At 52.9% G+C, this 115,343-nt stretch carries 96 protein-coding genes and 1 pseudogene; 54 read left to right on the forward strand and 43 right to left on the reverse strand.

Features of this window, described 5'->3' with window-relative positions:
- The 6 genes from HHI26_RS17685 to HHI26_RS17710 all read left to right on the forward strand — a co-directional run.
- The coding region (locus tag HHI26_RS17685; RefSeq protein WP_205945563.1) for an N-acetylmuramoyl-L-alanine amidase at positions 1-348 on the forward strand (348 nt) is incomplete at its 5' end.
- Positions 342-779, forward strand: a complete 438-nt coding sequence (locus tag HHI26_RS17690; RefSeq protein WP_171149445.1) for a hypothetical protein — start codon at positions 342-344, stop codon at positions 777-779. The genes HHI26_RS17685 and HHI26_RS17690, both read left to right, overlap by 7 nt.
- A gap of 67 nt (positions 780-846) precedes the next feature.
- Positions 847-1,281, forward strand: coding sequence for a hypothetical protein (locus HHI26_RS17695; protein WP_171149446.1), 435 nt, complete (start codon positions 847-849; stop codon positions 1,279-1,281).
- Positions 1,282-1,472: 191 nt separating this feature from the next.
- On the forward strand, positions 1,473-1,619 hold the full coding sequence (locus HHI26_RS17700) for a hypothetical protein (RefSeq protein ID WP_171149447.1): 147 nt from the start codon (positions 1,473-1,475) through the stop codon (positions 1,617-1,619).
- Between the two features lie 178 nt (positions 1,620-1,797).
- Positions 1,798-2,559, forward strand: a complete 762-nt coding sequence (gene kduD, locus HHI26_RS17705; RefSeq protein ID WP_159338338.1) for a 2-dehydro-3-deoxy-D-gluconate 5-dehydrogenase KduD — start codon at positions 1,798-1,800, stop codon at positions 2,557-2,559.
- Positions 2,560-2,618: 59 nt separating this feature from the next.
- The gene (locus HHI26_RS17710; protein WP_133844663.1) at positions 2,619-3,257 is read left to right on the forward strand and encodes an RpiB/LacA/LacB family sugar-phosphate isomerase; all 639 of its coding nucleotides are present in this window, start codon (positions 2,619-2,621) and stop codon (positions 3,255-3,257) included.
- Between the two features lie 71 nt (positions 3,258-3,328).
- Here HHI26_RS17710 and HHI26_RS17715 read toward each other — a convergent pair whose 3' ends face one another.
- Positions 3,329-3,649 carry a cupin domain-containing protein gene (locus HHI26_RS17715; protein ID WP_133844661.1) on the reverse strand — a complete coding sequence of 107 codons (321 nt, stop codon included), beginning with the start codon at positions 3,647-3,649 and terminating at the stop codon, positions 3,329-3,331.
- Between the two features lie 3 nt (positions 3,650-3,652).
- On the reverse strand, positions 3,653-4,834 hold the full coding sequence (locus tag HHI26_RS17720; RefSeq protein WP_171149448.1) for an oligogalacturonate lyase family protein: 1,182 nt from the start codon (positions 4,832-4,834) through the stop codon (positions 3,653-3,655).
- 504 nt (positions 4,835-5,338) lie between these two features.
- On the opposite strand from HHI26_RS17720, the gene HHI26_RS17725 reads away from it, so the two are divergent.
- From HHI26_RS17725 to HHI26_RS17740, 4 genes are all read left to right on the forward strand, one after another.
- Entirely contained in the window at positions 5,339-6,913 is a 1,575-nt protein-coding gene (locus HHI26_RS17725; RefSeq protein ID WP_167864179.1) for an MFS transporter, read from the forward strand.
- 83 nt (positions 6,914-6,996) lie between these two features.
- Positions 6,997-9,078 (forward strand): right-handed parallel beta-helix repeat-containing protein, encoded by a 2,082-nt coding sequence (locus tag HHI26_RS17730; protein WP_241008308.1) that lies wholly within the window; start codon positions 6,997-6,999, stop codon positions 9,076-9,078.
- 24 nt (positions 9,079-9,102) lie between these two features.
- Positions 9,103-9,783: an oligogalacturonate-specific porin KdgM family protein gene (locus HHI26_RS17735; RefSeq protein WP_133844653.1), complete on the forward strand. Its 681-nt coding sequence runs from the start codon at positions 9,103-9,105 to the stop codon at positions 9,781-9,783.
- 236 nt (positions 9,784-10,019) lie between these two features.
- Positions 10,020-10,682 carry a hypothetical protein gene (locus tag HHI26_RS17740; protein WP_171149449.1) on the forward strand — a complete coding sequence of 221 codons (663 nt, stop codon included), beginning with the start codon at positions 10,020-10,022 and terminating at the stop codon, positions 10,680-10,682.
- Positions 10,683-10,748: 66 nt separating this feature from the next.
- On the opposite strand, the gene HHI26_RS17745 is transcribed toward HHI26_RS17740, so the two are convergent.
- The 7 genes from HHI26_RS17745 to HHI26_RS17775 all read right to left on the reverse strand — a co-directional run bounded on the left by HHI26_RS17745 (position 10,749) and on the right by HHI26_RS17775 (position 17,359).
- Positions 10,749-11,690: a metallophosphoesterase gene (locus tag HHI26_RS17745; RefSeq protein ID WP_159338342.1), complete on the reverse strand. Its 942-nt coding sequence runs from the start codon at positions 11,688-11,690 to the stop codon at positions 10,749-10,751.
- 11 nt (positions 11,691-11,701) lie between these two features.
- Positions 11,702-12,541 carry a carbohydrate ABC transporter permease gene (locus tag HHI26_RS17750; protein ID WP_133844647.1) on the reverse strand — a complete coding sequence of 280 codons (840 nt, stop codon included), beginning with the start codon at positions 12,539-12,541 and terminating at the stop codon, positions 11,702-11,704.
- Entirely contained in the window at positions 12,538-13,449 is a 912-nt protein-coding gene (locus HHI26_RS17755; RefSeq protein ID WP_133844645.1) for a sugar ABC transporter permease, read from the reverse strand. The genes HHI26_RS17750 and HHI26_RS17755 overlap by 4 nt, the downstream gene beginning before the upstream one ends.
- Before the next feature lie 9 nt (positions 13,450-13,458).
- Positions 13,459-14,739, reverse strand: coding sequence for an ABC transporter substrate-binding protein (locus tag HHI26_RS17760; RefSeq protein WP_159338343.1), 1,281 nt, complete (start codon positions 14,737-14,739; stop codon positions 13,459-13,461).
- Between the two features lie 28 nt (positions 14,740-14,767).
- Positions 14,768-15,871, reverse strand: a complete 1,104-nt coding sequence (locus tag HHI26_RS17765; RefSeq protein WP_171149450.1) for an ABC transporter ATP-binding protein — start codon at positions 15,869-15,871, stop codon at positions 14,768-14,770.
- Between the two features lie 162 nt (positions 15,872-16,033).
- Positions 16,034-16,645, reverse strand: coding sequence for a hypothetical protein (locus HHI26_RS17770; RefSeq protein ID WP_171149451.1), 612 nt, complete (start codon positions 16,643-16,645; stop codon positions 16,034-16,036).
- A 129-nt stretch (positions 16,646-16,774) separates the two neighbouring features.
- Positions 16,775-17,359: an HD domain-containing protein gene (locus HHI26_RS17775; RefSeq protein WP_133844637.1), complete on the reverse strand. Its 585-nt coding sequence runs from the start codon at positions 17,357-17,359 to the stop codon at positions 16,775-16,777.
- A gap of 63 nt (positions 17,360-17,422) precedes the next feature.
- Between HHI26_RS17775 and HHI26_RS17780 the strand changes: the two genes are divergently transcribed.
- The 15 genes and pseudogenes from HHI26_RS17780 (at position 17,423) to HHI26_RS17850 (ending at position 39,182) form a co-directional block, all read left to right on the forward strand.
- Positions 17,423-17,881, forward strand: coding sequence for a MarR family transcriptional regulator (locus HHI26_RS17780; protein WP_133844634.1), 459 nt, complete (start codon positions 17,423-17,425; stop codon positions 17,879-17,881).
- An 87-nt stretch (positions 17,882-17,968) separates the two neighbouring features.
- Positions 17,969-18,397: an organic hydroperoxide resistance protein gene (locus HHI26_RS17785; protein WP_133844632.1), complete on the forward strand. Its 429-nt coding sequence runs from the start codon at positions 17,969-17,971 to the stop codon at positions 18,395-18,397.
- Positions 18,398-18,730: 333 nt separating this feature from the next.
- A complete protein-coding gene (eptB, locus tag HHI26_RS17790; protein WP_133844630.1) occupies positions 18,731-20,398 on the forward strand; it encodes a kdo(2)-lipid A phosphoethanolamine 7''-transferase in 1,668 nt (555 codons plus the stop codon).
- Between the two features lie 717 nt (positions 20,399-21,115).
- On the forward strand, positions 21,116-22,726 hold the full coding sequence (gene dppA / locus HHI26_RS17795) for a dipeptide ABC transporter periplasmic-binding protein DppA (RefSeq protein WP_133844628.1): 1,611 nt from the start codon (positions 21,116-21,118) through the stop codon (positions 22,724-22,726).
- A 206-nt stretch (positions 22,727-22,932) separates the two neighbouring features.
- Positions 22,933-23,952 carry a dipeptide ABC transporter permease DppB gene (gene dppB, locus HHI26_RS17800; protein ID WP_133844626.1) on the forward strand — a complete coding sequence of 340 codons (1,020 nt, stop codon included), beginning with the start codon at positions 22,933-22,935 and terminating at the stop codon, positions 23,950-23,952.
- A gap of 9 nt (positions 23,953-23,961) precedes the next feature.
- Positions 23,962-24,864, forward strand: coding sequence for a dipeptide ABC transporter permease DppC (gene dppC, locus HHI26_RS17805; RefSeq protein WP_133844624.1), 903 nt, complete (start codon positions 23,962-23,964; stop codon positions 24,862-24,864).
- Positions 24,865-24,872: 8 nt separating this feature from the next.
- Positions 24,873-25,859: a dipeptide ABC transporter ATP-binding protein gene (dppD, locus tag HHI26_RS17810; RefSeq protein ID WP_167864184.1), complete on the forward strand. Its 987-nt coding sequence runs from the start codon at positions 24,873-24,875 to the stop codon at positions 25,857-25,859.
- The gene (gene dppF / locus HHI26_RS17815) at positions 25,849-26,850 is read left to right on the forward strand and encodes a dipeptide ABC transporter ATP-binding subunit DppF (RefSeq protein ID WP_159338348.1); all 1,002 of its coding nucleotides are present in this window, start codon (positions 25,849-25,851) and stop codon (positions 26,848-26,850) included. The genes dppD and dppF overlap by 11 nt, the downstream gene beginning before the upstream one ends.
- A 588-nt stretch (positions 26,851-27,438) precedes the next feature.
- On the forward strand, positions 27,439-28,164 hold the full coding sequence (gene bcsO, locus HHI26_RS17820; RefSeq protein ID WP_133844618.1) for a cellulose biosynthesis protein BcsO: 726 nt from the start codon (positions 27,439-27,441) through the stop codon (positions 28,162-28,164).
- A complete protein-coding gene (gene bcsQ / locus HHI26_RS17825; protein ID WP_133844616.1) occupies positions 28,155-28,952 on the forward strand; it encodes a cellulose biosynthesis protein BcsQ in 798 nt (265 codons plus the stop codon). Before bcsO ends, bcsQ (HHI26_RS17825) begins: the two co-directional genes overlap by 10 nt.
- 95 nt (positions 28,953-29,047) lie before the next feature.
- A complete protein-coding gene (gene bcsA / locus HHI26_RS17830; RefSeq protein WP_133844614.1) occupies positions 29,048-31,147 on the forward strand; it encodes a UDP-forming cellulose synthase catalytic subunit in 2,100 nt (699 codons plus the stop codon).
- Positions 31,144-33,639 (forward strand): cellulose biosynthesis cyclic di-GMP-binding regulatory protein BcsB, encoded by a 2,496-nt coding sequence (bcsB, locus tag HHI26_RS17835; protein WP_133844612.1) that lies wholly within the window; start codon positions 31,144-31,146, stop codon positions 33,637-33,639. The genes bcsA (HHI26_RS17830) and bcsB (HHI26_RS17835) overlap by 4 nt, the downstream gene beginning before the upstream one ends.
- Positions 33,639-37,705, forward strand: a pseudogene (locus tag HHI26_RS17840) (cellulose synthase subunit BcsC-related outer membrane protein). Before bcsB (HHI26_RS17835) ends, HHI26_RS17840 begins: the two are co-directional and overlap by 1 nt.
- 2 nt (positions 37,706-37,707) lie before the next feature.
- A complete protein-coding gene (bcsD, locus tag HHI26_RS17845) occupies positions 37,708-38,172 on the forward strand; it encodes a cellulose biosynthesis protein BcsD (RefSeq protein ID WP_133844610.1) in 465 nt (154 codons plus the stop codon).
- An 11-nt stretch (positions 38,173-38,183) separates the two neighbouring features.
- On the forward strand, positions 38,184-39,182 hold the full coding sequence (locus HHI26_RS17850) for a glycosyl hydrolase family 8 (RefSeq protein ID WP_171149496.1): 999 nt from the start codon (positions 38,184-38,186) through the stop codon (positions 39,180-39,182).
- A 305-nt stretch (positions 39,183-39,487) separates the two neighbouring features.
- Here the strand turns inward: HHI26_RS17850 and bcsG are convergent, their stop codons facing one another.
- From bcsG to bcsE, 3 genes are read right to left on the reverse strand one after another with little or no spacing between them, the layout of a single operon-like run.
- The gene (gene bcsG / locus HHI26_RS17855; RefSeq protein WP_133844608.1) at positions 39,488-41,143 is read right to left on the reverse strand and encodes a cellulose biosynthesis protein BcsG; all 1,656 of its coding nucleotides are present in this window, start codon (positions 41,141-41,143) and stop codon (positions 39,488-39,490) included.
- Positions 41,140-41,331, reverse strand: coding sequence for a cellulose biosynthesis protein BcsF (gene bcsF / locus HHI26_RS17860; protein ID WP_133844606.1), 192 nt, complete (start codon positions 41,329-41,331; stop codon positions 41,140-41,142). The genes bcsG and bcsF overlap by 4 nt, the downstream gene beginning before the upstream one ends.
- Positions 41,328-42,875 carry a cellulose biosynthesis protein BcsE gene (bcsE, locus tag HHI26_RS17865; protein ID WP_133844604.1) on the reverse strand — a complete coding sequence of 516 codons (1,548 nt, stop codon included), beginning with the start codon at positions 42,873-42,875 and terminating at the stop codon, positions 41,328-41,330. Before bcsE ends, bcsF begins: the two co-directional genes overlap by 4 nt.
- 297 nt (positions 42,876-43,172) lie before the next feature.
- On the opposite strand from bcsE, the gene bcsR reads away from it, so the two are divergent.
- From bcsR to HHI26_RS17905, 8 genes are all read left to right on the forward strand, one after another.
- Positions 43,173-43,364 carry a cellulose biosynthesis protein BcsR gene (gene bcsR / locus HHI26_RS17870; RefSeq protein ID WP_159338350.1) on the forward strand — a complete coding sequence of 64 codons (192 nt, stop codon included), beginning with the start codon at positions 43,173-43,175 and terminating at the stop codon, positions 43,362-43,364.
- A complete protein-coding gene (gene bcsQ / locus HHI26_RS17875; protein WP_171149452.1) occupies positions 43,364-44,092 on the forward strand; it encodes a cellulose biosynthesis protein BcsQ in 729 nt (242 codons plus the stop codon). The genes bcsR and bcsQ (HHI26_RS17875) overlap by 1 nt, the downstream gene beginning before the upstream one ends.
- Positions 44,089-46,698, forward strand: coding sequence for a UDP-forming cellulose synthase catalytic subunit (bcsA, locus tag HHI26_RS17880; protein WP_171149453.1), 2,610 nt, complete (start codon positions 44,089-44,091; stop codon positions 46,696-46,698). The genes bcsQ (HHI26_RS17875) and bcsA (HHI26_RS17880) overlap by 4 nt, the downstream gene beginning before the upstream one ends.
- A gap of 10 nt (positions 46,699-46,708) precedes the next feature.
- The gene (gene bcsB, locus HHI26_RS17885; protein ID WP_133844924.1) at positions 46,709-48,970 is read left to right on the forward strand and encodes a cellulose biosynthesis cyclic di-GMP-binding regulatory protein BcsB; all 2,262 of its coding nucleotides are present in this window, start codon (positions 46,709-46,711) and stop codon (positions 48,968-48,970) included.
- Entirely contained in the window at positions 48,970-51,948 is a 2,979-nt protein-coding gene (locus HHI26_RS17890) for a cellulose synthase subunit BcsC-related outer membrane protein (protein WP_133844926.1), read from the forward strand. The genes bcsB (HHI26_RS17885) and HHI26_RS17890 overlap by 1 nt, the downstream gene beginning before the upstream one ends.
- 163 nt (positions 51,949-52,111) lie before the next feature.
- Positions 52,112-54,109 (forward strand): biofilm formation regulator HmsP, encoded by a 1,998-nt coding sequence (gene hmsP, locus HHI26_RS17895; protein ID WP_133844596.1) that lies wholly within the window; start codon positions 52,112-52,114, stop codon positions 54,107-54,109.
- Positions 54,110-54,293: 184 nt separating this feature from the next.
- Complete coding sequence (locus HHI26_RS17900; RefSeq protein ID WP_133844594.1) at positions 54,294-55,568, forward strand: dicarboxylate/amino acid:cation symporter; 1,275 nt, start codon at positions 54,294-54,296, stop codon at positions 55,566-55,568.
- Positions 55,569-55,828: 260 nt separating this feature from the next.
- Positions 55,829-57,310, forward strand: coding sequence for a pitrilysin family protein (locus tag HHI26_RS17905; protein WP_171149454.1), 1,482 nt, complete (start codon positions 55,829-55,831; stop codon positions 57,308-57,310).
- 47 nt (positions 57,311-57,357) lie between these two features.
- On the opposite strand, the gene HHI26_RS17910 is transcribed toward HHI26_RS17905, so the two are convergent.
- Positions 57,358-58,233, reverse strand: a complete 876-nt coding sequence (locus tag HHI26_RS17910) for an alpha/beta hydrolase (protein ID WP_133844590.1) — start codon at positions 58,231-58,233, stop codon at positions 57,358-57,360.
- 123 nt (positions 58,234-58,356) lie between these two features.
- Entirely contained in the window at positions 58,357-58,515 is a 159-nt protein-coding gene (locus HHI26_RS17915; RefSeq protein ID WP_159338354.1) for a hypothetical protein, read from the reverse strand.
- A 127-nt stretch (positions 58,516-58,642) separates the two neighbouring features.
- On the opposite strand from HHI26_RS17915, the gene HHI26_RS17920 reads away from it, so the two are divergent.
- Positions 58,643-59,923, forward strand: coding sequence for an alginate lyase family protein (locus HHI26_RS17920; protein WP_171149455.1), 1,281 nt, complete (start codon positions 58,643-58,645; stop codon positions 59,921-59,923).
- On the opposite strand, the gene HHI26_RS17925 is transcribed toward HHI26_RS17920, so the two are convergent.
- Positions 59,889-60,827, reverse strand: coding sequence for a sugar kinase (locus HHI26_RS17925; protein ID WP_133844585.1), 939 nt, complete (start codon positions 60,825-60,827; stop codon positions 59,889-59,891). The two genes, HHI26_RS17920 and HHI26_RS17925, sit on opposite strands and share 35 nt — an antisense overlap.
- A 285-nt stretch (positions 60,828-61,112) precedes the next feature.
- On the opposite strand from HHI26_RS17925, the gene pdeH reads away from it, so the two are divergent.
- Entirely contained in the window at positions 61,113-61,886 is a 774-nt protein-coding gene (gene pdeH / locus HHI26_RS17930; RefSeq protein ID WP_133844583.1) for a cyclic-guanylate-specific phosphodiesterase, read from the forward strand.
- A 63-nt stretch (positions 61,887-61,949) separates the two neighbouring features.
- Entirely contained in the window at positions 61,950-64,010 is a 2,061-nt protein-coding gene (locus HHI26_RS17935) for an AsmA family protein (protein WP_133844580.1), read from the forward strand.
- 240 nt (positions 64,011-64,250) lie between these two features.
- Here HHI26_RS17935 and HHI26_RS17940 read toward each other — a convergent pair whose 3' ends face one another.
- Positions 64,251-65,579 (reverse strand): MFS transporter, encoded by a 1,329-nt coding sequence (locus tag HHI26_RS17940; protein ID WP_171149456.1) that lies wholly within the window; start codon positions 65,577-65,579, stop codon positions 64,251-64,253.
- Positions 65,580-65,651: 72 nt separating this feature from the next.
- Here HHI26_RS17940 and HHI26_RS17945 point away from each other — a divergent pair, with 72 nt between their 5' ends.
- From HHI26_RS17945 to HHI26_RS17965, 5 genes are all read left to right on the forward strand, one after another.
- The gene (locus tag HHI26_RS17945; RefSeq protein ID WP_171149457.1) at positions 65,652-65,963 is read left to right on the forward strand and encodes a hypothetical protein; all 312 of its coding nucleotides are present in this window, start codon (positions 65,652-65,654) and stop codon (positions 65,961-65,963) included.
- A 323-nt stretch (positions 65,964-66,286) separates the two neighbouring features.
- Positions 66,287-66,985, forward strand: coding sequence for an MgtC family protein (locus HHI26_RS17950; protein WP_133844575.1), 699 nt, complete (start codon positions 66,287-66,289; stop codon positions 66,983-66,985).
- Positions 66,986-67,181: 196 nt separating this feature from the next.
- Positions 67,182-69,857, forward strand: coding sequence for a magnesium-translocating P-type ATPase (mgtA, locus tag HHI26_RS17955; RefSeq protein WP_241008313.1), 2,676 nt, complete (start codon positions 67,182-67,184; stop codon positions 69,855-69,857).
- Between the two features lie 342 nt (positions 69,858-70,199).
- A complete protein-coding gene (locus HHI26_RS17960) occupies positions 70,200-70,520 on the forward strand; it encodes a hypothetical protein (RefSeq protein ID WP_171149459.1) in 321 nt (106 codons plus the stop codon).
- Positions 70,504-71,079 carry a hypothetical protein gene (locus HHI26_RS17965; RefSeq protein ID WP_171149460.1) on the forward strand — a complete coding sequence of 192 codons (576 nt, stop codon included), beginning with the start codon at positions 70,504-70,506 and terminating at the stop codon, positions 71,077-71,079. The genes HHI26_RS17960 and HHI26_RS17965 overlap by 17 nt, the downstream gene beginning before the upstream one ends.
- A 48-nt stretch (positions 71,080-71,127) precedes the next feature.
- On the opposite strand, the gene HHI26_RS17970 is transcribed toward HHI26_RS17965, so the two are convergent.
- Positions 71,128-71,370 carry a DUF1158 family protein gene (locus HHI26_RS17970; RefSeq protein WP_133844569.1) on the reverse strand — a complete coding sequence of 81 codons (243 nt, stop codon included), beginning with the start codon at positions 71,368-71,370 and terminating at the stop codon, positions 71,128-71,130.
- A 53-nt stretch (positions 71,371-71,423) separates the two neighbouring features.
- Positions 71,424-72,317, reverse strand: coding sequence for a LysR family transcriptional regulator (locus tag HHI26_RS17975; protein ID WP_171149461.1), 894 nt, complete (start codon positions 72,315-72,317; stop codon positions 71,424-71,426).
- 104 nt (positions 72,318-72,421) lie between these two features.
- On the opposite strand from HHI26_RS17975, the gene HHI26_RS17980 reads away from it, so the two are divergent.
- The 3 genes from HHI26_RS17980 (at position 72,422) to HHI26_RS17990 (ending at position 74,825) form a co-directional block, all read left to right on the forward strand.
- Positions 72,422-73,018, forward strand: a complete 597-nt coding sequence (locus tag HHI26_RS17980; protein WP_167864199.1) for a short chain dehydrogenase — start codon at positions 72,422-72,424, stop codon at positions 73,016-73,018.
- Between the two features lie 433 nt (positions 73,019-73,451).
- Complete coding sequence (gene mntP, locus HHI26_RS17985; RefSeq protein ID WP_133844564.1) at positions 73,452-74,018, forward strand: manganese efflux pump MntP; 567 nt, start codon at positions 73,452-73,454, stop codon at positions 74,016-74,018.
- A 36-nt stretch (positions 74,019-74,054) separates the two neighbouring features.
- Positions 74,055-74,825, forward strand: coding sequence for an AraC family transcriptional regulator (locus HHI26_RS17990; RefSeq protein ID WP_133844562.1), 771 nt, complete (start codon positions 74,055-74,057; stop codon positions 74,823-74,825).
- Here the strand turns inward: HHI26_RS17990 and HHI26_RS17995 are convergent.
- On the reverse strand, positions 74,815-75,447 hold the full coding sequence (locus HHI26_RS17995) for a LysE family transporter (protein ID WP_133844922.1): 633 nt from the start codon (positions 75,445-75,447) through the stop codon (positions 74,815-74,817). The two genes, HHI26_RS17990 and HHI26_RS17995, sit on opposite strands and share 11 nt — an antisense overlap.
- Before the next feature lie 627 nt (positions 75,448-76,074).
- Here HHI26_RS17995 and HHI26_RS18000 point away from each other — a divergent pair.
- Positions 76,075-76,602: a cysteine hydrolase family protein gene (locus HHI26_RS18000; protein ID WP_171149462.1), complete on the forward strand. Its 528-nt coding sequence runs from the start codon at positions 76,075-76,077 to the stop codon at positions 76,600-76,602.
- Positions 76,603-76,652: 50 nt separating this feature from the next.
- Here the strand turns inward: HHI26_RS18000 and pckA are convergent, their stop codons facing one another.
- A complete protein-coding gene (pckA, locus tag HHI26_RS18005) occupies positions 76,653-78,269 on the reverse strand; it encodes a phosphoenolpyruvate carboxykinase (ATP) (protein ID WP_171149463.1) in 1,617 nt (538 codons plus the stop codon).
- A gap of 157 nt (positions 78,270-78,426) precedes the next feature.
- Between pckA and HHI26_RS18010 the strand changes: the two genes are divergently transcribed.
- Positions 78,427-79,320 carry a LysR substrate-binding domain-containing protein gene (locus HHI26_RS18010; protein ID WP_167864200.1) on the forward strand — a complete coding sequence of 298 codons (894 nt, stop codon included), beginning with the start codon at positions 78,427-78,429 and terminating at the stop codon, positions 79,318-79,320.
- A 160-nt stretch (positions 79,321-79,480) separates the two neighbouring features.
- A complete protein-coding gene (locus HHI26_RS18015; RefSeq protein ID WP_133844554.1) occupies positions 79,481-79,762 on the forward strand; it encodes a hypothetical protein in 282 nt (93 codons plus the stop codon).
- Positions 79,763-79,769: 7 nt separating this feature from the next.
- On the opposite strand, the gene HHI26_RS25535 is transcribed toward HHI26_RS18015, so the two are convergent.
- From HHI26_RS25535 to HHI26_RS18040, 5 genes are all read right to left on the reverse strand, one after another.
- A complete protein-coding gene (locus HHI26_RS25535) occupies positions 79,770-80,333 on the reverse strand; it encodes a hypothetical protein (RefSeq protein WP_238337119.1) in 564 nt (187 codons plus the stop codon).
- A 362-nt stretch (positions 80,334-80,695) separates the two neighbouring features.
- Positions 80,696-81,868, reverse strand: coding sequence for a Gfo/Idh/MocA family oxidoreductase (locus tag HHI26_RS18025; RefSeq protein WP_133844551.1), 1,173 nt, complete (start codon positions 81,866-81,868; stop codon positions 80,696-80,698).
- A 13-nt stretch (positions 81,869-81,881) separates the two neighbouring features.
- Entirely contained in the window at positions 81,882-82,802 is a 921-nt protein-coding gene (locus tag HHI26_RS18030) for a TIM barrel protein (protein ID WP_159338364.1), read from the reverse strand.
- A gap of 32 nt (positions 82,803-82,834) precedes the next feature.
- Positions 82,835-84,265: a sugar porter family MFS transporter gene (locus HHI26_RS18035; protein WP_227535478.1), complete on the reverse strand. Its 1,431-nt coding sequence runs from the start codon at positions 84,263-84,265 to the stop codon at positions 82,835-82,837.
- A gap of 193 nt (positions 84,266-84,458) precedes the next feature.
- The gene (locus HHI26_RS18040) at positions 84,459-85,490 is read right to left on the reverse strand and encodes a LacI family DNA-binding transcriptional regulator (protein ID WP_133844547.1); all 1,032 of its coding nucleotides are present in this window, start codon (positions 85,488-85,490) and stop codon (positions 84,459-84,461) included.
- Positions 85,491-85,736: 246 nt separating this feature from the next.
- Between HHI26_RS18040 and HHI26_RS18045 the strand changes: the two genes are divergently transcribed.
- Positions 85,737-86,354 (forward strand): TetR/AcrR family transcriptional regulator, encoded by a 618-nt coding sequence (locus HHI26_RS18045; protein WP_171149464.1) that lies wholly within the window; start codon positions 85,737-85,739, stop codon positions 86,352-86,354.
- Complete coding sequence (locus tag HHI26_RS18050) at positions 86,351-87,217, forward strand: helix-turn-helix domain-containing protein (protein ID WP_133844543.1); 867 nt, start codon at positions 86,351-86,353, stop codon at positions 87,215-87,217. Before HHI26_RS18045 ends, HHI26_RS18050 begins: the two co-directional genes overlap by 4 nt.
- Positions 87,218-87,288: 71 nt before the next feature.
- Here HHI26_RS18050 and HHI26_RS18055 read toward each other — a convergent pair whose 3' ends face one another.
- On the reverse strand, positions 87,289-87,501 hold the full coding sequence (locus tag HHI26_RS18055) for a YdgH/BhsA/McbA-like domain containing protein (protein WP_133844541.1): 213 nt from the start codon (positions 87,499-87,501) through the stop codon (positions 87,289-87,291).
- 315 nt (positions 87,502-87,816) lie between these two features.
- Here HHI26_RS18055 and HHI26_RS18060 point away from each other — a divergent pair, with 315 nt between their 5' ends.
- The 5 genes from HHI26_RS18060 (at position 87,817) to fhuB (ending at position 94,628) form a co-directional block, all read left to right on the forward strand.
- Positions 87,817-88,317: an RNA polymerase sigma factor gene (locus HHI26_RS18060; RefSeq protein WP_133844539.1), complete on the forward strand. Its 501-nt coding sequence runs from the start codon at positions 87,817-87,819 to the stop codon at positions 88,315-88,317.
- Between the two features lie 4 nt (positions 88,318-88,321).
- A complete protein-coding gene (locus tag HHI26_RS18065; RefSeq protein WP_171149465.1) occupies positions 88,322-89,374 on the forward strand; it encodes a FecR domain-containing protein in 1,053 nt (350 codons plus the stop codon).
- A 90-nt stretch (positions 89,375-89,464) separates the two neighbouring features.
- Positions 89,465-91,834, forward strand: a complete 2,370-nt coding sequence (locus HHI26_RS18070) for a TonB-dependent siderophore receptor (protein WP_133844535.1) — start codon at positions 89,465-89,467, stop codon at positions 91,832-91,834.
- On the forward strand, positions 91,834-92,730 hold the full coding sequence (locus HHI26_RS18075; protein WP_159338367.1) for an ABC transporter substrate-binding protein: 897 nt from the start codon (positions 91,834-91,836) through the stop codon (positions 92,728-92,730). The genes HHI26_RS18070 and HHI26_RS18075 overlap by 1 nt, the downstream gene beginning before the upstream one ends.
- Positions 92,730-94,628: a Fe(3+)-hydroxamate ABC transporter permease FhuB gene (gene fhuB / locus HHI26_RS18080; RefSeq protein WP_159338368.1), complete on the forward strand. Its 1,899-nt coding sequence runs from the start codon at positions 92,730-92,732 to the stop codon at positions 94,626-94,628. The genes HHI26_RS18075 and fhuB overlap by 1 nt, the downstream gene beginning before the upstream one ends.
- A gap of 62 nt (positions 94,629-94,690) precedes the next feature.
- On the opposite strand, the gene HHI26_RS18085 is transcribed toward fhuB, so the two are convergent.
- The 17 genes from HHI26_RS18085 to HHI26_RS18165 all read right to left on the reverse strand — a co-directional run bounded on the left by HHI26_RS18085 (position 94,691) and on the right by HHI26_RS18165 (position 115,338).
- On the reverse strand, positions 94,691-95,086 hold the full coding sequence (locus tag HHI26_RS18085) for a polyketide cyclase (protein ID WP_133844529.1): 396 nt from the start codon (positions 95,084-95,086) through the stop codon (positions 94,691-94,693).
- Positions 95,087-95,275: 189 nt separating this feature from the next.
- Positions 95,276-95,767, reverse strand: coding sequence for a GPW/gp25 family protein (locus HHI26_RS18090; protein WP_167864207.1), 492 nt, complete (start codon positions 95,765-95,767; stop codon positions 95,276-95,278).
- A 10-nt stretch (positions 95,768-95,777) separates the two neighbouring features.
- Positions 95,778-96,575, reverse strand: a complete 798-nt coding sequence (locus HHI26_RS18095) for a type VI secretion system accessory protein TagJ (RefSeq protein WP_133844525.1) — start codon at positions 96,573-96,575, stop codon at positions 95,778-95,780.
- 23 nt (positions 96,576-96,598) lie between these two features.
- Positions 96,599-97,441, reverse strand: a complete 843-nt coding sequence (locus HHI26_RS18100; RefSeq protein WP_171149466.1) for a TagK domain-containing protein — start codon at positions 97,439-97,441, stop codon at positions 96,599-96,601.
- 3 nt (positions 97,442-97,444) lie between these two features.
- Complete coding sequence (locus HHI26_RS18105) at positions 97,445-97,708, reverse strand: PAAR domain-containing protein (protein ID WP_133844521.1); 264 nt, start codon at positions 97,706-97,708, stop codon at positions 97,445-97,447.
- A 107-nt stretch (positions 97,709-97,815) separates the two neighbouring features.
- The gene (gene tssI, locus HHI26_RS18110; protein WP_171149467.1) at positions 97,816-100,446 is read right to left on the reverse strand and encodes a type VI secretion system tip protein TssI/VgrG; all 2,631 of its coding nucleotides are present in this window, start codon (positions 100,444-100,446) and stop codon (positions 97,816-97,818) included.
- 37 nt (positions 100,447-100,483) lie between these two features.
- Positions 100,484-101,158: a hypothetical protein gene (locus tag HHI26_RS18115; protein ID WP_171149468.1), complete on the reverse strand. Its 675-nt coding sequence runs from the start codon at positions 101,156-101,158 to the stop codon at positions 100,484-100,486.
- 46 nt (positions 101,159-101,204) lie between these two features.
- Complete coding sequence (tssM, locus tag HHI26_RS18120; protein ID WP_171149469.1) at positions 101,205-105,071, reverse strand: type VI secretion system membrane subunit TssM; 3,867 nt, start codon at positions 105,069-105,071, stop codon at positions 101,205-101,207.
- A gap of 11 nt (positions 105,072-105,082) precedes the next feature.
- Entirely contained in the window at positions 105,083-106,447 is a 1,365-nt protein-coding gene (tssL, locus tag HHI26_RS18125) for a type VI secretion system protein TssL, long form (RefSeq protein WP_133844513.1), read from the reverse strand.
- Positions 106,447-107,793 carry a type VI secretion system baseplate subunit TssK gene (tssK, locus tag HHI26_RS18130; RefSeq protein WP_133844511.1) on the reverse strand — a complete coding sequence of 449 codons (1,347 nt, stop codon included), beginning with the start codon at positions 107,791-107,793 and terminating at the stop codon, positions 106,447-106,449. Before tssK ends, tssL begins: the two co-directional genes overlap by 1 nt.
- Positions 107,790-108,329, reverse strand: a complete 540-nt coding sequence (gene tssJ / locus HHI26_RS18135; RefSeq protein WP_171149470.1) for a type VI secretion system lipoprotein TssJ — start codon at positions 108,327-108,329, stop codon at positions 107,790-107,792. The genes tssK and tssJ overlap by 4 nt, the downstream gene beginning before the upstream one ends.
- A 210-nt stretch (positions 108,330-108,539) precedes the next feature.
- Positions 108,540-109,025, reverse strand: a complete 486-nt coding sequence (locus tag HHI26_RS18140; RefSeq protein ID WP_133844507.1) for an Hcp family type VI secretion system effector — start codon at positions 109,023-109,025, stop codon at positions 108,540-108,542.
- 136 nt (positions 109,026-109,161) lie between these two features.
- On the reverse strand, positions 109,162-110,661 hold the full coding sequence (tssC, locus tag HHI26_RS18145) for a type VI secretion system contractile sheath large subunit (RefSeq protein ID WP_133844505.1): 1,500 nt from the start codon (positions 110,659-110,661) through the stop codon (positions 109,162-109,164).
- A gap of 17 nt (positions 110,662-110,678) precedes the next feature.
- Entirely contained in the window at positions 110,679-111,212 is a 534-nt protein-coding gene (tssB, locus tag HHI26_RS18150; RefSeq protein WP_133844503.1) for a type VI secretion system contractile sheath small subunit, read from the reverse strand.
- Positions 111,213-111,333: 121 nt separating this feature from the next.
- Positions 111,334-111,927 (reverse strand): fimbrial protein, encoded by a 594-nt coding sequence (locus tag HHI26_RS18155; RefSeq protein WP_241008309.1) that lies wholly within the window; start codon positions 111,925-111,927, stop codon positions 111,334-111,336.
- Positions 111,915-114,542, reverse strand: a complete 2,628-nt coding sequence (locus tag HHI26_RS18160; RefSeq protein ID WP_241008310.1) for a fimbria/pilus outer membrane usher protein — start codon at positions 114,540-114,542, stop codon at positions 111,915-111,917. Before HHI26_RS18160 ends, HHI26_RS18155 begins: the two co-directional genes overlap by 13 nt.
- A gap of 46 nt (positions 114,543-114,588) precedes the next feature.
- Positions 114,589-115,338 (reverse strand): fimbria/pilus periplasmic chaperone, encoded by a 750-nt coding sequence (locus HHI26_RS18165; RefSeq protein WP_133844501.1) that lies wholly within the window; start codon positions 115,336-115,338, stop codon positions 114,589-114,591.
- Positions 115,339-115,343: the final 5 nt, after the last annotated feature.

A 115,343-nucleotide genomic window follows, 5' to 3' on the forward strand; every position in this document is an offset into this window, starting at 1 on the left:
TGTTTTCTGACCAAAAAATGCGAACCGACGGATTTTCAAAAAGTGGCTGAACTGGAAAAGTCATGGAGAAATTCTGACAAAGTGCATCAGATTGAAAAAGTGAAAAACTACCCTGATCGATTCCCGAGCAATGTTGATAGTATTGGGATCGAGATTGTGGGTGAGTCAGAAAAAACAGGACCAAAGAAAAAACTCATCTACGAACCCGTCAACGATCGGCAAAATGATTCACTTAAATGGTTAATTAAAGAGTTAACTACCACGTTAAATATTCCTATGCACGAAATATATCGTCATCCTGAAATAGGAAGGAAAAATGCCACGGAGGCGAGCACAGCAAAATGGTAATAAAAATAAAATCACTCTATTATATTATTTTCTTAGGCACATTCATATCAACACCAGTTCAGGCGAGAGTGGTTAAAGATATTGAGATTACAGAGACTGGTACACATGATGAAGGGCGTAATGATATAAATGAAATTGAAGCCTGCAAGGTATTTATACCCAAAAAAGAACAGTTAATTCGTTATTTTAATCTCGCCAAAGAGTCAAAGGAAAGCGGGAATATTCTTCATGAGTACTACTCTCCTTGTCTGTCTACCGGGTTGATCACATTCGAGGATGGTGATTCTGGGAGTTGGATTCTGCAATCCAGTGGTTTTGGCTATGTGACGTTCAGTAATAATGAAACAACCTATTTTTTCCATAATCAAGACAACCAATGGACCGATCCTTACGCCTGCACCTATGGTTTAAGTGACGAACCCTCATGCTAAATAAACTACTGCGCCGAGGCTGGCGCAGTTTTTTCATGTTAACAGTGAAAGGGAAATTTTCCTGTAAATGATAAATATTAAAATGACTTTTTATCTCGTGCTCTCTCTACTCCTTTATATATCTATTCAGGCTCAGGCAAGAGTAGTGAGTGAGATTACAATCGATGAAGTTGGAGCATATGATGAAAGGCGTGGAAATAAAAATGAAAAAGAAGCTTGTAAAGTCTACAGGCCAACAGAAAAGCAAATGATCCGATTTTTCAATCTTGCAAAAGAGTCGCAAGAAATTGGAAGCTTACTTCATGAATATTATTCACCTTGTCTGACAACAGGGAAAATAAAATTTAAAGATGGAGCGTCCGGGGTCTGGACAGTTCAATCCAGTGGCTTAGGGCTTGCTATTTTTGATAATGGCGACTCAGCCACTTTTTTCCTTAAAGACAACCAGTGGACCGATCCTTATGCCTGCACCTATGGCTTAGGTGATGATCCAATATGTTAAATAAACCAATGATAAAGGGTCGTTCGGAAAAGATGATCGACCCCTACGAGAAATCGCAATCGCGTTGGGTTTTTAAAACCGACAGCGAGTACGATTTTGCGTGGAGGGGGCCAGCTTGAGGTAAGCCGGGCGTCACGCGCCAGGACGGCGCGTGTCGAGGCCCGCATGGATGCGTCTTTTGCCGATCCGGCGTGCTCAAACTGGCCCCGGACCTGACGCCGGATGAGCAGCCACTCCTGTTTGTGATGCAGACCTGGCCCGTGGTACACACCATCCGCCCGGGCCGATCGGAAAAGATGATCGGCCTCTACATCATTCCTGAACTCTCCAGGATGTGATCCCCGCAGCAAAAATAGATACTCAGGTTTATATAAAATGAAACATCGTTTCATTTTGTTGAGTTTACCCCACTTTGCCGTTAAGCTGCCTGTATCAGTTTTGGTATCGGGCACTGTCCGCACACTTTAGGGTCACGGCAAGCGCCTGAACATGTTTGGTCAAACTCAAGGAAATAACATGATTCTGGATAATTTCTCCCTGTCGGGAAAAGTGGCGGTGGTGACCGGATGCGATACCGGTTTAGGCCAGGGCATGGCGCTCGGCCTGGCGGAAGCGGGCTGCGATATTGTCGGTATCAATATTGTCGAACCCACAGAGACCATTGAACGCATCGCGGCAACCGGGCGTCGTTTCCTCAGCCTGACCGCCGACCTCAGTGACACCAAAGTGATCCCGGGATTGCTGGAGCGCGCAGTCGCCGAGATGGGCCACCTGGATATTCTGGTGAATAACGCCGGGATTATCCGCCGTGAAGACGCCATCGACTTCAGTGAAAAGAACTGGGATGACGTGATGAACCTGAACATCAAATCCGTGTTCTTTATGTCGCAGGCGGTGGCAAAACAGTTTATCGCGCAGGGAACAGGCGGGAAAATTATTAACATTGCGTCGATGCTCTCTTATCAGGGGGGTATCCGTGTGCCTTCTTATACTGCCTCGAAAAGCGCGGTGATGGGCGTCACCCGTCTGCTGGCGAACGAATGGGCGAAGCACCAGATCAACGTCAACGCGATTGCACCCGGCTATATGGCCACCAACAACACTCAGCAGCTGCGCGCCGATGAAGCCCGTAGCGAAGAGATCCTCGGCCGCATCCCGGCCGGGCGCTGGGGCCTGCCAGCCGACCTGATGGGGCCGGTGGTGTTCCTCGCATCTACAGCATCTGACTATATTAATGGCTACACCATCGCCGTCGACGGCGGCTGGCTGGCGCGTTAATACCCCCTAATTCACTGATGTGCAGCGGGCGATCCCGCTGCACCCAAGAGGACGTTAAAATGAAAATTGCACTGATGATGGAAAACAGCCAGGCGGCTAAAAACGCGATTATCCTGAAAGAGCTGAACGCGGTCGCCGGGGAGAAAGAGTACCCGGTGTATAACGTTGGCATGTCAGACGAGCAGGATCACCACCTGACCTATATTCACCTGGGGATCATGGCCAGCATTCTGCTGAACTCGAAGGCGGTGGACTTTGTGGTGGCGGGCTGTGGCACCGGCCAGGGCGCGCTGATGTCGCTGAACCTGCATCCGGGCGTGATCTGCGGTTACTGCATTGACCCGGCAGACGCCTTCCTGTTTGCCCAGATCAACAACGGCAATGCGCTGTCGCTGCCGTTTGCCAAAGGATTTGGCTGGGGTGCCGAGCTGAACGTGCGCTTTATCTTCGAAAAAGCCTTTAGCGGTGCGAAAGGTCAGGGCTATCCGGCCGATCGTAAAGAGCCTCAGGTACGCAATGCCGGCATCTTAAATCAGGTGAAAGCCGCCATCGTTAAAGAGAACTACCTGGATACACTGCGCGCTATCGATAAAGAGCTGGTAAAAACGGCGGTCTCCGGCGAGCGCTTCCAGAAATGCTTCTTCGAGAACAGCCAGAACAAAGAGATCGAAAACTTTGTGCGTGAAATCCTCGCATAACGCGCTCTCTTTCTTCAGGCATAAAAAAACCGGTGCTGAATCAGCACCGGTTTTTTATTGGGCACGATAACTTATAAAAAGTCCTGCCGCTGCGGGGTGAAGGTATCTAACAGCACGCCTTTTTCCAGGCAGATGCAGCCGTGAACAATGTCCGGCTTTTTATACAGCGTATCGCCAGCGCCTACTTCATGAGTTTCGTCGCCGATGGTAAAGCGGAAGCGGCCGGAGAGCACATAGGTGAGCTGTTCATGCACATGGTGATGCATCGGGCCAATGGCGCCGGTCTCAAAGCTGACCTCCACCGCCATCATGCTGCCGCCGTGGGCCAGAACGCGACGGCTTACGCCATCGCCCAGGTCCTGTAAGGGTCTGTCTTGCTTGTAGATAAACACGGTTTAATCCTTCCTTAATGAGTGGCGCAGGGCATCCGGGATCTCCGCCAGATAGAGCGCAGGCAGCCCTTCATGGTCGGTCGTGAACAACACATGGCGATCGTCCGGAGAAAAAGAGGGGTGCGGATGGGTCACCTGGCGGTCACCGTCCAGCACCTGCCAGGAACTGTTATGTGCAGCCAGCGGCGCATACTGACGCGTCTGCGCATCGAAAATATACAGCCACGGATCGTTTTCAATGGTGTGGCTGGCCGTATCCTTCACATCTACCGGTGTACCGGAGCCATCGCCGACCAGCAGTGTGCCGTTGTCATTGCTCATCAGATGCGAGCAGGCAGGCATGGTCATCAGGCTGATGTCTTCACCCGTTTGCGGGTCGAAGCGGCGAATATGGCGGTCGTGCTGGCCCTTCAGATAGGAAACATAGATCAGCGCAGAGCCGTCCGGCACCCAGAACTCATGAGTGCAGCTTTCCCCTGGCGCGTGTTCTTTCACTTTACGCACGTTGCTGCCGTCTTCATTCACCAGCCACATACGCGCATCCACCAGATCGTGCGGGCCTTCATGGCAGAATGCCACGGTGCTGTCGTCAAACGGACGATAGATCGGGTGCCCCAGCCACTCATTTTTTTCATGGATGACGTGAGACTGGCCGCTGAGCAAGTCGATGCGCAGCAGGCGGCAGTGCGGGTTACTGTGATAGAACGACTGGAAAATGGTCCAGTCAGAGAGCGGCGTCCAGTCCTTGCGGTCGATCTCAATCCCTACCAGGCTGGTGCACTCGCTGTTGGCCACCCAGGTGCCGTAACCGACCCAGGCATCCGGCACCTGATAGACGGTTTCCTCACTGAAGTCAGCCAGCGTAACGCGTTGCAGCAGGCGTTCATTTTTAACGTAATAAAGGTGCTGGTCATCCGGCGACAGGAAACCGCCGAAGGTGTTATCACCTGCGCCCTCCGTCAGTTGTACCGCCTTCTGCGTCTTCAGGTCGAGCAGGTAATAGTTGCGATGACCGTCAAACTCTCCGGCAAACAGCAGCTTGCTGCCGTCGCGGGTAAAGCACTTCTGATAGAAGTAGTTACGGTGGCACAGCACATCAGGTGGCGTTAAGCGCGTCACCCGGGCGCCGGTCTGCGCATCCTGAACGGTGTGGAAGTTGAATTGGATCTGAGAACCTTTTGCCATGATTCACTCCATCGGTGGCCATGAGTGTCGCCCTGTGTTGAGCGTCTTCATTTAATTGAAATGCTGTTTCATAAATATGAAAACACATTACCACCGTGGAGAAGGCTGCGGGGTCAGTCGCTGCCAGAAATGCAAAGCCGATCACAAAACAGCCGCTTTTTGTTCAGAAAAGCGGGATAGATGGCGCAGGTAGTGGGACGTTTTTTTCTTTTCTCACCGGGATGCTTCGGACAAATTGTTATATTTAAGTGTCTGTATTGTAGTAAAAATAACAGCTATTTCATCATTTTTATGCGGCATCACGGTGGGCCAGGTGAGGCTGGCTTAGTCGTTTTATTGATAAGAATGTTACATGTCTCGCAAATCTGTCTGAGAAATCACCGCCCGCTGTTTTAAGTGTGAGTTAATTCACATCTATTCAGTGGGGAGATCTATATAAAACACCGTATCTATAAAAATAAAACAACGGTTCATTTTTATAAAATCTCTCTGGGCGGGGCTCACATGAACGTAGAAAAACCAATTCTCTTCAGACATCAGCTGGCATACGGCGGTGGTAATTTACTCGGTAGCGGGGCGCTGGCGATTGCCGGTATCTGGCTGCTTTACTTCTATACCACTTTTTGCGGGCTGACGCTGTTACAGGCGTCGGCGATCTTCTCTGTTGCCAGCATCATCGATGCGATCAGTAATCCGCTGATGGGCTATCTTTCGGATAACTTCGGCAAAACCCGCCTCGGCAAACGCTTTGGCCGCCGTCGCTTCTTTATCTTACTCGGCATCCCGCTGATGATGGTCTACCCGCTGCTGTGGGTGGAAGGCTTCGGGTTCTGGTACTACCTCTCAACCTACGTGCTGTTTGAGCTGATCTACACCTCGGTGATGGTGCCTTATGAAACCCTCGCCACTGAGATGACCACCGATTTCTCGGCGCGCTCGAAGCTGACCGGCTACAAGGCGATTTTCGGTAAGGTTGCCAATTTCCTCGCGGCATTTATCCCTGGCCAGTTCATTCTCATTTACGGTAAAGAATCTGCCGAGCCGTTCTTCTTCACGGCGCTGACCTACGGCGTGATTTTATGCGTGGCGATGATCATGTTGTATATCTCCTCCTGGGAACGCCCGGTAGAAGAGACGACGCCGGTCGATGAGAAGAAAATGACGCTGGCGAAAACCATGCTGACGCTGGTGCGCGATATGAAGTCGACCTTCCATCTGCGCGTGTTCCGCAAGCATCTGGGTATGTACCTGTGCGGGTTCGGCGCCGAGTGGCTGTTCGCCTCGGTCTTCACCTACTTCATCATCTTCGTGTTGCAGTACGACCCGGCGATGGTGGCGGGCCTGAGCAGCCTTAACTCTCTGTTACAGCTGTTCTCCACCGCGATCTTTATCGGCATCTGCGTCAAGCACGGTTTCAGTAAACCCTACATTCTGGCGCTGGGCATCGTGGTGTTCTCCGTGGTGTGTTACAGCCTGCTGCACTTCCTGCATTTGCCGCAGCAGTACGCCACCGCCGCCATGCTGGGCATCACCGTGGTATTCGGCATTGGTACGGGCGGCGTCTACTACATTCCCTGGACGGTCTATACCTTCCTGGCGGATATCGATGAAGCCTTTACTGGCCGTCGCCGTGAAGGGATCTACGCCGGTGCCATGACCTTCTCCGGCAAGCTGATGCGTTCGATCATTGTCTTCGCGATGGGCGCCATCCTCAGCTTCTACGGCTTCCAGTCTAAATCTCAAACGCAGCCGGAAAGTGCTATTACGGCAATTGCGCTGGTCTTCTGTGTGGGCGTGATTGCGCTGGCGCTGATGGCGATGGTCTTCAGCCATCAGATGAAGCTGAACCGCAAAACGCACCTGGTGGTGCTGGGCGAAGTCGCCAGAATCAAATCGGGTGGGCTGATCGGCCATGTTCAGCCAGACGTGCGCTTAGTGATGGAAGAGCTGATCGGTTACCCGTATGAAGAGTGCTGGGGCAACAGTAAAGTGTGCCGCAAAATCTTCGATACCCCTGCCGTTGAACTGGTTGAGGAGCCTGCACCGAAACCGCTGGTGAACCGCACACAGCATCCGTAATACCCCGATTTAACACGCGATTTATCCACCTACCGACTGGCCGGAAAACCCGGCCAGCGGTGCCCTGCGCCTAAAGGATGAGAATGATTATGTGGGAACGTCAACTCTGTATTATCACGTTGTCCCTCGGGCTGAGCGCGCCCGTTGCGGCGGCGCTGCCGGAGCCTGGCACGCTGGTCTGGCACAGCATCACCTTTGGTCAGTCGACCGACGTTAATTTTGCCACCAACGTACTGGCAGACAAAATCGGTCGCAATGAAACCCTGCTGGCCGGAGGCAAAGCGGTGCCGGCAGAAGGCAGCCTGCTCACCACGCCCTTCACGCTGGAAAGCCGTGGCGGCAAGGTGGGCAACAGCCACGATGGCCTGACGTACTTCTATACGCGCTTACCGGCGGACGCCAATTTCCTGCTGGAAGCCGATATCACGCTGAATCAGTTCGGCCCGGAAAACGGGGCAAAACCGGCCGGGCAGGAAGGGGCGGGATTGCTGGTCCGCGATATTTTAGGCCCTGCACGCGCGCCCGCTGTTCAGCCGGGGATTGAAGAGTTACCGGCCGCCTCGAATATGGTGATGAATACGGTGATGGCGATCGGTGACAAGCCGCCCGTGGTGGCGCTGGTGGCCCGTCATGGCGTGCAGCAGCCCTGGGGCAATACCGGCATCGGCATCGTGCGTGAGCCGTATCAATCGTTGAATACGCCACAGCATTTTTCACTGCGTCTGAGCCGAACAGACAGCGGGTTTGAGGTGGCGTATGCCCCTCAGGGCGGCAGCGCATGGAGCAGCAAAACGGTGGCGGGTGCAGACCGTATCGCCCAACTGGATAAAACGCAGTATTACGTCGGCTTCTTTGCGTCACGTAATGCCAGCATCACGGTGAATCACGCCACGCTGACGCTCAGTGAGGCACATACGCAGCCCGGTGCGCCGTATATCGCGCCTGTGCTGCAATCGCGTATTGAAGTGATGTCATCCCCTCGCCTCACCAGGCGTGACGGCGTGTTCCAGCTGCGCACCAACGGCAACGGTCTGATCACTATAGAACGTGGTGACACCGTGCTGCTGCGCCAGAAAAGAGTGCGTGGCGGCGACGTAGTGGCGCTGCCGGTGAAGGTCACATCGACGCCGCGCGATCTCAAGGTCACCTTTACACCGGATAACGGCCAGCGTTTGACGCAAACGTACCCGCTAAGCCTGGCGCAGGTCAGTCATCCGGATACGCTATACGCTTCCGCGCAGGGGGCTGCGGATAACGATGGCTCACGTGAACATCCGCTGGATGTAGCCAGCGCCGTCAATCTGCTGGCGCCGGGCGGCACGCTGTGGCTGGCGGAGGGCGAGTATCCGGCCACGGTGATCCCTGCCACGGCCAGCGGCACCGGGCAGCACCGTAAAATGCTGCGGCCGCTGGGCGACAACGTGGTGTTTAACGGTCTGACGCTCGATGCCAGCTACTGGCATATTCAGGGCATCACCGTCACGAAGAAAAGTTTCCATATTGCCGGCAGTCACAACCATATCGACCGCGTCCGTGCTCATCATGCCGATGATACCGGCATCTGGGTCGCCTCACCGGATGGCATCGGCCGCGCGCTGTGGGCCAGCCATAATCTGATCAGCAACGCTGAGTCCTGGGGTAATCAGGACCCGGGACGGAAAAACGCTGACGGTTTTGCGGTGAAAATGCGTGTCGGTGAGGGCAACCACCTGGTGAACTGCTATTCCCACGACAATATTGATGACGGTTTTGACCTGTTCAACAAAATTGAAGACGGCCCGAACGGCAGCGTCACCATCGAAAACAGTCTGTCGGTAAATAACGGCAGCAACGGCTTCAAACTGGGAGGCGAAGGGCTGCCCGTGGCGCATGTGGCGCGCAACAACATGGCACTGAACAACGGCATGGATGGCTTCAGCGATAACTTCAATCCAGGCGCGCTGATTATTGCAGGCAACCGGGCGCTGGATAACCAGCGGTTTAACTTCCTGTTCCGTCCGTCGCCTTACACCACGCCAGATAAACAGGGCACGTTTAGCGGCAATATTTCTCTGCGTACCGTGCCGGGGAAATATGACGATGTGGTCAGCGGTAATACCGATGACACGAATGTTTTTTATCACGTGAAAACGAGTGAATTAATCAAAAGTACGATCCAAAAATAACATCAAACTCTCTGGGATACCAAAATGAAAAATAACAGACTGCTGCTCTGCGGTCTGCTGCTGGCCAGCGCCAGTAGTCAGGCCGTCACTCTCGACGTTCGCCATGAGTGGCTGGACGACAGTAAACAACACAAAGATCGGTTCATGGTGTCACACCGGTTTGATAATGGCTTTGGTTTTTCACTGGAAGCCAAATGGAAATCGGGGGGCGATAATAAGAATAAAGCCTTTACCGATCTGGTGGATAGCGGTACAGAAAGTACCGTCAGTTATCAGTACAAAGTCACGCCCGCCTGGTTCCTGCAGCCGGGGTTCACCCTGGAATCCAGTTCGGATAACAGTATTTATAAGCCATTTTTAACCACCGGATACCAGTTTGAAAACGGTATTTATTTTAACGTGCGCTACCGTTATGAATATACGCGCTCGACGAAAGAAAATACGGATGATAAGAAAACGAACCGGGGTGAACTCTGGCTGGGTTATCGTCTGGCGGACTGGCGCTTTGAATATAACTATATTTATAAGCACAGTGACCAGGTGTTATACGACAACGACAAATGGGATTATGAGCAGGATCTGAAGGTGGCGTATAACATCAATAAGCAGTGGACGCCGTATGTGCAGGTGGGTGATGTTTCTGTCAGGAAAACCGCCGATGACAGGCAGACCCGCTTGCGCATCGGGGTTCAGTATAACTTTTAAAGCTCACGGCTGATGCGTTGCGCCCGCCGGGGTTCCGGTGGGCGCAACGTCTGATTTTCAGGTCTTTCACCGTCCCTGAAAAAATAACAGGAAAATTCGCTTTTTTTCGCCTCAAAATAGTATTTTTACTCATTGTCGCTATGACCTTGAACTGATAAGTTGCCACCGCGTTTGGGAACGCGAAAAACTCAGAAATCAAATGAATAACATGTTGAAAAATATAAAGGATTATATTTATGAAGGTTCTTTTTGTCGGAAGCGGTCTATCGGCCCAGCAGGCGCGTAGTGATAAATATCACGACCATATCAAAGTGTGCCTCAATAATGCCTGGCGTATCTATGAGGGAGGCGAGTTTGATTACTGGATACATCCTAATGATTTTCCGAAGGAGAATTTCCCTTCTTGCGTGAATTATCAACATGAGATCAGGCATGAAGAATACTCTGCGGTTATTCATAAAGGTGCCCGTCGTTTGGGTATTCAGGCGGATACAGGCTTTGATATTGAAATAAATATTGGCTACACCTCTTTTTTCCAGGGCCTGTACTGGATAATGCTGGGTTTATCGCCAGAAAGAATTGGTTTGCTTGGGTTTGACCACGACTATAACAAAAATAAAACGGATAAATGGGTCGCGGACGACAAGCCTAATATTCAGAATTTTTTTAATAATAAAAAAGAAAAAACCATAAAAGAGTGGGCGGATAATTATTTTCAGGGGTTTGAAAAAGACTTTTTCTATGGCCATGGTACGCCTGATCCAATGCGATATGGCCCGGAATATATCGAGAGAAAAATGGTCCTGGCGCAGGAGAATGCAAAAACCCTTGGGATCTCGATCGTCAACTATTCTGAGCGCGAATCGCCCTATAAAATATTTGAGCGTCATATTATTTAATATTCTTCTTTTCGTCATGCCGATTCTTGCTGCCGTCCGCCCGTTGCCGCAAGAATCGGATAAGTACTAATCTTTTGTCAGTATCCGGCTGATTTCATTTCCGTATCCCCTTACAGTCACGACGCCATCCAGCAGTTCCACCACCGCGTAAGGGACGTCTTCCGCGCCGTCGAGCATCCCTTTCATAATAATAAAATCGGTATTGTCGCGCCGCACATAGCCACCGCGATGGTCATGCCCGGTAAAGCAGGCACGTACCTGATAGCGGCACAGCAAATCAGCCAGTTCACCGCCATTCCACAGGATATGACCCGTATGCGGGGCCAGCGGATAGTGACCAAACACCACCACGGTTTCTCCCAACTGCTGGGCCTGTTGCAGCTGCGTTTCAATCCATGCCAGTTGAGCACTGCTCACCGCGCCGTTCCACAGCTCGGCCTGCGGTTGCTGACGGGCCACCAGGTCGGCCAGTATCGCTTTCGCCTGCTGACGGTCATCACCGTTGCCCTGATTGCAATACAGGCTGATGTCATTACCGTCGAACACGATAAAGCGGTAGCCCGCAAGGCGGAACTGATAATAGCTTTTCGGTAAGCCCGCTGGCGGCGTATGCGCCGATGTCAGGCGGTCAGAAATCACCTGCGCATCATGGTTGCCAATCACAATCGCATGCGGATGATGCAGTGTTTCATACAGCGGCAGTAGCGCCTGATAGCTTGACCAGTGGCGATCCACCAGGTCACCCAGCGTGACGACAAAATCGAGCGGCTTGCGGTTAAAGGTGGCAATCGCCTTAGGCAGCTTGTGCAGTGCATGGCGATAATAGAGATTTTTCGGCACATCTGCCTCCACATCAGCGTACTGCGGGTCGGCAATCAGGCCAAAGCGCAGCGTGCCGTCGGCGGGATGAGTGGAGCGCATCACCGGTGGCTGATACAGCATGGCCGCAGCGCCCAGCGCCTGACGTTGCAGAGAAGAAAGCGGGTGCGGTGTGGTTTCAAAAGACATATATCGCTCCGTTAGCGGATGCCGGCACGCATAAACGACTGAACAAACTGACGCTGGAAAATCAGGAACAGCACCAGCAACGGCAATGACGTCATCAGCGTTGCGGCCCCGACCAGCGCCCACTGTACCCCTTGTTCCGGGGCGGAAAACAGCTGCAAACCGACGGTAATGGGCCGCACGTTGACCGAGTCGGTGATCACCAGCGGCCAGAGGAAATCGTTCCAGTGGAAGCTGATCGACACCAGCGCAAACGCGATATACACCGGTTTGGCCAGCGGCACATAAATACGGCGCAGAATGGTCCAGCGGCTGGCACCTTCAACGATCGCCGCTTCTTCCAGCACCAGAGGAATACTTTTAAACGTCTGACGCAGCAGGAAAATAGCAAAGGCCGAAGCAAGATAGGGCAGTGCAATGCCCCACAGTGTGTCGCGCAGCCCCAGCGCGCCCACGGTTTTGTAATTGTTGAGGATCAGCACGTCGGGGCTGATCATCAGCTGTAGCAGGATCAGGGCAAACAGCAGACCGGAGAACTTGAGGCGAAAACGGACCAGCGCATAGGCAGCCATTGTCGCCAGCACCAGCTGGCAGATCACAATCATCAGCACCAGCAGCGTAGTGTTGAGGAAATAGCGGGCGAACGGTGCGGCGTGCCAGGCATCGATAAAGTTCTGCAATGTCAGCGGGGAGAACAGCACAAAGGTGCCCTGATCCGATGCAGGATGAATGGCAACCCAAACGGCCACCAGAATCGGTAGAAACCACAGCAGGGCGGCCAGCCAGATCGCCAGATTCAGGCACAGACGGCCCAGCGAAAACGACCGTGCGGGAAGCGTCATGGTCAGGCTCATTGGTAATGCGCTCGCTTATCCAGCAGGTGGAATTTGATTAAAGCAATCGCGCCGAGGATCACCAGCAACACCACGGTCATGGCGGAAGCGGCCGGTAAATCCCAGAAGCTGAAAGCGGTACGGTAGATGTAATAGAGCAGCAGACTGCTGCTGTTATTCGGTCCACCGTTGGTCATGGCGATCACCTGGTCGACAATGCGGAACGCGTTCATCGAGGCATTGATCAAAATAAACAGCGTAGTGGGCATCAGTAATGGCCACTGCACGCGGCGGAAGAAATAGCGGCGTGAGGCGCCTTCAATGTCTGCCGCCTCACTCAGCCGCGGGTCTATCTGCTGCAATGCCGCCAGATAGAAAATCATAAAGAACCCGGCCTCACGCCAGACGGAAACGGCCATCAGGCTCCAGAGCGCACTGTCGGGGTCCCCCAGCCAGTTGACGGGCGGCAGCGAAAACAGCGCCAGTAGCTGGTTGAGCAGGCCGAGCTGGGGCGTGTAGAAAAACAGCCACAGGTTGGCGATGGCAATCATCGGCAGCAGTGAAGGAATAAAAAAAGCGGCGCGAGTCAGCGCGCTGCCGCGCAGGCGGCGATTCACCGCCAGCGCCATCAGCAGGGCCAGCCCCACCGCCAGCGGGATCGTGACCGCGGCATACAGCAGGTTATTACGCAGCGACAGCATAAAAATGTCGTCATCCAGCAGTGCGGCGTAATTATCCAGCCCGACGAACCGGGCCGGATGCCCGTTGCGCGCCGCAGAGAACAGGCTCTCCCACATCGTGGCCACCGCCGGATAATGGGTAAACGTCAGCAGAAACCCCAGTGCCGGTAACAGCAGCAGGTAGCCATAAATCTGCATTGACAGACCCCGATTGCGGGCAGCCGGTGCCAGAGTGTGAAGAGAGCGCATAGGTGTCCGTTACTGGTAAGGTTTCAGCAAGCGGTCAGCCTGCTTCTGAGCCGACTCCAGCGCCTGCTCAGGGGTTTTCTCCTGAGTGACGGCGGCTTCAACCGCATGGTTCAGGGCATCCTGAATCTGCACGCTGTTGTAGGTCGAGAGTTCCGGTTGTGAATATTTCAGCTGCTCACGCGCGACCAGCGCCTGTGGCACCTGTTTGACGTAATCCTGCATCACCGTGGTGTCCCATGCGGCAGGTGAGGTTGCCACGTAGCCGGTGGCGATACTCCAGCGAGCGGCCTGCTCAGGTGCTGATACCCAGCGAATAAATGTCATCGCGGCTTTTTGCTGCTCAGGAGTGGCATTTTTGAACACGTAGAGGTTACCGCCGCCGGTCGGGCTGCCGCGCTGGGTTTTCTCCGGCAGCATGGCGACGCCGAACGGGAATTTGGCGTTGTCACGCACGGTGGTCAGGTTACCGGTGGTGGTCACCATCATGGCGGTTTTGCCGCTGATAAAGTCCTGAGGTGTGGTGCTCCAGGCAATTGCGCCTTTCGGCGACACGCCCTCTTTCTGCCCAAGGTTGGTCAGCCACTGCAAGGTTTCGACGTTGGCCGGGGTATTAAAGGCCACGGCTGTGCCTTTGCCGTTATCCAGGCGGCTGCCGTTGGTGGCCGCCAGACCCTGGAAGTTCCAGTAGCCGTTCGGCGTGGACGGGATCTCAATGCCCCACTGGCTGACGCCTTTGTCGTCTTTCACCACCAGTTTTTTACCGAAGTCGACCACCTGCTGCCAGTTAGCGGGTGGGGTTTCGCCGTCCAGACCGGCTTTCTCAAACGCCTGTTTGTTCCAGTACATCACTACGGTGGAACGCTGGAACGGGATGCCCCACACCTTGCCTTCGATATGGCGCAGGAATGCCGGGTAGAATCCTTCAATCCACTTTTTGCCATCGGCATCATTCGCCAGGTCGCTGGCCGCGGTAATCGCACCGGCGTCGATCAACGAATAGGCTTCGATATCCCCAATCACGGCCAGCTGTGGCGCATTGCCGCCGCGAAACGCTGTCAGGGCTTTGGTCACTGTCGTGGCATAGTCACCGGTATAAACAGGCTGAATGCTGACATCCGGGTGCAGTTTTTCAAAGTCAGCGACCAGCGTATCGACGGTGTGGCTGATTTTGCCCCCCACGGCAATCGGGTAATACATCTGAAGTTTTACAGGGTCGGCCGCGAAAGCAGATGAGGCAGCACAAAGTAACAGGACAGACGTCAGGCGTGAGAAACGGAGAACTGGAGACATGGTTTTCCCTTGAGCGATAAAAGAGTGGTTAAACAGCATATTTTTGTTCTGACGGTAAAACGTTCTGTTCCGCGCCGTAACAGCGTTTGCCGCTGGCGCTGACAAAGAAATAGTGTTTGCTCGCAGACCATTGCAGCCCGACCGGGCTGTGCTCGCTAAAGCGCCTCATGCCGGCCACTTTGACGGTGATTGGCTCCTGACAGGCGGCGATTTGGCAGACCAGCAACGTGTCTGCGCCCATGTATTCGTAGCTGAGCACACGGGCAGTCAGAGCGGCGTGTTCGGCTGAGGTCAGTTGAATATCCTCGGCGCGCAATCCGAGGCTCAATCCGGCTTCAACGCCGTACTGCACCACCGGGATCGGCATCTCGCCCAGGTAGTGATGGTTGCCTTCACGGCGCAGCGGGATGATGTTCATCGGCGGGGCTCCGATAAATTGCGCAGCAAATACCGTGGCCGGGTTGTTGTAGAGGTTATCCGGGGTGTCGTGCTGTTCGATGTTGCCGTCATTCAGCAGAATAATTTTATCGGCCATGCTCATTGCTTCGGTCTGATCGTGGGTCACGTAAAGCATCGTCAGGCCGAGCTTTTTCTGAATGGCGCGGATCTCGCGGCGCATGCTCTGGCGCAGTTTGGCATCGAGGTTGGAAAGCGGCTCATCCATCAGGCACAGTTTATTGTTGGCGATCACGGCACGGCCCAGCGCCACGCGCTGCTGCTGCCCGCCGGAAAGCTGGGACGGCAGACGGTCGAGCAGCGGTTCCAGCTCCATCAGGCGGCTGACATCGGCCAGACGTGAGGGAAAATGACGCTTATCTTCACCCCGGGCGCGCAGCCCGAACAGCAGATTTTCCCGCACATTCAGATGCGGGAACAGCGCGTAAGACTGGAACACCATCGACAGTTTGCGCTGTGAAGGCGGCAATGCTGTCACATCGGACTGCTGGAAATAGATCGCGCCACTGTCGGCCGATTCCAGCCCGGCAATGGTGCGTAGCATGGTTGATTTGCCACAGCCGGAAGGCCCGAGCAGCGCGATAAAATCACCCTCTGCCACCTCAAAGCTGATGTCGTTCAGCGCGGTTTTGGTGCCCCAGGCTTTGTGAATATGGTGAAGAGAGAGATAACTCATGCCAGCTGTGCGTCTTTGCAATAAGAAGTGGGCCTAAGCTAGCGGGACTGGATGAACTTTTTATTAACGCAGGATGACGCTTAGAAGACGGGGATCGCTGACGCCGGGCAGGGGGACGCCGCAGTAGCGTCCCGTCAGCAGGACACTGACGGGACGACAGGTTCAGACGCGGCGTTTTTCCTGACATAAGTAGCCGAAAGTCGCAAACAGGCAAAGTGAATACCCCAGCAGTTCACTGCCTTCTTCCGCCATGTTTTTCACCGTGCGGTTATAGCCATCCAGCATCAGATGTTCCCAGAGTTCGTGCATACCGAACAGCCGTGAGAAGACCAGAATTGTCAGTATCCCGGCAGACAACAGGCCCCATGCCGGTTGGCTCACAAAGGCGGCAAGACCCGGGATGATGCTACGTGGGTTACGCAGCGCGACTGCCACGCAGGCCAGGGTCACCGCAAGGGCAAACCAGAACCAACAGCCGTGTCTGATCGTATCAAACAAAAAATCCAGCTCACGAATGAGCATGCAACTGAAGAACCCGGCCACCAGAATCATCACCGGCCGCTGCGCCGGAGAACGCCAGGCGCGATGAAAAAACAGGCAGGCAGTGACTGCCAGCATGATTTCCTGCGCCATTTCAGTCAATGAGGTTTCATGGACGGCATTATTCATCCAGACGACATCAGCAAAGAGCAACCCCATCATCATGCCAAGAAACAAAGCAGCGCCTAAAAATGTGAATATCTTATTTTTTATAATCGATAAATCAGTCGACATGTTACCCCCCGGTCAATATTGGGGGGCAATGATAGGGATGTTCCATAACAGAACTGGTCATTTTATGCGGTTGTCTTATATAGAGCACATAATGACATGTAATTTGCATTTTTTTAATTCAACTAATTGTTATGGATGGTATTTTTTCTCCTGCTGTTCAAACCAGCTGGCGGGAACGTTATGGGGAGGTTGTCCAAGCTGCGCAATCCCCTGTTCGATAACCTGATCGGCCATCTGGTGCAGGGTGGCATGCCCTGCGGTCAGCAGACGGATTTGCACCCGTTTTTCAATCAGATAGACTCGGGCAAAATGCGGATCAAAATGAATAATTGAGCGGGTATTATCGATAATATCCGCCAGCTTGATGGTCTGCGCGTCAGCAGAGGCCTGTTGAGTATGGCGAAAATGGGCCAGCTTACGTGCGGTGCGGTTTTGTCCGGCAACGGCACCCTGGTTGGTCAGCATTTCAACCAGCGATCTCACCCGCTCGCCGAAATGGGTGCGGATATCCTCCAGCGTACTGCTGGTGTCTTCAACAGTATCGTGCAGCCAGGCCGCAGCCAGCATCTCTTCATCGTCACTGACGCTACGCACCAGTTCGACCACCGCAGCGGGATGCACGATATAAGGCTCATCGGTGTATTTTCGGCGTTGATCTGCTGCGGCATGGGCTTTGCTGGCGTAGCGCTGCGCCCGTTCTTCCAGAGTTTGCATCGTTTTTCTCCCTGCCTGTAAAGTCGCTTGCAATTGTATAGTGCGCTATCTATATTATTTTTCATGACTACAGATAAAGATGACAAAAAAGCGGCGGATGCGCCACTGTTGCTCGACCGGCAGCTGTGCTTCGCGATCTACTCCGCTAACCTGGCGCTGCATAAGATCTACCGGCAGCTGCTGGCCCCGCTGGATATCACCTATCCCCAGTATCTGGTGATGATGGTGCTGTGGGAGCGGGATGACGTCACGGTGTCGGAGATCGGTGAGCGGCTGTTCCTTGACTCTGCAACCCTGACACCGCTGCTGAAACGTCTGGAAACTGCCGGGCTGCTGCACCGTCTGCGTTCGCGTAAAGATGAACGTCAGGTGGTGGTGACGTTGACGGATAAAGGACATGAACTACGCCAGCAGGCGCGGGCTATCCCTGAATCAGTGATCGGTGCTACGTCCTGTGAGATGGAAAAATTACAGTCGCTAAAAGGCGAACTGGAAATTCTGCGCAATAATCTGAACGGCTAATCTGCCCTTGTTCTTTGAGTCAAAAAGCTTTATTAATATAAATAGTGTGCGATTTAATCGCGTGAAAACTAAAAAAGGAAACACACCATGTCGTTAGAAAAAGTTGTATACCGTGCAAAAGCAAAAGCCACCGGTGGCCGTGAAGGCCGCGCTACTTCTTCCGATGGCGTGCTGGATATCCAGCTGGGCCTGCCGAAAGAGATGGGCGGCGCAGGTGGCAATGTCACTAACCCTGAGCAGCTGTTCGCGGCGGGTTACTCTGCCTGCTTCCTCGGAGCGATGAAGTTTGTGGCGGGGCGTGACAAGTTCGCTATGCCAAAAGAGGCGTTTGTTGAAGGGGAAGTGGGTATTGGTCCATTGCCGACGGGCTTTGGCATTGAAGCGACCCTCAACATTCATCTGCCGGGCATGGACAGTGCTGAGGCGAAAAAGCTGGTCGATGCCGCCCATATCGTCTGCCCTTACTCCAATGCCACCCAGGGCAATATTGACGTGACGTTGAATATTATCAACTAAGCCGTCTGACCGGGGCTGTCGCCCCGGTTATCGTCATTCCTGCTGTATCTGATCCCACACTCTTGCATACCGTTCGCGGCACGATTCCGCACCTTCCTCTCAATGATACGTAAAATGCCGAAATTACATATCCTCACAGACTAACCCTGCTGAGTGTGTTTAACTACGCCCCCTGCGAAGGATTGTTACCCCTCATTTATCATCAGATTCCTCTGGTTATGGACGGCCTTAAGGTTTATCGGTATTGCGTCCGAACTCTGACGCCGTACCAGGGTCTGATTAGCGTTCAGATCGTGTTAGCAATTGTTTAGGTTACGCCAGGATTAAGGTCGAATGAATTCTATTAAATTGTTTACCCAGCAAAAGTTGTCGCTGTTGCTGGCTGTCTACATCGGGTTGTTTTTAAATCTTCCGGTATTTTATCGTCGATTTGATCCCTTCCTCGCTAAGTTTGAAATGATGCAATGGCTTTCAGCACTGGCAGAAGGGATGGCGGCGATCCTGCTGACCTTCTTCCTGTTACGTCTGCTATCGCTGGGTGGAAAAATGTTCTGGCGCGTTACCGCCAGCCTGCTGGTGCTGATCTCTGTCTCAGCCAGCTACTACATGGCTTTCTTTAATGTCGTTATTGGCTACGGCATTGTCGCTTCCGTGATGACCACCGATACCGACCTGTCTAAAGAAGTGGTGGGTTATCACTTTGTCCTGTGGATGGTACTGGTCAGTCTGATCCCGCTGGCGTTGATCTGGTGGAGCAGCCTGCGCATGACGCTGCTGGAGCAGCTTAAAACGCCCGGCCAGCGCATCAAGCCATTACTGACGCTGCTGCTGGCGCTGCTGCTGACCTGGGGCCCTATTCGCTATTTCGATAAGGTGCAGAGTGCCAATGAGAAGCTGACCAACGTTGACCTGCCGAGCTATGGCGGGGTGGTGGCGCACTCTTACCTGCCGTCCAACTGGCTCACAGCGGTCGGGCTGTTTGCCTACACCAGCTATGACGAAAAAATGGACAGCGATGATCTGTTCGATCCGGCAAAAAACTTTACCTATAAGGCGCCTGAAGGGCTGGATGATACCTATGTCGTGTTCGTGATTGGTGAAACCACCCGCTGGGATCATATGGGGCTGCTGGGCTATGAGCGTGACAACACGCCAAAGCTGTCAAAAGAGAAGAACCTGGTGGCGTTCCGCGGCGAGTCCTGTGATACCTCCACGAAACTCTCCCTGCGCTGCATGTTTGTGCGTGAAGGGGGAACGATGGATAACCCGGGACGCACGCTGAAAGAGCAAAATGTCTTTTCGGTGTTGAAATCGCTGGGCTTCAGTTCGGATCTGTACGCCATGCAGAGTGAGGTGTGGTTCTACAACAACACCAATGCTGACAGCTATGCCTTCCGCGAACAGATTGGCTCAGAGAAGCGTAACCAGGGGAAATCCGTGGACGATATGCTGCTGATCCCGGAGCTGAAATCGTCGATTGACGACCACCCGAAAGGTAAGCACCTGGTGATCCTGCATACTAAAGGCTCTCACTATCTTTACTCTCAGCGCTATCCGCGTGAATTCGCTCGCTACCAGCCGGAGTGCATGGGCGTGGATGATACCTGCAGTAAAGCGATGCTGATTAACGCTTACGATAACTCCATTCTGTATGTTGATACGATGCTGGACAGCGTGTTTGACCAGCTGCGTGATAAGAAAGCGATTGTGTTTTACGCCGCCGATCATGGTGAGTCCATCAGCGAAAACATGCACCTGCACGGTACGCCACGCAATATGGCGCCGCCGGAGCAGTTCCGTGTGCCGATGATTGTCTGGGCGTCGGATAAATATCTGGCAGACCCGGCCAATAAGAGCGCGTTTGAGCGCCTGCAGGCTGAGCAGAAAGCGGGCAAGACGCACCGCCATGTGGAGCTGTTTGACACCATCATGGGATGCCTCGGCTATACTTCTCCCGATGGTGGAATAAATCCGGCCAACAACTGGTGTGCTAAACCATAAACAAACGTAGGGGTCAGGCATGCCTGACCCTGACCTGGGCGAGGCATGCCTCGCCCTACGTTTGCCATCATCCAACCGAATAATCTGCTGCCGCTCAACCTCTGAACAGCCCCCCTTTTTTGCAAATCAATTCCCATAAAACCGCATAAATCCTTATCCCGCCTGTATTGCCACTTAATTCGCAACGCGTTTTTCTTATGACCGAATGTGACTTGTTGCCTGTTTCTTATCTTAGCGTTGCAGCATTTTTATCTATAAGTTAGCCATATAGACCATTTTATCGGGTGGAAATTGGTTGTTTGTGGATTATTTTGTGGGTTTTTTTTCGGCGTGATGTTCTGTAGTTCTGCCATTAACCCAGGGTTTAATGTGGTAGTCATCACACGTAATAACGTTTTACGCTACAAATGTTATTAAATTGTTTTTTTTATATTTGCTTGCTGTTTCTCACACTCTGAGTAAATACCCTACGCTTGTATTGACGTTCCCTGAAACAATTGACAAATTGAAGCCTCAGTACAAAAGGTAAGGGGATTTTTCTGATAGTTTCTGCATCGTCAGAACGTCTCCACATCCCGTCAGATTGACTGATGCCGCAAGGCACCACGCACAGGCCACTCAAAAAAATTATCGGCCGGCGTAACTACTCCTCTTTCTGCCAAAAACAGTAAGTCGGGTATGCACACAACAACATCACATCACTATTGGAGCATAAGCATGAGTATTTCCCTGGCTAAATCCGGGATGCTGAAAGTCGGTCTCAGCGCGATCGCGTTGTTAATGGCTACAGGTGTTCAGGCGAAGACCCTGGTGTATTGTTCTGAAGGTTCGCCTGAAGGTTTTAACCCGCAGTTATTCACCTCTGGCACCACCTATGACGCCAGCTCGCGTCAGATCTATAACCGTTTGGTGGAATTCACCATTGGTACCACCGAATTACATCCTGCGCTGGCAGAAAAATGGGATGTGAGTGCTGACGGTAAAACCTACACCTTCCACCTGCGTAAAGGCGTGAAGTGGCAGACCACCAAAGACTTTAAACCGACGCGCGACTTTAATGCCGATGACGTGGTATTCACCTTTGAACGTCAGCTGGATAAAAATAACAAGTATCACGGCGTGTCTGGCGGCAGCTACGAATACTTCGAAGGCATGGACATGCCGAACCTGATCAGCAAAATCGTGAAAGTGGATGACTCTACTGTACGTTTCGAGCTGACCCGTCCTGAGTCGCCGTTCCTGGCCGACCTGGGCATGGATTTTGCCTCCATTCTGTCGGCTGAATACGCTGACAATATGATGAAAGCCGGTACGCCGGAAAAACTGGACCTTAACCCGGTCGGTACGGGTCCGTTCCAGTTACAGCAGTACCAGAAAGATTCGCGCATTCTGTACAAAGCCAACCCGGAATACTGGGGTACTAAACCGAAAATTGATCGCCTGGTGTTCTCCATCACTCCAGACGCTTCCGTACGTTACGCCAAAATGCAGAAAGGCGAATGTCAGGTGATGCCGTACCCGAACCCGGCTGATATTGCACGCATGAAGCAGGATAAAAACATCAACCTGCTGGAGCAGCCAGGTCTGAACGTCGGTTATCTGTCGTTTAACGTTGAGAAAAAGCCACTGGATAACCTGAAAGTTCGTCAGGCGCTGACCATGGCAGTGAACAAGAAAGCGATCATCGAAGCGGTCTACCAGGGGGCGGGCCAGGAAGCGAAAAACCTGATCCCACCGACCATGTGGGGCTACAACGATGCCGTTCAGGACTATCCGTACGATCCGGTCAAAGCTAAAGCCTTGCTGAAAGATGCCGGTATGGCAGACGGCTTCGCTATCGATCTGTGGGCGATGCCAGTACAGCGTCCGTACAACCCGAACGCACGTCGTATGGCTGAAATGATTCAGAGCGACTGGGCGAAAATTGGTGTGAAAGCCAAGATTGTCACCTACGAGTGGGGCGAGTATCTGAAGCGTGCTAAAGCCGGTGAACACCAGACCGTCATGATGGGCTGGACCGGCGACAATGGGGACCCGGATAACTTCTTCGCCACCCTGTTCAGCTGTGCAGCCGCGAAAGATGGCTCGAACTATTCACGCTGGTGCTACAAGCCGTTTGAAGATCAGATCCAGCCAGCACGTGCCACCGACGACCACAACAAACGTATCGAGCTGTACAAACAGGCTCAGGTTGTGATGCATGACCAGGCACCAGCGCTGATTGTCGCGCACTCTACGGTCTACGAGCCAGTGAGTAAGAAAGTGTCAGGCTATGTTGTTGATCCGTTAGGCGGGCATTACTTCGCTCAGGTTGATATCCAGGAATAGTGTTCAGGGACGGGACTGACCCGTCCCACATCATTATTTGTAGGGGTCAGGCATGCCTGACCCTTCTTGCCAGGAAGCAAAAAGGTCGTCAAGGCGCGGTTCGCTGCGTCGCGGGTGGATGTCCCCTGAGGATTTTCGCGCGCAAGATGTGAGCAATAATAATCCTGTTGGTTACGGCTGGCAGGAACTAATAGAGAATGCGGAATATGCTGCAGTTCATACTCCGACGCTTGGGGCTTGTCATCCCAACGTTTATCGGTATCACCCTGTTAACCTTCGCGTTTGTTCATATGATCCCCGGTGACCCGGTGATGATCATGGTGGGCGAGCGCGGTATCTCCCCTGAACGTCATGCACAGCTGATGGCCCAGCTCGGTCTGGATCAGCCACTCTGGCAGCAATATCTCTCCTATATCAAAGGCGTGATGCATGGTGACCTCGGCATCTCACTGAAAAGCCGTGTCCCGGTGTGGGAAGAGTTCGTCCCGCGCTTTAAGGCCACGCTTGAGCTGGGTATCTGCGCGATGCTGTTTGCCGTTGCCGTCGGTATCCCGGTAGGCGTGCTGGCTGCGGTTAAACGCGGTTCCATTTTTGACCACACGGCGGTGGGCATCTCCCTGACCGGTTACTCCATGCCGATCTTCTGGTGGGGCATGATGCTGATCATGCTGGTCTCGGTGCAGCTCAATCTGACCCCGGTATCCGGGCGCATTGGTGATACGGTGTTTCTTGATGACACCATGCCGCTCACCGGCTTTATGCTGATTGATACCCTGATCTGGGGCGAACCCGGTGATTTCAAAGATGCTGTGATGCATATGATCCTGCCCGCCATTGTGCTGGGGACCATTCCGCTGGCCGTGATTGTGCGTATGACGCGCTCGGCGATGCTGGAAGTGCTCGGCGAAGACTATATCCGTACTGCACGTGCCAAAGGGCTGACGCCGATGCGGGTGATTGTGGTGCATGCGTTACGTAACGCCATGCTGCCGGTGGTCACGGTGATTGGTCTTCAGGTCGGTACGCTGCTTGCGGGTGCCATCCTGACGGAAACCATCTTCTCCTGGCCAGGCCTGGGGCGCTGGTTAATCGACGCACTTCAGCGCCGCGACTATCCGGTGGTTCAGGGTGGGGTGCTGATGGTGGCCACGCTGATTATCTTCGTCAACCTGCTGGTCGACGTGCTTTACGGTGTGGTTAACCCACGCATCCGTCACAAGAAATAAGGGGCCAACATGTCTGTTGTGGATCCAGGCAGCGTCAACGCTGCACCCAAGCCGATGACCCCGTTACAGGAATTCTGGCACTACTTTAAGCGTAATAAAGGTGCAGTGATTGGCCTGGTTTACGTGGTACTGATGATTATTATCGCGGTGTTTGCCAACGTGCTGGCGCCCCACGCGCCTGCTGAGCAGTTCCGCGATGCGTTACTGCGTCCGCCAGCCTGGCAAGAAGGTGGCAGCTGGCAGTATGTTTTCGGCACGGATGATGTTGGCCGTGACGTTCTGTCGCGCCTGATGTACGGCGCCCGTCTCTCGCTGCTGGTTGGCTGTCTGGTGGTGGTATTATCGCTGATCTTCGGCGTCATTTTCGGCCTGATTGCTGGCTACGTTGGCGGTTCCGTGGATGCGGCGATTATGCGTCTGGTGGATATCATGCTGGCGCTGCCAAGCCTGCTGCTGGCGCTGGTGCTGGTGGCGATCTTTGGTCCATCGATTGTTAACGCCTCGATAGCGCTGACCTTCGTTGCTCTGCCGCACTATATCCGTCTGACCCGTGCGGCGGTGCTGGTGGAGGTGACGCGCGACTATGTGACCGCCTCCCGCGTGGCCGGGGCCGGAGCTGTACGTCAGATGTTCGTCAATATTTTACCAAACTGCCTGGCACCGCTGATCGTGCAGGCGTCTCTCGGTTTTTCCAACGCGATCCTCGATATGGCCGCGCTGGGTTTCCTGGGTATGGGTGCGCAGCCACCAACACCGGAGTGGGGCACCATGCTCTCCGACGTGTTGCAGTTTGCGCAAAGTGCCTGGTGGGTGGTCACCTTCCCGGGTGTTGCCATTCTGCTGACGGTACTGGCATTCAACCTGATGGGCGATGGTTTACGCGACGCTCTTGACCCGAAACTCAAACAGTAGGCAGCGAGATGGCACTTTTAACTGTAGATAAGCTTTCGGTGCATTTCGGTGACGAAAAAGCACCTTTCCGCGCCGTCGACCGCATCAGCTACCAGGTTGAGCAGGGGCAGGTGGTGGGTATTGTCGGTGAGTCCGGTTCCGGTAAGTCCGTCAGTTCGCTGGCGATCATGGGGCTGATTGATTACCCCGGCAAAGTGATGGCTGACAACCTGGTGTTTAACCAGCGAGACCTGAAACGCATTTCGGAAAAAGAGCGCCGCCAGCTGGTGGGCTCCGACGTTGCGATGATTTTCCAGGACCCGATGACCAGCCTCAATCCGTGCTACACCGTGGGTTTCCAGATTATGGAAGCCATCAAGGTGCATCAGGGCGGCAACAAACGTACCCGTCGTCAGCGTGCTATCGACCTGCTCAACCAGGTTGGTATTCCTGACCCGTCGTCGCGCCTTGATGTTTATCCGCATCAGCTTTCGGGGGGGATGAGCCAGCGCGTGATGATCGCCATGGCGATTGCCTGCCGGCCTAAGCTGCTGATTGCTGATGAGCCGACCACGGCGCTCGACGTGACCATTCAGGCGCAGATCATTGAGCTGCTGCTTGACCTGCAACGCCAGGAGAATATGGCGCTGATCCTGATTACGCACGATCTGGCGCTGGTGGCGGAAGCCGCGCAGCACATTATCGTGATGTACGCAGGTCAGGTGGTGGAAACCGGCAAGGCGGTAGATATCTTTAAAGCTCCGCGCCATCCTTATACCCAGGCCTTGCTGCGTGCGCTGCCTGAGTTCGCGGCGGATAAAGCGCGCCTCGCCTCGTTACCGGGGGTGGTACCCGGCAAGTATGATCGCCCGAATGGCTGCCTGCTGAACCCACGTTGCCCGTATGCCAAAGATCGCTGCCGCAACGAGGAACCGCCACTGCGTGATATTGCCGGGCGTCAGTCCAAATGTCATTTCCCACTGGATGATGCCGGGAGGCCCACTTATGAAGCCTGAACACGATAAATCGACGCTGCTGATGCAGGCGATCGATCTGAAAAAGCACTATCCAGTTAAAAAAGGCTTGTTTGGTCAGGAGCGTCTGGTCAAAGCGCTGGATGGGGTCTCGTTCGATCTGGAACGGGGCAAAACGCTGGCCGTGGTGGGGGAGTCCGGTTGCGGAAAATCAACGCTCGGCCGTCTGCTGACCATGATTGAAACGCCAACGGAAGGTCAGCTGTTCTATCAGGGGCAGGATCTGCTGAAGCATGACCCGCAGGCGCAAAAGCTTCGTCGCCAGAAAATCCAGATCGTTTTCCAGAACCCGTACGGTTCTTTGAACCCGCGTAAGAAGGTCAGTCAGATCCTCGAAGAACCGTTATTGATTAATACGGACTTTACGCGCGCCGAGCGCCGGGAGAAAACCCTGGAAATGATGGCGAAGGTTGGCCTGAAAACCGAACATTATGATCGCTACCCACATATGTTCTCAGGCGGCCAGCGTCAGCGTATTGCGATCGCACGCGGGTTGATGCTGGACCCGGACGTGCTGATTGCCGATGAACCGGTATCAGCGCTCGACGTGTCGGTGCGTGCGCAGGTGCTGAACCTGATGATGGACCTGCAGCAGGACCTCGGCCTCTCTTACGTGTTTATCTCCCACGATCTGTCGGTGGTGGAACATATCGCGGATGAGGTGATGGTGATGTATCTGGGCCGCTGTGTGGAGAAGGGGAGTAAAGAAGAGATCTTCGCCAATCCGCGCCACCCTTACACTCAGGCGCTGCTGTCAGCGACGCCACGTCTCAACCCGGATGAGCGGCGTGAGCGTATTAAACTGACCGGTGAGCTGCCAAGCCCGCTGAATCCGCCGCCGGGATGTGCGTTTAACGCCCGCTGTCGCCGCCAGTTTGGCACCTGCGTCCAGCTGCAACCGCAGTTGAAAACCTTCGGCGCACAACAGGTAGCCTGCTTTGCCGTGGAGCAGGACGAAAACAGTCAGGCCTGACCTATCTGGCTACCCTGAAAATGGCTCTTCTCCGGAAGGGCCATTTTGCATTTCCCGCCCGCTATCGACCGGGCGCCGCCGCCCCAACCAGTCTTTTCCCTTCTTATTTTTCAGATGCCTCTACTCATAAGCCGGATGAAATGCTTAAGAGAAATACGAGATTCATGAAGTACTGCTATGCTGTATGAAAAGCAGGCTAATGTATCGATTCTAAGTCCAGGTGCTCAGAAATGAGCAGAACACGCGCAACAGACGTTTCTTTTCAGTAGGTTAGGTAGCCTGTACGCGAAAAGAGAAAAAACGATGTACTGGAAAGAATATTACAGAGGTAAATGAACCGCTATGAAAGAGTAAGAGTTAGCAGGGTATTTCATTTTCACGAAATAGCTCACATCAAAATGTCATAAGTAGACGATTAAGACAAATAATCACCCGGCTGATATATCACTTATGTAATTATATTTTTTTATTAAATTTCAGGTTATTAGCTCATTAAAAGTGTTTCTTCTATGATATGAGAATAGTCTGAACTATTTAAAAATGTATGTTATATTGCCGCGAAATCATCCACCTTGCGCGATCAGACATATGAACAGTTATGATGACCTGCAGCGTTTTAAGGAAAAAACGCAAACAAACCACATTGAATTCAAAGATATGTCTGAGCAAACGCTGAACTCGACAACCACCAATTGGGCCATCATCAAACAGTTGCTGAATGAGGGCGCAGGGTCGGTGCTGGATAACAGTCAGCGTATTGATCGGGCTGTTCCTCAACCGGTTGATTTTGCTGCTTTTACATCGTCATCGGTGGAAAACGCGCCGGCTATATCATCGCTGCCGGTTCAGTCCTTTGTGCCTGCCACGCCGGGCGCTTCAGATCGTGTTGGCGCCTCGCTGCTCGACAGTATTTCGGCCTCGTTGCAGCCTGCCGCTGCGTCTGCTGAAGCGGTTGAACCCACGACGGTTAAGGCACCGGCAGCCGAGCCTGCTCCGCTGCGCGCCATGCCGGTTGCACAGCAAACGGCGGTATCCGGTAGCTCACTATTAGCGCAGTTGGCCGTCAGTACCGCGCCTGCACCACAGCCAGCCGCTGTCGTTCCGGCACAGCCAGTGTTCCAGGCCGGCACTGCTCACGTACCGCAGGCTGTTGACGCTCAACCCGTTATGCCGGCACATTCGCCTGCTGTCGAAGCACCGGCGAATGTGAGCTACAAACAGTTGTTTAGCACGGCAGCCGCGCCGGGCTCCGCTGCACTTCCGAAAGATATGTTGTTACATCCCTTGCTGGAGAAAATTGCCTCATGCCGTTAGTTTGTGTTTGCTCCCCTAAAGGCGGTGTGGGTAAAACCACCATGGCAGCCAACCTTGCTCACGCCCTCGCTCGTGGCGGCAGTAAGGTGCTGGCGATCGATTTTGACGTGCAAAATGCGCTGCGCCTGCACTTTGGTGTTCCGCTGGCCGATAGCCGTGGTTTTGTGGCGAAGTCCGCCGAATCTTCTGACTGGAGTCAGTCCATTCTTACCACGGGTGGCAATATTTTTGTTCTGCCTTATGGCGAGGCGACAGAAGAGCAACGTGTTGAATTCGAAGAGAATTTAACCAAGGATTCTAACTTTCTTGCGCGTGGTCTGCATACGGTCCTGAACTATCCCGGGCTGGTGATCATCGCTGATTTCCCTCCGGGTCCGGGTCCGGCCCTTAAAGCTATGGCCGCACTGGCCGATATGCATTTAGTGGTTATGCTGGCAGACACGGCCTCACTGTCTCTGTTACCACAAATTGAAAATGAGAAAATGATTGGTGGCCCACTCAACCACCGTGATGGTCATTATTTCGTTCTTAATCAAAGCGATAGCCGCCGCAATATCAGCCGGGATGTTACCGCTTTCATGCAGCAACGCCTCGGCGACAAGCTGATGGGCGTCGTCAACCGCGATGAAAGCGTGGCGGAAGCCAATGCTTCCCAGCAGTCTATTTTTGATTTTAGCCCGGTCTCTGCCGCGGCATTTGACATTGAGCTGATCGGTAAACGCCTTGCCGCGTTGCTTGACATCAAAGTCGGTGACGGTGAAATGCACGCCCCGCTAAAGTCCCGCTAACCGCCGGAATATTGCCAGGCAGGGATGCCTGAAGACGCGCGGTCCGATTATTTGGGGCTGCCACGAACTATAACAATCCGTATTCAGGATGACTTATGAATAAAGTCATGTTTTATCTGCTGCTGCTGATATTATCCCCCTTAGCCGCAGTGATCATCATCACGCCGATGGATAGTCAGAAACAATATATTTTCGGCTTAATCTCTATCGCGATCCTGTTCTTATTAGGGATCAGTAAGAGCAAAAAAATCTCGCTGGTGATGGTGATTCTCTCCGCAATGATGTCTACGCGTTATATTTACTGGCGCGCAACGGAAACGCTGCATTTTAATTCTGAAGTAGAAGCCATTCTCGGTATCGGGTTATTTATTGCCGAACTTTATGTCTGGCTGATATTAATCCTCGGTTATCTGCAAACCTCATGGCCGCTTAAACGTACTATTGAGCCAATGCCGGACGATGTCAGCCTGTGGCCAACCGTGGATGTTTACGTCCCCAGCTATAACGAAAGCCTGGATGTGGTGCGTGATACCGTGCTGGCCGCCCAGTGCATCGACTACCCGCGCGATAAGATTAAAATTTATCTGCTTGATGACGGTAAGCGCAGCGAGTTTGCCCGCTTTGCCGCCGATGTGGGCGTGGGTTACATCACCCGTGATGATAACCGCCATGCGAAAGCCGGTAACCTCAACCACGCGATGAAAATCACCAAAGGTGAACTGATCTGCGTGTTTGACTGTGACCACGTCGCGACCCGTACTTTCCTCCAGGCGACCGTGGGTGCCTTCCTGAAAGATGAAAAGCTGGCGCTGCTGCAAACGCCTCACTACTTCTATTCACCAGACCCGTTTGAACGCAACCTCAAAGCCGCGCGTGACATTCCTAACGAAGGCGCATTGTTCTACGGCCCGGTACAGCAGGGTAACGATAACTGGAACGCGACTTTCTTTTGCGGTTCCTGTGCGGTGATCCGCCGTTCAGCGCTGGAAGAGATTGGCGGCTTTGCGGTTGAAACCGTCACCGAAGATGCGCATACCGCGCTGAAAATGCAGCGTCTGGGCTGGGGCTCTGCCTTCCTGGCAATCCCGCTGGCGGCCGGTCTTGCGACCGAACGTCTGGGCCTGCATATTGTTCAGCGTACCCGCTGGGCGCGGGGCATGACGCAGATTTTCCGCGTCGATAACCCACTGCTGGGCCGGGGTCTGAAATGGCAGCAGCGTCTGTGCTATCTCAACGCCATGCTGCACTTCCAGTTTGGTCTGCCGCGCGTCATCTTCCTGACGGCACCGCTGGCCTACCTGCTGTTTAACCTGAACATTATTCACTCATCAGCCAGCCTGATCTTTGCTTATGTGCTGCCGCATCTGGTGATGTCGCTGTATGTTAACTCCCGAATGAATGGTCGCTTCCGTGCCACCTTCTGGGGGGAGATATACGAAACGGTGATGGCATTCCATCTGGTGATCCCGACCTTCCTGACCATGATTTCACCGAAGCACGGTAAGTTTAACGTGACGGATAAAGGCGGCCTGCTGGATGTCGGTTTCTTCGACTTTAACATCGTTCGTCCACATGTGATCTGCGCCCTGCTGCTGCTAGTGGGTGTGGTCAGCGGCATCATCCGCGCTACCGCCCATGATTACTTTGGCGTTGACCCTTACGTGATTGCGCTAAACGTCGGCTGGGCTTTCTTCAGCCTGATTATTCTGATGGCCGCCATCGCCGTTGCGCGTGAGACCAAGCAGGTGCGTAAAACCATCCGTATTGATGTCAGTCTGCCGGTCGTAGTGCATTACGCCAGCGGCATCTCTTCGCGGGCCACCACCATCAACCTGTCGATGGGGGGGGCGCAGATTCAGGCCCCGGACCAGCGTCATGAAAACGATGAGATTGAAGCGATTGATGTCATCCTGCAATCCGGTGTGATCTCCATCCCTGCGCAGTTTATCGGTGCTGAAGATGACGTCATCCGTCTGCAATTCCACGAAATGCCGCTGTCGCGCCGCCGTGAACTGGTGCGTGTGGTGCTGTCGCGTGCCGATGCATGGATTCAGCCGGAAGGACGTAAAGATAATCCGCTGCGTTCGTTGTTAACCATTATTCGTACGGTATTTGAACTGTTCTGGCTAACGTGGAAAGACCGTCGTGCCAAGAAAAAACGTCTGGCACAAGCGGAAGAGGATAGTGTGGCATGAAGCATTTATTACTGCGCGCACTGTGCCTGAGTACAGCGCTTACCCTGGGCAGTGTTCAGGCCGATCCGACCAGCGTGACCCAGGACAGCAGCGCGCTGTCTGATATTCCGCCGCCGGCCGATGTCGGTGCGGCTGCGGAACCTGTTGCACCGTCTGCTGAGTTACAAGAAAACGATCAGCCTGCCGCTGCTGCGGAAGGCGACTTACCTGCGGGCGAAGAAGCCGCACTGCCGCCGGGGACTAATGAGGGGCTGCCTGCGGGCCTGCCACCGTTACCGGCCCCGGTGATGGACGATGCGGCGCCAGCAGAAACGGTGATGCTCAACCAGCCGCTGACCAGTACGGTCAGCGTGGCGCAGATGGGCCAGACGCAGGGTATTACACTGACCGGCGGACAGTTGCAGTCAGGCATCGTCTTTACACTGCCGACGGATGAAGTCATCACCAATGCGCGTCTGAACCTGTCGCTGAAAGTGTCACAGGCACTGGCAGCGCGTAACACCTCGCTGCAACTGATGCTGAACGGTCAGCCACTGGGCACCTTGCCACTGAGTGCGTCCGACCGTGCCAGCGAAGATTATCAGCTGGATATTCCCGCTGCGATGGTGGTATCGAGCAATAACCTGAGCTTCAAAGTTAACGATGCAGACCAGTTAATCTGTGAGCGCGATAGCGATCAGCTGTATCAGGTGACAATCCTGCCGAAAACCACGCTGTCGCTGGAAGGCCAGCAGTTGAACATCGGCACCAGCCTGCGTAATTTCCCACGTCCGTTTATTGATCCCCTGCGGATGAGTCCGTCCAGCGTTGCCATGATCTTCGGCGAAAATGTGACGCCAGGTGAAGTCAGTGCAGCGGCGATCCTGTCATCCTGGATGGGGATTCAGGCAGACTATCGCGGCATCAACTTCCCGGTGATTCGTGGACAACTGCCCGAGAAAAACGGCGTGGTGTTTGGTCACCCCGGCGAGAAAATTGGCAGCCTGACGTTACCGGACAGCGAAGGTCCGTCACTGCAAATCGTGAATAACCCGGATAACCCGGTCTATAAACTGCTGCTGATTATCGGGAAAACCGACGACCAGCTGCGTCAGGCGACCTGGCGACTGATCCAACCCCTCAGCGTGGATGAGTCTACGCTGGCCGTGTCTCCGCAGAGTATGCCGCTTCGTCAGCCTTACGATGCGCCACGCTGGATTAATACCGACCGCCCGGTTCGCCTGAGCGAGTTGCTGCGTAAAGATCAGAACCTGACCACCACCGGCCTCTGGCACGATGCGCTGCGCGTTAACTTCCGCGCCGCGCCAGATCTGTTCCTGTGGGACGGTGACAGCATTCCGGTGCAGCTGAACTATCGCTTCCCGTCAGAAAGCTGGATTGATGAAGATCGTTCCCTGCTCAACGTCACGCTAAACGGCACCTTCCTGCGTAACCTGACGGTGAACAAAGTGGGCCTGCTGGAGAACATCTGGCATCGCCTTGGCGGCGATGCACGTCAGGAGAAATACAGTCTGAGACTGGATCCGTACCTGATTTACGGCGACAACCAGATGCAGCTCTATTTCAACATCAAACCCAAGGCCAGCGCCCCCTGTAGCGTGCTGACCAATAACAACATTAAGAGCCGGATTGAGGATGATTCGTTTATCGATCTGAGTCATACCCGTCACTTTACGCTGTTGCCGAACCTCTCTTACTTCGTGGGTGCCTCTTTCCCGTTCTCGCGTCTGGCTGACTATTCGCAGACGGTGCTGCTGCTGCCCTCAAACCCAACCGATGCTGAAATCAGCACGCTGCTGGATATGGCAGGGCGTTCGGGTAATGCAACGGGTGCGGCGCTGAGTCAGAACAGCGTGATGTTTGGTATTCCGACGACCGGCACACTGCGCGGTCGTCTGGAAAACAGCGATATTCTCTCGGTATCCACGCTGTCGCAGGCCAGCTTTAACCGCGAGATGCTGGAGAGTTCACCGTATGAGCTGAATAACCATACGCTGGGCGTTAAAGTCCCGAATATACTGGATAACCTGCGTGGCTGGCTGACGGGTGACTGGTATCGCCAGACGCTGGATGCTGACCGTTACTTCTCGTCAAATGAAGACTGGCGTGGCTTTATCAGCTATCGCTCACCGTGGAACAGCAGCCGCCTCGTGGTCATGACGGTGGCAACGGATGATAACCAACTGGCCCGTTTGCATACCGACATGACTTCATCGCGGATTAACGCCGGTATTCGTGGCGATACGGCGATCATTACGGATGAAAACGGTATTCGCAGCTTCCGCGTTGGCGCGCAGTTCCCGAGCGGGCAGATGCCGTGGTACATGATGGTCGTGTGGTATGCCAACCAGCATGCGGTATTGCTGTCGTTGCTGGCGCTGTTCTGTTCAACGGTGGTGGGCCTGAGTGTCTATGTCTTGCTGAAACGCCATGCACGGCGTCGTCTGCAACCGAATAATAATTCCAATAGCTCTGGCGAGACAAAAGAATGATGAAAACCAAACTCACCCCATTAACCGCCAGAATTCGTCATTGCTGGATGATTGGCAGCGGGCTTGCGCTGTCGGTGATGGCATCCCCATTGTTTGCCGCAGAGAGTAACCCGGCGATTCAGGCGCTGTTTGACCAGGCGAACTACTGGCATCAGAAAGCCCATGATGAGCTGGCGCGTGATGCGTTAAACAAAGTGCTGATGGTGGACGGCAACAACACCCAGGCGCTGTATCTGATGGCGCTCTGGTCCCAGCAGAGCGGTGACGGGGCAGCGGCGGCTAAATGGCGTGCACGCCTGAGTCAGGTGTCTCCGCAGGATTCGCGTCTGTCTGAGCTGGATAACGCACGCCAGTTGCAAACGATTCCGGCGGCGCAGCTGTCGCTGGCACGTCAGCAGGCGCGCAGCGGCAACACCGCCGCCGCATTACAGACCTGGCGTAATACCTTTAAAGGCACCGAGCCTCCTGCCAGTGTGGCGGCGGAGTATTACCTGACAATGGCCGGTGACCGCGCCATGCTGCCGCAGGCGGTAGACAACCTGCGCCAGTTTGCAGCACAGCATCCACAGGATACGGGCGCGAAGCTGGCACTCGGTAAAGCGCTAACCTATCAGGAAGCGACCCGCCGTGAAGGTCTGCAAACGCTGGAAGGGCTGGCAGGCGGCAATGCCGATGCTGACCGCTCTCTGCGTCAGGCCCTGCTCTGGCTGGGTCCGCAAGCCGGGGATGCCCCGCTGTACCAAAATTACCAGCAACGTCATCCGCAGGATAAGACGGTGATGGACTACTTCCGTAAAAACGTGGGCGGCGCAGCGAAAGGCCAGGGCTTTAACGCACTGAACAGCGGCGACGTCACGGGTGCGCAAACCGCGTTCGACCAGGTCCTGCAAACCAACCCGGAAGATGCGGATGCGCTGGCCGGCCTCGGCTATGTGGCGCAGCGCAGCGGTAATTACGCCAAAGCGGCTGATTACCTGGATCGTGCCGCGAAGCTGGGTGGTACTAACAGCGAGCAGCGCCAGCAGCAGGCAACAGATGCCCGTTTCTACGGTCAGCTAGCCAGTGCGCAGCAGGCGATGAAATCCGGCGACAGCGCCCAGGCGCTGAGCCTGAGTGAACCGTTAACGCAGGCGGCGGGCGAGAAAGGCGTAGCGGCGAAGCTGTTCCGCGCTGACGTGCTGCGCCGTAATAATCAACTGGATCAGGCCGCACAGAGCTATCGTGATGTGCTGGCGAGTGATGCAGATAACCGCCCGGCGAAAGAAGGGCTGTTCTATGTGCTGCGTCAGCAGGGCAATACCGCCGAAGCCAACACGCTGCTGGCCTCGCTGCCTTCCAGCGTGCGCGAAGCGGTGACCCCACGTCCGGTGGCGACCAGCGAGCCGGTACGTCGTGAAGCGAAACAGGCGCTGGCTGCGGGTAATCCACAGCGCGCCATCAGCATCCTGCAACAGGGCATGCAGCGCTTCCCGGCTGACGGCTGGTTGCGCCTCGATCTGGCGCGTATTTATCAGCAGCAGGGCAATACCGCCGCCGCATCGGGTGTGATGCAGCCTGCCTTCCGTAACGGTGCCAGCAGCAATGAAGTGTATGCTGCTGCGCTGTTTGCCAGCGAAAGCGGTGCCTGGGCACAGGCGCAGAGCCTGCTGTCCCGCATTCCTGCTCGCAGCCAGAATGCTGATATGCGTGCGCTGGTGCAACGTGTGAACTTCAATCAACAGATGTCCGTCGCTCAACAGTATCTGGCGCAGGGCTCGAATGCGGCGGCAGCGAATACGCTGAAAGCGCTGGCGGCGAACCCGCCACAGAACCCGGCCGATGTGGGTAACCTGGCGAAAGGGCTGGCGCAGGCGGGCGATATGTCCACGGCGGTGGCTCTGGTGCGCGCGAATATGCAGCGCGGCGTGCAGGGTAATGCCGGTGACTACGCGGCACAGGTGGCGGTACTGAACCAGGCGGGCCTGGGCGCAGAAGGGCAGGCCTTCCTCAGTAACCCGGAATTGCAGTCACGCAGCACCAGCGAACAGCTGGCAGGTCTGCGTAACGGCGGGGTGATCAATGAAGTGGATAACCTGCGCGAACGCAAACAGTATGCTGCGGCCTACGACAAGCTGATTGGCGCCCTGCAGAAAGATCCACAGAACACCGATCTGATGTTCGCGATGGCGCGTCTGTACCAGTCCGGCAAAATGAACAAAGAAGCGGCGGTGGTTTACGACTACCTGATGACGCGCGACACCGAGACCCAGGACGCGCGCGAAGGGGCAATCAATACTGCCCTGGCGCTGAATGACGTGCCAAAAGCACGCGGTCTGGCCAGTGGCCTGCGCGGTGAACCTTCACCGGAACGTCTGCTGCTGCTGGCGCGAGTGTCCGAAGCGGAAGGCGACCACAACCAGGCGCTGAGCTACCTGCGCACGGCGAAAGGCAAGATGATTGGCCTGGATGGCAGCAGCGTGGGCAGCACGGCCGGTATTGGCGGGCTGACGTTATCAGATAACCCGTTTATCAACCGCACCACCATGACAGTACGCAAATCACCTTCGGTGTATGGCAATACCATGCCCTGGCAGCAGGCACCGGATGCACGTGACTACCGTGATATTGAGGGTGTCAGCGGCGGCCTGACGGTGGTTGGCGGTGGCTCAGAGGCCGCCCTCAAGCAGAACCAGACGCTGCACCAGATCGACACCATGATGGACGATCTGACGAAAGATACCGGAACCTGGATGCAGGGGGGGTGCAGATCCGTGGACGTGACGGCGAAAACGGCTTAAGTAAGCTGACCGAAGCCAAAGCCCCGCTGGTGTGGTCAAGTTCTCCGCTGGGTGATGCGCGTTTTGAGTTTACCGTAACGCCAATGACGCTGAGTGCGGGTAGTGCTGATGGGGATGCTTATCGCCGTTCAGGAACAGGTGCGATCCAGCAGGGTATTTCTAACCTGCGTACCACAATTCTTGGCGAGCAGGGTGCCTTCGAAAAATTAACGGCGACTCAGTTGACAGAATTCCAGGCATCCAATCCTGAACTGTATGCGAATCGTGCTGAAATTATTAGCCGTCTTGAAGATGTTAAGTTTGATGATCTTAATCCGCTGACCTCAACCGGAGCAGATAATCTCGCTTATATTAATAATTTCTCACAGCTAAAAAAATATCTGGCAGCGTCTTCATATAAGCCTAATGTTGACAGCGACGGGAACGGTACGGGTGATTCGCAGACAGAAAGCGGTGTAGAACTGAACCTGGCGTTAACAGGGGATAGCTACAAGATCGATATCGGTAGTACGCCACTGGGCCAGGATCTCAGTACTTTGGTCGGTGGTGTGAAGTGGGCACCGAAGCTGACTGACTACCTGACACTGGTTCTGACCGGAGAACGCCGTGCGGTGACAGACAGCCTGCTCTCTTATGTCGGTGTAAAGGATAAGTTCACGGGTGAAAGCTGGGGCCGCGTGACCAAAAACGGCGGTAACGCGCTGTTAAGTTATGATGATGGCGATGCCGGATTCTATGTGGGCGCAGGCGGTTACAGCTATATCGGTGAAAACGTCGCCAGCAACACCTCGTTAGTGGGGAACGCCGGTGCCTATGTGCGTCCGTTCCACTTTAATGACCGCGAGCTGAAAACCGGTATTAGCTTGAGCTGGATGGACTTCTCTAAAAACCTCAGTTATTACAGCTACGGCCAGGGCGGCTACTTCAGCCCGCAGAACTATGTCAGCGTGTCGTTCCCGGTCGAGTTTACGCAGACCTATGATGACCTGAGCGTGAAGATCGGTGGCGCGGCGGGCTATCAGTCCTATACGCAGGATAAAAGCGATTATTTCCCGAATAACAGTGATTACCAGGCATTGCTGAAAGAGCTTGTTGACGACGGATATAGCAAAGAAGATCAATATTCCGGCGGCAGCAAAAGCGGCATCGGCTATAACCTGCATGCGGGTGCCGATTACAAGATCAACAAAGACGTTACCATTGGCGGTCAGTTGGGCTATGACACCTTTGGCGACTATAACGAAAGTACAGCGCAGCTCTACTTCCGCTACATGCTGGGAGGCAAATAAGCATGAGTCAGTTACAGGAACGCACCCTGCAATATTACCGTCAGCAGCAGTATCAGCCGGGCTGGTTTGATCTGCTGAGTGTGATGATTAACGGGATGCTGAATAACGCCGGTGAGCGCGAAAGTCAGGCTTTTTTACGTCAGATGGGCGATAACCTGGCCCACCGTTACCCGCTGGGCGCGATCGCTACCGTGGCGGATCTGGAAGCACAGATCAATCAGGTGCTGGCGCGCTTCAACTGGGGGTTTGTTGATCTTAAACCGTCGGAGACGGCGATTGTTATCGATCATCTGGCGCTGCCGCCGGGCGATGGGGTGATGCCAGACCGTCAGTGGCGTCTGGCGTTGGGTGCGGTTCTGCTGGGCCTGTATGCCCGCTGGCTGCGCGGTCAGGGAGGGAGCGATAACGTTGCCCTGACCTGTGAAGAAACCGGTGAAAGCTCACTGCGCTTTCGTTACCAGGCATGAGGAATAGGATGATGGCAATGCTCAGGACAGGCATGATTCTGCTCGCACTGGTGCTGGGGATGTCCCAGGCCAGTGCCGCAGACGGTTGGAGCACGTTTAAAACGCGTTTTATGACATCCGAAGGACGTATCCAGGATACGGGCAATAAGAATGTCAGCCACACGGAAGGCCAGGGCTATGCGATGCTGATGGCGGTGTATTACAACGACCGCAGCAGTTTTGACAGCCTGTGGGGCTGGACGCAGAAGAACCTCAGCAATCCGAACAACGGTCTGTTCTACTGGAAGTACACCCCCGGTGCCAGCGACCCGGTCAGTGACCGCAACAACGCTTCTGATGGTGATGTGCTGATCGCCTGGGCCCTGCTGAAAGCGGGCAATAAGTGGAACGTACCGGCGTATTTACAAGCGTCCGATCGTCTGCAAAAAGCGATTATTGACCGCAATGTAATCACCTTTGCCGGGCGGACGATTATGTTGCCTGGCGCCCAGGGTTTTAACAAAACCAGCTATGTGATCCTCAACCCGTCTTACTTTGTTTTCCCGGCATGGCGTGACTTTGCTGCCCGCAGCCATTTGAAGGTGTGGAACGCTCTGATTGACGATGGTACGCAGTTGCTCTCTGAAATGCGTTTTGGTGACAGTGGCCTGCCAATGGACTGGGTGGCAATGAACGCCGACGGTTCAATGGCTCCGGCTACCGCCTGGCCGCCGCGTTTCAGTTATGATGCAATCCGTGTTCCGCTTTATCTGCACTGGTATGATCCTGCCTCGCTGCAACTTGTGCCGTTCCAGCGTTTCTGGATGAACTTCCAGCGGCTGCAAACGCCGGCCTGGATTGATGTGCTGAGTAACGATAAAGCGCCGTACAATATGGCGGGCGGCCTGCTCGCGGTACGTGATTTGACGCTGGATGATACCGGTTATATTAATGATGCGTTGAACAGCAGTGAGGATTATTATTCGGCCAGTCTGCGTCTGTTGACGTTCCTGGCGCTGAACGACCGCTAATGCCTGTGGGTCGGGCATGCCCGACCCCTACAACGGACAGGCTACCCACCCTCATTTTGCGTAGGGGCGAGGCACGCCCGATCCCTACAACGGACAGGCTACTCATCCTCATTTGCGTAGGGGCGAGGCACGCCTCGCCCTGAAACGGGTCGGGCATGCCCGACCCCTACAACGGACAGGTCACCCACCCTCATTTTGCGTAGGGGCGAGGCACGCCTCGCCCTGAAACGGGTCGGGCATGCCCGACCCCTACAACGGACAGGTCACCCACCCTCATTTTGCATAGGGTCGGGCATGCCCGACCCCTACTGTGGATACGCCACCCAATCCCCACCGTTCAGCCGAATCCACGGTTTACCCTGATACATCATCACCACCGCATTATCATTCTCGGAGATCACCGGGGTCTGGGGTAAATCAGCCGTCAATGTCGCCATATTCACATTGGCGGCATTAAACACCTGACCATCAACCACGCGGGAAACCAACTCGGAAATCGCCAGCAGGCTGGTCGGTGTACTGACATCCAGCGGCTGTGCCGCATGGGGTGCCTTCATACCAACAAACTTGATGCCCACCGGAACATGGGTAATCGACGGGCTGGGAATATCGCGCAGGCCGGACATCTGCATCCGGTCACCTTCCAGCGCCGCACCGTGCTCTGGCACCACCAGCACCATCACCCGGCGGCCGGACTTATCCAGATTGGTCAGGAAAGCATCCAGCTGATCGAACAGCTTTTGCGCCCGTGGCTCCCAGGGGGCGGTTTTGTTGCTGCCCAGTGCACGTGTGCCGTCGTGCAGCGGAATCAAGTTATAGAAAGTGGCGCTGCGGGCATCGCTGCTTTTCTGCCGGTCATCCAGCCAGCGCTGCATTACCTGGGCATCATCAAACACCGGTTCCCCGTCAAACGAGGTTAACTGAGGTTTCAGCCCGGCCTGTGACATCAGCGGGGCCTGTAAATTGCCGTCATCACGCAGCTCCTGCAAATAACCGCCAAATACGCCCGGATGGTCCAGCATCAGCTGCTGCTTAAAGCCGAGCTTCGCCAGGTTATCAAACAGATAGCAACGCTCATCAACCGGTTTGTACAGATCGCTGTGCGAACTCTGACCACAGCTGGCACGCAGCAGGCGGATCCCCGCCGGCCCGCTGTAGCCGGTCGCGGCATTGTAGTTATCCAGCACCACATCAAAGTGCTGCCACAGTGGGTGATTGCGCAGTTTCGCAAACTCGATGTCCGACCAGGCCAGCGAGCAAATATTGATCACCAGAATATCAAAGGGCGCGGAGTCCGCAGGCAGCGTCTCCGGGAACTGCGTAATACGCTGTTTTTCGCTGTTATAGAAGGCGTTGAGATGAGCCGTCAGGTTGGCGCTGGTGGGAGGAAGCGTCTCTTCCATACCGCTTGCCGCACTTTTTGTGGCCTCAGGTGCCGGGTTTGTTGCCACCGGCGGTGTGGCTTCCCCGGCTGGCAGCAGGGTAAATGCCGGTCCGGCGAGGTTCACCACGTTCACCCACACCAGCATCAGCGAAACCACTACCGTCACCCGTACCCATTGGGCAAGGAACAGGTACAGCACCAGAAGAATAAAGGCACCACCAACCATCTGCCAGTTAATGAAGCGGGTCGCTAAGTCCAGCAGATAGTCGGCGGAAAATCCGGCGAGCTGCCCGCCCTGGCTAAGCAGTGTTTGCAGGCCCGGTAGCCAGGTATCCTGCCAGAACAGGGCAATACCAATAGGAATGGAGACCCAGTGACGCAGCCGGTGCAGCTTCACCGATGGGATCGGCATCAGCAGCCACGCCAGGAAAATCAGATTGTTCAGCGCATGGAAATTAAGGTAGCCAAACCACAGCAACCCAAACTTGAGCAGAAAGTAAAAATTCCAGCCGCCCAGCCCCCGCCAGTAGCGCCAGACAGGGGGGGAAGAAGAAGTGACAGGTTGGCGATCGTTCATCGTTTCTTGGTTTCCGAATCAGGAGATTTTCGCCGCCAGGTCCCTTCATATTTCAGGGCGCGGGGGGGCAGAACACGGTGCAGGATCCCGCGCCATTTTTTGGGCAGCCAGCGGCTGTAAAAAGGCTTCAGTAATAACAGGATCAACAGCAGCAGAATGACGATCTGCACCCCATCCATCAGTGTCATTGCGGGCCCTCTTTATCTGAACGGGTGGCGAGCGTCACTTCTTCCGGCACCAGGCGGATCTCTGGCTGTTTGGTATCGGCCGCCAATTCGTGGGTCTCAGTCGGTGGGGCATCACGCCAGGCGCTGGGCAACATACTGGTTATCTGCCTGACTTCCGAGAGGATTTGTAAATCTTCAAACCACACCATCCGGTTGGTGAAAATCTCGTTGGGTGGCAGATGGAAAATGTACTGCAATGCCGTATCCAGGTCGTTGTAACGGCAGGAAGAGAGGAACAGATACACCCGGTCCTCTATACGCGTCACAAGGTCACCGTAGCGTCGCGGCTTGCACAGCGTCAGTGCCTGTTCCGGGCTGAGTTCCGGAACGGGACGCAGGGCCACCAGCAGACCTTTGCCATCCTCCGGCAGCATGGTGTTATCGATCAACCGTGCCACTGAGCGGCAAAAATGCTCCAGCGGCAGGTAGCCTTTCTCCTGCAGTGGCTGCATGGAGCGCAGTAAAACGCCAAGGTCAGCAGGCACATGGCGGTTATAGAACTGCCCCTGCAACCCTTCCAGAGTGGTCAGAAAACGCGACATAGTGGCATTGAAGGGCACGATGGCATTCACGCCGCAGGCCAGCAGCAGGCGTTCATCGCTGTAGCGCAGGGATGTTTGCATTTCACGCACCACAATTTTCAGGGCGCTGCCGCGCGTGCGGCGCAGGCCGTGAATATCACCCGCCAGAGTCGCGATCTGGTCGTTATGATGCAGATTAAAGATCACCGTGGCGGCACTGGCCTGCTGTGCCCGGCTGGCAAGCTGGCTGTTATCATCAAACAGCGTCCATGCGCTGGAAAGAGGGGGCGCACCTTCCAGTACCGTTTTTTCTGCCAGATAAAGATATTCATCATTTAATGTTAACGGTGTGTTTTGCTCTTCTTCATTAATTTGCTGGAAAGCATCCTGAATCAAAGTGAGGCGCAGCGCACGATCTGCCAGCATGCCACTTTTATTACACCACCAGTTAACCCGGTAATTCCAGCTGTCCTGTTGCCATTCAAGATGCGACAAACCATCCAGATGGCGATAGCGTGTCTGTAAATCATTGCGCAGAAGATTAACGCCGGGACCGGAGGTGATAATCAACAATGTTGATTTTCGCGCGGTTAACCATTTTTGAATCCCCTTCAGCCAGTTATTTAACTCAATGGACGATAACGTCTCCCACGTACTGAAGGCGGTATAAAAAATCAGGAATCGGGGTTTATTGGCTAATACCCGGGAAAAATCTTCCGCTAAATCCATCAGCGCTTCGGTCGTTTCAGGCAAAGAGAATAACGGGATCTTATTCGGGCCGCCTTGTGGGGCAGGTGTCAGCAGGCTGTGGGGAGGTTCAGTCGTGCTGATCAGGGTCAACGCTCGTTGAGCGGCTATCGTCTGGCGCACCAGCAGGCGTGCATCTTCCTGCCTGTTTACTGTGACCCAGTAGCAGCCTGGCGGTTGCATCAACACTAATTCATTTTGAACCTGTCCAAGCCCTAAGGTAAATGAAATCGTCATAAGATTTTTTTGCACCAGGAATAATCCAGCGTGATGGCAGCCTGGAAAAAATTTTTCATACCGCTTGTTATACTGTAAATATACATTACTACTTAACAGGTGCCAGTGAATCATTGATATCGCTTTCACATTTTTATGCATTAGATTGTCGGGATAGTCTGACCACTGACGGCGGTCAGTGTGGGGTCGTGCGCCATCGATGGCTTTTCTGGCATGGTAAAGCAATGAGCTTTAACTCATTAACGTGACAAATGTGTATTATTAAATCGACCTGTTCCTGCATAATGGCTGGCAAAGATGAATAAAAATCAGCGTCCTGCTTTACAAATCGAGAGTGAGCCACCTGATGATATTAGTGCATTGGGGGAGGCATTTTCACTCGGCGCATTTCGTTATATCGATATTGCCCGTCAGGAAAGACTGGCTGCCATTTATGCGCGATGGCCACTACTGACAGAATTGGGTGCACTTCAGAATAAGGAAAGTTAATGCCGATCGTTGCATTGTCGGGATTACGTGGCGGTGTGGGTACCACTTCTGTCACAGCAGGGCTGGCCTGGGCGCTGAACCGCCTTGGGGAAAGGACTATTGCCATTGATTTTTCACCACATAATCAGCTGAGTACCCATTTTAATTCTCCCGTAACACAGTCCCGTGGCTGGGCACACAGCATGCGACACCAGCAGCCGTGGCAGCAGAGCGCGATGCGTTATACCGCGCAACTCGACTTTATTCCCTTTGGGCAGCTTCCGCGTGAAGAAGGGCAGGATTATTTTCGTCAGCCTGAAGCGTTACTGACCCCGTGGTCCACGCGTCTTGAAGCCCTGCGTAGCGAGTATCGCTGGGTACTGCTGGATATCCCGGCGGAGTTATCCCATCTGAATCCTCCGCTGCTGCAGGCCGATCACCATTTACTGGTGCTCAACCCGGATGGCAACTGCCATCTGCGCCTGCATCAGGCGAGCTTTCCTGCCAACACCCTGTTCCTGATCAACCAGTTTACTTCCGTCAGCAAGGCGCAGCAGGATTTGCACCAGCTGTGGTTAAGCTCGCTCAGGGCGATGGTTCCGCTGGTGATCCATCGCGATGAGGCAGTGGCCGAAGCGCTGTTGAGCAAGCAACCGCTGGGCGAATATCGCCCACTCAGCCTGGCGGCAGAGGAGATGGCGACACTGGCGACCTGGTGCCTGGTCAACCTTAAAGGTAAAGCGGCATGAACCCGCTGCGCTGGCTGTTGATCCCCCCGGTGTGGCAGGCATTACACCAGCGTTATCGCGACTATCGCCGTCATCGTACCCCGGTGCTGGCCGCCGCGCTCCAGTGCCTGCTGGTGATGTTGGGCTGGACGCTGCTGCGATTTGAATCCCCGGAGTGGCAGTCCGTGCGTGCCCGCCGTCGCCATCTTTACCCGCAGATTTCGCCGGAACGTCCACGCCCGGCGGATCTGTTGCGTTATCTGGTGCAGAGCCTGTGGCTGATGTTGTTTATGCCGCTTGATGCTTCACCGCGCAGTGAGCGCGTGCGGCTGAATGCGTTCCGCCCGCTGGCACTCAGGCGCAAACTCTTTCATCGCTGGCTGCACCGCCTGTCGCAAAAAGCGCAACGCAGCAGGCTGGAGAGCCGGGGTGAGCGCTGGTTAAATCAGCTGCATCCGTGGCTGCGCAAAGCCTTGTTCAGCGTGGCGGTGCTGGTGGCTACGGCGCTGGCCCTGCTGTGCATCTCGCAGCCGTTTGATATCTGGACGCAGTTTATTTTTGTTATGGTGCTGTGGATGGTGGCGATGGTGGTGCGGCGCATTCCGGGCCGCCTGCCGGTCATGATGATGATTGTCCTGTCACTGACCATCTCCTGCCGTTATCTGTGGTGGCGCTATACCGTTACGCTGAACTGGGATGATCGGCTAAGCCTGTTTTTTGGTTTGCTGCTGATTGCCGCTGAAACTTATGCCTGGGTGGTGCTGTTACTGGGATATTTCCAGAGCCTGTGGCCACTGCACCGTCAGCCGGTGTCGATGCCGGAGGATACTCATAGCTGGCCGACGATTGACCTGCTGGTGCCAACCTACAATGAACCGTTAAGCGTCGTTAAGCCGTCCATTTATGCTGCACTGGGCCTCGACTGGCCGCGAGAGAAGCTGACGATCTATCTGCTGGACGATGGGCAACGCCCGGAATTTCGTGAATTTGCCGCCAGCGTTGGCATTCAGTACGTGGCGCGTGAAACCCACGAGCATGCGAAAGCCGGCAATGTTAACCATGCCCTGCGCACGGTGTGCCGCAGTGAGTACGTCGCCATCTTTGACTGCGACCACGTGCCGACGCGCTCGTTCCTGCAAATGACCCTGGGCTGGTTTCTCAAAGATCCTAAACTGGCGATGTTGCAGACACCGCATCACTTCTTCTCGCCGGACCCCTTTGAGCGTAATCTCGGACGATTTCGCCGCACGCCCAATGAGGGCACGCTGTTCTACGGGCTGGTCCAGGATGGGAATGATGTCTGGGATGCCACTTTCTTTTGCGGTTCCTGCGCGGTGCTGCGCCGTAGCGCCCTGGAGGAAATAGGCGGGATTGCCGTTGAGACCGTCACGGAGGATGCCCATACCTCGCTACGCCTGCACCGTAAAGGCTATACCTCGGCCTATATCCGCATTCCGCAGGCCGCCGGGCTGGCAACGGAGAGCCTGTCGGCGCATATCGGGCAGCGCATCCGCTGGGCGCGCGGGATGGTACAAATTTTCCGCCTGGACAACCCTTTGCTCGGCAAAGGGCTGAAGCTGGTTCAGCGCCTGTGCTACGCCAATGCCATGCTGCACTTCCTTTCGGGCATTCCCCGGCTGATTTTCCTGCTGGCCCCGCTGGCCTTCCTGCTGTGCCACGCGTTTATTATCTTCGCCCCGGCGCTGGCGATCGCCATTTACGTGCTGCCACATATGCTGCACACCAGTCTGACCAACTCGCGTATCCAGGGACGCTGGCGGCACTCCTTCTGGAGTGAGGTCTATGAAACCGTGCTGGCCTGGTATATCGCGCGCCCGACCACCGTGGCGCTGCTGAATCCGCATAAGGGGAAATTCAACGTTACGGCCAAGGGCGGGCTGGTCGCGGAAGAGCACCTCGACTGGGTGATCACCCGCCCCTATATGTGCCTGGTGCTGATTAACCTTGCCGGCGTTGTCGCTGCCGTCTGGCGCCTTGCATACGGCCCGCCCAGCGAGATCCTGACGGTGCTGGTCAGCCTGATCTGGGTGTTTTACAACCTGATTATTCTGGGGGGCGCGGTGGCGGTGTCCGTTGAGGCCCGGCAGATCCGTGAAGCGCATCGCGTGGAGATTGCGATGCCTGCGGCGATTGCCCGCGCAGACGGGCATCTGCTGCCCTGCACGTTGCGTGACTATTCAGACGGTGGCGTTGGGGTGGAGCTGCGTGAAGGCAATGCGCTGAGCGATGATGAGGCGGTATTTTTACTGCTTAAACGGGGCCAGCAGGAGTTCAGCTTCCCGTGCATTGTGCAGCGCACCTTTGGCCGCCGGGCGGGCATCCGGCTGGATAACCTGACGACGACGCAGCACGTTGAATTTATTCAGTGCACCTTTGCCCGGGCCGATACCTGGGCACTCTGGCAGGACGGCTTCCCGGAAGATAAACCGGTACAAAGTCTGGTTGATATCGTGGTGCTGGGCTTTAAAGGCTATCTGCGTCTGGCGGAGTACGGGCCACCGCGCCTGCGCCAGTTATTTGTTGGTTTAACCGCGCTGGCAGCGTGGATAACCTCTTTCCTCCCTCATGGTGTGGGGCGCGTGCGCAGCCCCGTGACGCAACAGTGAAGATAAAATGATGATGATAAAAAAAAGCTGGTTTACTGCGCTGTTGATCGGGGTGATGCCACTGAGTCAGGCGGCCGATATCCCCACGCCACAGGCGCCTGTGATATCACCGCTGCCCGCTGCACCGCTGCGCGAGTCCGTGCTCAATTTTGCAAAAATCGCGCCGCCGCCCGGGGCTTTCTCCCTGCGCGGCACCCATCCCGAGGGGCAGATTGAATTTGGCGTGCGCAGCGATGAGGTGGCGACAAAGGCGCTGCTGATGCTGAGTTTCCGCCCGTCACCCGCGCTGCTCCCGACGCTGTCGCACCTGAAAATCTACCTGAATGACGAAATGGTCGGACTGGTGACGCTCACCGCCGAACAGCTGGGAAAAGAGAACCAGGTGGAAGTGCCGATTGACCCGCGTTTTATTGGTGATTTCAACCGTATTCGTTTTGAGCTGGTGGGACATTACACCAACGTCTGCGAAAATCCGGCGTACAGTTCGATCTGGCTGGATATCGGTAAAGAGAGCCGTCTGGCGTTGACGCTGCAAAAGCTGCCGCTGACCAACGATCTTTCACATTTCCCGGAACCGTTCTTCGACAGCCGCGATAACCGTCCGATGTCGCTGCCGGTGGTGTTTGCCTCAGCGCCGGACCTTGCCGAACAGCGTGCGGCGGGTATTCTGGCGTCCTGGTTTGGTACCAAAGCGCAGTGGCGCGGGCAGAACTTCCCGGTGATGTACAACCAGCTGCCGCAGGATCAGCATGCCGTGGTGTTTGCGACCAACGCTAAGCGCCCGGATTTCCTGAAGGATCTTCCGCCGGTGAATAAGCCGACCGTGTCGATCGTCAGCCAGCCAGACAATCCCTATCAGAAAATGCTGCTGGTCATGGGCCGTGACGATAACGATCTGATTATGGCGGTTCAGGGGATCGCGCAGGGGGAGTTGCTGTTACGCGGACAGACGTCCATCGTTGACTCACTGAAACCGCTGGCTGACCGTCAGCCTTACGATGCCCCCAACTGGGTGCGTACCGACCGCGCCACCACCTTCGCGGAATTGCAGCAGTATCAGGGGCAGTTGCAGTCTGATGGCCTGCAACCTTCGCCGCTCAATTTCACCCTCAATCTGCCGCCGGACCTGTTCCTGATCCGCGCGCGTGGGATTGATATGGATCTGCGCTATCGCTACACCTCGCCGATCCTGAACGACAGTTCACGACTGGCCGTTCACCTGAATAATCAGTTTGTTCAGGACTACCCGCTGGTGGTGAAGAAAGACCGCAGTCAGCAGCTGCTACACATTCCGCTGATCCAGGGACTGCAGGATGGCAGTACTAACCTGACGATCCCGGCACTGCGCCTGGATGTGGTCAATCAGCTGCGCTTCGATTTTGACTATGCCCTGACCTTTATTGGTGGAACCGCCGACGGGCGCTGTGAAACGGTGGTGCCGGTTAAAAATCACGTGGTGATCGACGGTAGCTCCACCGTCGACTTCTCGGGTTATCGCCACTTTATCGAAATGCCGTCCCTGCGTGCTTTTGCCTCCGCCGGGTTCCCGTTCAGCCGTCAGGCCGACCTGGCGAAGACCCTGGTACTGGTCAACGCGCAGCCGCAGCCTGAGCAGGTGACCGCAATGCTCGACGCACTGGCCACCATCAGCGCACAGAGTGGCTATCCGGCGATGAAGGTTCGCCTGACTGATAACTGGTCGCAGGCGAAAACAGAGGATGCTGACCTGCTGATGATTGGCAGCCTGCCCGCAGACTTAAAAGATGACAGCAAAATTAATCTGCTGGTGGATGCGGCAAAAAGCTGGGTTAACAAACCGCTGCGTCAGCCGGTACTCAGCAGCGTTGACGGCCCGGCGGTCGATCGGCAGCCGGAAAGCCAGACCACCATTGTTTCCGCCGGGCCGATGGCCGCCGTTGTGGGCTTCCAGTCGCCGTTCTTTGAGCAGCGTAGCGTGGTCGCTCTGCTGGCCGACAGTCCACAGGCCTGGCGACTGCTGGCCGATGCCATGAATGACAGCGGCAAACGGGACGCGATGTTTGGGTCGGTGTCGATTATTCGAGAGTCCGGCGTTAACAGTCTGCGTGTGGGTGAGACCTATTATGTCGGGCACCTGCCGTGGTGGGAGCGCCTGTGGAACCTGCTGGCGACGCACCCGCTGTGGCTGGCAACGCTGGCGGGTGTGGTGGTGATCCTGTTCGCGGTACTGGTCTGGCGCGTGATGCGCGGCATCAGCCGTCGTCGTCTGTACGACGAGGATGACGAAGAGTGATGCGCCCGCTGCATGGGCTGCTGCTGCCTGTTCTCCTGTTGCCGCTCAGTGCCGTTTTTGCGGCGGACAGTGTGGCGCCGGTAGCGTGGCTGTTACAACAGGTGCGTACCGGGGAGGCGACCAATAAGTACGACCTGGTCGCCCAGTCACTCTACCGACTGGACAAAATTGCCCCGGATAACCCGGATGTGCTGGCGGCAAAACTGCGTCTGGCGCTGCGCCAGGGCGATCAGGCCACCGCTGCCCGGCTGATGAGCCAGCTTAATCAGATTGCCCCGTCTTCGGCGGCAGCGCGGCAGGCAGCAGCCAGTATGCTGCTGATCACGCCGGAAGGGCGTCAGCAGTTCCAGCAGGCACGGCTACTGGCGGCGTCAGGTCGGCTGGAGGAAGCCCGGACCGCCTGGGACCAGCTGTTCCACGGCGCGTTTCCGTCAACTGATATTGCGCTGGAGTACTGGCGTCTGGTGGCGCGGCTGCCCGGCCAGCAGGCGCTGGCGCTGGCAGAAATGCAGGCACTGGACGGCCAGGCACCGGGCAATGCAGAGCTACAGCAGTCGATTACTCTGATAAAGCAGGATGTCGGCCGCACACAAGCGGATACCCGTGCCGCGGCGCTGGGCGCACGCGGCCAGGCGCTGACTCAGGCCGGTAACCGTGCGGCTGCCACGACCTGGTTTCGTCAGGCGATCGCTGCTGCCCCGGAGGGTGACGACGTGAGTAAATGGCAGAGCCTGCTGCGTTCGAATCAGTACTGGCTGGCCATTGAACAGGGCGATAAGGCGCTGGCGCAGGGGGATACTCGCGCGGCAGAGCGTTACTACCTGCAGGCACGGCCGCTTGACCCGCGTGACGGCTATGCGCGCATTGGCCTGGGCGATGTGGCGCTGGCCCGTAAGGACAATAGTCAGGCCGAACAGCATTACCGCGAAGCGCTGCGCGTTGAGCCGGGTAACACCACGGCGGTGCGTCGGCTGGCCGCTGTTTATCAGCAACAGTCCCCGCAGCGGGCGCTGGATTTCCTGAATACCCTGCCCGTTGCGCAGCAGCGTGCGCTGGGCGATACCCTTGCCAGTCTGCGTAGCAGTGCGCTCAGTGATGAGGCCGATCGGCTGGGGCAGCAGGGGAAATGGTCGCAGGCAGTAGCAAAATATCGCCAGGCGCAGCCGGATGCCCCGGATGATGTCTGGCTGAATTATCGCTACGCCGGAGCGCTGCGCGAAAACGGCCAGACGGCAGCGGCAGAGGCGGTGATGGCGGCGATGGCCCGGCGCCAGCCGCAGGACCCGGCACAGGTCTATACCTACGGGCTGTGGCTCTCCGGGCGTGATAACGATGATGCCGCGTTGAAGCAGCTAAATACTCTGCCAAAATCCCGGTGGACGCCCGATATTCAGGCGTTGTCAGACCGTCTGGAAAGCCAGCGTCTGCTCGACCAGATTGATGCTCAGATAGCGCAGCAGCAGCCTGCTGATGCGCAGCGTCTGTTACAGGCGTTGCCCCCTGTGGTCAGTGCAGCCAGCCTCAGCAACGGACGCCGGGTGGCGAATGCCTGGGCGAGCATCGGTGAAACCGATCGTGCGCGGACACAGTATGCCGGGCTGAAAGCGCAGGCAGAAAAAGAGAGCCCGTCGGAGCTGAGTGCGCTGGTCCTGCGTGATGCCGCCAGGCTGGAGGCCGCACAGGGCCAGTCCGCGGCCGCACTGAACGATTACCGGCAGGCGATGGTGTCCAGCGGTATTGCTGCACAGCCCCCGGTCGATAACGATACCTTTACCCGGCTGACGCGTAACGATGTGCGCGATGACTGGCTGAAACGGAGTATCCGCAGCGACAGTGCCGACCTGTATAAGCAGCAGGATACGGTGTTCACGCTCGAAGAAGATTACTCGCGTAATAAAGGCACCGGCGGTATTTCAGATTTCACCGCACGTACCACCATGTTGCAGGCGGAAACGCCCTGGGATGAGGGCCGTAGCTGGCTACGACTGGACAATGTCGATGTGTCGGCGGGGACCTTTTCACGCAATAGCAGCGGTAATATCACCGAAAATTTCGGCACCTGCGCCAATGACGATGCGCAGTGCCGCCAGGACGTTAAACAGCACCAGAATGGCACCAGCATCGGCGCAGGATATCGCAGCGATCGCTGGTCAGCCGATCTCGGCACCACCCCACTCGGTTTCGAGGTCACGAACTGGGTAGGGGGCCTGACCTGGAATACCGATATTGATGAGGTGGGTGTTTCGCTGACCGCCTCACGGCGACCGATTTCCAGCTCGTTACTGGCTTTTGCCGGGGCGCGCGACCCGAACCCGGCCAGTGGAAAAACCTGGGGCGGGGTGGTGGCTACCGGGGGTGCCATTGGCCTGAGCTATGACCGGGGTGAGGCACATGGCATCTGGGCCGATATCAGCGCTCATCAGATCGGCGGCACTAACGTGGCGGATAACTCTCGCGAACGCCTGATGAGTGGCTACTACTATAAGTGGATTAACGAGGATAACCGCCGCGCAACGATTGGCCTGAATGGCATGCTGTGGCATTACGCGAAGGATCTCAGCGACTACTCTCTCGGCCAGGGCGGCTACTACAGTCCACAGCGTTATGCGTCAGTGTCAGTGCCTGTCACCTTCCGTCAGCGCACAGAAAACTGGTCATTTGACCTTGGCGGTTCGGTTTCGCTGTCCCACTCAAAAACCCGTGCTCAGCCGCGCTATCCTCTCAGTTTTGGCGACCTGACCCGCGATAATCCGCCGGGCAGTGACGGGGGCGGCAGCGGCGTTGGCTACACGTTACAGGCGCTGGTGGAACGGCGGTTATCGTCACACTGGACGCTGGGGCTCGGGGTGGATATTCAGCAGGCGAAGGATTACACCCCCAGCCACGGATTGATGTATCTGCGCTATTCGATGGCGGGCTGGCAGGGCGATCTGGATATGCCGCCGCAGCCGCTGATCCCCTATGCAGATTTTAAATAATGCGCAGGGAGCCTGAAAAGGGGACAGGAAGACCAGGAAAACCCCTAAACGAACGATTGCGAGGCGTGATAGCTTAAAATACGCTTGCCTTAGGATATACTCGGGACTGTTTTTTTTGCCCTATATGCCCTGAATCAGAGATTCGGTGCTTCGGAGAACAGGCTTGCGCGTCAGTCGTTCGTTAACGATTAAGCAAATGGCGACGATTTCCAGCGTTGCAGTCGTGACCATTTGTATTTTTATCGTCATACAGCTTTTTCATTTTGTGCAGCAGCGCAGAATCGACTACGCCCAGCAAATGGAGAACGTGGCACATACCGTTCGCCAGCCGTTGTCACAGGCGGTACTCAAAGCGGATATTCCTCAGGCTGAATATATTCTTAACTCGCTGCGTCCGGCCGGTATTCTGGCGCGCGCAGAAGTGGTGCTGCCCAATGGGCTCCAGGCGCTGCATACGGACTTTGAGCCCGAGAAACCGGTGCCACGTTTTATCATGGAGTTGTTTGAGCTGCCGGTGCAAATCACGGTCCCTCTCTATTCTGTCCAACCGGCCAACCCTAAGCCCCTGGCGATACTGGTGTTGCAGGCCGATTCCTGGCGCGTGTATCAGTTTATCCTTAGTGCTGTCTCGACGATGGTCACCGCCTATCTGCTGCTGGCGCTGATCCTCTCTGTCTCTATCAGCTGGTGTATTAATCGGTTGATGGTGCGCCCGCTGCGCAATATTGCCCACGAGCTGCGGGACCTGAGCCTGCAACAGGCGATCGGTCATCAGCTGTCGTTGCCGCGTCATCATCGTGATGATGAAATCGGCATGTTGATCCGCCACTACAACCGTAACCAGAAGATGCTGGCATCGTCCTTTGATGAGATGAGCCACATGAGCACCCATTTTTCTCTCACCGGCCTGCCGAATAAAACGCTGTTCCTGGCGCTGCTGGAGCAGCATCTGCGCGCTGTTGGCCCGGCGGGTATGTTTACTCTGATCGTGGTGCGTATTGAAACGCTGCTGGAGACCAACGGGCTGGTCACCGACGAACAACGTCATGCCATGCTGCTGACGCTGGTGGAGAAAATGCGCGAGTGTATTGATGAGCGTACGGTACTGGCGCAGCTGTCGATCTGCGATTTTGCCCTGCTGGTGAAACGCGCGAATAACCCGTTCCGTGGACTGCGGCTGGCGCGGACTCTGATGGTGCGCCTGAATCAGCCGATCGGTTTGCAGCATATGCAGCTGCGGCCGAATATCAGCGTGGGCATGGTACTGCGTGAAGCCGACAGCCTGAGTGCCGCCGATCTGCTGGCCCGTGCGACCTCGGCCATGATGTCGGCACGCCATCAGGGGAAAAATCAGATCCTGTTCTTCGACCCGGCATTAACCGAGCGCGCGCAGAAACGTCTCACCCAGGAACATGATATTTTGCAGGGGCTGGAGCAGCAGCAGTTTGCGCTATGGTTGCAGCCACAAATTGATATGAACAACGGCAAGCTGGTGGGCGCTGAAGCGCTGCTGCGCCAGCGTCAGCCCGATGGCTCCTGGTGCCTGCCGGAAGATCTGATTACTAACGCGGAAGAGATTGGGGTGATTACCGCACTCGGCCGCTGGGTGTTTGAAGCCTCCTGTCGTCTCCTGGCCGACTGGCAGCAGCAGGGGATCGAATTGACGCTGAGTGTGAATCTCTCGGCCATCCAACTGCGCGAAGCCACAATGGTCAGTCATTTACAGGAGCTGATTCAGCGTTATGACATCCGTCCTGGTCGTCTGATGCTGGAGATCACTGAAACCGCCCAGATCGGTGAGCCAGAGCAGGCGCTGCACCTTTTGCAGGAATTACAGAAAACCGGCGTTTCCATCGCGCTGGACGATTTCGGTATGGGCTATGCCAATCTGAACTGGCTGAATCAGTTTAAAACGCTGCCGATTAGCAAACTAAAAATGGATCGCAGCTTTGTCGCCGCGTTGCCGAATAATGACAGTATGGTGAGAATTGTTTCTTTCATCGCTGAGATAATGCATCTGGACGTCGTGGCCGAGGGTGTGGAAACCGAAGAGCAGCGTGACTGGCTGCTGGCACGGGGTATCTCTATTGGTCAGGGTTATCTGTATTCAGAGGCGCTGCCGCTGCCGCAATTTGAGCAACGTTATCTGTCACAATCCTGAGACGCGGGTCTACCTTCTACTTTCTTTAGTTATACAACTTTCTGCTGACGTGATTCAGCTCTTATAAATGTCGATTAGGTGGCCCCACGCCGGGCCACCCCGTACCAATCCTGTTAACCGGATGTTACTTTCGCGCTGTCGTTGGACTAAAAAACAACAATTAACGCGGTTAACGGATACCTTTATGAAAACTTCCCTGTTCAAAAGTCTTTATTTCCAGGTACTGACAGCTATCGCCGTCGGTGTTCTGCTCGGGCATTTCTACCCGGAGCTGGGCGCGCAGATGAAGCCGCTGGGTGATGCCTTCGTCAAGCTGATCAAAATGATTATTGCCCCGGTGATCTTCTGTACCGTGGTGACCGGTATTGCCGGTATGGAAAGCATGAAAGCGGTCGGGCGCACCGGTGCCGTGGCGCTACTCTATTTTGAAGTGGTCAGTACCATTGCGCTGATTATCGGCCTGGTGGTAGTGAACGTGTTGCAGCCTGGCGTGGGCATGAACGTTGACCCGGCTACGCTGGATGCTAAAGCGGTGGCGATGTACGCCCAGCAGGCTGAACAGCAGGGCGTGGTGGCATTCCTGCTGGATGTGATCCCGGGCAGCGTCATTGGTGCCTTTGCCAGCGGCAATATTTTGCAGGTGCTGTTGTTCGCGATCCTGTTTGGCTTTGCTCTGCACCGTATGGGCGATAAAGGCACGCTGGTGTTCAACTTTATCGACAGCTTCTCCAAGGTCATTTTCGGCATCATCAATATGATTATGCGCCTGGCACCGATCGGGGCTTTCGGTGCGATGGCCTTCACCATTGGCAAATACGGCGTGGGTTCACTGGTACAGCTCGGCCAACTGATCATCTGCTTCTACATCACCTGCCTGCTGTTTGTGGTGGTGGTGCTGGGGCTGATTGCTCGCGTGGTTGGTTTCAATATCTTCAAATTTATTGCCTATATCAAAGAGGAGCTGCTGATTGTCCTGGGGACGTCCTCTTCTGAGTCGGCGCTGCCACGTATGCTGGATAAAATGGAGAAGCTGGGGTGTAAGAAATCGGTCGTCGGCCTGGTGATACCCACCGGTTACTCCTTCAACCTCGACGGCACCTCGATTTACCTGACGATGGCGGCGGTCTTTATCGCTCAGGCCACCAATAGCCATATGGATATCTGGCATCAGATTACCCTGCTGGTGGTGTTGCTGCTCTCCTCGAAAGGTGCAGCAGGGGTGACCGGCAGTGGTTTTATCGTGCTGGCGGCAACGCTCTCGGCCGTTGGGCACCTGCCGGTGGCGGGCCTGGCACTGATTCTCGGCATTGACCGCTTTATGTCCGAAGCCCGCGCACTGACGAATCTCGTGGGTAACGGCGTGGCGACCGTGGTGGTGGCCAAATGGGTGGGTCAGCTGGACGAAAAGCAGTTAAAAGAGACGTTGAATGCGAGTAAAAAGCAGCAAAAAGTAGCCTGAAACATCGCGATAAGTACTTAATTCACAAAAAATCACCTCAAATGCCCGTCGTGACTTGCCCTCACGGCGGGCATTTGCATAATAACCCTCATATTATTTTATGATTTTTCATTCCGCTGTGTGACATCCTCGTCGATGCGTGGTCTAAGAGCTGTTCCTTTTAAAAACAGTGGCTTTCCGGAGCCATCTGTCACCGTGACAGAATCAGGCCGTAGACCGCCAGTGATAATTATTTGGTTTGTGATTGAGTAGGGGTTCACATGCAGGGCACCAGAATTCGTTTATTGATTGGTGGAATCTTACTGGCAGTGGCCAGTAGCACTGTACAGGCTGAAACACTCCAACCCGATCCTGCCTGGCAGCAGGGCAAACTGGAGAACGGTTTTAGCTGGCAGTTGCTCACCACCCCGCAGCGTCCAAGTGACCGCGTTGAAATTCGCCTGTTAGTTAACACGGGCTCGCTGGTAGAAAGCGCCCAGCAGGCTGGCTACAGTCATTTGTTACCCCGTCTGGCGCTGGTGCATAATGCCACGCTGGATCCGGCGCAGCAGCGCTCACTGTGGCAGCAAAGTATTGATCCGCAGCACCCCCAACCGCCAGCCATCACCTCATACGATTACACGCTTTACAATCTGAGCCTGCCGAATAACCGCCCGGAAATGCTGAAAGAAGCCCTGACCTGGCTGGCGGCAACCGCAGGTAAAATGACGATTAACGATCAGGTGGTGAACACCGCCATCAATGCTGATGACCCGATTGCCACCTGGCCGGGTAATCCGCAGGATGTCTGGTGGCGTTACCGTCTGAAAGGCTCTTCGATGCTGGCGCATGACCCGGCCGCCGCGGTAAAAACCCCGGTCGAGATGGCGCAGCTCTATGCGTTCTATAAGCAGTGGTACACGCCCGATGCCATGACGCTGTTTGTGGTGGGTAACGTAGACAGCCGCAGTCTGGCCGAGCAAATCAATAAAGTGTTCTCCCCGCTGGAGGGCAAGCGCGATCAGCCTTCCGCGATGCCAACGCTTTCGCCGTTGCCACAGCAGCCGGTGAATCTGGTGAACAACGGTATTAGCCAGGATCGTCTGTCGCTGGTGTGGGATACGCCGTGGCAGCCCATCCGCGAATCACAAAACCTGCTGCGCTACTGGCAGAGCGATCTGGCGCGTGAAGCGCTGTTCTGGCATGTGCAGAAAGTCCTGAGTGATAACAAAACCCAGGGAATGCAGGTTGGCTTCGATTGCCGGGTGCTGTATCAGCGCGCCCAGTGTGCCATCAATATGGACGCAGACAACGCGGCACTGAACAACAACCTGGAGCTGATCGCCAAAGAGATGGTCAACGTGCGTGATAAAGGGCTGACTCAGCAGGAGTTCGATGCGTTGATGACGCAGAAGAAAAGTGAACTGACCAAGCTGTTTGCCACCTATGCACGCACCGATACCGATGTTCTGATGAGCCAGCGCCTTCGCTCTCAACAGAACGCAGTGGTGGATATCGCTCCTGAGCAGTATCAGAAACTGCGTCAGACTTTCCTGTCAGAGTTAACCCTCGACCAGCTCAACCAGGAGCTACGTCAGCAGTTAACCCAGGATATGACGATGGTGCTGATGCAGCCGCAGGGCGAACCTGAAACCAAGGTGAAGATGTTGCTCGAAAGCTGGCAGAAAATTATGACGCCGATAGCGCCAGTGGCTGCCCCAGCGGACGCGGCACAAACGGACGGCAGCGCACCGGCACAGTGACAGGTGTGATCACGGGGCGGACCCGCTGTTTTGGCCCGCCCGTGATATCACCATTTCCGCGCGCGTAGCCATTCGTTGACCAGCATCGGCCAGCTGGCGAGCGGCAGGTCGGCCACGTTGCGAATGCCAAAGCCGTGGCCGCCTTTTTCATAGAAGTGCAGCTCGCACGGCACCTGATGTTCACGCAAAGCGCTAAACATCACCATGCTGTTATTCACCGGGACTGACGCGTCATCAACGGCGTGGATCAGCAGCGTCTGCGGTGTGTTATCGCTCACGCGATTCTCCATTGAGTACGCGTCAATTTCCTTCTGGCCTGGGTTTTCACCCAGCAGTTGCAGACGCGACCCGCTATGAGCCAGCCCGTCACGCATACTGATGACCGGATAGATCAGTACCAGCGCATCGGGGCGCGGAGAGCGCGCATCAGCAGCATCCTGCACCGGATAGAGTTTTTCACCGAAACGCGTTCCCAGACTGGCGGCGACATGCCCTCCGGCTGAGAAACCCATCATGACAATTTTCTCACCATTGCGGCCACGCAGCGCACGTTCACGCAGCACTCTGACGGCGCGCTGGGCATCGGCCAGTGGCGCATCAGCACCTTCATGGTGACCATCTGCGGGCAGACGATAGGTCATGACCGCCAGCGTATAGCCCATAGAGGTAAAGAACATCGCCAGGGCGCTGCCCTCTTTATCGATCATGATGCGCTGGTAACCGCCGCCAGGGGCGACCAGCAGCGTGATGCCGTTCGACTGTTCCGGGTACCACACCGCCAGCTCCGGACAGCGGACGCCGCTGGCAGCACGGTCGAAGGGCTCATAAGGTTTGGCCAAATCAATAATCTGCGGCTGCGCCCGTGAATCGCTGGCGCCTGGCGCATCGCCGTGTGGCCAGAGGTTGAAAATTTCTGCGTTCATAGGCGCCTCAATATTATTGCTGCAACAATAATTAGAAATTATAGAAGCCGTAGAAAAAAGGAAGGTGATATTTATCACGGCGTATTGAACAGAAACTGTGCCGCTTTATTTTTCCGCCGTCTACTATTTCACCTCATCGGTAATCAATTTCGGAATATACTCAATTCTTTCTTTTTTCCGGCCTGATGCACTGTCATTGCTGCTCTGGGCAGCTTTTACATTAGATTTTTTTAAATATTGACCTAAACACAAACTATTTATGCGGCTGCTGTTTTTACTCATTAATAATGGTTCTTTGCTCAGGAACTTTCCCCGGTAATAATTTGACTTAATATTATTGATTCATCAGAACGGCATATTTTACTGTCAGAGACTATGCTGTCAGACGGAATCTGAACGGAGAGTGAAGATGAAACGCAGTGTGCGTTATATCCTGATTTTATGTCTGGGGATGTTCGTCAGTTTGCCCCTGTTTGCGCAGCAGTATGCGTTTCTCAACCAGGATGACCTGGTGCTGAATAAAACGCGGTTGCAGCAGCAGCAGGCACCCACGCTGACACTGAAAGCCTGGCATCAGCTACAGCACGAGGCCGATAAGGCGCTGGTTGCGCCACTGCTGAGCGTGACAGAGAAAGGGCTTACGCCTCCCAGCGGTTCAAAACACGATTACCTGAGCCTCAGTGCCTACTGGTGGCCAGATGACGCGTCTCCGGATGGGCTGCCGTGGGTACGCCGTGACGGTAAAATCAACCCTTCAACTAAGAACAATGACAGCGACGGTGTGCGGCTGGCGACGTTTACCGCCCGGGTACAGACCCTGACGCTGGCCTGGTATTTCTCCGGCGATGAACGGTATGCCGATCGCGCGATCGCCCTGATCCGCCACTGGTTTCTCGATCCTGCCACGCGGATGAACCCTAACCTGAACTGGGCCCAGAGCGTACCGGGCAAGGCGGAAGGGCGGCGCTCCGGCGTGCTCGATGGACGTTACTTTGCCACGCGGATTGTGGATTCCCTGCTGATGCTGCGCACCGCGCCTGGCTGGCGTGCGCAGGATGAACAGCAGATGCAGCAGTGGATGAGTGATTACCTACACTGGCTACAGACCAGCAAACAGGGTAAGGGGGAAGCGCAGGCTGAGAATAATCACGGTAGCTGGTACAACGTGCAGGTGGCGGGTATTGCCTGGTATCTGCAACGGCCTGAGGCGATCACACCCATGCTGGAGCAGGCAAAAAAACGCATGAGTCACCAGTTTGCTGCCGATGGCAGCCAGCCGAAGGAGCTGGCACGCACCCGATCTTTCCACTACAGCTGGTTTAATTTGCAGGCACTGACCGCGCTGGCCACGGTGGCGCAGAACAGTCATACCGGCGATCTGTGGCATTACCGTACCCCGCAGCAGGCCAGCCTGCTGACAGCGCTGGATTTTATGGCACCGTACAGCGGCAACAACAAAATCTGGCCCTACCACAGCCTTGACCGTATTGGCGTGCGCCTGATCCCGTTGCTGTCGCAGGCCGATAATCAGCGTAATAGCGATCGCTATCAGGCAGCGATCCGTCAGGCTAACTGGGATCTGCCCAATGGCGGAGAAGGGCGCGGGGCAACGATCTCCGCGCTACGTGATACCTGGCTGCTGGCCGTGCCGCGCGTTAGCGAGGCGCAGGCATCCGCTCACGGGGAATAATCGCCCCGCGATGCTGGATCACCGTACTGGCGGTGAGGTGGCCGCGCTGTGCGGCTTCGGTTGCGCTCCCGCCGGTCAGACGTACGGCGAGGTAGCCAGCGCTGAAGGAGTCCCCTGCTGCCGTGGTATCAACTATCGCTGATGCCGGCAGACGCACCGCGGGGATCTCCAGCAGCGGCTCGCTGCCATTCGCTACCAGGCAGGCATCGGCACCGCGTTTAATCACAATCTCACTGACGCCCGCCTGCTGCGTGCGTGCAATCACGTCTGCTACGCTGGCTTCGCCCCACAGCAGGGTTTCATCGTCCAGCGTCAGGAACGCGATATCGGTGCAGGCGAGGATTGCCTGATAGGCACTCTGCGCCTCTTGCGGGTTCTGCCACAGGCGTGGGCGGTAGTTATTATCGAAAATAATCTTGCCGCCGTTTTTGCGGCAAGCGGCCAGCAGGGCGTAGAGGGTTTCCCGGCTCTCTGGGCTTAAGATCGCGAGGCTGATCCCGCTCAGATAGAGATAGTCATAATGGGCCAGCTGCTGACAGATCGCTTCTGCACGCTCGCCTTCCAGCCAGTAACGCGCGGCAGCATCGTTGCGCCAGTAGTAAAACGTACGCTCACCCTGCGGGTCGGTTTCAATCACATACAGGCCTGGCAGTTTGTTCTCCATGCGCTGGATCAGGCCGGTCTGTAGCGACTCGCTTTGCCAGGCGGCGATCATCTCACTGCTGAAGCTGTCCTGACCCAATGCGGTCACATAATCCACCCGCAGCGCCTGCTCTGGTACCTGGCGAGCTACGTACACCGCGGTATTCAGCGTATCGCCACCAAATCCCCGGCTCATATCGCGACCCTGCTGGGAGAGTTCAATCATACATTCGCCGATCACGGCCAGTTTCTGTTGCGTCATGGTCATTCGCTCAATGAAAAGTCTGCGTTCAGTCTCGCTGCGTGCGGGGCAACAGTCAATGATTTAAAACGATGTTTTAATTTTATTGTGACGTGGGTTTAGTCCGGGCCAACTGATGATAAAACGCCCTAAACAGCGCCTGTTTTAGCGATTGAAAGGGCAAAAGATGGGTAATCTTAGCAAGGCTAACGTGGCTGTATGTCGATAAAGTTCTCAGGGACAGTGCCGATACTTGCAACACGGGATGCCATACGAAGGCGGTCTCACAAATAAAGGATCATAATAATGGTGCTGAATAGCCTCAGTCACCGGTTACCGAACGCAATCGTCGAACAAGAGCAGCTTAAAGAACCTGTTTACTGGCAACAGTGTCAGCGTTCCTATAACTTCCAGCCGATTTACCGGGTAGACGGTAGCCTGATGGCAATTGAGTTGCTCACAGCGGTGTTTCACCCATCCGCGCCGAGCCAGAGAGTTTCGCCGGAGCTTTATTTTGCAACGCTTGAGATCCCTCAACGCCTGCATATTGTGGCCGAGCAGCTGACGCTGCTGGCTAAATGGGAAAGAAAATTTGCCAGTACTAACATCGTCGCCTCCGTCAATATCGACGGGCCAACGCTGTTGGAAATCCAGCATAACAGAACCGTTCGTCAGTTAATTGCACGCTGCCCGTGGGTGCGTTTTGAACTGGTCGAGCACCATGTGTTGCCACAGGAAGTGATTGTTGCGCAGATGCCTGAACTGGGGCCGCTGTGGCTGGATGACTTCGGCTCCGGCATGGCGAACTTCTCCGCGCTGACCGAACTGAAGTACGACTACATCAAGCTCGCACGCGAGCTGTTTATCCTGCTGCGTGAAAGCGAAGAGGGCCGAAATCTGTTTGGAATGCTGCTGGCCCTGATCAATCGCTACTGCAAAGGGGTGATTGTTGAAGGGGTAGAAACACCTGAAGAGTGGGAGCAGGTACGTAACTCTCCTGCCTATGCTGCACAGGGGTATTTCTTTGCCCGTCCTATGCCGTTTGAACAGCTTGAGGCATTGCCGCTGAACCTCGTCTGATCCCATGTGCTGTCGTCTCGACTATCTTTAACCAGAGACGGATAGCCATCAAGGAGACGACGAATGTCGCGTACGGGGAAAGTCATTAGCTGGATTGCCGGGATTTTTGTGCTGTTGGTGGTGGTGATGGTCATTGTGATCGCCACCTTCGACTGGAATCGCCTGAAGCCCACCATCAACCAGAAAGTTTCTGCCGAGATTAACCGCCCGTTTGCCATTCGTGGCGATCTGGGTGTGGCGTGGGAGCGCAACCGCAGCGAACCTGGCTGGCGTCGTTGGGTGCCCTGGCCGCACGTCCATGCCCAGGACATTATGCTGGGTAACCCTCCTGACATTCCTGATGTCACCATGCTGCATCTGGCGCGTATCGACGCCACTCTCTCACCCCTGGCGCTGCTGAGTAAGCAGGTGTATCTGCCGTGGATCAAACTGCAACAACCGACCGCAAAGCTGGTGCAAACGGCCGACCGCAAAAATAACTGGACGTTTAACCTCGCGGGCAGTGACTCAAAACAGGAAAATCAGCCGCCTTCCGCATGGTCGTTCCGTCTGGATAATATCGTTTTTGACCAGGGGAACATCGCTTATCGTGATGCGATCAATAAGGCGGATGTGCAGATCACCGTCGATCCGCTGGGTAAACCGGTGCCTTATGCCCAGTTGGCAGGAGGCAACGACCAGCAAAAAGGGGCGGCAGATTTTGTCTTCGGCTGGCGAGTCAGCGGGACGTACAACAACGAGAAACTGAACGGTGACGGCAAAATGGGCGGCATGCTGTCGTTACGCAGCCAGAATACGCCATTCCCGATTCAGGCTGATATCCGCAGTGGCACCACGCGCGTGCGGGTGGCGGGGACCGTGCAGGACCCGATGAACCTCGGCGGGGTAGATATTCGCCTGCGTTTCTCCGGTGATACCCTGGCCAACCTCTATGGGTTGACGGGCGTTCTGCTGCCGGATACGCCGCCGTATGAAACGGATGGCCATCTGACGGCGCGTTTCCAGCAGGCCGCCGGTGCGGTGTTTCGCTATCAGGGCTTTAACGGCCATATCGGCGACAGCGATATTCATGGTTCCCTGACCTACAGTCAGAGCAAACCCCGACCTAAGCTGGAAGGGACGCTGGAGTCGCGTCAGCTGCGTATGGCCGATCTCGGCCCGCTGATTGGCGTCAATTCCGGTAAAGGCAGTGAAAAGACCGAAAAGGCCAAGGCACAACGTGGAGAGGCCGCCACGCAGCCTGCCGATCGCGTGCTGCCGCATGATAAGTTCGACACGAAAAACTGGGATGTGATGGATGCGGATGTGACATTCAAAGGTCGGCGCATAGAGCACAGCAGCTCATTGCCGATCAGCGATCTTTCCACTCATCTGATCCTGAAAAACGGCGATCTGCGCCTCGACCCGCTGCGCTTCGGCATGGCGGGAGGAAACCTGAATGCCAGCGTCCGGCTGGAAGGCGACAAATCGCCAATGCAGGGACGCGTGGATCTCCATGCCCGCAATCTGAAGCTGCGGCAGCTGTTCCCGGGCGTGGAAGCGATGCAGAGTGCGCTTGGCCAGATGAACGGTGATGCGACGCTGAGCGGGCGCGGTAATTCAGTGGCCGATTTGCTGGCAACCAGCAACGGTGACCTGAAGCTGCTGATGAACGATGGCCTGATCAGCCGCAGTCTGATGGAAATTGTGGGTCTGAACGTGGGTAACTACGTGGTGGGTAAGCTGTTTGGTGATGATGAAGTGAAAATCAACTGCGCGGCCGCCAATCTTCAGGTGAACAACGGGCTGGCCTCGTCACGGTTGTTTGTCTTCGATACTGAAAACGCGATTATCAATATTACCGGCACCACCAATTTTGCTAACGAACGGCTGGATCTGTCGATTAACCCGGACAGCAAAGGCATCAGGATTATCACGCTGCGCTCACCGCTGTATGTGCGTGGCACCTTTAAAAATCCCGATGCCGGTGTGAAACCCGGGCCACTGATTGCTCGTGGTGCGGCGGCGGTGGCATTAGGTGCCGTGGTGGCCCCGGCAGCGGCGCTGCTGGCGCTGATCTCACCGAGTGACAACGACGATAATCAATGCAGCCGCGTATTGCAGCAGATGAAAAGTGGGAAATAACGTCGTGCAGGGCGGATATTGATAAGGACGAGGCAGACCTCACCGCTACAATCATTGACACGGGCGAGGCATGCCTCGCCCCTACAGTCATCGATACGGGCGAGGCATGTGGTCGGTCTGTACCCATGCCTCGCCCCTACGGTCATCGATACGGGCGAGGCATGTGGTCGGTCTGTGCCTATGCCTCGCCCCTGGATCCGTTGTAGGGGTCGGGCATGCCCGACCCGCCATCAGGCAATATCAATCAAACAACGATTCGTGACGGGTTTCTTTGCACAGGATCAGCGCAATCAGCGTCAGGCAGGCCATCGACGCCAGGTAAACGCCGACATAGAACAGCCCGTAAGTGTGCGCTAACCAGGTGGCAATATATGGCGCGATGGATGCACCCAGAATCGACGACACGTTATAGGAGAACGATGCTCCGGTATAACGGACTTCGGTCGGGAACAGCTCCGGTAACAGTGCGCCCATCGGTCCGAAAGTCAGCCCCATAATGCTCAGGCCACAGACCAGGAAAGCCATAATCAGCATCTGATTACCGGAACCCAGCATCGAGGGGAAGATCATCGAAAAGCCGATAATAATCAGGGTAATGACGATCATCGTCCTGCGGCGACCAAAGCGGTCGGCCAGCAGCCCGGCAATCGGCACCATGATGCCAAAACCAATCACCGCCAGCATCAGCATCCACAGGAAAGTATTACGTGGAATACCCAGTCCGTTAGGCGCGGGCGTGGTGCCGTAGGTCATGGAGTAGACGGTCATGATATAGAACAGGGTGTAGGTTGCCAGCATGATGAATGTACCAATAATGGTGGTACCCAGATGCTTGCTGAACAGGGTGCCAATCGGCACTTTCACCTGTTTCTTCTCTTTCTGTACTTTGGCGAAAACCGGTGACTCATGCAATGAGACGCGCACATACAGGCCGATCAGCACTAATACCGCTGAGAGGATAAACGGCACGCGCCAGCCCCAGCTCATAAACTGTTCGTCGGTCAGCAGCCAGGAGAGCAGCAGGAAGGTGCCGTTGGCAAAGAAAAAGCCAATCGGCGCGCCAAGCTGCGGGAAGGAGCCATACAGGGCGCGTTTTTTCGCCGGAGCGTTTTCCGTGGCCAGCAGTGCAGCACCGCCCCATTCGCCGCCCAGTCCCAGACCCTGACCAAAACGTGCCAGCGCCAGCAGCAGGGGGGCAAACACGCCAATCGTTTCATAGCTCGGCAGCAGGCCGATCGCCACGGTTGAAATTCCCATGGTCAGCAGCGAGGCGACCAGCGTCACTTTACGCCCGACACGGTCACCAAAGTGGCCAAACACCGCTGAACCGATAGGGCGCGCGATAAAGGCAATGGCGAAGGTGGCCAGTGACTGCAGCGTGGCAACGGTGGCATCACCCTGTGGGAAGAAGATATGCGGGAACACGATTACCGCGGCAGTAGCATAAATATAGAAATCGAAGAATTCGATAGCAGTGCCGACCAGTGAAGCAATAACGACTTTACCGCGAGAGTTGACGGGCGTGGCGTTGGGATCGGTGTCGATGGATGGCGCGATGGAAGCTTGCATAAATTTTTCTTATTTGAATGTGAATGTAAACGGCGTAACAACGAATCTTACGCACAGGCAAAGCCGCATTCAATGACGAAAAAGCACCGAAAAGGCGGGTTAATCCAGCGAAAAGAGGATAATTTTCATTCCGCGATATTTGCGGGTGGATGGCAGGGTGAAATCGACTATTTCTGGCGTGAATCACTGCAAAATAGCCAAATTAAAGTTATGTCTCAGCCATTAATGCTGTTCTTTGGCGAATTAATCACCAGGTATCGAGATTTTCAACTGGCTACCTCCTCAGGTGGCGACCTGGCAGATAAGGAGATTCTTAGTATTGTTGATAAAAGGTTTAGAAAGGAAACTATCAGCACGGTTTACAACCTGGTTTCGGCGGAATAGAATCTCGTCACTTTCTTCTCAGGAGCACACAATTGGACAGTCACCCTGTAACTCACGCGTTATAAAGGCAGGCCCACTCCGTTGTGCGCCTGCCGTTAATCGGCGGGCTATGTTTCCTCTCTTCTCAGAGCAGTAGCATCCCGTATAAAGAACTTTAAGATGTCCAGCCTGTGGCCGGACTGGGATTGCGTATGCGCTTTTTTGTTTTCACACCACAACGTCATCATCTTTTTCCTCCGGGCTGCCTGCGTTAATTCCTGTGCAACCGGTGCGCCTGTGCGCATCTCAATTCCCGTCGTGAGACGACAATGAGAACGACAAAGATGACATGGACTCCTTTTATCCTGCATTTGACCCTGGCGGTAGCGCTGGGGGCGATTATTGGTGCCGAGCGCCAGTGGCGACAGCGTATGGCTGGCCTGCGTACCAATGCGCTGGTAGCCACCGGTGCGGCTATTTTTATTCTCAGTTCGGTCAGCACCTCGCCGGACAGCCCTGGGCGTATCGCCGCACAGATTGTTTCCGGTATCGGTTTTTTAGGTGCCGGCGTCATTATGCGCCAGGGAATGAACATCTCCGGGCTGAACACGGCAGCAACGCTGTGGTGCTCTGCGGGAGTGGGCGTGCTGTGCGGTCTTGGGCAGTTTGCCAATGCCACCGCAGCAACCCTGGTGCTGCTATGCGCCAATATCCTGCTGCGTGAAGCGGCCCAGCGTATCAATACCCGGCCCAGCGCGACAGAGCATGAACCGGAGCAGCGCTACCGCATTCAGATTGTGTGCGGCAGTGAAGATGAAATTTTGGTGCGCACGCTGATCCTGCAGGCGCTGAATGGAATGGCGCTGCGCCTGCAGTCGCTATACAGCGCGGATATCGCCCGCCCGGGTCATCTGGAAGTGAGCGCTGACGTGATGGCATTTCCCGCCGCGCAGCGGGAGATTGAAAGTATTGTCTGCCGCATCAGTCTGGAAAAGAGTGTCAGTGCGGTGCACTGGCGGATAGCGCCAGACCAGGCGATTTAACCCCACACAGGAGTATAACGATGAAAGAACCTCCGTCCCGAGAGAGGCAGTGGTGTGATAACAGGAGGCGCGTGCGGAAATAATTCCAGCCTGCTGTTCATCCTGCCCGTCGCCTCCCCCCTGAATCAATAAAAAATCCTCGTGTGCAGGCGTGCTATGCCTGCGTGTGAAACACCTTTGTTCAAGGAATGGCATGATGAAAATGCACCAGAGCAACCTGAAAATGGCACGTGACCTGGCGATCGCCAGCGCGGCCACCCAGAGCCAGGATCACACCCTCGCTCGTCTTAATACCCAACGCCAGGGCCTCACCCGTGAAGAGGCGGCGGCACGGTTACAGCAGTACGGCGCCAACCAAATCGCCAGTGATAATGCCCCGGCAGCGCTGACCCAGCTGTTGCAGGCGTTTAATAATCCGTTTATCTGGATCCTGATGGTGCTGGCGGCCATCAGCGTGCTGACCGACTACATCCTCCCGCTACGCCGGGGAGAAGAGACCGATTTGACCGGTGCCATCATTATGCTGGTGATGATTAGTCTCAGTGGATTGCTGCGCTTCTGGCAGGAATATCGCACCAATAAAGCCACAGAAGCCCTGAAATCGCTGGTCAGCACCACCGCTACGGTACAGCGCCGCAGCCATGCCGACAGTGAAGCGGTCAGCATTGAGGTGCCGCTGCAGGAGGTGGTTCCAGGCGACATCGTGCTGTTATCAGCAGGCGATATGATCCCGGCAGACGTGCGGCTGCTCTCCTCACGCGACCTGTTTGTCAGCCAGGCGGCGCTGAGCGGTGAAGCGTTGCCGATCGAGAAATACGACAGCCACAGTCATCTTCATCGCGCCAGCCCGCTGGCCGATGAGCAAGATTTGCTGAGCCAGCCCGGTATCTGCCTGATGGGTACCAATGTGGCCAGCGGCAGTGCGACGGCGGTAGTGGTGGCAACGGGCAATCAGACCTGGTTTGGTTCCCTGGCGAAGTCGCTGGTCGGTGAGCGCCCACAAACCTCCTTCGACCGTGGCGTCAACAGTGTCAGTTGGTTACTTATCCGTTTTATGCTGGTGATGGTCCCGGTGGTCTTGCTGATTAATGGCTACACCAAAGGCGACTGGAGCGATGCGCTGCTGTTTGCGCTGGCTGTCGCCGTTGGCCTGACGCCAGAAATGCTGCCAATGATTGTCAGTTCCAATCTGGCGAAAGGGGCGATTGCCCTGTCGAAACGCAAAGTGGTAGTGAAGCGTCTGAATGCTATCCAGAACCTGGGGGCGATGGATGTGTTATGCAGTGATAAAACCGGCACCTTAACCCAGGACAAAATCATTCTCGCCGGGCACCTCAATGTGCGGGGCAACAGTGATGATGGCGTACTGCAACTGGCCTGGCTTAACAGCCGTCATCAGACCGGGGTAAAAAATCTGATGGACCGCGCAGTACTCGGGTTCAGCCAGGGTAACGCTGCCGTCAGTGGGCTGTGGCGCTTTCGTAAAATCGATGAACTGCCGTTTGATTTTGAACGCCGCCGCCTGTCGGTGCTGGTCGCAGACGATGGCCAGCAGACCCTGATTTGTAAAGGGGCGGTGGAGGAGATGCTGGCGGTGTCAGCCTGGTGGCAGGATGAAGGAGAAGTGCGTCCACTGGATGAAGCAACATGCCGTCAGATTCGGCAGTTAGCAGCGGACTATAACCAGCAGGGCTTCCGTGTGCTGTTGGTGGCAACTCGCCAGATAAGTGAGCACTCGCTAATCACTCAGCTCAGCGCCGCCGATGAACGTGAACTGGTCATTACTGGCCTGCTGACGTTCCTCGACCCGCCGAAAGAGAGTGCGGCTGCCGCGATAGCCGCACTGCATGAACAGGGTGTGACGGTCAAAGTACTGACCGGGGATAACGCAGTGATCACCAGCAAAATTTGCCGGGACGTGGGGCTGGAGCCGGGGGAGCCGCTGTGCGGCAGTGAGCTTGCGCGTATCAGTGATGCTGAGCTGGCACGTCTGGTAGAGCAGAGAACCCTGTTCTGCCGTCTCAGCCCGCAGCAGAAAACGCGCGTGTTGCAGGCGCTGCAAGGTAACGGGCACACCGTGGGTTTCCTCGGTGATGGGATTAACGATGCCCCGGCGCTGCGCGCGGCGGATGTCGGGATTTCCGTCGACAGTGCAACTGACATCGCCAAGGAGTCAGCAGACATCATTCTTCTGGAGAAAAGCCTGCTGGTGCTGGAACAGGGGGTGATCAAAGGCCGCGAGACGTTTGGCAACATCATCAAGTACCTGAATATGACCGCCAGCTCCAACTTCGGCAACGTGTTCTCCGTGCTGGTGGCCAGCGCCTTTATTCCGTTTCTGCCGATGATGGCGATTCATCTGCTCTTGCAGAACCTGATGTATGACCTGTCCCAGCTGGCGCTGCCGTGGGACAAGATGGACAAGGAGTTTCTGCGTAAACCGCGTCAGTGGGATGCGAAGAATATCGGTCGCTTTATGCTGTGGATGGGGCCCACTTCATCGATCTTCGATATCACCACCTTCTGGCTGATGTGGCATGTCTTTGCCGCGAACAGCGTTGAGGCGCAGGCGCTGTTCCAGTCTGGCTGGTTTGTTGAAGGGTTGCTGTCGCAGACGCTGGTGGTGCATATGCTGCGCACGCAGAAAATTCCGTTTATTCAGAGCCGCGCCGCGTTGCCGGTGATGCTGATGACCGGACTGGTTATGGCGCTGGGTATTTTGATTCCCTTCTCACCGCTGGGCCATGCGGTGGGGCTGGTGCCATTGCCGTGGAATTACTTCCCGTGGCTGCTGGCGACACTGCTGGGCTACTGCCTGGTGACGCAGGGCATGAAACGTCTTTATATGCGCCGTTTCGGTCAGTGGTTCTGAGGAGAAGAGATCATGAAAAATTCGAATGCCGTTACGGCTATCGTGCTGTTTTTCGTTGGATTGCTGATTTTTTCCAGCAGTATTGCGATGATATTTAGCGGATAAATAAAACGGGCGGACCGAAAGAGAAGGTCCGCCCCTACAGAATCCAGGTTGCCGCGAACCGATAGTTTGCACCCACCGTAATGAAGACCATTTTTCCGGTCGCCCCGTTCCGATGATTTGTACCGGCACCTCGGGTTTTATCCATTTTTCATTAATACAATGGACTGAACTTGACGACTGAATAAAAAGAAATCAACCTGAGCCCTCTTATGGAAGATGAAAAACAAGAGGGATATAATGCCGATAAAATCATTTCGTTTTACTCACGGGTCAGGGAAAGTCATACCCTGGTGTACAGTAAAAAATAATGTTAATCATAATAAATATATACTTTATACCAAAGGTAAATCATTTTCCCTCGGTTTAGATGAAATACTTATCGGTAGTTCGATTTTTATAATTCCATATAAGAAAAACATACATCCAATTTTAGAAGTACAGGCGGGATATGTTTTAGATACGGGTTATACAGGAACAGTAAGGCCTTTTCCCTTAGACATGACTCAACGTATTTCATTAAATAAATTCAATATGGATTCTTATGAAAAGCAAAATTGACTCTTCGGTTTTTTTTGTTTTATTTATCTTTGTGATGGTCTTTCTTTGCTCTTGTGCATCAGCGAAGGATGGTTCTTTATCCAGAGATGAACCCACCCAGGAAGCCGTTGAACTCACGAAAAAAATGATTTTTTCAGATGAAGAAGAGAAGAATAAAATCTTCTCTTCTTTTAAAGAATTAATGGATGAAAACCCAGGAAATATCACCATCAGAAATATGTATATCAATAATCTGATTGCAGAAAAACATTATGAAGAAGGGTTGAAATATCTCCGTGCGATGAACAAGAAAAACCTCACGCGGACTAACTTACTCACTCAGTGTATGTTGCAGGAACGGCTAGAGAAAAGAGACGAGGGGTGCTATAAAAAAGTTATTGCTCTGTCTGAAGAAAACAATGCTATTGATTCAGACTATATCAGTGCCCTGTTTTTTATGGATGACAAAAGATTTGAAGCGTTAAGACACGAACTAATTAAAGAAAATAAGTTTAAAGAATCTGATTTCTTGGTCTTTACGCTGGGAAAAGAGAAAATGTTACATGAGTTCTTTCCATAGTTCTTTTGTTGAACGGGCCGACCGAAACAGAAGATCGGCCCATTTTTTTTACGGGCGAATAAACCGCACGTAAATAAAGCGGATGATGTAAAACTCAATCACGCCCAGCAGCAGGAACCACAGGCAGAACACCAGCGTATACAGCTGGCCGATATCTGCCAGGTGGAACATCTCTACCAGCCTGCGTGCCAGCGTCAGACCGAATGAAGGCGCAGGCAGCAGCAGCGCAGAGAGGAAGCCGAGCAGCAGGGCGCTCATTGGCATCAGGAAAGTTTCAAACGGGTTTTTCATCACAATTCCGTGTTAGTCAGTTGCGGCTATTTTCTGTTAATCCCAGACCGTCTTCAATCATTAACCACCAGGGCTGCGGGCACTTGCTCACGCATCCAGCGCACAAAGCTGCTACGTTTTTCCGACGGGCTGAGGTCCTGGCGCCACAGCAGATTAATCGGGCGACTGGCCGGTTGCCACTGTTGCAGCAATGGCACCAGCCGACCCGCAGCAATATCCTGCGCCAGCAGAATACGCGGTTGCAGTATCAGCCCGGCACCGGCCAGCGCCGCCTGACGCAGCGCCTGACCATCGTTACAGGTAAAGCTGTTGTCGAAAGGCCAGGTGACATCGCCCCACTGCCAGGCGTTATTCTTATTCCATGCCATATTGGCGAGGCAGCGGTGCCGATGCAGATCTCCGGGCGTTTGTGGCGTGCCTTGTTGTGCCAGATAGTCCGGCGCTGCGCACACCACCATCTGATACTCTCCAAGAAACTGGGCAACCAGCGGTTCATTATGCTTCAGCCCCCCGATACGGATGGCAAAATCAAACCCTTCGGCAATCAGATCGACAAAGCGGTCGTTGAGATCCAGCGCGATCTTCACCTGTGGATAACGTAACTGATAGCCGGTGACGACGGTCGCGATAGCGCTGGCCCCCAGATTGAGCGGGGCGCTGATACGCAGCAAGCCGGACGGCGTCTGCTTCATATTTTCCACGCTTTCATCCGCTTCCCTGAGCAGGACCAGTGCCTGTTTGCACTGCTGGAAGTAACGTTCTCCGGCTTCTGTCAGATGCTGGCGTCGGGTGTTTCGCTGCAACAGGCGGGTATTCAGCGCGGTTTCCAACTGGCGAACATGTTTACCGACCATCACGGCGGTGATATCCAGCCGCCGCGCGGCTTCGCTGAAGTTGCCGCTCTCAACAGCGCAGATAAAGGCTTCAATGCTGCGTAATTTATCCATGATTGCAAACTCTGGGTTTGGAGTTCCCGAAAGTATCGCGCATTTATCCCGCAACTGCACTGCGTCACACTGACCGGACTCATTCATCAGGCAGGAGACACAACATGAAAATTTTAGTGATTGGCGCATCAGGTACGGTGGGTCAGGGCATTGTGCAGGAGTTGGGGCGCGACCATCAGGTCATTCGCGTGGGGAAAACCCGGGGCGATTTTCAAGTCGATCTTACACGTGAGGAGAGTGTCAAAGCGCTGTTTGCCCAAACGGGTAAGGTAGATGCGGTGATCTCAGCGGCAGGCGGTGTCCACTTTGGCCCGCTGGCTGACATGAGCAGTGAACAGTTTAACAGCGGGCTACAGGACAAGCTGATGGGGCAGGTGCGGCTGGTGCTGATCGGCCAGGCATTCGTCAATCCCGGCGGTTCCTTCACGCTGACAACGGGGATTCTGGCCCAGCAGCCGATCCGCACTGGGGTCAATGCCACCGCCGTCAATGCCGCGCTGGAAGGCTTTGTACTGGCGGCGGCCAATGAACTGAACGGGTTGCGCATTAACGCCGTCAGCCCAACGGTCTTAACCGAATCGCTGGAAAGCTACGGCCCGTTCTTCCCCGGTTTTGAAAGCGCAGCGGCAAGCCGTGTGGCACTGGCCTATCGCCGTAGTGTAGAGGGAATCGATACCGGACGTGTTTTCCGCGTCTGGTAATGTCCGTCATACTTGACGCTGGCTCTGCGTTGGTTGCATGCACTTACCCGAGTCACTGACTTAAGTCAGCTCATCGGGATGCATTTATTTACCGCCTTGATCCAGCGCCAATTATTCAGGACATATGAGGTGGGGATATTGATGCTGAAAAGTGGCGAAATATCCCCCAACCCCCGCAGGGATGTATATCCCTACACTTTTTGTAAGACGGTAATTCTTTTAGAGTTTTCGCCCACATTTTCCCCGCTAAAATAGCAATCGTTAAAAAGTATAGCCAAGGCTATACTCAAATCCCTGATTTTACTGTCTTTTTTTCTGGCGATTAGCGTGCTAGGATGCGCTTCACTTGAACGAGCTTGTGATTATTTTTCCAACATAAGCTGATGTTTTAACGAACTGGAACGCAACTGCGGTTTCAGACCGGATAAATACAATGAACCTATACGCCACTCTTATTCTGGCTTTTGCTATGTCGATGGATGCCTTTGCGGCCGCTATCGGCAAAGGGGCCAGTCTGCATCGCCCCAGCCTGAAAGAAGCACTGCGTACCGGTTTGATCTTCGGTGTGATTGAAGCACTGACACCGCTGATTGGTTGGGCGATTGGTCTGGCTGCCAGCCAGTACATCATGGCGTGGGACCACTGGGTGGCCTTCGGACTGCTGTTTATTCTTGGCAGCCGGATGATCGTTGAAGGTGTGCGTAAGAAAGAGTGCAAACCAGAAGAAGCGCCAACCAGCCACGGTTTCTGGCTGCTGGCCTGTACGGCTGTCGCCACCAGCCTGGATGCTATGGCAGTCGGCGTCGGCCTGGCCTTCTTGCAGGTGAATATCGTCACCACTGCGCTGGCGATTGGTTTTTCCACCATGGTCATGGCCTCTGCGGGTATTCTGCTGGGGCGCTTCCTTGGCCCGGTGATGGGAAAATGGGCAGAAATTTTCGGCGGCGTAGTGCTCATTGGTATCGGCTGTAGTATTTTGATTGAACATCTGGGCCGGTAAACAGAAATTCCGGCCTCTTTCTGGGGCGGAGTGGGTATGGCGTTATCGGTAGTCGACTGGAACAGCCGTAATCACATTGAATGTTCACATCTGACCGCCAGTCATGCGGCCTTCCCGCTGCACACCCACGAAGAATATGTCATCAGTGCGAATCTCAGCGGCATTGAAACCCTCAGCCTCCATCAGCAAACCCTGTCAGTTCATGCCGGGGATATCACCATTTATAACCCTGAAACGCTCCAGTCTTCGCAGTTTGGAGCCGAGCCGGTTGAGTTTTTTAGCATTCATTTACCGCAACAGGTTTTTGCCGATCTCACCGATCGATCACTGCCGATCCTGCGGGAAGGGGTGCTGCGCGATCCCGCATTGTTCGCGGCGATATGTGGTTATGTGTTGTCGCCGGATGAAGAGCAGGTTCAGCAGCAAAACCTGCTGTGGCTGACCAGCCAACTGCTGAAACACAGCCATGGGGAGGAGACCCCGCTGGCACCCGTCACCATCGGGCGGGCGCTGGAGTGCATGCGTGACAATCTGACGATGAAGATGACGCTGGATGAGTTGGCCGCCGCCGCCGGGCTGAGTAAATATCATTTTGTGCGTCAGTTTCGCCAGCAGATCGGCATTGCGCCGTTGCAATATCATATGCAGCTGCGCCTGCTGGCAGCGCGTAACCTGCTACGGCACCAGCACAGTGCGCTGGATGTGGCGCACCGGCTGGGTTTCTACGATCAGAGCCATTTTATTAACAGCTTTCGGAAGATGATGGGCATTACGCCGCATCACTATCTGCGTATCTTCAGCCGATAAATTCACGGTAACCGGAAAGGATAACGTAACCCGCGAAGTAGCAGAAAATCACCGCTGACGCGATGTACGACCAGCGTAGCATCTTTGCCCCCAGCATCCGTCCGCCCACGCTGCCCACCGTGCACAGCACGGCCGTCCAGACAACGCCTGCAAGGAAAAATCCGCTCAGGAACCAGCCTGAAGCCGCGGTGCCGTTGCTGCTCATCCGCGAAATCAACGCCCCGCCGACGGCGGCAAACCACAGGATTGCCGTGGGTGAGGACATGGCAAGGAAGATGCCACGGAAAAAATTCTGGCGCAGACTCAGTGCTTCACCGATATCCCCGGCGCTCAGTTCTGCGGTCGGGCGCAGGGCGCTTTGCACCATCTTCCAGGCAAACCACAGCAGGATCAGGGAGCCGCCGATCCACAATACCCAGCGTACCGGAGTGAACTGCAGCAGCACCGCCATTCCGGCCATCGCGAGGATCGCATAGATCAGATCGCCCACGCAGGTGCCGATCCCCAGCCAGAAGCCATGGAAAAAACCGCGCTGCATCGCCAGGGTGATCATCGCAATGTTGGCGATGCCGATATCCAGGCACAGGGAAAGACTGAGGAGAAAACCATTAGAGAAGGGCATTGGCGTCCGATCCAGGATGAGTGAGGCCGCCATTATCATCAGGCATCTTGCAGAAATATTGGAAAAAATTGCGCAGCAAGTCGGGATTTCATCCCGGGCCGGGTTTGCCGTTTAGCAACGGTTTACCTTTTTATCGGCATAATTAACTCAATTTTGTGATCTGGCTCATAAAATATTGCCTGAAAAACGCGCGGCATGTATAATTTTTTAGCGATTTTCAACAAAAGCTGCAAACAGGTCATCATGAAAAAATTCTTCAAATACGTGTTCCGGGTTTATGTCGACACCTTCAAACACGTACCGCCAGGCGCTGTTCTTTAAGCGCCGGCTGCACCGAACACCCTCGATAACGCGTCGGTCAGGGATTTGACCGATGGTTATCACCTCTTCTGATAATCACTTTATAAAAATATTGCATCATCGTGCGTCCTGCGCGAGTCTGTCTGCTATGCAAAATACTCAGCTGTTCCTCACCATCACGACCACCACCACCGCTTCTGGCGGAGAGTGGCGAGTTTGCGTGGCTGAGTAGTTAGCAAACCTTTCCCCTCCCGCCGGTTACCGACGGGGCTGCATTGTTCTCCGTTGTTGCCGGTTCAACTGAAGCCAGAATAAAGGAGAAATGCCATGTCTGACGCCTCCGCGTTGCTCGTGATCGATATGCAGGCAGGTTTACTGCACGGCCCGCAGGTGCCCCATAACAAAGCACAGTTGCTGGATCACGTTTCCTATTTGATCACATCGGCGCGCGCGCAGCAGATACCGCTGTTTTTTGCCCAGCACACCGGCCCGGCGGGTTCACCGATTGCCGCAGGCAGTGAACTCTGGCAAATCGCACCTGAACTGCCACTGCTGGATTCTGACCGCTGTTTTAACAAAACGCGTCCGAGCTGTTTTGCCGACACGCCGTTACTGGCCTGGCTACAGAATGCCGGAATAAAACGGCTGGTGATCGTGGGGATGAAGACCGAATATTGCGTGGATACCACGTGTCGGGCGGCGGCAGATCGGGGATTTGAGGTGGTGCTGGTAAGCGATGCTCACAGCACCACGGATAATGCGGTGTTAACGGCAGAGCAGATTATTGCCCATCATAACGCGACGCTGTCGGGGCCATTTGTGCAGCTGCTGACGACGCAAGAGATCCGTTTTTAGTCAGTTATCGGCATTGAGGCAGAAAAAAGCCTCAATGCCGGTTTCACCTGTTATGTGGTCGGGCCTGCCTGGGCGATGCGTGCACCCTCTTCCGTGCGGGTGTACTGCTCAAAATTCGCGACAAACAGCTGGGCTAATTTTTCGGCTGCCTGCTGCCACGCTTCTGCGCTTTCCCAGCCATTACGTGGGTCGAGCAGCGCATCGTCAACACCCGGCACCTGCGCCGGGATGGTCAGCCCAAAGATCGGCAACTGGCTATCATTTTGCTCAATGGTGCCGTTCAGGATCGCGTTGATGATAGTGCGCGTATCCCGCAGTGACAGGCGCTTGCCTGCGCCATTCCATCCGGTGTTAACCAGCCAGGCTTCCGCCTGAGTCTCATTCATTTTTTCTTCCAGCACGCTGGCATAGCACGTTGGCGGCAGCATTAAAAACGCCGCGCCATAGCAGGCCGAGAACGTCGGTGTCGGCTGGGTGATGCCGCGTTCTGTTCCGGCTAATTTTGAGGTAAACCCAGACAGGAAGTGATACTTCATCTGTTCGCGGGTCAGGCGTGAGACCGGAGGCAGTACGCCGAAGGCATCAGCGGCAAGGAAAATCACCTTCGACGGGTGACCTGCGGCGGACACCGGCCTGACAATATTCTCAATGTGCGAGAGGGGGTAGGACACGCGGGTGTTCTCGGTTTTGCTGCCATCCGCGTAATCGACGGTTCCATCCTCTTTGAGCACCACGTTTTCCAGCAACGCATCCTGACGAATAGCGCGGTAGATCTCCGGCTCTGCGGCTTCACTGAGGTTGATGGTTTTGGCATAGCAACCACCTTCGAAGTTGAACACGCCCTCGGCATCCCAGCCATGTTCATCATCACCAATCAACTCGCGCAGTGGATCGGTGGAAAGCGTGGTTTTCCCGGTGCCTGACAGGCCGAAGAACAGAGCGACATCACCCTCAGCGCCGCGGTTAGCAGAGCAGTGCATCGAGGCGATGCCACGCTGTGGCAGCAGGTAGTTCATCACCGAGAACAGACCTTTTTTCATTTCACCCGCGTACCAGGTGCCGCCGATAAGCTGGATTTTCTCGGTGAGGTTGAAGGCCACAAAGTTTTCAGAGTTCATCCCCTGAGCCTGCCACTGGCTGTTGGTGCACTTGGAGCCGTTCATCACGGTGAAGTCAGGGGTAAAGTTCGCCAGCTCTTCTGCGGAAGGGACAATGAACATGTTCTTCACGAAATGTGCCTGCCAGGCGACCTCGGTCACCACCCTCACTGCCAGTCGCGAGTCTTTATTCGCACCACACCAGGCATCGACAACGTAGAGTTTTTTACCTGACAGCTGCGTGGAGACCAGTGCACGCAGCTCTGACCAGACGGCAGGTGAGAGAGGATGATTATCGTTGCGGCCCTGACCGGCATCCGACCACCAGACGTTATCTTCGGTCAGTGCATCGCGCACGATGTATTTATCACGCGGTGAACGTCCGGTGAATTCCCCGGTATCCACGGCTACTGCACCGGAGGCGGTAATGGTTGCGCGTTCCCAGCCCACTAAGTCCGCCGCGGTTTCATGCGCCATCAGCAGTTCATAGCTGGGGTTGTAAATCACGTCCTGGAGGTCGGTGATTCCAAGGTCTGACAAGGCTGTGTTAAGGGATGCAGTGCTGGACATGAGATACCTGACTATTTAGGGGCTGAGGATGAGTTAATGGTTTGTTGCGAACTATTCCACGGATACTAGCACCGGATAACAGATGCTTTAATTGCATAATTTCTATTCTGGATGCAAAATTTGCATACTATTTTTGCGATGCGGGAGACGGACAGCGGTGATCGGTAACCTTGAAGTGAAATGGTTTTATGATGTGATTGCACTGGAAGAGAGCCGGAGCTTTACCCTGGCGGCGGAGAAAAGGAACATCTCACAGTCATCGTTTAGCCGACGCATACAGTCGCTGGAATCCGCGCTGGGTTTTATGATTTTTGATCGCAGCAAAAACCCGTTACAGCTGACGCAACAGGGTAAAAACTTCATCGGCTATGCGCGCAATATGCTGGACGATATGGATTTTCAGCTCAACCGCATCAAAGGGTTAGATAACCTCCGGCAGAGCATCAAGATCGATGCCGCGCCCTCTCTTTCCGTGCTGTGGCTGCCCGAAATGATTGCCGGATACAACGACAGTAATGAGCGCATCCACTATGTGGAATCGATTAATGTGAATGATGCGGTCTATAACCTGAAAGAGGGAAAATGTGATTTTATTCTGAGTTTTTATAACGAAGAGTTAATGAACTATCCCTTTGTTCATCACAAGATTTTTGATTCTCATCTCCATCTGGTCACCCCCTGCGATGATGATGGTCAGCCGTTGTACTCCCTGAGCCACGATATTTTGCCGTTAATGAAATACGCTACCGACAGCTATATGGGACGGCAGGTTAACCAGGTGATCGACACATTGTCTGAGGACACTTTTACGCTGCGTTTTGTCTCGTCGATGAGTGAGCTGTTAAAGCGTATGATCGTTAACGGGCAGGGTGTGGGCTGGTTACCGCAGTACTCAATAAAAGAGGAACTCAGCCAGGGAAAACTGGCAATTATGGACCCTTCTGTTTCCCTCGGGATCAGTGCCTATGTTTACCGTTCCGGCTCCAGGCTGAACCTTTCCGCTGAACGGTTTTGGCAGTATATTCGCGCGCAACCGACACGGCGGGAATAACCAATAGTGGGGCTGGTCACTGTCATCAGGATGGATAGAGCTTAGTCATCTTGCAGGGAACTGGTAGGTAAATAAAATTATTGCATTAATTTTATTTTTCTTACAAAAACAAAACAACAATGATAATATGAAAATAATTTTTCAAGGAAGGAGAAATGAAATGGCTGAAATAATTTCTTTAATGTTTTTGTGTGTTGGTGTTATTGCCTTCACCAAGGAGATAAAACTCTTTAAAATTGTATCCAGCATTATGTTGTATTTTTCTTTTGTTGTTGCAAACGGAAGTGTTCCTCTGCAAGTTTCCTATATTTCCATAATACTCATGGTGCTAATAGTTCTGCTCTATGTGAATTCCAGCAAGAAAAATAAAGATATATTTTATTTCTCAATTCCTTGCTGGTTGTTAATTGTTTCGGTTATATTTAAAGTATTTATTTACTGATCGTGAGTTACTTGATTTTCATTAGTTTTTTAGCTATGGATATAAATTCAATCTCACTATTTATGTATATTATCTCTTTTGTTTTTGAATTATACTTCGCCAGGGAAACAGGTGCGCCATCCCCACCATTTTCAATAAAGAATTTTGATCTTATACTGTCATAAAGATTCACGGAACTTATCGGATCCCTTCCGAACTTGTAGGGTGTTGGCGCACTGATCTTATGTTTGCTAGATAACCACCTGGGTAAAATTCTATCGAACCCATCAATTGGAGTTATAAAAGTACTAAAACCGCAATACTCAAGGTTGAAAATTAGTTTTCCATTCTTTTTATCTTTTTCACTAATGCCAATCCCAAAAGAAATTTTGAATTTACCCCAAGTGTTTACATTGCTATAGTTCACCGGGCTATCATTATAAAACAATTCTTGCTCTCTCATTAAATGATAAACAGACTTTACAACCTGAATAGAGGTTGGGCCTATTGTGTTTGCAATGCTCGGTAATCCTGACTTGGTGTATATCTGTTCTTTTATAAGATATATCCCCGTTCCTTTGAAATATTCCATAAAACCTTCCTTGTTTTTTAAACGTAAAATTACTGATGAAGTTATGATTTGATATGCAATCATGAACCAGAACGATAATCATTGTGTCATAATTAAAATTCGCGAAAGTTAAACTCACGCAATGTGAGTTATTACACATATTCAAGGGGTTGTCTTTAGTAAAAATAATGAAAAAATAAAGAAAATACGGAGGGTTAAAAATGAGTTCTACAGATTCAGCTAAAAACAGCTGGATAAAGAAGGTATTCATTATGGTGAGTGAAAACCATCAGCAGGGTTCGACCGGAAAAAAAGGTCGAACCCTACGTTGAGGCGATTGCTGTAGGGGCGGACCTGCTGTTTCGGTCCGCCCGCTCGCGTCGTTATTCGAAATCGACCCAGGTCGCGCCGGCATCGGCCGACTCAACACAGCGCTCAACCCACTGCACACCGGCAACACCCGCATGAACATCCGGATACCAGAAGTCAGCCAGCAGCGCTTTATCACCACGATCGGTGGCATCCATTGCTACGGCAAAGCGACGATAGAGGTTTGACCAGGCTTCGAACAACCCTTCCGGATGGCCGCCACCGATACGGTCTTCTTCCAGCGCACGCGGGGCCAGGTAGCCCATGCCGCGCTCCAGAATGCGTACCGGCTCGCCCTGAATTTCATAGCGTAACTGGTTCGGCTGTTCGTCCCACCACTCCAGACTGGCTTTCGATCCGATCACGCGGATCTTCTGACCATGCATCGATCCGCAGTTCACCGCAGAGCACCACAGCGATCCCACGGCACCGTTGTCGTATTCCATCAGCACAAAGGCGTTATCTTCCAGCGGCGCACGGGTTTTCACAAAGCTCTGGCGGGAACACATCAGACGCGTGATTTTCAGGTCAGGCAGCATGGTTTCCGCGAGGAACAGCGGATGCGTGGCCAGATCGCCCAGTACGTAGCTTGGCCCGACAAATTTCGGGTCAACACGCCAGCGGGTGCTGGGGTTCGCCAGTTCCACCGCTTCATTGTGGAAGCCGTGGGAGAACGACATATTCACAATACGGATATCGCCCAGCAGGCCTTCCGCAATCATGCTGCGCGCCTGTTGGATCAGCTGATGGCCTGAATAACCGTAGGTGACACCGATGATTTTATTCTGTTTTTTGCTGAGTTCCGCCAGCTCTTTGGCTTCTGCGGTGGTGAAGCACAACGGCTTCTCACACACCACGTGCAGGCCCGATTCCAGCGCGGCTTTACAGATAGCGAAATGCGTGTTGTTCGGCGTGGCGATGGATACGGCTTCAATGCCGTCAGCGCGCCCAGCTTCCTGCTGGAACAACGTCTGATAATCGGGATAGCAGCGATCGCCCGTCACGCCCAGGCTTTCACCGAAGGCGCGGCCGCGTGCCGCATCAATATCAAATGCGCCCGCCACCAGGGTAAAGGTGTTGTCACGCAGTGCCGCTGAACGGTGGATATAGCCGATCTGGCTGGTGCCGCCGCCGCCAACCATGCCCCAGCGCAGGGAGCGATCGAGAGGTTTGATGCCGTTAATCATGGTAAGTCCTTAATCAGAATCCAACAGAGTTGAGGTAACGCAGGCTTTCGGTCACGTCGTGCAGGCTGCCATCGGCATTGCGCGGGTCACGTTCCTGTTCAATGGTGATCCAGCCCTGGTAGTGGCGTTCGACCAGGAAGGCACGCACTGCCGGGTAGTCGATGGCCCCTTTGCCAATCGGGCACATCACCCCTTCGGCACAGGCGGTGAAGAAGTCCAGCTCACGGGCGATCACATCGCGGAATACCTTGTCGTTAACATCCTTAAAGTGCAGGTAGTCGATACGGTCAAAGTACTGTGCCAGCGCAGGGATCGGGTCCATACCGGCGTAGTACAGATGCCCGGTATCCAGACACAGGCCAGCCACGCTGTGCGGGATGTCCTGCACCAGTTTTGCCAATTCATCGGCAAACTCAATGCTGCCGCCTGCATGCGGATGGATAACCGGGCGCACGCCGTACCCTTTGGCGATACGGCTGATCTCGGTGATGTGGCTCATCATGCGCTGCCAGTCGGTGTCGGACAGGCGCACGGCTTTATCGTACTGCCCGGCAAGACGTGCGCGTTCTGCATCGCCAAAGTCGATAATCACCAGGTAGGGCGCAGGAAGGTTGTCGCCGTGAGTCGGGGTTGCCGTCGGCACTTGCGAGACATTGCGGCACAGGTTATGCGTCAGCTCAATCATCGCCGGGAAGTTCGCTTCGCTCACCAGATCGTCAAAGATGGTGCCCGCCACAATCGTCAGCCCGTACTGGTTCAGTTTTTCGGTCAGCAGTGCCGGGTCGGTTGGCAGATACGTCCAGGGACCCAGCTCTATGCTCTTGTAACCGGCCTGTGCGGCTTCTTTCAGCACTTTCTCATACGGCGGCAGGTGCGGGTTCTTTGGGTCATCGACGCCCCAGCTGCAGGGTGCGTTAGCAATATGAATAGTCATTTCGGTGTCCTTTCTTTATCAATAAATCGCACTCAGCGAGTGGCTGTTTTGCTTTCTTGTTGGGGGGTGTTGAAGCGTTCCAGAATCAGCGCTTCCATTTTTTCCAGTGAAACCCCTTTGGTTTCAGGCAGCAGAGCTTTCACAAACCACCAGGAAGCCAGTGAACACACCGCGAACAGCAGCAGTGGGAAGGCGCCGTGGAAGTTATCGTTGAGATAGGCGTTCTGGTTCATCATCGGGAAGGACTGGCTGACAAAGAAGTTACCGGCCCACATGGCGCAGATAGAGAAGCCCATGCCAGCACCGCGCAGGCGGGTGGGGAAGATTTCACCAATCACCGTCCACACCACCTGGCCCCAGGTGCCGCCGAACAGGAACATAAAGCCGAACAGGCCGATAACGGAGACCCAGCCGGTCATGCCGCTGTAGAAGGTATAGAAGGTGATCAGCAGGCAGACGGCAGAGCCGAGGGAACCGATCAGCAGCAGTGATTTGCGTCCCATTTTGTCGATCAGCATCATGCCGACCACCACGCCCACAAACTGCAGCACCGCCAGCCAGATGGTCATGTACATCGCTTCCTGCATGTTATGGGTCACGTTCATCAGCAAGGTCGGGCCAAAATACTGGATGACGTTGATGCCGGTGAGCTGGTTAAAGATGGCCAGGCCAACGCCAATCACCAGGAAGATCGAGGTCTTACGGTTGAAGCTGACGCGCTCGCGGTTCACCTGCTTATCGGCGTTATAACGCAGCGACTCCTGGATCTCGTTCATCACGCGTTGTGCATGCTCAGGGGTGGAGATGCGCGACAGGGTTTTCAGTGCCTGCTCGTTGCGGCCGACCATCGCGTTCCAGCGGGGTGACTCAGGAATAAAGCCGACAAACAGGAAGAACAGGATGCAGGGAACAAAGGCGGCACCCAGCATCCAGCGCCAGCCGTAGGCATTCAGCCACTCTGGATCGGCATTTTTGGCAATCAGGTAGTTGGTCAGCAGGACCAGCACCTGGCCGCCAACGCAGCAGATCATGTGCATGGTCATGGCCCGACCGCGATAATCTTTCGGCGCGACTTCGGCAATGTAGATAGGGGAGATCACCGAGGCAAGGCCGATGCCCAGTCCGCCGATAATGCGGAACACCACAAAGGTGGTGAAGTCCGGGGCCAGTGCAGTGCCGGCAACGGAGACCACAAACAGAATGGCGGTGACGATCAGCATTTTTTTACGGCCATAACGGTCAGCCAGTTTTCCTGCCACCAGACAGCCAATAACACAGCCGATGATGACGTTAGACACCGCCCAGCCCGTTTCGGCAGGTGAGAGTTGATAGTGGTGGCTGATAGGTTCGATAGCGCCGGAGATGACCGACGAATCATAGCCAAACAGCAGACCACCGAGGGCAGCAACGGCGCAAATCGCCATCACATAGGCCATGTTATGTTTTGGTGTTGATAGAGGCACGGAGGAGATCCTTCAATTATTATTTGAAGGGAGTATCAAACAAACATTCCATTACCTACAATGATGGAATGTTTGTTTTTTGATGGTGATCTCACTATTTTTGATAGCTTTGAATGATAATATTCTATCATTTCCGCTATTTCAGTGAGTTATTCGATAGTTCTGTCGGATTCCGCTGTTGACCCGCAGTGCGTCAGTAATTCTCTTTGGTTATCAATTCGAAACTGCTGGTCAGGGCGATAAAGCCACCACGTTCCTCGATGCTGGCTTGCTGCATCGCCTCAATGACGCGGGCGGCCAGCTCGTCCAGTCGATGGGCTATCATGATATCCAGCGTGCCGTCGATCAGTGCCAGCTGAGCATCCTGCAACGGGCCGTGGCAGATTAACGTAATGTCCTGCCGCCGGGCACTGTCACGCAGGGCATTGACGACACCTTCCACACCGCCGCAGGGCGCATAGATCACGGACAATTCCGGGTGGCGATGAATCAGTTCGGCAGTGACCTGATAGCCCCGCTCAACGTTTTCAAAACTCTTAACCGGTTCCAGTACCGTATGGCCGGTGGCGTATTCCCGCAGGTACGAACGGAAGCTGATTTCGCACGTTTCCTGACATAAAAAGCGATTATCACCGACAATCACCCCGACTTTTCCCGGTGGGCCGCTCAGACGCTGAACAGCCCATGCGGCGGTTCGGCCCGCTTTTCGGTTATCCAGGCCGATATACCCGGCGTGGCCACAGGGCGAGAGATCGGAGAGAACGGTAAATACTTTTACGCCTTTTTGTGTGGCTTTCTCCACCGCCCGACGGATGAGCGCATTATCCAGCGCGATCAGTGCCAGCACGTTAACGTGATCGCTCAGTTCATCAATCGTTGCCGCCGTTTCTTCAATGGCATGGATATCATGAAAGGCGAATTCAATGCGGGTGCCCTCCTGTAAATACGGTGCGGCGTGCTGTTCCAGTGCCCGGGAAAACGTATCGTAGAACGAGTAGTCACGCGACAGCAGAATGACGCCAATCCGCAGCGAACCTGAACTCTGGCGTGGGGCGCTGACGTTAAGAAAATCAGGATCAAAACGATAGCCGAGCCGGGACGCGGCCTGAACCACGCGATGTTCGGTGTCCGGGCGAACGGGAGCTCGTCGGTTCAGTACCCTGTCGACCGTGGCAACACCCACGCCAGCTTCGCGGGCGATGTCCGTTAATGTGGTTTTTTTCATCCTGGATTCCCTGATATAAGCAATGACAAAAAACTATCACGTCTGCCCACAGGGCAACAGTACAGGCAGAGGACTAAATACTCAGGACATGATGCTCATCAGATTATTTTTTTTATTGTGCACAAAATAAGATTTAAAAATTTCATTTTTGGCCGGTGTCAGTAAAGGTAAAAAAAACCAGATATTTCCAAAATTATGCTATCTTTCTGCAAACATACCGCGTGGTATCTTTTAGCCGAAAACGTCATGATTAAACATCCCACATCATCTCATTCACTGCGCGAAGCGCTCTGCTGTGAACGGGGTTATAAGCGTAAAAAACAACCGGAACAGGTCAGGGCGGCGCTGATCCACTCCGCTGCCGAACTTGCCGCCCTCGAGGGGCTGACAGGCGTCACTGTTCAGGCCGTGTCTGCTGCTGCGGGCGTGACGAAAGGCGGGTTCTTTCATCATTTTCCCCATAAGCAGGCGCTGCTGGATGCGGTCTTCGAAAGTTTCCTCGCGGAGAATGAACAAGCTATTGACCGTGTCATGGCCGCTGATGAGCCATCATCCGGTTGCTTCACACGTGCGTATATTAGCGTGGCGTTTGATGACATTTTACAGGCGGAGAAAAGCCTGAGGATCCCGTTATCGCTGTCGATGATGGCATCACCCGAGCTGTGTGAACGCTGGTCGTTGTGGCTGGCGGGGCGACTGCAACGCCACCACGAGACGGACAGTCTTCCACAGCATGAGGTGGCACGACTGGCGGCCGATGGCGCATGGCTGGCCTATTCACTGGGTAATGCCCGCGGCATTCGTGACGCGTTATCCCTGAAAAACATTTTGCTGACACTCACCAGAGAGCGACCTTTATCGTGAAAACGACCTTCAAACAGGAAGTTGTTCATCAACTGCTGCACTGGCTGGAAGGGAATATCCATACGCCGCTGACCATTAACGACTTTGTTGAAAAGTCGGGCTATTCAAAATGGCATCTGCAACGTATTTTCAAAGAGGTGACCGGGCAGAAGCTGGCATCGTATTGTCGTCAGCGGCGGCTGACCTCCAGTGCGGTGATGCTGCGTCTGTTTGATAAACAGATCGACTCCGTTGGCAGTGAGCACGGTTTCTCCAGCCATAACGTCTACCACAAAACCTTCAAGCGCCATTTCAATGTGACGCCCGCACAGTATCGTGATGCGTTGCACTGGTCATGCAAAGGGTTGTGTCCGCCGATTAACCTCAGCGAAATGGCTGTTCCTGAAGGTCAACTGGTCGAGCTGGATGCGATGACCTTGCAGGGGCGCGTGACGGATTATGCTTTCACGCTGGATACCATTTGCCACTTTTGCTGGGATCAACGCGCCATTTTATGGCGGGAGCGACTGGCGTCAGCGGTGGCAAAACCCACCGCGCTGTACGGTCTGACCAATGTGATCAAAGGTGGCCCGCGTGCCGATGATTGCGCCACCCTGCAGTACCTGGCTTGCTTTGATCCTGATACGGCAAGTGGGGAAGAGCCTTTGGTGCAGGTGGATATCGAAAAGCAAACTTATCTGCATTTCACTTTCAGCGGCGATGTGCAGCAGTTCGCTGATTTCATCAAGCTGATTTATGAACATGCTCTGCCGACAGCGGGCGCGGTGCGCCGTGATGGCTACGATATTGAGCGCATCGATCCGCAGCGCATCAGAAGTTCCGCTACCGGTCGCATCGACTACTATGTGCCAGTGATTGTCTGATTGCAGGATCGGGTATGCCCGTTCCCTGTTATCCAGGGACCGGGCATATAACCGTAAACTGTCTGTCGGTGTTATTTCAGCAGTTCAGCTGTCATGTGAACGCCATTGTTGGTATTGGCTTCAGTAATTTTGTAAGACGATGCACCCGCCTGCTGTGCCTGAGCGGCGATACTGGCTTCTGCGCTGTCCAGCGTTGAACCGGTTGCTGTCACGCTTTGTGCGAAGCTGGCGAAAGAAACGGTAGAAAGCACGATAACTGCTGCAAAAGTTTTGATGGATTTCATGGGGTAGTTCCTTTATTAAGTTTGTATGATTGAGGCTTGTTGCCTCGTTGAAAGCAATACTACGCTTGCTAATGAAGTAGTGATAGCGGAGTGATTTGCTCATCTATATCAAATAATTTGATTGAAAATTGACGGCGTTTTACATTGTTTGCAGAACGCTGACTGACAACGTTATTTCACGCTGTAGATTGACGTTGCATGACATTGGCTGCCCGAAAATAGTTCTTCCTTTCGCGTAATAATAAAAATGATTATCATTCAACTTAATGCTACGCTCAGGCGGCCGCTTTGCTCTGTCGCCAGTGAGAACCTATCGTGTCAGCGTTTGAACAGTATTACGTAGAAGTCCTGCGCTTTCTGACGCGTAAGCTGCGCGACCGCGACAGCGCCCAGGAGATGACGCAAGAAACGTTCAGCCGGGCGTTGACGTTGCCATCCGGTGGGCCGGTGCAATCACCGCGCGGCCTGCTCTATCACATCGCACGTAACCTGCTGGTCGACCGCTATCGCCATCAGCAGCGTCAATCCCATGAAAACCTTGATGACATCGATGAATCCTGTATTGTCGCACCCGGCGGCTGGCAGCCTGAGGCTCAGGCCGAAAGCAGCCAGTATGCGGCTCAACTGGTGGCGACTATCGACAGTCTGCCACCGCGCTGTCGTCAGGCGTTCGTGCTGCACCGTTTTGACGGGCTCTCACAGAATGAGGTGGCGAAGCAGATGGGGATTTCTACCAATATGGTTGAAAAACATATTATTCGGGCGATGACGGCCTGCCGGGAATGCAGCGAACGCTGGCAGGACAGCAAGGGATAATGCGATGAATACCTCTGATTCCTCACGCACCGAACGGGCGGAGAAAGCCCAGCACTGGCTACTACAACAGCAGGCGGAGTTAACGCCCCGGCAGCAGCGGGAGTTTGCGCGCTGGCAGGCTGATGACGACAATGCTGCTGAGTTTGCCCGGGCGCAGCGCCTGTGGCAGCAACTGGGTGCGTTGCCTGCGGCTGATATTGCCCGCCTGCGCCAGCAAACCCGGCGCGAACTGTCCGCCCCGACACGGCGGACCCGACTGCTTTGGCCTGCACTGGCGATGCTGTTGCTGGCGGTGCTGGTCTGGCCTGCCTGGCAGAGCCTCGCCCCGGCTCAGTTCGAACAGAGCTACGCCACTGCACGCGGCGAACAGCGTCTGATTACCCTTCCTGACGGCAGTGAACTGAATCTGGATGCAGGCACCCGGCTGCGTGTTGCTTTTTATCCGCAGCGGCGCGAAGTGTGGCTGGAGCAGGGGCAGGCCTTTTTCCAGGTGGCGCATCAGGCAGAACGCCCTCTGACGGTGCGTAGTGGCCCGTCACGGGTGACGGTACTCGGCACCGCCTTCAGCGTTCGTTATATTCCGCACTCGATGAGTGGGGCAGGGGTGGATGTCGCAGTGCGTTCCGGTGCCGTGCGCGTTGGCCCGCTGTCAGGCTGGGAATACAGCTGGTGGCGACTGGTGAAAACCGTTGGACTGTCTCAGGCTGATGCTCATCTTCAGGTGCTGCGCGCCGGGCAACAGGGCCGCAGTGATGCCCGTGGTTTGCTGGTGGCAGAAAACGCCATTGCTCCGCAGGCGGTCGCCCCCTGGCAGCAGGCGCGAGTCAACTTTGATAACACCCCGCTACCGCTGGCGCTGGCCGAATTCGCCCGCTACGGAGCGGTGAACTATCAGGCAGATCCGCAGCTGGCGGATTTGCGCATCACAGGAAGTTTCGAATTGCAGCGGCTGGACAGTTTTGCCAGAGCGCTACCCGCCGTGCTGCCGGTGATGCTGAAGAAGCAGGGTGACAGCACACTGATCGTGCCGCGTAACAGCAAAGCAAAAAAGTCGTAAAAAAAATGGCGATGTGACGTCAGGGTTTTGTCGACCTATGCGTCTACTAAGGGAAATGATTCTTATTACATAACCTTTGGGAACTGACACATGGCTCTGTTTACCTTTGCTGCACTGCCGGGAAAATCTCTTAAATACAGCGCAGTATCGCTGGCTATCGCACTGAATACGCTGGCACCTTATGCTGCTGCGGCAAGTACAACCGTGGCGGTTTCACTGCCGCAGCAGCCGTTGTCGTCGGCGCTGAACGCGCTGGCACAACAGGCTGGCGTTCAGCTTATCGTTGCGCCATCGGCGGTCGCCAATAAAACCGCCCCTGCCGTGAGCGGCACCATGACGTTGGAAAGCGCCCTCGACCGCCTGTTACAGGGCAGTGGCCTGCACTACAGTCGCCAGAACGATATGGTCACCGTCGAGCCGGGCGATACCCTGGATGGCAACACGCTGACAGTCACCGCCAACAGCGGCCAGCAGGGCGGCAGTGTTCCGCAGCAGACCAGCAGCGCCACCAAAACCAACAGCTCACTGCTGGACGTCCCGCAGTCAGTCTCCGTGATCAGTCGCCAGCAGATGGACCGCCAGAACGTACAAAGTGTGACGGAAGCACTGCGCTATGTGCCGGGGGTAAAAACCGAAACCTACGGCGTTGATCCAAAAGGCTATGACTGGATTTATATTCGTGGCTTCAATGCATTAACCACTAACGACTATCGTGACGGTCTGCGCCAGCTCAACAACAGCTACAGCTATTTCCGTACCGAGCCGTATGCACTGGAACGCATCGATGTGGTACGCGGCCCGTCATCCACCCTGTTTGGCCTGGGTGATGCCGGTGGCATTATCAACCGCGTCAGCAAACTGCCGACCGCCCAGGGCGTGCATGAAGTGGAAGTGCAGCTTGGCAACTTCGACCGCCGCCAGCTGCAGTTCGACCTTAGCGACAAGATTAATGATGACAGCCGTTATCTCTACCGTCTGGTGGGGGTAGCGCGCGACAGCAATACCCAGTTCCAGTACGCCAACGGCCCGAAAGTGAAAGATGATCGCGTGTATATCGCCCCCTCATTCACCTGGCTGCCGAATGCCGACACCAGCCTGACGCTGCGTGCCGACTACCTGCGCGACAGCTCCGGCGGCACCATCGCCGTATTGACGGAGCCTGATGGCAAAGTCACCGATACGCTGCTGGGCGATTACAGCTATAACCATTTCCGCAACGAGCAGTTCACCGTGGGTTATGAGTTTAGTCATCAACTGAATGATGCTATCCAGCTGCGCCAGAACCTGCGTTTTGGTCAGACCGATACCATCCTCAATAACTTGCTGCCGGGCGCGACGGATTACACCGCAGGCACCCAGGCACGCAATGCTGTGCGTTTTGATGAGCATATGCAGGCGTTCAACATCGACAACCAGTTACAGGCTGATTTTGCCACTGGTACGATCAATCACACCTTGCTGACCGGCATCGATTACAGCTGGTTGGACGGTAACGCAAAACGCTTTAACCAGGCTGCTCCGACGCTGAATATCTTCCAGCCACAGTACGGTGTGGATATTTCTGACCCGACCACGCTGGTGAATAATAACAATCAGACCACCTCCCAGCTTGGCGTCTATGCGCAGGACCAGATCTCCCTGACGCCGAACTGGCTGCTGACCGTGGGGGGGCGGCATGACGATATCAGTATGCGTACCCAGAACAACCTGACGGAGAACACCAGCTGGTTGGATAAAGATGCCTGGACCGGTCGCGCCGGGTTGACCTGGCTGGTGGGTAACGGCCTGGCGCCATATATCAGTTATGCTGAGTCCTTTACGCCGAACAGCGGGACAGACAGCAGCAATAATACGTTCACGCCGAGTAAGGCACACCAGGTTGAGGCCGGGATCAAATACCAGCCCGATGCTGACCTGTTGATGACGCTGGCAGCCTTTGAAATCACCAAAACCAATGTGCTGACCAACGAACTGGTCAATGGCCTGGCGACCGGTTACCAGACGGCCTCGGGCGAAGTGCGTTCACGCGGTATTGAGTGGGAAACCCAGGCGCAGCTGACGCAAAATCTGCATGCGCTGGCGTCTTACAGCTATACCGATACGGAAATCACCAAGAGCAATGACGGCGTGCAGGGCAATAAACAGGCTAACGTCCCGAAACATATGGCGTCAGTATGGTTGAGCTATGGCTTCACCCAGGGCGTGTTGAATGGCCTGACGCTGAACAGCGGCGCACGCTACGTCGGCAGCATGTATGGCGATAATGAAAATACGGTGGCGGTGAAGAACTTTGCTCTGGTTGATGCGGGCGCTGCGTATAAGGTTAACCAGCATCTGACCTTCGGGATGAATGTGCAGAATCTGCTGAACCATCAGTATGTTGGCACCTGTGACGGCACCACCAGCTGCTATCCGGGCCAGGAGCGTACGTTGATTGGTTCCGTGAAATATAACTTCTGATGTCACAGGGATTGTGGCGGCGGCGCGACTGCCTGAAAGCGCTGTTGCTGGCACCGCTGGCGTTCAGTCGCGATCTGTACGCGCAGCCGCTGGCGACAGATCGCATTGTGGCGATTAACTGGGCGGCAGCGGAGCTGATGCTGACGCTCGGGATCACGCCGCTGGCGATCTCCGACAGCGGCTATTTTCGCCGCCGCATCCCCGACCCGGTGCTGCCTGCCGTGGTCAGGGATATCGGCCCTTACTGGGAACCCAATCTGGAGTATCTTGCCCAACTGCGGCCATCACTGATTCTCAGTGATGCGCTGTCGCCGTCAATCCTGGCGGCGCTGGCGCGGATTGCTCCGGTGGAAGTGGTGAATATCTACCCGGCGGAGGGGGATGCCTGGCAGTCGCTGTGTGACTGGCTGCTGCCGCTGGCGGCCCGGCTTAATCGTTTGGCGCAGGCACAACAATTGCTGGATGCGGCCAGCCAGCATCTGGCTGATTTACGACAGCAACTGGCGACGCGTGCGCGTCCGAAAGTGTGTGTGGCGGTGCTCAATCAGGACGGTAAGCATGCCACGGTTTATGGTCAGCACAGTCTGGTGCAGTGCGTACTGGATCGGCTGGGGCTGGTAAATGCCTGGCAACAGCCGGGTAACCGCATTGGGTTGGCGAATGTCAGCATCGATCGTCTGGCGACTCTGGCTGATACCCGGCTATTTTATAGTGAATTGCCCACTACCGCTGACCGGCTGCGCAAGGCACGGCAGTCCAGCGCGTTGTGGCAGCATCTTCCTCTGGTGCAGCAGGGCGATGCCGTCCCGCTGCCCCCCTTTTTTCCGTTTGGTGGTGTACGCACCGCCCTGCGTCTTGCCGACAGCCTGGCGCTGCGGCTGCTGAGTGAACCCTGATGTCACGCTATGCGCCGCTGGCGCTGTTCTGCGGTTTGCTGCTGTTGGCGCTGGCGCTGACGGCCCACCATCTGTTGCCGTTGTTGCACGACAAGGGCAACGGTCACCTGCTGCTGCACTACAGTTTTCTCCCCCGACTGACGATCAGCCTGCTGGCCGGAGGCGCACTGGCGCTGGCCGGTCTGCTTTTCCAGCAGGTACTGCGTAATCCGCTGGCCGAACCTGCCACTCTTGGCGTAGCCGCTGGATCGAATCTGGCGATTGCGCTGGCGCTGGTGCTGGCACCCGGTCTGCTGGTGTGGGGGATGGCACCGGTGGCGCTAGTGGGCGCGGGCATCACCACTCTGTTACTGCTGTTGCTGGTGGCGAAGCAGCAGCTGGCGACGCTGAACATTCTCCTCGCGGGCATGGTACTGAGCCTGTATGCCAGCGCCATTTCTACGCTGCTGGTCATGTTTAACCACGACTATCTCAGCGATTTGTTCAGCTGGCAGGCGGGGGCACTCAGTCAGAATGGCTGGGACAGTGTGCGTCTGCTGCTGTTGCCGTTGCTGCTGCTGAGTGGTGGCAGCCTGCTGCTGGCTCGACCGTTAACGCTGATCGGTCTGTCAGAGCAGAGTGCCGCCAGCCTCGGCGCTTCACCGTTGACCGTTCGCCTGCTGACGCTGTTGATCGCCGTGGCGCTCAGTGCGTTGGTCACCAGTCAGCTAGGCATTATCAGCTTTATTGGCCTGGCGGCTCCCGCACTGGTGCGGCTGCTGGGCGTACGCCGTTTCAGCCAGCAGTTACCCTGGACCCTGGCCTTTGGGGCATTGCTGTTATGGCTGATTGACCAACTGGCACAGTCACTTTCTCCCGCGGCGGGCGATGTGCCAACCGGCGCGATTACCGCATTATTCAGTGCGCCGCTGATCCTGCTGCTGCTGTCCCGCCAGCGGACCATTCGTTTTCCTCAGGCCGCAGCGGATGTACCTGCTTTTTCTCCACCATTGGGTGGCCGTAAGATCGCACTACTCCTGTGCCTGCTGTTGCTGACGATCGGCTTGTCGCTGGGATGGAATCGTCAGTTCACTGAAGGGATGCTGCTGGCGTGGCGCTGGCCGCGGCTGCTGGGATCGCTGGCTGCCGGAGCGATGCTGGCGGTGGCGGGTGTGTTAATTCAGCGCCTGACGCGCAACCCGCTGGCCAGCCCTGAGTTGCTGGGCATCAGCAGCGGCGCATCCCTGGCGATACTGCTACTGTTTATGCTGGCGGGACCGTTATCATGGATGTTTCCTGCCGCGCTGCTCGGCAGCCTGCTGGCGACCGGGGCGATGTTGTGGCTGGGGGCCCGGCGGGGTTTTCAACCACAGCGTCTGGTGCTGGTGGGGTTGTGTCTGACCAGTATCAGCGGCGCGCTGACCAGCCTGCTGATGCTAAGCGGTGACCCGCGTGCGTTGCAATTGCTGAACTGGAGCACTGGCTCGACCGCAGGTATCACGGCCAGCGTTGCGTTGTTCGGGGCAGGGCTGGCGGTCGTGTTGATTCCTTTGACGCTGCTGCTCCGGCGTGGTCTGCAACTGCTGGGATTGGGCACACAGCCCGCGCAGTCGTTGGGGCTGCATTTGCGTACCCATAGTCTGTTAATTCTGCTGCTGGCGGCGGCGCTAACGGCGGGCGGTACGTTGTTGATCGGGCCGCTGAGTTTTGTCGGACTGATCGCTCCACAGCTTGCTCGCTACAGTGGTGCGCGCAGTGTGTCCGCTCAGATTGGGTTGGCAGCATTGCTGGGGGCAACGCTGATGGTGCTGGCCGACTGGCTCGGACGTAACATCGCCTGGCCGTGGCCCGTTTCGGCAGGGATACTTTGCTCACTGATCGGCGCACCCTGGTTTTTATGGCAACTACGTCGGCGCTGAATGAGTGCCGACGCATCTGCCTGCGACTGATATTGGCCAGTCCGGCGGTGTCTCTCTGGCTGTCAGGTGGTCAGCAGCTGATGTAGCGCCTGTAAATCACGTTTCACCCATTCCAGTTCCTGGGCGAATTTTTCATCCGACAGCAGTGGCTGGCGAAATACGGTGATTAACACCTGTGAGCCCTCTTCGTTGGCGACAATGCGCATAGGAACGAAGATTTCTTTGCTATAACCGCTGTCAATATAGTGGTCCATAATGCAGAACGGGTTATGTTCGGTGAAGCGTACTTTGACCGGTCCCTGTGGGCCACGCCCTTTCCAGCTATTGCCATCTGGCTCAAGCGGCCCCTGACTCAGACCCGAAGCCCACTTGGGGAAAAACTCCGGTTTCCAGATCGTTTCATACAAATCTACCCAGTTACGATGGATAGCCAGGCTAAGAGTATGTGAGGACAGCATAATACCTCCGGTCAGTGGTCAATAACGGATTTAACCATCCTGAAAGGAAGATGGGAAGGAGGAGCGTTCCATTGTGTTAACTGGGTAGCGAAGCGCGAGGACTGAAGCGACAAACGTGAAGGCGGTCTGACCTGAATAAGGTCCCTCACCGCTAGCGCAGCTTTCCGCTACGGTGAGGAATCTTGTCATTTACATGCTTTTTATTTCAGCATGCGAGGTTTCTACATCATAACGTCCGTGGAAACAGAGATCGATTGGATGAGGATGCCAGTCAATAAGCCCTCTTATTTCAAAAAGAATCATACCATTTTTCGTGGGGTGCTCTTCGGTAAGTAGCGAACGCACCATCAGTGATTCAGGAATAATCCTTGTTTCAAATCTCAAGATCGCTGTTCTGATATTTTTTTCAATCGAATGCCATCGATGCTGATTGGCAAAGCTTCCGACCAGGGCACTTACGCCATAGTTTACCACTGAATCGGCGACCAGATTGTGCCTGTATTCATCAAGACTGTCTTCGATGTTGGTGTTATTCAGCATCGTAGCGATATCTTTCTGAACAATTGATCGCATCTTTCTCGAATCAAAAAAAAATTCATCAAAGCGTTCACTACTTTTTTTCGGCTCGTCATCCTGCAGTCTTTCCAGTAATGTAGGCAAAAACTGCCTTTTCTTTTCCATCACTGAATCCTCAGGCAAACGTTATTTTTCCGCTTTCCAGTAAAGAGAAATCACCTGCATCGGTAATGATGACCTTGCGTCCTGATCCTTTGGAACAGGTGGCAGAGACATCTTCCCACTCTGTGACTAAACCGAGTTTGGCATCCTTACTGGCATTTTCCATCAGGGGATAGCGTGAAGGGATGTAACCGTAATACACATCGCTATGGGTCTGAATATGGGCTTTAGACCAGATCAGATCGATGATTTCTTTAGGTTTTTCAATGCTTAATGATTTTATCTCGGAGAAGGGTACCCAACGGTAACCACCGGCAGCGATAAACTCACAGGCAGGCCCAATACGCCCGTCACTGTCTGAAATCCAGGAAAAGGACCCTATGTGCGGACTTTCCCCGGCGCTTCCATTCACCAATGAGAAAGCCTGGCTACGCAGTTCGTCCTGCTCGTTCAGCGCTCCGTCAGACAGTAACTTGTTTGCCTGATTTAACAAGTTAATCCATTCGGGTAACTCAAGATTGAGCATGCCAGGTAAGCGTTCGCCACGCAGCACTTCTTCTCTGATTAATTCACTGAATATCAGGTTTTTTGCAATTTCCACTTCTTGTAATGAATCACTATTAATGACTTCGATGGTTTGTAGTTGCATCAATGCTTTTTGCCACGAACCTTCAATACAGTACAGTTTGTAGAGTGTTTCACGTAAGGAGATATCATCAGGTTTAGCTTTAACCTGAGACAAACAATTCGCCAGAACCTCCTCAAGTGAGGCGGTCTTCAACGATCCATATAATGACTTTGTAGTATCCATCTACTTTTCCTTCAGAGTATATTTTAGTAATGACTGTCCAGACCAATCTTATAAAGATCCTGGAAAGCAAGTTCAGGTATAACTTTTTTCTCTTTTGCCGTGAATTTTTCCGGCGCCAGTAGCATTAATATTTCATATTTTTCTTCTTCATACAGAACATCATCCTGCAGGTTGGCAACTTCAAGTTCATCCCAGACTTTATCAATCAGTGAAGGAGCATCCAGAATACACTCCATGATGGTTTTCGATTGCATATCCGATCGGGTAGCATCAAAGAAACCATCATCATTAATAACGTAATGAGATTTTTTTTCATCCTTATTATAAAGATTGCTGTTGATCTGCCCCCAAATCAGGAACTTCTTATATTCAGTTTCTAGCGGCTTAATTGCATCATTCTCACTGACTCTTTCCGAGAACATCTCATTTGAGTAATTAAGATCGGCAATATAATGAGCGCCACTCGGTAAAATATCTTCTATTTCAGGAATGTGAGTGTTGCTTCTGTCGGTTTCATAGCCATTCAATGTATAGAACATATCATCAAGAGCCGTCGTGCTCTCGCTCACCACTGCCTGAATATTATAATGGCCTATTTGTATTTCTGAACCTAAATTCAGGGTGCGAATTTCGTTCTTTTCAACAGGGATCCCATCAATGATACAGACATAATCGCTACAGGCATTGAAAACGGCGAACCCGGCGAGTGTCCAGTAAAAATACACAGTATTCTCTTCTGGTAGAGCAGGATGCTCGTCTGAAAACTCCCCCTTTATGACGTTGAAGCCCACACGCGCTTCTGATGTATGAGATTCATCAAGTTTGAAGCGATAGTGTTGATCAGGCCAGGTGATTGATAAGTACATTATTTATCCACCGATATAAACATCACCAGAACCACTGGCGACTGCGGCACCGCATCCGCAGACGTCTCCCAGACGGGCTGCGTTGCAACTATTGATAAACACAGATCCCGAACCGGAAGCAACCGGTGCAGCACCATGAATGGCACAGGTCGCAACGCTGCCGCCCGTGATAGCGGCGTTAGAGCTGTTGATCGTGGTATCGCCTGAACCTGAAACAATCACTCCACCGTGGCAGACTGCATCACTAACTCTGGCTGCATTTTGCATAAATCACCTCATGTTGATTAATTCATGATCAAGTAAAAAGGGCCCGAACTGTTTCGCCATGATTGGCTTGAGTCAGGTCCGGCCCTTTTAGTGTTTATCCCCGTTGCTTAGGGGCCCCACGTCGGGGTCACCGGCGGTTCGGTCACAGGCGGCTTGGTCACTGGCGGCTCGGTCACCGGCGGTTCGGTCACAGGCGGCTTGGTCACTGGCGGCTCGGTCACCGGCGGTTCGGTCACAGGCGGCTCGGTCACCGGCGGTTCGGTCACAGGCGGCTTGGTCACTGGCGGCTCGGTCACAGGCGGCTTGGTCACTGGCGGCTCGGTCACAGGCGGCTCGGTCACCGGCGGCTTGGTCACCGGCGGCTCGGTCACAGGCGGCTCGGTCACAGGCGGCTCGGTCACAGGCGGCTTGGTTACAGGCGGTTCGGTTACCGGCGGCTTGGTCACAGGCGGTTCGGTTACCGGAGGCTTGGTTACCGGCGGCTTGGTCACAGGTGGTTTGGTTACCGGAGGCTTGGTCACCGGCGGCACAGTTACTGGAGGCTTAGTGACAGGCGGGAATATTGGCAAGGGTGGTAACGGTAGCGGTAAAGGAATGAATCCAAACGCTGTCAGCCCTGGTAAACCGGGTAAAAAACCACCGCCACCGCCGCCACCGCCGCCTTTACAATCGCAACAATCACCGGGGTTAATATCAACCTCACCAGCTTGTATGACAATTTTTCCACCGGCGACAATTTTAATGTTTGAAGCCGAGATGGTGAGCATGCCACCTGAACTGATTGCGAAAGCTCCCCCGGCAACGGCTGAAGCTGCACCACCCACTGCCAGTGCACTGGCACCACCAACAACTGTTGAAATGGCACCGCCTACGGCAGTTGCCATGGCCCCCCCCACATTGATGGCGTTTGCTCCACCCACAGCGAGTGAGTTAGCGCCGCCCACACAGGTTGCCATAACACCACCTACGTTGACGGAGTTCGCTCCACCTACGGTATTTGACTGGGCAGCGCCAACAACAGTGGTCATAACACCACCGACGAGTAGGCTATTGAAGCCCAATATGTTTGCTGTCTGGAAACCACCGACAAATTTCGTCCTGGAAAGGCCAACCTTAAGATTTGAGTTCGCACCAATAACCTGTTTTTCGTTAGCTTTTGTCAGGCGGCTCATATCGCGCTCAGCTTGCTCCCAGTAGCGTTCAAGACCAGGTTTATCTTCAAATCGTACGCCGTTGAAGTTGGTTCGTCCGCCACCGACAGTACGGCTGACCAGGCCACTTTGTGTGGCATTAGCCGGAAGATCCCAGGGAGGCATCGTAACGTTATTGTAAAGACTACCTAAAATCAGAGGTCTGTCGGGATCGCCATTAAGAAAGTCGACAATGACTTCATGACCAACACGAGGAATGTTGATTCCACCAAAATTATTACCTGCCCAGGCCTGGCTTACACGCAGCCAGCATGAGTCTGATTCGATATTTTTTCCGTAGCGATCCCACAGAAAATGAACTTTGACCCTGCCATATTTATCGGTCCAGATATCTTGTCCCGGAGGGCCAACCACAATGGCTGTTTGTGGGCCACGAGTCTTAGGTTTTATCGCAGTTCGTGGATGACGATAAATTTTGGTTGTCGGCTGTACGGTAAATTCGCATTGGTATTTAAAATCTTCCTGCCCCGATACTTGACCAATTTCTTCAACTTCTAATTTGCTGGAAATGATGAGATACTCGCGATTAACTTTTTTAACCGGGAATCCTTTGAGATTAAAATTAGACCCACAGACAACGCCGCGCAACTCACCAAATCCAGTTGCACGAGAACCTATTGCACCTAATTCCTCAATACGTACTTTCGCTAATTGCTCACCAATGCCGGGCTGATCGTAATCGCCTGGCCAATGATAAACTTCCATGTCATTAAAACTGGTTTTACGGGGTTTGCTGTCCAATGCCATAATATCAGCACGTGACTTAGTGAAGTCGTAGTCGTTGGTCACCCATGAACCTGTGGTGATAGTTTCCTGATGATCGAATCGGGTAACATACTCTCCACCTGCCTTCGGTAAATCAGGTTCATATTTGAGCGTATGGTAAGCAGCACTCTTAAATTTTTTGTGGGCACCGACATGATCGACAATAACCATTTTATGCTTATGTCCATGGTGCTCAAAAAACCAGTAAATGCCCCATTCTTCCATCAAACGCTGGATGAAGTTAAAGTCAGTTTCACCATATTGAACCTGAAAATCGAGCTGTGGGTAACTGCCACTAAGACGTTTATCTAATGGGAAATGATAATCAGATAACACTTCATCAATGATCTCGACCACATTCATATGCTGAAAAGTTTTATAATCTGATGTTAGATCAGTCAGATAAAGCCAAGGTCTGATAACAAATTCATGCTTGGCCTGATTGGCATCACGCCCAAGAAATCTCGCCTGCTGCACCAGCCCTGATATTTCGCGTATCCCTTTCCCAACGCCTGTAACCGCATCAAGGCCGCTGCCATCCAGCTCTATCTCGATCGTCATTTCTTTTCCAATGAGATCTTTAATCTCAATGTTTGACGCAGATTGCCAGGGGATCAAGGGATTAGCGGCAGTTTTGGTCATTATGGTGTACGAGTAAAGTGTAGATAATGACTCTTCACCTTTAAGCGTCGATGGGACCAACGCCGGTTCCCCTAACAAGAGAGGCATTGCAGCGCTGTACAAGTTAATAGTTCGTGACATGAGAATCACCTTATACGAAATTGATTATCCATAACCACTAACGGCGGGCGTTAGTAATATCCATCGGTACCGATATTTTCTTAGAGTCGATAATTCGACCATATCGACTTTGTCGCCAAAGCCAGACTGAATTTCCGGTCTGAATGCACTCAGGCCAGTTTTTCCATGGCATAAATTCCACTCCACCATTAATGGGTATCTGATTGTCCAAAATGTGGCAATTTGACAGTAATGGCTCAGATGTATTAATGAATCTATAGCTTTTACGAATTAAAACAGATTCTAAAAATGGCGAATAGTGTATCTGTAAGGCTTTAATCCACTCCAAAAAATGAGGGTTTTTTTTATTGGCATTCATTTCACCTTGTCGAGCTGCAAGTATTCTTGACTGCCAAAAAGCGATGTGAAATTTTCTTTTGAAGTCCAAAGCTATAACATTATAAGGAAGTCGAGAAAAAATGACACAAAGGCTATCTTTATTACAGTTATTTTTTGAAATAGTCAATGCACCGATGTAATAGTGTTTTCGGTTTAGTTGTTTTGCCGAAAAAACAAAGCACCATGGATAACTATCGGATAGTTCATTATCCTGAGAGAGCGTTTTAATCTCAGGTTCAACCATATCCTGTAAGAATTTAAGTATTCTCCGATGATGCTTTCTACGCCAGTGATACCAGCGACTATCATCAATAACAGATATCTGCAATGTCATATTCACCTCCTCTGGTAATATTTATGAAAATTAAACAGACCAAAGGTCACCCTGGACACTGGAAGTCCCGCAGTAAACGCGTAATTAATCGATCATCATAGGTGATTCCTGATGCTTTGATATCCACGCGTCGGTTACTCAAGGAGAACACCATGACAGGGTTAGCAGATGAAGAGTTTTCGATTTTTTTCACGTTGTCCATCCAATGGAAAAGAGCCCAGGGGCCAGTGAAAACCAGGCCGGAGGTTTTATCAGCCATTCTTGGCTGGGCGGTCATACTGACAATGGAACCCATGCGACTGCCCGGCCAGGTAAATGTTTCCGGAGCAACCGGCCCGTGTGAGTAGTCCATCGTCGTCCCATCGAAATTCATACTGAGCTGGGTGATGGTAGGTGCCATGTAGGGCACAGAGATCGAGAAGTTAATCGACATTTGTTTACTTTCTCCGTTCTGGAAAAAGGTATTACGGATGTCCTGGGCCTGTTCGAACGTCTTCAGTGTGCTGGAGTCGTTCTCTCCATTGTCACTGTTATAGCGCCATGGTTTGACGGACGTGTTGACCTTATCAGCCAGATTATTTTTGAAGAACATCTCAGCCAAGCCACCAGGTGCGAAGAAATGTTCAAAATCACGAACACGTACTTCTTCAAGACTCTTGGTAAAAGGATAGCGTCCCTCAAGAGTGTTTCTACATACCTCACCCAGATCCGCTTCTATCTTTTTATTACTTTCAGAGATAACCAGATGGTTGACCTTTTTATAAGCACCATTCAGAAGTGGTTCAATAATATTCTTTAGTGGGTCAGGCCAGGTTTGTGATTCTGCACTGATCTTAAGGCCTGCATCTGACAGCGTCGGCATATTGCCACTTTTGAGTGCATTATCAGAAAGAACAAAGAGGGTGTACTGGTCATGGAGAACCCCCATGATGTTCCTTAAACGGCTGCCAGTCATGGCCGTGCTACCCGCCTTTTCACTTGGGCGTGTAGAGCCTGTAACAAACTCTCGCAGGGTGGAGAAGTGACTATCGACACCTTCCCATAACCGCTTTTTCTCTAGTGATATCAGCAACTGATTGGCTTTATTCACGTTTTGTAGCAAACGTGTATTTGAAGAGCGGCTATCAATTAACTCTTCGTTCTGTAAGGCCGAGAGTGTCGTTTCCTCAACAGCCCTTTGCGCCAGATTCACCAATGGTGAATCTGATGAAACCATGGTCCGCAGCAAGTAAATATCAAAGGACAGTGCTAACTGTCCATTTCGATTCTGTGAACGATTTGAATTCAGGCTGATCTCACTGAGAAAGCGACTCCACCGTTGGGTATATTCATCATAGTAACGCTGCATAATCTTTTGCTTTATAGGATCGATGCGTTTAGCGTTTGCCAGCATGGCAGAGCCGAGCAGCCCCAACTCTGCATGCATTCTGGCTGAGCTGAATTCTGCTAACGAGGTGTTATGTTTACTTTCCATGACCCAGCTATCTTCATCATTAAGTCTGGTAACAAGGGCGGTGACTTTTTTTTTAAAAACCTGATGATAACCGACATAGGTAAACAATCCAGGAATGCTGGTCGCATGATGATCGGCTTCATCCAGGGTGAAAATCTGGTTGGCTTTACCATCGGTCATTTTATCCAACGTCAGGTTTTCTGGGGCATCATCCTGCATAATCACCTTCATGCGTTCATAAAGGCGGTCACTGAGGGAAATACGTCCCAATACATCCCTTGCCTGTGCAACCAGTTCAGCATCTATCGGTTGTGAATAATGGTTCCATTCCGGTAAATCAAACAGATTATCTAAATGAGAAATGAAAATTTCTTTATCAGCGTAAGGTATAATTTTACCAGAATCATCCCAGGCCTTAGTGATGGTATCAATAAGGAATTTCTTATCGAACTTTCCTTTCCCATTGAGCATCAGGTACGCTTTTAACGCTGTATATATCTCACCATTATCATCACCAAGAAGTGCATCCTGAAGCTTATCTTGCGCTTCATTTTGCACATTTGGAAAGAGCAGCCTCTGTAAGAAATAGTGATATAATGAGGTCGATTTTGATGTGATATCCCAGCCCACATATTGGCCGAACCTGAAGTCCAATGGCGGGTGTTCAACATCCAGGTCACTATATTCAGGCATGTACTGAGCCATGGATAGCAATGTCGGAATTAGCTCTGTGTTGTTTGCTTTCTCAAACTCTTCAACTTTACCTTCTAGGGAAACCACTTTTTCACGAATAGTGTTGAGGTATCCATCATTATTATAATAACTATGATAGAAACCATTGATAAGCCATGCAGTTAACAAAATACATGTGCAATGTATAAATATGTTCTGGAATCGGTATTTAGATTCAGCACTTAAGTTATGGCGCACCAGATGGGCATCTTTAACGATGATCTCTGAAAATAGGGTCTTGAGAAAATAATGGCGGCCATAAGCGTTGTCAGTGACTAAAAAATCAGCATCATTATATCGCTTTGTGACGGATTCAACCGCGTTAACGGAGCGTCTGTGAACAAAGTTATCCCACTTGTGCATTAACGTACTGTTATTTAATAGATAAACATCAGCAGGTTGGTGATTACTGACGAAATATAACCCACGCAAACTGGTGAAACCTTTGCTTTCGTCATACCTGGAGGTGAAAAATATATTTTGCAGCATGTCAGATATTTCTTGTGACAGAACACGGAAATCCTGAGGGAAGCTGTACATTCTTTTTCTATCGCTAAGATTCAGCTCTTCCTGCTGGCGTAATGTCATCTTCTCTTCAATACGATTTTCCAGCAGTGCCAGTTCCGCGTCAACACGCTCACGCAGGTCAGAAGCCGGCATTTTCATTTCTTCGCCATAAGGGAAGGTGACGCCCCAAATTTGTTCGCGTTCCTGCTCTGTCAGTATCCTGAAGTATTCAGAAAAACCAGAAAGTTGATCTACTTTTGACACCAGTACATAGACCGGGAAGTGTATTCCAAGCGTTTTTCGAGTATCATCGAGTCTTGCTCTAATTTTAGCTGAAAGATCGTACAATTCAGCCTTGCTGCGCCCCATAACATCAGTAACACAAATGTTGATAATAACACCGTTTATGGCTTTTATAGAGCGGTACTTCTTGATGCCATTTAGAATATTGCTCCATTCATTATTACTTTCTTCCGCCTGACTAACATATTTACCAGCGGTATCTAAGAATAGAGCATCATTCGAAAACCAACATTCACAATTGGTTGTTGCCATCGTCTTCCGGGCAATTTTTTTTAATTGTTCTGGATCGGGGAAACTCTGCCCTGACGACAGTACTGATGATGTTTTACCGGCATTTTCAGTCCCAATTACCATGTACCAAGGGAGATCGCTAAGGAACTTTTCTGGCAGGAAAAACTGCTTAAATTTCGAAGCATTCTTGCTGATATTTTTAATGTAATTGTTAGCATTTCGAATTATTGAGAAAATTTCAGCTTGATTGTAATCTTCTTTTACCTCTTCATCTTTAATGAATTTATCTAAGAATTTTGGGTTTCTCTTTAAAGCAACAATGAGATTCCAAACACCATAAATAAAAGCAAGTGCGAGTATGCAACCAATTACGATCACTCTACGATTTATGCTATTAAGTGGATAGGACTTACCCATTAAAAGGTATGGGCCCATGATCCAGACTGTACAGCTAAGTGCCAGTAATACCATAATAAATAGAGGGAATCTGAACCATATTCCTATCGTACAGAACAGCGAAAGAACGATCAAAATGATGCGTGGCTCAACACTTTCTAATGGCCGTGTTTCTCCAAATCCGAAAAATGGTCCTAAATACCAAATAAAGAGCACCAACAAAATGAAACATGCCACTGTCAGCATGAATTTTGTTACACGGGTTGAAAATAATCTATTAATTAAAGACATTTCTGATCTCATCAATACGTAACGAAGAATTCTACGCGTCTGTTTTGCGCACGACCTTCGGGTTTGCTATTACTACTCACTGGCTGAGTATCACCTACGCCTTGAGTATGTATTTTTTTCTCAGATAAGCCGGTGTTAACAAAAAGCCTGGCTACCGCCTTAGCGCGTAACTCTGAAAGAATAGTATTGTTTTCAATTCCAGGTTTGTGAATCGGCGTTGCATCGGTATGTCCAATAATAAGGACACTACCATTGACTCTTTGTACTTCTTTAGCGACACGATTCATAACATAATCCATCTCAGGCTTTACAGATGTTGCACCGCTTTCGAATATTGAATCACCTTTGAATATGACTTTACTTTGCTCTTTCGTCTCGTCAACACTGACCAGACCTTTCGCTATTTCATTTCTTAGTAAATATGCGAGCCTAAGTTTCTTTGCCTCAGGTTTTGCCACGTTCAATTTTTGCATCGCAAGAATTTTATGCTCAATAACACTCTGGTTAACGGATAACCAGTACTTATACCAAAAAAAAGTTGAGGCAATTAAAATCCCGCATAACAATAATGTCACACGTACGGGAACGATTAACTTCTCACGTTTTGGCTTTCCGCGGCTAACCAGACCGTGTGGCGATAAAATCGTCGACGCTGTATCTTTTGTGCTTTGAATAATGGTAAGTAATCGTTGTCTTATTTTCGTCAGTTGACGGTCACCATCTTCAATAATACTGTAACGACCTTCAAATCCAAGGCCAAGAATACGCAAGAGTACCTCAAGAACATCTGCATATTCATGGGGATTCATAGAGAGGCGGCCAACTAACAGGAAAAATTTGTTACCCCCGTCGTTATCGCCTTCGAAGTGGTTGAGTAGGTTGCTCTGTGACCAGCCAGCATTTTGCGCCCACGTTTTTTCATGCGCTGCTTCATCCAGTGCCGTACACAGACAGTAGCGAACAATGGCCATTTTCTTCCACGAGACATCTATCTCATCGCAAACAATAACGAAGAGATTAATTTCATTTTTTATACTTCTTTTGAGCACTTCGACATGTTCTGCCGAATCGACATGTTCAGGCATTTCACTTAACGCGCGAAGCAAATATTGGCTCGCTTCCAGTAGTGGGTTTTCAGCCTGCCTGATGTTGACCAGGCGCTGCTGGACACTCTCACTTCTTAACGATGTTTCGTTTAGATAGTTCTTCTCGCTATGAAGAAATCGTTCAATTTCATCCTCCTCATTGCTTTGTTTAACACGATGATCAATGGAAATACTGTGCTCATCCGGCAGAAATCTGCCGAGCGCCTGAGGTGTAAGTTCTTCTGGCGGGACGTCTTCAGCCTCAAGACCACGGTCCTGTATTTCGCTCATTAGTTCCTGACTCCCCAAAGTTCCATTTTTATCCCAGGGAATTCACCAGCTACGTGTAGGGCTATTGCACCTGTAGCAGAGATTTTTTCCCAGAATGGTCCACTTTTGAGCAGATCGAAATAGACATAACCTGAACTGTAAGGAATCTGCCGTGGAGGAACCGGTAAGGCTTGCAGGACTAGCCCTGGTAGATGCGATCTAACCAGCTCATGCAATTGCTGTGGGGCGCTAATTTTTGTCTGTGAGGTAAATTGCTGCTGCAACACATCCATTGAGAGTTGTGCATGGACAGCAAGCACAAGGTTTGAGAATGAGTGTAATTCTGCAGGCAACATAGATGCAGACCAGACACCATTTCCTTTTGGTAGTAACGGGATCATTTGTCCTGCCCGTACCAATATCTGATTCAAAAGATAGTTCACTTCATCAACCAATGGCCGAATCGATTCATAAAGTCGAGCATGATCGTAACCTGGCGCAGCTATCGGGCGGCGTGTTGTTGTTCGTACAAAAGTGGATAATTCACCCGAAAACTTTGCTAGTTCTTGATATATGAGGATCGGCGGCAGCTCAGGAATATGCCTGATATGATCAAGAAGTGGTTCATATTTATTGAAAATTTGTAGCAGCAAATAGTCAACAACCTCTGCACCGGCACTCGCTTTTCCATCACTGGCGGATAGACGAGTTGCTAGCATTTCTGCTCGCATTTTAACCAGGCCATTAAGATGAGTTAACCATTCTGTCAGAAGTATATTGGCTGCGTAAGCGGTGACTGGTGGAATATGGTCCTCTGAGTGAAGTAATACACTACCATCCGGCTGCATTGCCTTAACTTTAGTTAATGGCAGACCGAGCCAGGATTCCGTCATTTCTGTTTCGGGTACCAGGCGCATACGTAGCCGACTTAATTGAACAGGTTTAGCGCCTTGTCTAATCGCGTTAGTATCGTTAAGACTCGTTTCATAGGCCAAAAATCGTGCGAGAGAACTCTGATTGTTGCTATCAAAGATCGTCTCATCACTGTTTTCCAGACGAAGTGGAACGGCAAGATAGATCATCTTTCCTAAATGGTCTGGACTGATGGTCAGTGGCTCAGGAATTTCTGCATGCTCAGGGATATCGAATGGTGTTCCATCAGGTAGAACGCCGCCTCCTGATCTGAGAACCAGTTTCCCATATGCCAGCGCTTCTTTATCGATATCATATTGGGAAAAACCCCAAAAAAAAGGATTGAGGGTCGCTGTGCGCTTATGTACAAAATATTCTAAATAGCGTTCTTGTTGTTGGAATAGTTGGGGACGTAGAAACAGTCCTTCGCTCCAGACGACTTTATTCGTTCTCACATCTTAATCCATTTTATTGTTGAGATTGAAGTTTTACTAAAGTCAATACTCAGGGCTTTTGGTTCTTCTGAATGTATTAACTTCCACCAAGGAACAGGTTTAACATCTGGAAACATGATAGCTTTGTTCCAGTCCGCAATGTTTATATCCCGATATGCGGCGACGACGCCCAGAGCTACACTGGATTTCCCAGGTTTAATCTCAATATTTCTTTTTTCACCTGGCATCAAAATAGCCTGATACAATTTGCTCGATTGTTGTGAAAATTCGATATTGGTGTTGTTTATTATTGAGTAATAATCACTGTTATCAAAAGTATCGGGTGTTTTTAACTCATAAATGTAAATGCCAAGAGGTGATGGCCTGTTATGAATGTTAAGATTTACATCACTCGATGCTAACAATGTAACTTTTATAACTTCCTGGCTTTTTTCTCCAGGAAACAAACTGCATGATGTCAAAGCTGAGATGAAAAAAATTGCAAAAAATAGCAGTGTATAGCGTTCTGCGGACGTTTTTAACCATTTTGTCATCATAAAAATCTATTTTATAAAATGTAATAAAAGAAGACTACGCGGCATAAAACTTAAGCTGTACGATTGTTCTTAATGCTATAAATACCAACTGTGTTAATCAGTATGAAAATCGAATTTAGAATGCCCAGGAAGCCAAGTGATTTCCTGGGCAATGTTTCTATTGGCAATGCTCACTATCACTAAGATCGTGAGTTATTTCCCAGATACATATTAACCGTGCTGGTTAGCTTTAACATCATAAGTCGCAGAAATAACACCAGACTTCTGACCTTCGGCGTTCTGCATAATGTAATCTTGTGTCATTTTCGAGAATGAGAATTTCACGGTTTCACGAGGGCGAGATTCATCTTCTACAGAACCTGTCATTTCAACTAAAGTGATAATGACATCTGTAAATTTAATCATCAAATACTCAAGAGGGTTACCACCCGCTTTACGTACGACAAATTGAATGTTTTTGATGTGCTTACCTGTCAGACAGTAATTCAACAGGTTAGGACTGGCTTTGTCAGTATAGTGCTCAAAGCAAAAATCATTAACAGATGCTTTTCCTGAACCACCACCTGAACCACTGTGCATGTTCGAATGCTGACTCACGTCCCATTTCCATTTCAGGACCTGAATTTCGTTTTTATGAACAGCATCTGGAGATTCACCGTCGATACCATCAATTTTGATAAACATATCTTGTGACATGATAATTCCTTTTTTCTATGTGATAAAAGCCACAACAAGTGCGACAGCTGCATTTCCTACTTTAGGAAAATTTAATTTTTTTCATATTGTGGTTTATTTGATAAATCCGAATGCAATTTTATTATTTCAGGCTTTATCAGTTAGAGCCTTTAAGTGAAGGTAGTTTAGCAACCATACGCAAAGACACAGTCAGACCTTCAAGTTGGAAATGAGGGCGCAGGAAGAATTTGGCCTGATAAAACCCTGGGTTTCCTTCAACATCCTCTACAACAACCTCAGCTGCTGCTAATGGACGACGCGCTTTGGTATCCATTGACGAGTTATTTGGATCGCCATCGACGTAGTTCATTATCCAGTCGTTCAACCAACTCTGCATATCATCACGTTCTTTAAATGTACCAATTTTGTCACGGACAATACATTTGAGGTAATGAGCGAAGCGTGAACAGGCAAACATATAAGGAAGTCGTGCTGAAAGATTAGCGTTCGCGGTTGCATCTGGATCGTAATATTCAGCAGGTTTCTGTAGTGATTGGGCTCCAATGAAAGCCGCATAATCTGTATTTTTACGATGAATTAATGGAATGAAACCATTTTTAGCGAGTTCAGATTCCCTGCGATCGGAAATTGCAATCTCCGTAGGGCATTTCATGTCGATGCCGCCGTCATCTGTAGGGAAAGTATGACACGGAAGATCTTCCACTACACCGCCACTCTCAACGCCACGAATCAAGGTGCACCACCCGTAGTGTTTAAATGAACGGTTAATATTGACTGCCATGGCGTAAGCTGCGTTCGACCACGTATATTTGCTATGATCAGCTCCGTCCGTTGTTTCCTCAAAGTCAAAAGCATCTACCGGATTTGTGCGAATTCCGTAAGGGAGACGTGACAGGAATCGAGGCATTGCGAGGCCGATGTAGCGTGAGTCTTCAGAATTACGCAGTGAATTCCATGCTGCGTATTCCAGGTTTTGCGTGAAAATTTTCGTCAAATCACGCGGGTTGGCGAGTTCTTGCCATGACTCCATTTGCAGCACCGATGGGGCAGCACCCGTGATGAATGGGGAGTGAGCTGAAGCAGAAATCTTAGCAATTGATGCCAGCAGATCAACATCGGGTGCCGTATGATCAAAATAGTAGTCCGCAACCAGACAACCATAAGGCTCACCACCCAGCTGACCGTATTCCTCTTCATAAACCTGTTTAAACAAAGGACTCTGATCCCAGGCAATTCCCTTATATCTTTTCAGGTTACGCCTCAGTTCGTTTTTAGATATATCCATAAAACGAAGTTTCAGCTTTTCATCTGTTTCAGTATTATTGACAAGATAATGCAGTCCCCGCCACGCACTTTCCAGCGACTGGAATTTTTCATGATGAAGAATCAGGTTGATCTGCTCTGAGAGCTTTCTGTCAATTTCAGCGATGTAGACAGCAATATTCTTATATGCGTCATCAGCAATTGTCAGAGAGTTCGCCAGCGCTTGTTCAGCCAATGTTTTGACTGCTGATGCAACAGCAGATTTCGCCTGTTCAGATTTAGGCTTAAATTCTTTTGTCAAAAGAGCATTGAAGTCGCTATAGGAGGTTGTCGCTACAGCCGGCTTTTCATTTTTTACAGTTTGAGTTGACATAGTTCCCTCTACAATAATCAGTCGTTCTCAGAAGCATTGGTATCTGGCGGGGTCGGTCTTGCTTCACTGGCCAGTGTATTGAGTAATGCTTTATCCTTCAGCACTTGAGTGACCAGGCTCTCAGCCCCTGCTTTACCATCCATGTAAGTTTGTAAGTTAGCCAGTTGTGTTCTTGCTTCAAGTAACTGAGATAAAGAATCAACTTTTGTTGCAATAGCATCGGGTGAAAAGTCGTGAATGCTTTCGAAGGTCATATCAATCATTAACATGCCTTCTCCGGTTAACGTATTAGGTACAGCAAATGCAACCCGAGGCTTCATTGCTTTCATTCGTTCATCGAAGTTATCAATGTCAATACTAAGAAACTTTCGGTCAACAACCGCGGGAAGTGGTTCTAAAGGTGTTCCAGATAAATCAGCCAGCACGCCCATCACAAAAGGCAGCTCGATTTTTTTTTCACTTCCGTAAATTTCAACATCATATTCGATCTGGACTCTAGGTGCCCGGTTTCTGGCAATGAACTTCTGCGCACTGCTCTTATTGATCGCCATTACTACTCCTTTTTAATAAGTTCCATGAGCATATAGATTAATATCGAGAGTGATATTTATCTATAATTTATCTGGTTGTAAAGTTGTTTTTTTTGGACGCTGTTTGGTGTCATTAACGTTTTTATTTATAAAAAAGCTCTATTCCCGCCGTAGTTTTTACTAAACCGGGAGTCACACCTTTTTTACCACTTGAATAATAGTTTGCAATATAGTCATGCGTTACCATATCGCCTGATTCAGAAATAAAGTAGTTCTGTGCGCTGACCTGGTCATCAATGCTAATTTGTGTTCCGTCTTCTTTTCGGAGTCTTATTTGTGTGTTTTTGCTATATCCATCACCTAATGTATTTAATAAGTTTCCAGTTAATGGGTCTGCTTGTGATGTATTACTGACGAACTTTAAAATTATATTTCTATTCGTCGGGCAGTTTTTTAGACCAATATCAAATGCGCCACTGCCGGCTTCACTTCCTGGTACTTTAAGGCTTTGAGTCGATATTACTGGTAATTCAACAATGTCCGTGTTTTCTTTGCCATTGATCACAATTTCGCATGTTTCATCATTGTATATTCCAGTAAATGAAACATCGACTGTGCAGTTCTTACAGTCTTGAGCAGCTACAATATTTGGGCTAACTGTTACTATAACCACTAACAGCATTCCTGAATATAGGATTTTACTCAAAAATGGGTGGGAGTTATTTAAATTATGCATTTTACCTCCATGGTAACTATCTGATTATTACCTTTGTCGGATGGCGCAATCCATTTCTTGTTAGGAAGAATACGGCACACACTTCGGCCTTCATCCCATTTAGCATTAAGTGTATTTATCGTTGGATCCCAGCCGCGAATAAATGCCATTCCACTTTGCCCAATAATTCCCTGGCTTACGCCATTCTCATTGAACAATTCGGTTCCTATCGGAAGGTAACTGTTATCAGAATGCTTTACTATAAGTATGTAAGGCGTGCCAACAATTGTCTTCATATTAACCAAAATGGCTGAGCCCGCTCTTGGTACAACCGTGCTTTCACTTTCTAGCACATCAACCGTGGCTGGAAGTCCTCTGGTATCGATAGAGACTGTGTTTTCCCGATATGCGGTTAATGAAGGCATGATGGCATATCCATTTGAGTCAACTTTAGAACCATAGCCGTTTAGTATTTTAGCCCCCCTTCCTCCTGGGGCGTTGATGATAGCAAAAGGAGAATCACCTATAGGCGGGCCCGCCGTAATGCCGCCCTGATGACCGATCACACTCCCGTTAGCAGAGAAAGAAACCTGATTGGTTGATTTATTATCAGCCGATGCTGTCAGGCCGAGGTTTCCTACAGGAGAACGATAGAAAGCATTACCAGAGACTGTTTCCTTAGTCCCTTCGTTATGATTTTTCGTCGTTGTTGTTCCAATCCCATAGTTCAGCTCATTCATTTCACCCTGGCTACCATTGGCATTGACCTGCAGAGAGGATCCTCCACCCTCATCATGCGTCAGAGTGGTATATATTGAGTTAAATACTGGCTGGCTGCTGATACTCTGGCCAAGTGGTATGTTGAAAGACAACATATACGTGTTCTCATTTCTACGGTTACTATTCATCGTTCGCATACCCGTAAGTGAGTAAGAAAAGTATCTTTCAGACTTATTATAGGTAAGGGAGTATTGTCTGGTTCCGGGCCTATTGTCCCAGTATTGATACATGCTGCCAGTGAAGTTTAGATAAGCATCATTCCATAAACGCTGGCCAATAGTCAGTGTCAGGCGTTGTTTAGCCCGATAATCTGATTCTTGGTTAGTGCTATGAGCATACCGCTCAAGGCTTGCTTCTCTAAACGTATAATATCCTGCCGTTGAGTACTTATACGCAGCAAGAGTGAGATCTGTATTTGTTGTTTCTAAATATCGACTAAAACCCACTCTAAAACTATTACCAGTTTTATTTTTATTTTCAGATAGTTGGCTTTTTGCGTGTGTGACATCCAGCGATAATCCACCAATCGGCGTGTTAAATGCGTTACCCAGAGCCATTGAATAGAAACGCTGCGCAAACTGTCCACCACCATAAAGTGTGTACATATTGCCCACACCGTACTGGTAGACACCCTGCATCACTTTCGGTTTCGTTCTTAATTTATCTTCTCTGAGCTCCCCTGCATTGACACTAAACAAAGATACACCCTGATGTAGTAACATAGGTGGTGCCGAGAAGGGAATGCTTTGACTTCTGACCCGACCATCGGCTTCTGTTACAGTCATCTCGAGGTCGCCACCATATCCCATTGCCCCAACATCAGTAAGCTCAAACGGTCCAGGTGGAACGACTGTTTGATATACTGTCTGCCCACGCTGTGTAATGGTGACTTTAGCATTTGTTTCTGCCACGCCTCTCAATACAGGAACATAGTTTCTTAATCCTTCCGGCAACATACGCTCATCTGATTGTAAGATAATGCCTCGAATATTATAACTATCGAAGATATCTCCTCTGGTATTACTATCACCAATCGTGAGGCTGCTTTGTAACCTAATGATGTCCGTTTGAGCAAAACCAAATAAATTCTGTGTGTGCGAACTCCCACGACTGGACATACCCAAGTTCAGGCGCTTTCTGAAGCGCCATCCTTTAGCATTAAATCCTGTCTGCATACCAATATTACCCGTGTATACAATGTTATTACTCCTGGTTCCGTACTTTGAGCCAGTATAACTGCGATACATATTTGCATTGTAATCAAGAAAAATAGCGGGAACGCCAGCATCCCATGTACTGGGATCAATATAACCTCGTGGGCGATAAATAATATTTATCTGAGGTACGGTGATATTTAACTCATAATCTCCGGCATTATAATGCACCGAACTATCTTCAATGATACTTTTTAATGTGAAACTGGCATCCTTTAGTTTTTCATCAGTTTGTAGATGCAGCTTGTTTTCTGAGTTCAGTTTTATCCCAAGGTTTTTTAGATCCTGAAGTGTAAAATACGGCTGAGAGTTGGGATTGTCTTTGGAATTTTTAAAGGTGACGTCATATTTTATACGGTGAGTTTTGTTAACCACTATGAAAATACTATAAACACCAGGTTCAATTCTGTTACCTTCACTGAAACGTGAAACGTCCACCTCTGAACCGTGGATGAACATCGGGTTATAATCAACTTTTATTGGATCACTTTCGCCATTGGCTATTTTTGTCTCTCCGCCATCTTGTGCGACAGCAACTGAGCAAACCATGCCTGCGACTAGTTTACATGCACTGAAAATTCGAATGCTGATGATGTTAATTTTTTTCTGTGCTATGCCTCTTTTCGATATTAAATTGCTCAATTGGTAAGCTCCTTTTTCCAATGAGAATCTTTAGATGAAATGCTTTCTACTTCATACTTTCGAGCGTTAATTCTTCTCCTTTTGCCTTCAGTTTACCAATCACAGCTGCCCCGTAATCATTTAGTAAACTAAATTCGCCACCAGTAAGATTCGTAATTGCCGGTGAATTTTTAGAAAAAACAAACTCTGATGATGAAAATGGCGCGACCATTTCTGCATTCACTTTCACTTTTTGTACGCCAGAAAAGAGCGTCATGGTGTCAAAAGAATAGTAATAAGGAGTAGGGTTGTTGACCTTCACCTTTTTTTCTTGTTTTACTACCGTCCACTTCAGGTCTTTCGCTCCCAACTTACTCGTCGCTTTGTCCAAAGATTTAGGACGATAGAATATTTTTATTCTTGTTCTGAAAGCCAGTTCTAATCTGTCTTTCGCTGGACCTTTATAGACGGGGGGGATTTCCAGCATGTTTAACCAGAAAACAGATTCTCTGTCTGTTGGCAATACCATGTTGTTATAGATCAGTCGTAGGCTTTGTCCTTTACCTGGCTCTACGCGATACACCGGGGGAGTAATAATGAACGGTACCTTCATTGTGTTGACATCAGCATCAGAACGTCCATCATCAACCCAAACCTGAACTAAAGTAGGTTTATCTCCTTTATTCGTTGTTCTTACTGTGACTTCTTGTTCACCACCGGGGAAAATAACACGCGTCCCCGCGATGGTCATCGCTGCCATTGAGCTCGCTGACAATGTAATAGAAGTAACTGCCGCTATGAGTGTTTTATAGATCATTGCAT

It is taken from the genome of Erwinia sp. JH02 (genome assembly GCF_013074405.1).
GTDB lineage: Bacteria > Pseudomonadota > Gammaproteobacteria > Enterobacterales > Enterobacteriaceae > Erwinia > Erwinia rhapontici.

Excerpts from the sequence above, each read along its gene's own strand:
- HHI26_RS17695 (WP_171149446.1), top strand. The coding sequence starts at position 847 with ATGATAAATATTAAAATGACTTTTTATCTCGTGCTCTCTCTACTCCTT.
- HHI26_RS18090 (WP_167864207.1), bottom strand. The coding sequence starts at position 95,767 with ATGGAAAAGAAAAGGCAGTTTTTGCCTACATTACTGGAAAGACTGCAG.
- HHI26_RS17785 (WP_133844632.1), top strand. The coding sequence starts at position 17,969 with ATGTCGTTAGAAAAAGTTGTATACCGTGCAAAAGCAAAAGCCACCGGT.
- HHI26_RS18015 (WP_133844554.1), top strand. The coding sequence starts at position 79,481 with ATGGCTGAAATAATTTCTTTAATGTTTTTGTGTGTTGGTGTTATTGCC.
- HHI26_RS17975 (WP_171149461.1), bottom strand. The coding sequence starts at position 72,317 with ATGGATAAATTACGCAGCATTGAAGCCTTTATCTGCGCTGTTGAGAGC.
- pckA (WP_171149463.1), bottom strand. The coding sequence starts at position 78,269 with ATGTCCAGCACTGCATCCCTTAACACAGCCTTGTCAGACCTTGGAATC.
- HHI26_RS18055 (WP_133844541.1), bottom strand. The coding sequence starts at position 87,501 with ATGAAATCCATCAAAACTTTTGCAGCAGTTATCGTGCTTTCTACCGTT.
- HHI26_RS17760 (WP_159338343.1), bottom strand. The coding sequence starts at position 14,739 with ATGTCTCCAGTTCTCCGTTTCTCACGCCTGACGTCTGTCCTGTTACTT.
- HHI26_RS17745 (WP_159338342.1), bottom strand. The coding sequence starts at position 11,690 with ATGTCTTTTGAAACCACACCGCACCCGCTTTCTTCTCTGCAACGTCAG.
- tssB (WP_133844503.1), bottom strand. The coding sequence starts at position 111,212 with ATGGCGATCAATAAGAGCAGTGCGCAGAAGTTCATTGCCAGAAACCGG.
- HHI26_RS17940 (WP_171149456.1), bottom strand. The coding sequence starts at position 65,579 with ATGCAAGCTTCCATCGCGCCATCCATCGACACCGATCCCAACGCCACG.
- tssC (WP_133844505.1), bottom strand. The coding sequence starts at position 110,661 with ATGTCAACTCAAACTGTAAAAAATGAAAAGCCGGCTGTAGCGACAACC.
- HHI26_RS17910 (WP_133844590.1), bottom strand. The coding sequence starts at position 58,233 with ATGAACGCAGAAATTTTCAACCTCTGGCCACACGGCGATGCGCCAGGC.
- bcsB (WP_133844924.1), top strand. The coding sequence starts at position 46,709 with ATGATGATAAAAAAAAGCTGGTTTACTGCGCTGTTGATCGGGGTGATG.
- bcsA (WP_133844614.1), top strand. The coding sequence starts at position 29,048 with ATGAATAAAGTCATGTTTTATCTGCTGCTGCTGATATTATCCCCCTTA.
- HHI26_RS17770 (WP_171149451.1), bottom strand. The coding sequence starts at position 16,645 with ATGTCGACTGATTTATCGATTATAAAAAATAAGATATTCACATTTTTA.
- bcsO (WP_133844618.1), top strand. The coding sequence starts at position 27,439 with ATGAACAGTTATGATGACCTGCAGCGTTTTAAGGAAAAAACGCAAACA.
- HHI26_RS18040 (WP_133844547.1), bottom strand. The coding sequence starts at position 85,490 with ATGAAAAAAACCACATTAACGGACATCGCCCGCGAAGCTGGCGTGGGT.
- HHI26_RS17710 (WP_133844663.1), top strand. The coding sequence starts at position 2,619 with ATGAAAATTGCACTGATGATGGAAAACAGCCAGGCGGCTAAAAACGCG.
- HHI26_RS17725 (WP_167864179.1), top strand. The coding sequence starts at position 5,339 with ATGAACGTAGAAAAACCAATTCTCTTCAGACATCAGCTGGCATACGGC.
- HHI26_RS17950 (WP_133844575.1), top strand. The coding sequence starts at position 66,287 with ATGACATGGACTCCTTTTATCCTGCATTTGACCCTGGCGGTAGCGCTG.
- dppA (WP_133844628.1), top strand. The coding sequence starts at position 21,116 with ATGAGTATTTCCCTGGCTAAATCCGGGATGCTGAAAGTCGGTCTCAGC.
- HHI26_RS17740 (WP_171149449.1), top strand. The coding sequence starts at position 10,020 with ATGAAGGTTCTTTTTGTCGGAAGCGGTCTATCGGCCCAGCAGGCGCGT.
- tssM (WP_171149469.1), bottom strand. The coding sequence starts at position 105,071 with ATGTCTTTAATTAATAGATTATTTTCAACCCGTGTAACAAAATTCATG.
- HHI26_RS18140 (WP_133844507.1), bottom strand. The coding sequence starts at position 109,025 with ATGTCACAAGATATGTTTATCAAAATTGATGGTATCGACGGTGAATCT.
- dppD (WP_167864184.1), top strand. The coding sequence starts at position 24,873 with ATGGCACTTTTAACTGTAGATAAGCTTTCGGTGCATTTCGGTGACGAA.
- HHI26_RS17720 (WP_171149448.1), bottom strand. The coding sequence starts at position 4,834 with ATGGCAAAAGGTTCTCAGATCCAATTCAACTTCCACACCGTTCAGGAT.
- bcsE (WP_133844604.1), bottom strand. The coding sequence starts at position 42,875 with ATGACGATTTCATTTACCTTAGGGCTTGGACAGGTTCAAAATGAATTA.
- HHI26_RS17900 (WP_133844594.1), top strand. The coding sequence starts at position 54,294 with ATGAAAACTTCCCTGTTCAAAAGTCTTTATTTCCAGGTACTGACAGCT.
- HHI26_RS18085 (WP_133844529.1), bottom strand. The coding sequence starts at position 95,086 with ATGCTGTCCTCACATACTCTTAGCCTGGCTATCCATCGTAACTGGGTA.
- bcsF (WP_133844606.1), bottom strand. The coding sequence starts at position 41,331 with ATGACACTGATGGATGGGGTGCAGATCGTCATTCTGCTGCTGTTGATC.
- HHI26_RS17850 (WP_171149496.1), top strand. The coding sequence starts at position 38,184 with ATGGCAATGCTCAGGACAGGCATGATTCTGCTCGCACTGGTGCTGGGG.
- HHI26_RS17970 (WP_133844569.1), bottom strand. The coding sequence starts at position 71,370 with ATGAAAAACCCGTTTGAAACTTTCCTGATGCCAATGAGCGCCCTGCTG.
- HHI26_RS17935 (WP_133844580.1), top strand. The coding sequence starts at position 61,950 with ATGTCGCGTACGGGGAAAGTCATTAGCTGGATTGCCGGGATTTTTGTG.
- tssI (WP_171149467.1), bottom strand. The coding sequence starts at position 100,446 with ATGTCACGAACTATTAACTTGTACAGCGCTGCAATGCCTCTCTTGTTA.
- HHI26_RS17775 (WP_133844637.1), bottom strand. The coding sequence starts at position 17,359 with ATGCAAACTCTGGAAGAACGGGCGCAGCGCTACGCCAGCAAAGCCCAT.
- HHI26_RS17755 (WP_133844645.1), bottom strand. The coding sequence starts at position 13,449 with ATGCGCTCTCTTCACACTCTGGCACCGGCTGCCCGCAATCGGGGTCTG.
- HHI26_RS17990 (WP_133844562.1), top strand. The coding sequence starts at position 74,055 with ATGGCGTTATCGGTAGTCGACTGGAACAGCCGTAATCACATTGAATGT.
- kduD (WP_159338338.1), top strand. The coding sequence starts at position 1,798 with ATGATTCTGGATAATTTCTCCCTGTCGGGAAAAGTGGCGGTGGTGACC.
- HHI26_RS17750 (WP_133844647.1), bottom strand. The coding sequence starts at position 12,541 with ATGAGCCTGACCATGACGCTTCCCGCACGGTCGTTTTCGCTGGGCCGT.
- HHI26_RS17890 (WP_133844926.1), top strand. The coding sequence starts at position 48,970 with ATGCGCCCGCTGCATGGGCTGCTGCTGCCTGTTCTCCTGTTGCCGCTC.
- bcsD (WP_133844610.1), top strand. The coding sequence starts at position 37,708 with ATGAGTCAGTTACAGGAACGCACCCTGCAATATTACCGTCAGCAGCAG.
- fhuB (WP_159338368.1), top strand. The coding sequence starts at position 92,730 with ATGTCACGCTATGCGCCGCTGGCGCTGTTCTGCGGTTTGCTGCTGTTG.
- HHI26_RS17780 (WP_133844634.1), top strand. The coding sequence starts at position 17,423 with ATGACTACAGATAAAGATGACAAAAAAGCGGCGGATGCGCCACTGTTG.
- HHI26_RS18000 (WP_171149462.1), top strand. The coding sequence starts at position 76,075 with ATGTCTGACGCCTCCGCGTTGCTCGTGATCGATATGCAGGCAGGTTTA.
- bcsG (WP_133844608.1), bottom strand. The coding sequence starts at position 41,143 with ATGAACGATCGCCAACCTGTCACTTCTTCTTCCCCCCCTGTCTGGCGC.
- dppC (WP_133844624.1), top strand. The coding sequence starts at position 23,962 with ATGTCTGTTGTGGATCCAGGCAGCGTCAACGCTGCACCCAAGCCGATG.
- HHI26_RS25535 (WP_238337119.1), bottom strand. The coding sequence starts at position 80,333 with ATGGAATATTTCAAAGGAACGGGGATATATCTTATAAAAGAACAGATA.
- tssJ (WP_171149470.1), bottom strand. The coding sequence starts at position 108,329 with ATGATGACAAAATGGTTAAAAACGTCCGCAGAACGCTATACACTGCTA.
- bcsQ (WP_133844616.1), top strand. The coding sequence starts at position 28,155 with ATGCCGTTAGTTTGTGTTTGCTCCCCTAAAGGCGGTGTGGGTAAAACC.
- HHI26_RS17980 (WP_167864199.1), top strand. The coding sequence starts at position 72,422 with ATGAAAATTTTAGTGATTGGCGCATCAGGTACGGTGGGTCAGGGCATT.
- HHI26_RS17730 (WP_241008308.1), top strand. The coding sequence starts at position 6,997 with ATGATTATGTGGGAACGTCAACTCTGTATTATCACGTTGTCCCTCGGG.
- HHI26_RS17995 (WP_133844922.1), bottom strand. The coding sequence starts at position 75,447 with ATGCCCTTCTCTAATGGTTTTCTCCTCAGTCTTTCCCTGTGCCTGGAT.
- HHI26_RS18045 (WP_171149464.1), top strand. The coding sequence starts at position 85,737 with ATGATTAAACATCCCACATCATCTCATTCACTGCGCGAAGCGCTCTGC.
- bcsR (WP_159338350.1), top strand. The coding sequence starts at position 43,173 with ATGAATAAAAATCAGCGTCCTGCTTTACAAATCGAGAGTGAGCCACCT.
- bcsQ (WP_171149452.1), top strand. The coding sequence starts at position 43,364 with ATGCCGATCGTTGCATTGTCGGGATTACGTGGCGGTGTGGGTACCACT.
- HHI26_RS17690 (WP_171149445.1), top strand. The coding sequence starts at position 342 with ATGGTAATAAAAATAAAATCACTCTATTATATTATTTTCTTAGGCACA.
- HHI26_RS17945 (WP_171149457.1), top strand. The coding sequence starts at position 65,652 with ATGACGAAAAAGCACCGAAAAGGCGGGTTAATCCAGCGAAAAGAGGAT.
- HHI26_RS18095 (WP_133844525.1), bottom strand. The coding sequence starts at position 96,575 with ATGGATACTACAAAGTCATTATATGGATCGTTGAAGACCGCCTCACTT.
- HHI26_RS17765 (WP_171149450.1), bottom strand. The coding sequence starts at position 15,871 with ATGAGTTATCTCTCTCTTCACCATATTCACAAAGCCTGGGGCACCAAA.
- HHI26_RS17960 (WP_171149459.1), top strand. The coding sequence starts at position 70,200 with ATGCCGATAAAATCATTTCGTTTTACTCACGGGTCAGGGAAAGTCATA.
- HHI26_RS18100 (WP_171149466.1), bottom strand. The coding sequence starts at position 97,441 with ATGTACTTATCAATCACCTGGCCTGATCAACACTATCGCTTCAAACTT.
- HHI26_RS18075 (WP_159338367.1), top strand. The coding sequence starts at position 91,834 with ATGTCACAGGGATTGTGGCGGCGGCGCGACTGCCTGAAAGCGCTGTTG.
- mgtA (WP_241008313.1), top strand. The coding sequence starts at position 67,182 with ATGAAAATGCACCAGAGCAACCTGAAAATGGCACGTGACCTGGCGATC.
- dppB (WP_133844626.1), top strand. The coding sequence starts at position 22,933 with ATGCTGCAGTTCATACTCCGACGCTTGGGGCTTGTCATCCCAACGTTT.
- HHI26_RS17905 (WP_171149454.1), top strand. The coding sequence starts at position 55,829 with ATGCAGGGCACCAGAATTCGTTTATTGATTGGTGGAATCTTACTGGCA.
- HHI26_RS17925 (WP_133844585.1), bottom strand. The coding sequence starts at position 60,827 with ATGACGCAACAGAAACTGGCCGTGATCGGCGAATGTATGATTGAACTC.
- HHI26_RS17920 (WP_171149455.1), top strand. The coding sequence starts at position 58,643 with ATGAAACGCAGTGTGCGTTATATCCTGATTTTATGTCTGGGGATGTTC.
- HHI26_RS18165 (WP_133844501.1), bottom strand. The coding sequence starts at position 115,338 with ATGATCTATAAAACACTCATAGCGGCAGTTACTTCTATTACATTGTCA.
- bcsA (WP_171149453.1), top strand. The coding sequence starts at position 44,089 with ATGAACCCGCTGCGCTGGCTGTTGATCCCCCCGGTGTGGCAGGCATTA.
- bcsB (WP_133844612.1), top strand. The coding sequence starts at position 31,144 with ATGAAGCATTTATTACTGCGCGCACTGTGCCTGAGTACAGCGCTTACC.
- HHI26_RS18025 (WP_133844551.1), bottom strand. The coding sequence starts at position 81,868 with ATGATTAACGGCATCAAACCTCTCGATCGCTCCCTGCGCTGGGGCATG.
- HHI26_RS18065 (WP_171149465.1), top strand. The coding sequence starts at position 88,322 with ATGAATACCTCTGATTCCTCACGCACCGAACGGGCGGAGAAAGCCCAG.
- mntP (WP_133844564.1), top strand. The coding sequence starts at position 73,452 with ATGAACCTATACGCCACTCTTATTCTGGCTTTTGCTATGTCGATGGAT.
- HHI26_RS18030 (WP_159338364.1), bottom strand. The coding sequence starts at position 82,802 with ATGACTATTCATATTGCTAACGCACCCTGCAGCTGGGGCGTCGATGAC.
- HHI26_RS17735 (WP_133844653.1), top strand. The coding sequence starts at position 9,103 with ATGAAAAATAACAGACTGCTGCTCTGCGGTCTGCTGCTGGCCAGCGCC.
- pdeH (WP_133844583.1), top strand. The coding sequence starts at position 61,113 with ATGGTGCTGAATAGCCTCAGTCACCGGTTACCGAACGCAATCGTCGAA.
- tssL (WP_133844513.1), bottom strand. The coding sequence starts at position 106,447 with ATGAGCGAAATACAGGACCGTGGTCTTGAGGCTGAAGACGTCCCGCCA.
- HHI26_RS18155 (WP_241008309.1), bottom strand. The coding sequence starts at position 111,927 with ATGCATAATTTAAATAACTCCCACCCATTTTTGAGTAAAATCCTATAT.
- dppF (WP_159338348.1), top strand. The coding sequence starts at position 25,849 with ATGAAGCCTGAACACGATAAATCGACGCTGCTGATGCAGGCGATCGAT.
- HHI26_RS18070 (WP_133844535.1), top strand. The coding sequence starts at position 89,465 with ATGGCTCTGTTTACCTTTGCTGCACTGCCGGGAAAATCTCTTAAATAC.
- HHI26_RS17965 (WP_171149460.1), top strand. The coding sequence starts at position 70,504 with ATGAAAAGCAAAATTGACTCTTCGGTTTTTTTTGTTTTATTTATCTTT.
- eptB (WP_133844630.1), top strand. The coding sequence starts at position 18,731 with ATGAATTCTATTAAATTGTTTACCCAGCAAAAGTTGTCGCTGTTGCTG.
- HHI26_RS17915 (WP_159338354.1), bottom strand. The coding sequence starts at position 58,515 with ATGAGTAAAAACAGCAGCCGCATAAATAGTTTGTGTTTAGGTCAATAT.
- HHI26_RS18115 (WP_171149468.1), bottom strand. The coding sequence starts at position 101,158 with ATGACATTGCAGATATCTGTTATTGATGATAGTCGCTGGTATCACTGG.
- HHI26_RS18105 (WP_133844521.1), bottom strand. The coding sequence starts at position 97,708 with ATGCAAAATGCAGCCAGAGTTAGTGATGCAGTCTGCCACGGTGGAGTG.